The sequence below is a fragment of the Prevotella vespertina genome (genome assembly GCF_009728485.1).
Classification (GTDB): domain Bacteria; phylum Bacteroidota; class Bacteroidia; order Bacteroidales; family Bacteroidaceae; genus Prevotella; species Prevotella vespertina.
Window position 1 is genome coordinate 115343 of the sequence record NZ_VVIQ01000002.1, and the last position, 115343, is coordinate 230685.

Sequence of the window (115343 nt, forward strand, 5' to 3'; positions counted from 1 at the left end):
AAGCGTATTGACGTTATTCCGAACAGCCTTTTAAACAGTAGTATATCGGCAAGTGAGATGGCAGAACAAACCATCCTCTATTATAATAAGGTGTTAGACACTCGTTACCAAGTGGCTATGTCTTCAATGGAAAACGATGCTGTATATAGTTTGTTACATGTTGGTCTGGCACGAGAAACCACTCACAACCTCCTTCCGAGCGATCAACTCCTAAATTTAAGGAGCTTAAATCCAGCGCAGTGGAGGCGTATCTTACTCTATTCCGATGATGAGAATATAAGGGAGATAATCGATAATGCCATTAGGAGATTACAGCTGAATGCCCCGAACATAGAGACCTGTACGATTCAACGTTTTGCCCTCGTCCTTCCCAAAGAGCGCAATCCTCTTAACCAAAAGAAGATAGTTGGAACCAAACCTCTTACTCGTCAACGCCTCAATGATAATATTAATAGTGACGAAACCATCGTTAAAACCATTGCAATCATGCTAGCCAATGCACATCAATTAGATAGGAAACAAACCCTTTCCATGCGTCATCTAGCAGATTTATATATGATGATTAAATATAATGACTACGACGAAGACCGCCTTGCCGAGGTGTTACGTCATATGCGCATCTATCGTTTCTCACGTCGTATCATCCAATTATTAGTAGACAAGCTACACCTAGAAGAAGGCTTCCGACCCTTCTCTCCACTTGCAGATAATGGGTTGAAAGCCATCATGAAAAGGAACTTTAAACATAGATACTAATAGGAGTTATCACCAAAGAAAGGCTGATTAACTCCATAACTAATAGAAAGGAGACATTCAAATGACACTTAAACAGTATGATCTAAAGAAGGATGAGCGTTACTTACAACTGCTTTCTAAGTCCTTCCCTACTATTGCTGATGCATCGACAGAGATAATAAACTTGGAGGCAATAGCACATCTTCCAAAAGGTACGGAGCACTTCCTTGCGGATATACATGGCGAGTATCAAGCCTTCCAACACGTGCTAAAGAACGCATCAGGTAATATAAAGAGAAAGGTCAACGAATTGTTCGGTGACACTCTAAGAAACGCCGAGAAGAGAGAGTTATGCACGCTTATCTATTATCCAGAACAGAAGTTAGAACTGGTCAAACATACCGAGAAGGACATCAACGATTGGTACCATATTACGATCTATAGACTCGTGGAAGTATGCCGCGATGTATCGAGTAAGTACACTCGTTCTAAGGTTCGTAAAGCCTTACCAACGGACTTCTCCTATATCATTCAAGAGCTTCTTCACGAACATTCGGACGATAAAGACAAGACCGATTACGTAAGTGCTATCATTCATACGATAGTCACTACGGGACGAGCTGACGATTTCATCATTGCCATCTGTGAGGTTATTCAACGCTTGGTTATCGATCAGTTGCACATCTTGGGGGATGTTTATGACCGTGGACCAGGTGCTCATATCGTCATGGATACGCTCAAACGCTACCATACATGGGACATTACTTGGGGTAACCACGACATCTTATGGATGGGAGCATGCGCTGGTAACGATGCTTGTATATGTAATGTCATTCGCATTGCCTTACGATATGCAAACATGGCAACTATCGAAGATGGCTATGGAATTAACCTCATTCAGTTGGCAACCTTTGCGATAGATATCTATGGAAATGACCCTTGTGAAGAGTTTAAACCGAAGGTTTCTAAGGACAATCCACTCGATGAACGAAGTATGACTTTGACGTCGCAAATGCATAAAGCTATCAGTGTTATCCAATTCAAACTGGAGTCTCAACTCATCAAGCGACACCCTCTTTGGAAGATGAACGACCGCTGTTTACTAGATGTAATAGACTATAAGAAGGGTACAATCATCGTCGATGGAAAGGAGTATAAGATGCGTTCTTGCAATTTCCCAACCATTGATCCGAAACATCCTGACCAGTTAACTGATGAGGAGCAAGCCCTCATCGACCGCCTTCACCAGTCATTTACTAGCAGTGAGAAACTACGTTCGCATATTCGTTCTCTACTACGTCATGGCTGCATGTATAACATCGTTAACCACAATCTTCTCTATCATGCTTCTATCCCATTGACGGCTGATGGAAAACTAAAAGAGGTTGAGATAGGTCCTGGAGAGAAGTTAAAAGGAAAGGAGTTACTCTATCAGACGGGTATGAAGATACGTGCTGCTTTCCAAATGAATAACGATATTCAAACAGCAGAGGAGCACCAGGATGCAATCGACTTCTTCCTTTACTTGTGGTGTGGACCCGATAGTCCGCTCTTCGATAAGTCAAAGATGGCAACCTTCGAACGCTATTTCTTGACCGAAAAAGAGACCCATCACGAGGAGAAGGGATACTATTTCAGTATGCGAGACAATGAACAAATTGCAGACATGATAATGGATGAGTTCGATGTTCCTAAGCCCAACCGCCACATCATCAATGGGCATGTTCCTGTGCACGTAGTGAAGGGTGAGAACCCAATTAAGGCCAACGGAAAGTTGATGGTGATTGATGGTGGCTTCTCACAAGCCTATCACAAGGAGACTGGTATTGCTGGTTACACCCTCGTCTATCACTCTCGTGGCTTCCAACTTGTACAACACGAGCCATTCACATCAGCAGAGGATGCTATTAAACGGGGTACTGACATCGTTTCTACTATACAAATCGTAGAGATGAATCAGCACCGCATTCGTGTGCAAGATACCGACAAGGGCTTAGAGTTAAAGATGCAGATTGAAGCCCTGAAGGAACTTCTCTATGCTTATCGCTCAGGCTTCTTGACAGAACAGGAACGCAAGAATCCACCCAAGCTATAGCCTTCTAGACCCCCTCCCCATCTCTTCCAACGAAAAAAGAAAGGCTCCCCTCCCCACTCCTCTATAAATACAGAAGGGAGAAAACAGCAATGTTTACAAACAAAGAGGGCGTTTCTTTATAGCGAAGAGAGGCTTTCTTCACATCAAAGGAACGCCCTTCTCCAATCGAGAAGGGCGTTTCCTTTAATCCCAAGATTTGTAACCTCTTTTATACTTTACCATGATTTCATATCTTAATGACACTGTCCACTCCCCTATTCATTTGGCAAGGAGGACGGGAAAGTATGCTCTCCATTCTCTAAAATAATGTTTGTTTATACAAACAAATAGCATAAACTAATAGATTTAAAGATATAAATAAGTATCTTTGCGGTCAAACTTTTGAATAATGACGACAAACGATAAGCTTACTAAACGGGGTCGACTATTCATTACTTGGCTCTGTTCTCTCTTTCTAATTGCCGTTACGGGATGTGAAGAAACAACCACAACACGCTCTTTATCAGAGCAAGAATACCATTACGATGGCTCTCTCTCAACACTATCAGTAGACAAGGAGGGATACTGGATAGGGACTGAGAGTGGGTTATTATGGCATGTTGACGGACAAAATAAAACCCGCTATTATACGGGCTTAGACCGCATATACAACGTTGAACGTAACCTTGAACACCCTAATCAACTATGGATTGCAGCCCGAAATGCTGGTTTGCAATTATGGAATATAGCCCAAGATTCGTTGATTCATCAGGTTACTTTCCAGCTACCGAACAAACTGGATAAATATTCGCCTTATGATATTGAACAGGTAAAAGGGACTATTTATCTTGCAACTTCGCAGGGGCTTTATTCCACTCCGGCCTCAAACACGCCAAAGGAGTTGGTTCCTATTTATCCAAAGAGTAATAAGAAAACCGAACAGGGGGTAATGCCTTTCTTGGTCAACAACCTCTGTCATGCTGGAGAAAAGTGGCTCTTCGCTGCAACGCAAGCAGGAATTGTCTCTCTGGACTTAGTATCTAATAAGGTGAACGTGCGCCACAAAGGGGAATACATACGTCATATTGAAGTCTATGATAACAAGCTCTATGCGCTTGCAGATGGTAAACTATTGATAGAGGAACTTGATGGACGAGGTGAGAAACAATATCCTCTCCCGCAAGCAGTACTTACTTTCTATAAAGTTGGGCATACCTTTTACTTCATCACATTGTCAAGTGTGTTGCTTTCTGACAATCTTTCACACTTTATCAGTGCTCCCTTACACCATGAGATACCCAATAATCCACACGAGATAGCCATTCCTGATGATGGAAAAGGCTTCTCTTTGCTCTTAGGAAAGCATGCGGTATGGCGTATCCCACACCATCTTGGCATCTTCAGTACCAATGCGCCTATTGTTACAGCATGTAAGGCAGGTGATAGTTACTTATATCTTAATGACAAACGGGAGCTCTTCCGCCAACAAAGGAACGAAAAGGAGGCTACAAAGATATACGACTTTGAGGAAGGCGAACAGCCTAGAGAGATGAGAGCCTTGGGTAATGACATTTACTACTACAACTCAAATAATCAGTTGTGTAGGCTTACTGCAGATAAAAGTTACCTATTCAACCAACTCTTCGCAAGCCCGAAAGTACTCATGCAACCCACAACTCGCATTACAGCAATGGAACTGCAAGCAACCAAGAGATAGGTGTTGTTAGGAGTGCAAGACTATCTACTCTCCATTGACATGGCTTCTGGTAAGGCAGATACTATCAAGTCGATGCGTGGAAAATACATCACTTCGTTTTATCATTCGGCGTCAAAAGCGAACGAGATATACATCACCACATTGAATAATGGAGTATTCTATGGAGATGGGCAGACATTCCGTCCACTCCAGAGCACCATTAATAAGAGCTTTATGAATGGGGTTATCACAAACAAGAAGTACCCAAATCACATCCTTACCCTTACTAATCACCAAATAGAGATACAAGGAATTGACTCGCTCCAGATAGATGGTTGCAATCGAATGTACAGCATTAACGATAGTATTCTCTATGCTATCCCCGAGGCAGGTATTCGTAAGTTCATCATCAAACAAGGGCGAAAAATAGTGGACTGTGGTACATTCTATGACGATATACACTTCAATTCGCAAGCCGGATTCGTACAGAATCAAACCTTATATATTGGTTCTGACCTTGGTGTGATGGCACTTCAAGCAGGGAAAGAAACAGCAGGACGATGGATAAACTTCAATGATAAGGTGCCTAATCCACGCCTAGTATTGCTCATTGCATTGGTTGTATTCCTCCTTATTAGTATGGTTATCATTACCTATCTCAAGCAGAAACACACGGAGAAGATACAACTACAACTAGGGAAAGAGGACCTCCTTCGCAGGCTCTCAACCCTTAATTCTATCCGTAACCGACTATCAGCAGGAGAGCAAAAGGACATTGATAACATTTATCAAGAGATTAATTTGATTGGGAGTAAATCGCAAGACATGAAGGCTGCAGGTAAACAGTTTTCATCTGTATCAGCACGTATCTCACGCATTAATCGTGATACGGCATTGCAGATGGTGAAGTATTTGAACGAGCAAATAGAGCGTATCCATGAGGTAAATATATATGAAAGTAAGATCATATTACAGGCTTCGCAAGAGGCGAAACAATCGGATAATATTGAGCTAATCATACAACAATGTGAGAAGAACGAAGCATGGCTTAACGAGATAGAAGATCTACATGATCTATTGCACAAACTGCGTCGCTCGACTGTAGGAACACTAGTGCTAAAGGGCTTAAATGATGGTATGAAAGAGGCAATCAGTCGTGTATCAGAGTTATATCAACAACGTCCTCTTACAGAATTACACGATAAGCTCCAGACTTTAAAGGAGCAATATGAGCGACTCTTTAGCACTGAAGGGCTCGCTATCATTCGTCAGTATATCGACACAAACATTGCTTACTTGAAGCAAGAGGAGGATTATCAGCATGTAAGTCAAGCTCTGTCTAAAGAATTAGAAGGTATTAAACAAGCGATAGAAGATTATGACAGAATAGACTTACTACGCACTTTGCAGATAATAGACTACCGCATTGCACAGGTGAAACAACTGAAGGCACTGCAACGACTCATGCACCACTTCGTCACAGTACACGATAACATCATACAAGAGAATGAGTCAAGACGAATGAAGAAGTTTGATTCTAAGCTCTTTGCTGATATAGACTCTGCAACGCGAGACATCACTGATAGGATTAAAGCACTATCCGCTTTCTTCTTCGATAGTATGATGAAGACAGATGGAAGAGTGTGTGAAGATCTCTTCCACTTCACCTCTGCTAGCAGTCAGCAAGTGCTTGTACTCATCCTCTTACTCGCCATTCCTAAGGTGAAGCGAACGCTCCTGCCAGGTATGCTCGGTATATATGGTAACCTCAACCCAGTTGTTAGTAGACTTTATCACAGCAAGATTGGGGACAACAGAAAGGCGCTCACTGACTATTGTAAGCAGAATCCTTCAAGTATAGTACACTATATTTTAAAGTTGTCTGAATAGACAAGTAGCGTGAGAACCAGAGCCTTATAATAGTTGCATTAGCTTATTTATAAGAAATAAACTGATGCAACTTTTTTTATACCAGCATTCCTCCTACCTTTGTAAGAACAATATGATTCAATCTTATTAATAAACCTTTTAAATTAAAAACCAAATGACAAAGAAAGCTCTTATAGTTGGTTTCGTTGCAATGTTATCGTTGTCAACATTCGCACAGACGGCATCTACTAAGATTAAAGATGCACGTACTAAACCCGACCTCTACTTCCTTCAGGACGGTCAACAGGCTAGTTCACTCGACTTGCTGCCTGCTCCTCCACAACCAGGAAGCATTCAGTTCTTATATGATGAAGCTCAATACCAATGGGGAAAGATGCAACGTGACACGCCAAGAGGCGACCAGGCGGCTGCAGATGCACGTGTTGGCGGTGACGGAGTGCCTAATGCTTTCTCTGAAGCATTCGGTGTTAAGATAAGCAAGGAGACTACTCCTGAGATTTACAAGCTCATTCTGAATATGCGTGAGGACGCTGGTGACTTAGCTACTCGTGGTGCTAAAGACCACTACATGCGTGTTCGTCCGTTTGCATTCTACAAGGAGATGACTTGCAATCCAGAGCAGCAACAGGAGCTATCCACCAATGGTTCTTATCCTTCTGGTCACACTGCTATTGGTTGGGCAACGGCACTTGTATTGGCAGAAATCAATGTCGACCGACAGAATGAGATATTAGAACGTGGCTACCAGATGGGACAGAGCCGTGTTATCTGTGGTTACCACTGGCAGAGCGACGTGGATGCAGCACGCATAATCAGCGCAGCCATCGTGGCACGTTTGCATGCCGACCCTGCTTTCCAAGCTCAGCTAGCAAAGGCAAAGAAGGAGTTTGCGAAGCTACAAAAGGATGGGAAGGTAGCTAAGAGTACCTTCAAAGCAGCCAACTAAACCGAGGATAACAACAACACAAACAAGCTAATAATATCAAAGACAATGAAGAGAATAATTCTTATTGCAGCCTGTGGACTAATGGTCTGCACACACTCTTTCGCTCAAGAAGACGAGCCAAAGTTAGTCGTAAAGCCATCAGGTCGTATCTTGATGGACGCTGGTGTCATGCACTCATCAGACCCCGCTCTTGATGACCAGTTGAATGATGGAGTCGCAATCCCTGATGTTCGCGCTGGCTTAAGTGCTACTTATGGCAAGTGGAAAGCTAAGGTTGACGTTGGTTATGCACGACAGTCTGTATCCTTAAAGGACATCAACATTGATTATAACTTCGATAAGGAGAACCTGGTGCGCATGGGTTACTTCGTACATCAATACGGTCTCCAGAGTGGTACCTCATCTAGTTTCAAGATATCAATGGAGGAGCCTTTGGCTAGTCAGGCATTCTTCAATAGTCGTTTGCTAGGTGCTATGTTCCTCCATGCAGGTGAGAAGTTCCACGCCACAGCATCTCTCTTTGCAGAGAACGATGCGATGAAGATGTCGACAGATAAGCTCGGTAACGAGGCATGGGGAGCCATGACTCGTTTGGTGTGGCGCCCTTTCACAGAGCGTGGCAAGATTTTCCACATTGGTATCAGTGGTGCTTATGAGTCGCCAAGATATAGTAAGAACCCAGCAAACAGCCATAGTTCTTACACCTTGAGAGCTCCATTCCCAACACGTATAGCCAATGTCAGCGCACAAGAAGCTACTATCACGAACGCAACAGCACTATGGAAATTCTCTCCAGAGATGAATGTTGCGTGTGGTAACTTAGGGCTTGAAGTACAATACTTCTACGTTGGTATCAAGCGTAAAAACGCCCTACCCAACTACAGCGCATGGGGTGCTTACGGCAATGTTCGCTACTTGCTCAATGGTCAAGGTTATACTTACACCAGAACAGATGCAGGTATCGCAACACCTGATCCAGGCTCTATGGAACTCGTTGCAGCCTATAACTATTCAACATTAAGTGATAAGGATGCAGGCATACATGGCGGTAAGGTGAGTGATTGGTCATTGACCTTCAACTACTATCTAAACAAATATATGATCTGGCGTGTACGTGGTTCTATCACCCGTGCGACCGATAATGCAGCCTTCAACAACAATACATTCTCCATCCTTGAGACACGTTTGCAGATTAAGTTCTAAGGCTTGATATATTCTTTGAAGCAATCGTTTACAACTTATAGGGACGCTATCGGACTTTAAAGGAAAGAGTAAAAAGGGGGCTAGACGACCGAACACGTCTGCCCCTTTTACGCTAAATGTAGCCCACACGCAACCCTTAACCTAAAAACAAATAACAATGAAAAAGATTAGTTTTATCCTTATGCTCGTGGCGTTGACAATCCTTTGTCCGTCACTGACCTTCGCACAGCTCCAACGCTCCGAGGCGTTTAAAGCGAAGTACAAACTAAAGGAGTTGGTCATTCTATCACGTCACAACATCCGCTCTCCAATATCTGCCAATGGCTCAACATTGGGCAAGATGACCCCTCACCTGTGGACTAATTGGTCGGCTGCGGGTAGCGAACTGACCCTGCGTGGAGGTGTGTTAGAGAGCGAGATGGGGCAGTTCTTCCGTAAATGGACTATCGATGAGGGCTTGTTCAAGGATAACTATGTGCCAAACATAGACGAGGTGAACCTCTATGCAAACTCTATGCAGCGCTGTATTGCGACGGCTCAATACTTCTCAAGTGGCTTTATGCCTGTTGCAAACTTGCGCATAAACCATCGCTATGTACCCTCTAAAATGGATCCAATCTTCTTCCCTCGCATTACAAAGAACAGTGAGGCGTTCCGCACGGAGGCTATGAAGCAAATCAATGAGATGGGCGGTAAGGATGGACTCGTTGGTATCAACAAGGGCTTGAAGGATTCTTATGCGATTATCTCAAAGGTACTCGATATGAAAGAAAGCGATGCTTATAAGAAAGGCGAGATAAAGGACTTCGTTGATAACGACACCAAGATTATCTTCGAACTCAACCAAGAACCAAGCATGAAAGGCTCATTGAAGACTGCCAACTCAGCCTCTGACGCTTTCATCCTGCAGTATTATGAGGAGCCAGATGCCGTGAAAGCTGCCTTTGGTCATAAGCTATCTCTTGACGAGTGGATGAAGATTGCGAAGATAAAAGACGTATATGGCGACGTGCTTTTCACCGCTCCTATCGTGGCAGTGAACGTAGCACATCCATTGCTGCAATACATGTATGACGAGTTGAATACAGACTCTCGTAAGTTCACCTTCCTATGTGGGCACGACTCAAACATTGCAAGCGTTGATGCTGCATTAGGCGTAGAAGAGTATTCACTCCCTAACTCCATAGAGAAGAAGACACCTATCGGCTCTAAGTTAGTATTCGAGAAGTGGGTGGATAACGCAGGTAAGACTTACGTTGCCGTAAACCTTGTTTACCAGAGTACGGATCAGTTGAAACAGATGTCCCTACTCGACCTTCAGCATGCTCCACAGGTATATTCCCTGAAGTTGAAAGGGCTCACGCAGAATGCAGATGGCTTATACTCATTTGAGGATGTAAACAATCGATTCATGCAAGCCCTCCGTGCCTATGATGAGATAAAATAAGGTGTAAGTCTATTGCACACTCGTAGTATCTAATTCACAAAACAGGTACACACGAAAGGAAAATGACGTCATATCGTTCTGATATGGCGTCATATTCTTAATAACCTCCCGCCACACACGCTCGCTCCCTTCGTACACCTACGCCTTATAAAGCCGTAATAATAAACTTTATCGGCAATTGTTTGGGAGATTAACAAATAAGTTTTACTTTTGTCGGTGCGTGTAGATAAGGATGCAAGGCGGCAGAGATTCACGAACACATCATCTATCAAATACACCTAAAGACCAAGTAAACAGACACTATAAAACAAATTATGAATAAGAAAGAATACGTGCGTTCATGGGCTGAAAGCTACAAGAACGACTTGACAAACAACATCATGCCATTCTGGTTGGAACATGGTTGGGATAAAGAGAATGGCGGTATTTATACATGTCTTAACCGTGATGGTTCGTTGATGGATACCACTAAGTCGGTGTGGTTCCAAGGGCGATGGGCATTCATCTGCGCCTTTGCCTATAACAATGTAGAGAAGAATCAAGAGTGGTTAGAGGCGTCGAAATCGGCTATCGACTTCATTGAGAAGTATTGTTTCGACCAAGATGGTCACATGTACTTCGAGGTTTCTGCCACTGGTCAACCTATACGCAAACGCCGTTACGTATTCTCTGAGACCTTCGCAGCTATAGCCTTTGCAGAATACTCAAAGGCAACGGGCGACCGCCATTATGCCGAACGTGCATTGCAAGTATTCCATGACGCACAACGCTTTCTGGCTACTCCAGGATTCCTCCCAGCCAAGTATGAAAAGGGTGTGGAGGCGCAGAGTCATTCGATTATCATGATTCTCATTAACGTTGGCTCACGCCTTCGAGAAGTAATTGACGACCCTACTCTCACCGAGCAGATAGATAAGTCAATCGCACTATTGCGCCAGTACTTCATGCACCCAGAGTTTAAGGCACTCCTTGAAACCGTTGGCATGAATGGAGAGTTTATAGATACTAATGCTGGGCGAATCATCAATCCAGGTCATTGCATTGAGACGGCATGGTTCATCATGGAGGAGGCTAAGCTGCGCAAGTGGGACAAGTCACTCCTAGACACAGCCCTGACCATATTCGACTGGTCGTGGGATTGGGGCTGGGATAAGCTCTATGGTGGTATTATCAACTTCCGCGATTGCCGCAACTTACCTGCACAGGACTATTCACAAGACATGAAGTTCTGGTGGCCGCAATGCGAGACAATCATTGCCTCGCTCTATGCTTACCTCGGTACGGATGATGAAGAGTACCTCTATCGGCACCAGAGAATCAGTGAGTGGACATACGCTCACTTCCCAGATAAGGATTATCCAGAATGGTACGGATACCTGCATCGTGATGGAACGGTAGCCCAACCAGCCAAAGGAAATATATTTAAAGGGCCGTTCCATATCCCTCGTATGATGATTAAGGGCTATATGCTCTGTCAGGAGATCTTACAGAAGATGGAGGAATAAAGCCCCTATCACTCCGCTTAAAGCATAAGCAGGGAAAGCGAGATGCGCACATATTGCATTTCGTTTTCCCTGCTTTTCTTTTGCTTACAAGCGTGTTCTGTATTACTTATCTACGTGTTCTGCATTGTTTTGATGCGTGTTTTGCATTGCTTTGATACGTATATTATTTAATTATCTAAGTGTGATAATACTTTATCACGCTTAGATAATATAAAAACATACGTGCTCCGTAAATACGAAAAGCGCACTAAATGAAAACAGATTACGTACAAAAGGAATACAAAAACGGCAAGTAAGCGCAGGCAGATGGGCAATGAAAAGAGGATTAGAGATAGCTGTCACAATTTCATACAATAGAATGTGTCAAACGAAAAAGAGGGTATGTGCCTATTGACACATACCCTCTTCACCTTATTATATATGTATTTACTCGAAACTACTAAGATATTTTATCGCCTCTTGCATATCGGATGCAAAGGTGCTATGGGTCAGCAAGAACCCTTCCCTACCGGCTGCTAGTTTGTCATAGAGTTCCTTATTCATCGAGTCAACATACGAACTAATGGCATACTCTATATCGTCCTTTTGCCGTTCGCTATGCGAGAATGCGTACACTTGATACTTCTGATGAAAGAAGCAATAAGCCGCATCTATACTATCTTTTGTTATCATATTACATTACTTTTACCCTATCTATTCATACGCTGTAGCGTGTTCATTAACATGCTCACGCATACATTGAAAAGAATTTCCAAAGCGGTGCGACCATCAGTGCTTGTATGAATTTTCCTTGCACAAGCATATCCTTAACTTCCGCTTTCGTGCGTAAGAAAACCTCTATATCTTCGGTCTCATCCAAATGTTGCTGGCTTGTCTTCTTCACCCCACGGGCATAGAAACAATGGCAGAGATTATCCATCACGCCAGGGTTAGGGGCGATAGTCATGATTTCTTGCCACTCGCCACCAGTGTAACCAGTCTCTTCCTCCAGTTCACGTTGTGCAGCGTGCAACGGTTCCTCACCCGCTTCAATCACACCAGCACAAATCTCGGTTGAGACAACCCCCAGCCCATGACGATACTGACGTTCTAATATAATGTCGCCTTCCTCGGTCTCTGCAATGACATTGATCCACGATGGATAAGAGAGCACATAATATTCATCATAAATCTTGCCATTCGGGAGTTCCACCGTGTCGCAACGCGCCTTCAGCCAAGGGCGATTGATGAGTTGCTTTGAAGAAAGCGTATGCCATACCATTTCTTTATCGTTCCGTGCCATACTATCATTCATTTAATTGTTTGTCATTCGTTATACATCAACAAAGGTAAAGGATTACACTTGAATGAGCAAATATATATTCGCAAAGTAATAAGCACATAACGCCTATTCCGTGCAACATATACGCCTTGAACGAAAACATTTCGTGTTTATTGACAACTTACTCATCTTTTATACCTATCTTTGTACACGGGCAAACAAAAAGGATACAATCCTATCAATCACAGAATACTAACCCCATCACCTGTCGTGAAGCTAATTAATTATGGAGGAATACAACTATGAAAAGAAAACGTAAGATGCACAATGAACGTGAGTTTGAGCTTGATAATATCTATCAAGATGATGAACGTCAGCTTGACATTCTAGATGATCTGCCTTTTGAAAGGCTCAATAGATAAAAAGGATAGGCTGTATTAAAAGACTGAACATGGATACCTAATACTGGGGCAATAGCTCTTGTCGATAAGATACAGCCTCCTTCCTAACTCACTGACCACAATTATATATTGCAGGAACAGAGCTTAACTCTCTCCCACCCGACAATGATAAGTCGCAGAACTTGTCATTAATATTACTATTGGCACGCCCGAACGCACAAAGCAATATTAATCAACTAATTATTGTTAACAAACTAACATTTATCATAAGGAGCTGTCACGTATAATACAGAAAATTACTAACTTTGTAGCCGATTATGCCGTATTGGGCTCAGAACAAGTGCTGGATAGATGCTCAGCCGCCCATCGGTACAAACCCGTTTTACAATATAAACATGTACGCAATTGTAGAAATTAACGGTCAACAGTTTAAGGCAGAGGAGGGCAAGAAGCTCTTCGTAAACCACATCAAAGATGCGGAAGAAGGTAAAGCTGTTGAGTTTGACAAGGTCCTGTTAGTAGATAACAACGGATCTATCACAGTAGGTGCACCAACTGTAGAAGGTGCAAAGGTAGTAGCTGAGGTTGTAGCTCCTCTAGTAAAGGGCGACAAGGTTATCGTCTTCAAGATGAAGCGTCGCAAGGACTACAGAAAGAAGAATGGTCATCGTACCCACTTCACTCAGGTAGAAATTAAATCAATTAACGCTTAAAAAGGAGGACTTAAGAATGGCACATAAAAAAGGTGTAGGTAGTTCTAAGAACGGTCGCGAATCAGCTTCAAAGCGTTTAGGTGTTAAGATCTGGGGTGGTCAGAAAATCATAGCTGGTAACATCATTGTACGCCAGCGTGGTAACAAACACTACCCAGGTGAGAATGTCGCACAGGGTAAGGACGACACATTGTATGCTCTTGCAGACGGTGTTGTTTACTTCCACAAGGGCAAGTACAATAAGAGTACTGTATCTGTTCTTTCAGAGGAAGTTTACGCTGCAAAGACTGTAAAGCCTGAAGCTTAAGCGAGAAACAAAACAACTATTCCAAACAAACAACATAATCCCAGCTCTATTAGGAGACTGGGATTTATGCGTTTAAAGGGGGGAGACAATTAGGGAGTTGATGGGTAAACGAGTGATTGGGGAATGATTTGAAACATTATCAGTTAATAAGTTGACAGGGGATTAGTGGACAAGTAGACAAGTTATGGATGGACTAATGCAGCTATCAAAAGTAAATGTATGAAGAGATTAAAGATAGAAGAACAATAACTACTAGGTTCACCCTTAACAACATCCATTAAGCTAATCAATAGTCCCAAACCTTTGCTGCGAGCTTTACATACTCCACCTTTCCCTCAATATAATCAGCAAAGTACTCAACTGCTGGTACACCATCTGGTAAAGCGCACGAACCACAACGCCCACAAGAAGGAGCCTTACAATGATAACGATCTTGTATAAACTCGAGACGTTCCTCTCTATCCGAATATTCTATTTGTGGTGCCATCATCTTATTTCAAATGTTTTGATTCAATATAAATTATTTCATAACTAGGTATACAAAGTTACCATTTTCCAGCCATAAAAACAAGCTTTTAACGTATCAAATATGCTATAATACCATCACAAAGCAATAATCATATCATCATCTAAACTATAAGATCGCACATATCCATACTTCTTTTATATCATAAAGTATGGCTCACTATAATTCAAATATCCAATACCAGAAAAGGACTACCCCAATGGGATAGTCCTTAATTATAATGTAGTTCCCCCCTTAATAGGAGCAAGAACTTACTTCAACTTTGTATAACCATACTTAGCGCAAGCACCGAGTTCCTCCTCAATACGGATGAGCTGGTTGTACTTAGCCATACGGTCTGTACGAGACATAGAACCTGTCTTAATCTGACCAGAGTTTGTTGCAACAGCGATGTCAGCGATAGTTGTATCCTCAGTCTCACCTGAACGGTGTGAAGTTACAGTTGTGTAACCATGACGATGAGCCATCTCAATAGCCTCAAGTGTCTCTGTCAATGAACCAATCTGGTTAACCTTAATGAGGATAGAGTTAGCTGCGCCCATCTTAATACCCTTCTCGAGGAACTTAACGTTAGTAACGAACAAGTCATCACCAACAAGCTGGCAACGATCGCCAATAGCTGATGTTAGCTTAACCCAGTTCTCCCAGTCGTTCTCATCAAGACCATCCTCAATAGAGTCGATAGGATACTTTGTAATCAAATGCTCTAGATAAGCAATCTGCTCATCTGCGGTCAACTTCTTGCCATTAGGATCCTTTGGCATACCATTCTTGAGCTGACGATAGTCATAGAACCACTTACCACCCTCGCATACAGCGAACTCAGAAGCAGCACAGTCCATAGCAATCTTAACATCCTTACCTGGCTCGTAACCTGCATCCTTGATAGCCTGAATGATTGAATCGAGTGCATCCTCGATACCATCGAACTTAGGAGCGAAACCACCTTCATCACCTACTGCAGTAGAGAGACCACGCTTCTTCAACAACTTAGCAAGTGCGTGGAATACCTCAGCACCCATACGGATACCTTCTTTCTCTGTAGGAGCACCAACAGGACGAATCATGAACTCCTGGAAAGCGATAGGTGCATCAGAGTGAGCACCACCATTGATGATATTCATCATAGGTACTGGCAATACATAAGTATTAGCACCACCAATGTAACGATACAATGGGATGTTCAATGCCTTAGCAGCTGTCTGAGCGACTGCCAAAGAAACACCAAGGATAGCGTTAGCACCGAGCTTGCTCTTAGTTGGAGTACCGTCGAGTTCGAGCATCTTGTAGTCAATAGCACGCTGATTGAGTACGCAATCACCTTTCAATGCTGGAGCAATAAGGTTGTTTACGTTTTCAACAGCCTTGAGGACGCCCTTACCCAAGAAACGATTCTTATCGCCATCACGGAGTTCAAGAGCCTCGTTCTCACCAGTAGAAGCACCAGATGGAACACTTGCACGACCCATTACACCATTTTCGAGGGTTACCTCAACCTCAACTGTAGGATTGCCACGTGAATCAAGAATCTCGCGAGCATGTACTTTTTCAATCTTCATAACTTATTTTGTTTATTAAAACTGTTATATTTTATATTCTTCTCTACGGAATGCAAAGTTAATAAAAAAAGTTGGAAACGTATTGCACCAACCTTTTATATTTATGTTTTTGACATAATTAACGTTTAATCTATAATTATGACAGTAACACCTCTTGCTGCCTGAGCACCCATAACGAGCGCTTGTTCTATATCTGCTGTCTTACTCGGCCCTGATATAAAGCATCCATAACCATAGTCGGTCATGTGTATCTTCTTATAGGCTTCGTGCATATTGTTAACGATTTTATCACGATGAACAAGTATAACGAGGTTCTCGGAGATGAAGCAAACAACTCTCTCCTTCATAGTTTGAGGAACCCATACACACCCATTCTCTGCCACGGCAATATCACCTTCAATAATACCGACATCTGTTCCATTGAGATCTTGTGCCTCAGAAACTATATCGGGATTAATATCAGCCTTTACTCCATCTACATTTGATGCTAACACCTCTGCTACTGGATAAGCCTTACGGATGTGTTCGTTAATATCATCATCAGCCTTTGCCTCGATGACTTCACTCCCCACATTACGACTCATATCAATAAATTGCTGTACAACATCTTGATACTTAATTCCTTCAACAGGGGTTTCTGGCAGATCAAACTGATGTATGGTATTACGACGCAGTTTGCTTAATAGTTCTTCCTTATTCATGCTTCAATTCCTTCATTGCTTGCTTAAAGATAACGTGGAAAGGCTTCTTGGCAAATTGTGGCATAGTATGTCCAATGCTCCAAGGATTCAGTTTTATATCCATCAACGACTTAGGTATGTGGTTGGCAACTGACGAATTACGCAATAAGGCATCATAGACATGATAATTCTCATAAACAGCCTTCATTCCCTCTGCCATCACCTTCTTTTCCTTATTCTCTGTACCATATTTCTCTAGACTCTGGCGCCAACGATAAATCTGACTACCTGGAGAAACCTTCGCCGGGCACACACAATCACAACTCAAACACAATGAACATGCAGACACGTTACCGCTGTGTTTCTTTGGACTCTTCAGCATACCGAGGTTGACACCAATAGGTCCAGGAATGAAATAACTATATGAATACCCCCCCGAACGACGATAGACAGGACAGGTGTTCATACATGCACCACAACGAATACACTTCAACGTCTCCCAGTGTTCATTATTGGAAACAATGTCACTACGTCCATTATCTACCAAGATAACATGCATCTCTCCGCCTGGACGAGGCTTACGAAATTGAGAAGTAAAAGCCGTAGATGGCTGACCAGTACCACTACGAGCTAATAATCGTTGAAATACTGCTAAAGCATCATAATCAGGGATGACTTTCTCAATACCCATGGCTACAATATGCAATTTAGGCACCGACGTTGACATATCAGCATTACCCTCATTGGTGCAGACAACACAATCTCCTGTTGAAGCAACACCAAAGTTACAACCTGTCAAACCTGCATCAGCATCCATAAAATCCTCTCGGAGATCTTCACGTGCGCATCGTGTAAGATAAGCGGGATCATGGTTTCCCTTTTCATGAGATATTCCTTTTTCCTCAAACATCTCCCCCACCTCATCACGTGTCAAGTGAATTGCAGGCATAACGATGTGTGCTGGCTTTAAATGCATTAGTTGAAGAATACGCTCACCAAGGTCTGATTCAACCACATTGATACCTCTTTCTATGAGATAAGGATTCATCTCACATTCCTCGGTAAGCATTGATTTCGATTTAACGAGCTTCTTAACTTTATGAGACTTAAGTATCTCATAGACCATCTCATTAAACTCTTGTGCATCTTTCGCAAAGTGAACGATAACGCCATTACGCTCTAAACTATTAGAGAATTGCTCTAGATAGTCAGCTAAATGGCTTGCTGTGTGTTCTTTAATACGACTAGCATGTTCGCGTAAGTCCTCCCATTCGGGTAATGCAGCAGCTGCGGCATCTCGCTTCTGACGCACCGACCAAAACGTACGATCGTGTTGCTCAACCTTCTTAGGGTCTTTTAGAAACTCTTTAGCTCTCTTTGAATGGTATATTGTCATAACTTTGTTACCCTTGTATAACCTTATTTATATATATCAAAAACCAGCAGCTAAAATCTCAGCTATGTGCATAAACTTAATAGGATAATGATTCTTTGCAGCCACCCCTTGCATGTGCATCAAACAGGAACTATCAGAGCCAGTGATAAATTCAGCCCCTGTTTCCATGTGACGTTTCACCTTGTCATTACCCATAGCAGCACTGACACGTGGCTCTTCTATTGCAAACATACCACCAAAGCCACAACATTCATCCTTGCGATCAGGCTCTTTTATAGTGATACCTTCCTTGAGTCTCAATAAATCAATTATCTTATTAAAAGGCTTCTCTTGTATTTCTGAAGGTGCACTCAATCCTAACTCCCGCACACCATGACAGGAGTTATGTACTGAAACAACATGAGGGAAACTCCCCGGGAGTTCTTTCACCTTCAAAACATCATGCAGGAACTCTATAAGTTCCATTGTCTTTTTAGGGGTCTGACACTCATGGTCAAGTATTTGTGGGTAATTTACACGCACGAAAGCAGCACAAGACACGCTCGGCGTTACCACATAATCAAAGTCTTTAAACTTATCCTCGAACCGCTCAGCAATGTGACCTGACATGCGCTGAAAACCACCATTTGCCATAGGTTGCCCACAACAAGTCTGCCGTTCGGGATAGACTACATCTAAGTGAAGCTTTCGCAAAAGCTTATAAGTTGCTACGCCAACATGTGGATAGAGCGCATTGACGTAACATGGAATAAAGAGTCCAACTCTCATAAATTTATCTTCTCTTGTTCGTTTCTATGCTACAAATTTAGATAAAATAACTTAGATAGGAAAAGAAAAACGCAAAAAAACATAGCTAAAGATACTTGTTTAATTCTCCTGTAGAATATTTTTCATAACTTTGCAGGGGTGAAAGAGAGGTTTAAGAAGCGTAGAGTAAAAAAGAATACATGAAAGTTTGCATAGCAGAGAAACCTAGTGTTGCAAAAGATATTGCCCGTATCCTTGGCGCAAATAGTGCGCACACAGGATATATGGAGGGGAATGGATATCAAGTAACATGGACTTTTGGCCACCTTTGTGAGCTAAAAGAACCGCGCGATTATACCCTCAACTGGAAACACTGGAGTCTTGGTTCGTTACCAATGATACCTTCTCGCTTTGGTATCAAACTAATAGAAGACGAAGGTATCAAACGCCAATTCGACATCATCAAGAAACTATTTCAAGCTGCAGACGAGATTATTAATTGTGGTGATGCTGGTCAGGAAGGTGAATTGATACAGCGTTGGGTCATGCAGAAGGCTGGTGCAAAATGCCCTGTTAGGCGTCTTTGGATATCGTCCATGACCGATGAAGCTATCCGAGAAGGCTTTGCTAATCTAAGAGATGAGGCTCAATACAAGCCGCTCTACCTTGCTGGACTTTCAAGAGCGATTGGTGATTGGCTCTTGGGAATGAATGCTACACGCCTTTATACACTCAAGTATGGCAGGAATTCATACGGAAAAGGACAAATACTATCTATTGGAAGAGTGCAAACTCCTACCCTTGCACTCATCGTGAAACGTCAGGAAGAGATCGACAACTTCAAGCCTGAGCCTTATTGGGTACTCGCAACCATCTATCGAGACACACAATTTACGGCTACAAAGGGGAAGTTTACATCTAAAGAAGAGGGCGAAAAGGCTTTCTCAACCATTGAAGGAAAACCTTTTACTATCACCAATGTCACTAAAAAGAAGGGTACAGAACAACCCAAACAACTCTATGATCTCACGTCATTGCAGGTGGATTGTAACCGAAAATATGGTTATTCGGCTGAAATGACGCTGAACACAATCCAGAGTTTATATGAAAGAAAGCTCACGACTTATCCTCGCGTTGATACCCAATATCTATCGGATGACATCTATCCAAAGTGCCCGCAAACCATGAACGGGCTTTTCCAAACAACGTTTGCAGGCAAGCGACCTTATGCCGAGTTGGTTAAGACATTAGGAGGGAAACCACTTCCGAAGTCGAAACGTGTGTTTGATTCTTCAAAGGTAACTGATCACCACGCCATCATCCCAACAGGTATTCCTCCACAGGGACTGACAGATGTTGAACGAAATGTGTATGATCTCATTGCGAGAAGATTCATCGCAGCCTTCTATCCTGATTGTAAATTTGCTACGACAACGGTGTTGGGTGAAGTGGATAAGATTGAATTTAAGGTTTCAGGAAAGGAGATATTGGATAAGGGATGGCGTGTCGTAATGGAAGCCCCCACCCCCGAACTTCTCCCTAAGGGAGGGGAAACAGAACAGCAAGAGGCACTAGGCAAGGATAATCAAGAGGCTAGCTCTTATCTTCCAACATTTGTTAAAGGGGAATCAGGCACACACACACCGACCCTTACAGAGAAACAAACAACACCACCAAAGCACTACACGGAAGCATCATTATTGCGTGCCATGGAAACAGCTGGTAAGTTAGTTGAGGATGAAACATTGCGTGCTGCCATGAAAGAAAATGGTATAGGTCGACCTTCGTCACGTGCAGGGATCATAGAGACGCTATTTCGAAGACATTATATTCAGCGTAAACGCAAGAACATTGAGGCTACTCAAACGGGGATTGCACTCATCAACACAATTCATGAAAAGCTCCTGACATCAGCTGAATTGACAGGTATTTGGGAGAAAAAGTTGCGTGATATTGAGGCTAAGAAGTATGATGCTGCACAGTTTATCAACGAATTAAAGGAGCAAATCAACAACATTGTTAATGATGTCTTAGCCGATAACTCTAACCGAAAGATTGGAGTGATAGAACCGCCCCAAACCCCTCCAAGAGAAGGAGATGCAACTTGACGCAGTATAAGAGGTGCTTTCTTTCATGCAAAGAAGGCACCTTTTCAACTTGAAAAGAGCATGTTTTCAGGTTGAAAAAGGCGTCTTTTGTTTTAATGTTTATAGCAAAGAGTAATTTAGGGAGCCATCTCCCATAGAATTATACACGTATACACTTCTCTTGCCATTATCAAAGATTGCCTATCATCTATAGCTATCTATGAACTCTCACATTTATCTTAATAAGGACAGAAAAGATGAGAAACAAAAGGACTTCACCAAGGAATAAAAGCGAGAAAGATATTTAGACTATCATTACTGCCGCCTATTTACGCTTTACAAGGCACAAGAAATCAACATATTAAGGCAAATGTTAAAAGAGACAGCAGAGCAAATTAAAACTAAGTTCATGTATTTGTGATTGATTTATATGCCCCAATACACACCTAAAACAGCAAGAAGTTAATACTACCTACACGAAACTCATCTTCAAACAGAGCATTTTAATATATTTTCAAACCATCTTTTACTGATACTTAATATATAATTACTACCTTTGCACAGATTATTTCGAAATAAACATTTTCTGCCCTTCTCCCATGCTGATAAGTGGCAGATTGTAAATACTAATCGCACAAATGAAACAATTCAGACTGGTGGACAACATCGTTGGATGGGTGGCTTTCTTAGTTGCCGCATTCGTCTATTGCTCCACAATTGAGCCGACAGCCAGCTTTTGGGACTGCCCAGAATTCATTACAACAGGCTATAAGTTAGAGATTGGTCACCCTCCTGGGGCACCATTCTTCATGCTTACTGCTAATCTATTCTCACACTTTGCGAGTGATCCAACACAAGTTGCAAAGATGGTCAACACGATGAGTGCATTGTTGTCGGCTACTTGTATCATGTTCTTGTTTTGGACTATTACCCATCTTTCACGCCGTCTTATCGTTCGTGATGGCGATGCTCCGTCACTTGCAAAGACTATTGCTATCGAGGGTGCAGGCCTTGTTGGTGCACTGATCTATACTTTCAGTGACACATTCTGGTTCTCTGCTGTCGAAGGCGAAGTGTATGCTTACTCATCAGCCTTTACTGCTGTTGTGTTCTGGTTGATACTCAAGTGGGAAGATGTTGCAGACCAACCACATTCCGACAGATGGTTGGTATTGATCTTCTATATGACTGGTCTTTCAATCGGTGTACACCTGTTGAACCTCCTCAGTATCCCTGCCATCGTTCTGATTTACTATTATAAAAAGGTGCCAGAGGCTAATCTTAAGGGTTCGTTATTCGCTCTGCTCATCTCGGTAATATTGGTTGCTGCCGTTCTCTATGGCGTTGTTCCTGGTATTATCACCGTAGGTGGATGGTTCGAATTGTTCTTTACTAACACCCTAGGCATGCCTTTCAACACGGGTACCATTATATATATAGTACTGCTTGTATCCGCCTTTGCATGGGGTATCTATGAAACTTATCAAGATAAGAGTCAAGCTCGTCAGAACATAGCCTTCCTATTGGCTTTCGCCTTAATTGGTATTCCTTTCTATGGTTATGGTTGGAGTGCTTTCATCATTGGTATTATAGTTTTAGCTGTTGTTTACTTCCTTTTGCGCTGGCGTCGACCTGTTAATAAGGATGGTAAGAGACAATCAGTAATGTTGGTGACTGCCCGTCTAAAGAACACAGCTTTACTATGTATGCTGATGTTGATAATCGGTTATTCATCTTATGCTGTAATAGTTATTCGCTCTACAGCTAACCCTCCAATGGATCAGAACTCACCAGAGGATATCTTCACACTGGGTAGTTATCTGAGCCGTGACCAGTATGGTGATCACCCTCTACTCTATGGTCAGGCTTATACGAGTCAACCAGCAGTGGCAGAGGATGGTATGCACTATAAATTTAAGGAGGGAGCACCTGTCTATGAGCGTAAAGAGAAGGCTTCAAAGAATGAGAAGGACTCTTACTTCCTCGTTAGAAATAAGGCTACACAAGTGTTCCAACAGAACATGTTCTTCCCAAGAATGTATGATGACGCTCATGCTGCACAGTATGAACAATGGATGGGAGGCGTTACGGGTCATACTGTTGATGGTGTAAAGATGCCTACACAATGGGAGAATCTAAAGTTCTTCTTCTCTTATCAATGTAACTTCATGTACTGGCGTTACTTCATGTGGAACTTTGCTGGACGTCAAAACGACCTACAAGGCAATGGTGAACCAGAGCATGGTAACTGGATAACAGGTATATCGTTCATTGATAATGCACTCTATGGGGACCAGAGTAAACTGCCCGATGAGTTGAAAGCAAACAAAGGTCACAATGTATTCTATTGTCTTCCATTATTGCTCGGACTACTTGGTTTGTTCTGGCAAGCATGGCGTGGCAAGCGTGGTATACAGCAGTTCTGGGTGGTATTCTTCCTGTTCTTTATGACAGGTTTAGCTATTATCATCTATTTGAATCAGACTCCTAGCCAGCCACGTGAGCGTGACTATTCGTATGCGGGATCATTCTATGCTTACGCAATATGGTGTGGTTTAGGTGTTTTGGCACTCTATGATTGGGCAAGAAAACTGAAGATTGCACCAGTGCTATCGGCATCTGTAATCTCACTTGTTTGTTTGCTCGTGCCAATTCAGATGGCATCACAGACTTGGGATGACCATGATCGTTCTGGTCGTTATACATGTCGTGACTTCGGACAGAACTATTTGATGTCACTTCAAGATAAGGGTGCTCCTATCATCTTCACTAATGGTGACAATGACACCTTCCCTCTCTGGTACAATCAAGAGGTTGAAGGTGTAAGAACAGACACACGTGTTTGCAACCTTTCTTACCTACAGACTGACTGGTACATAGACCAGATGCGTCGCCCTGCCTACAACTCTCCGAGCGTGCCAATATCATGGCCACGACTTGATTATGTGAGTGGTACGAATGAGATTATACCTATTCAACCAGAGTACAAACAGCAGGTTTTGGACTTCTATAAGCAGAATCCCGCTGCAGCAAAGGCTCAGTTTGGCGAGGAACCATTCGAGTTAAAGAATATATTGAAGTACTGGGTACGTTCTAAGAACGCTGAGACTCACCTCATTCCAACCGATACCATCTACATGACTATCGATAAGGAAGCTGTGAAACGAAGTGGTATGATGCGTCCAGGTGACTCTATTCCTGATCGTATGGTCATCTCTTTAGCAGGTAAGCAGGCATTATATAAGAATGATTTGATGATGCTTGAGATGATTGCTAATTGTAATTGGACTCGTCCACTCTATGTAGCTGTTACTGTAGGAAGTGAGAATTTCATGAATCTCGGTGATAACTTCATTCAAGAGGGATTAGTAAATCGTATCACACCATTCAATACGACACAAGGTGGAAACAATCCATTGGGAATCAATCTACGTAATTTTGATACAGAAAAGACCTATAACGTCGTAATGAATCGATTCAAGTGGGGAGGTCTCAATAAGCCAGGTCTCTACATTGATGAGACTGTTGCACGTATGTGTTATACGCATCGTCGTGAGATGGCAGACCTTGCGCTCCACCTTATTGCTAAGGGTGAGAAAGCCAAAGCACTGAAAGTTCTACAGAAGGCAGAGAAAGAGATACCTTATTATAATGTACCAATAAGTTACATGAGTGGCTCTGGTGATATGGCAGAGGCTTATACATTGTTGGGACAAAAGGCAAAGGCTCGTCAGTTATATGACGCTCTTTGGAAGATTTCAATGCAGTATGCTAATTACTATATGTCGCTTCCTTCACGTTACTTTGATATGTCGCAAAGTTCATGCAAGATGCACTTCCAGATTATGATGAACCTTGTTAATGCTAATGATCATACTGACAGAGCATGGGCTAACAAGCATGCTCAGCAGTTGAATGGGTTGATGAACCGGTTTGCAAGTTTAGGAGGTACATGGCAACAGGGTGAATAATCCAACTTTAAAAGAAACTATTTCTTGATAAAGATGGAATAAATAAAACTGGAGCGTGGTCTACCTTATATGGATGACTACACTCCAGTTTCTTCTTATATCATACTTCATCACTTCTTAAAATCAGCTATAAGTATCAATGTTAATAGAACAACCAGCACGATGGCTACGCCTCTTTTATCCTCACGCATTATGGCGCATGGATAAGAATGACCATTCTGTATACCTTACCTTTGATGATGGTCCTATCCCCGAAGCCACTCCTTTCATCCTTGATGTGTTGGATGAATTCGGTGCGAAGGCTATGTTTTTTATGGTGGGAGATAATGTAAGGAAACATCCAGACCTATATAAAGAGGTGATAAGGAGGGGGCATAAAGTGGGAAATCACACCTATCATCACCTCGGATCATTTAGACATTGGACGTTAACTTACGCTGTTGATGTCACAAAAGCTGATAACTTACTTAATACCCCCTACTTCCGTCCACCTCACGGATGGCTTCGACACACTGTTTACTGGTGGGTGAAACAGAATTACAGGGTTGTAATGTGGGATCTTGTGACACGTGATTATTCTAAGTTATTGACTGCAAAAGACGTGGTGGAGAACGTAAAACGATATGCAAGAAATGGTTCTATCATCACCTTTCACGACTCTTTAAAGAGTATAGACAAGCTCCGTACAGCACTTCCAGAGTCACTTCAATGGCTCAAAGAACAGGGATATGAGTTTAAGACATTCCCCGATAATCCTGAAGAAACAAGATGATTAGTATCAACACAACATGGATAAAGGAAGAAGCAAAGCGTCTCGGATTCTTCACTTGTGGAGTTGCAAAGGCAGAACCTGTTAATGAAGAGGTTGCAAAAGGGTATCAGAAATGGCTGGAGAATGGTGAGGAAGCAACCATGGCATATATGTCGAATTATTTAGAGAAGCGTCTCGATCCTCGCAAGCTGGTTCCAGGTGTGCGAAGTATAATATCTCTTGCCCTTAATTATGCCCCTTCTCAACACCTACCTAAAGGTGAATATCAGTTTGCAGCATACGCTCTTGGACAGGATTATCACGACTTGATGAAGGCAAAGATGCGGGAGTTGGCTAATAAGATAAGGGAATCAGAACCTTATCTTAATGCTTCTCAAGAAAACAAGGAAGGACAAAAGGAGGAATTAGAAATACGTTGCTTCTGTGATACAGCACCTGTTCTTGAACGTTATTGGGCACAGAAAGCAGGCTTAGGATGGGTTGGTCGAAATCATCAACTTATCATTCCTCATGCTGGTTCGATGTTCTTTCTCGGGGAGATATTTCTTCCTTTCGATGTTGATAAATATGACGAACCTATGGAAAGTAGGTGCGGTAACTGCCATAGATGTATAGATGCTTGCCCTACGAAAGCCATCATTCCGAATGAAGGCTTTCATGCTGATCAATGCTTATCGTACCAACTGATTGAGAATAGAGGGGACTTGTCAGAGGATGCAAAGGCAGCTATGGGCGATACGATCTATGGTTGCGACAGATGTCAAACAGCTTGTCCTTGGAATCGTTTTGCCACTCCTAACACAGAACCAAGCCTACAACCGAAAGCCGAACTACTCTCAATGAGTAAGGAAGCATGGCACAATCTCTCTATTGAAGATTATCGACGATTATTTAAAGGGTCAGCTGTTAAGCGTGTAAAGTTCGAAGGTTTGAAACGAAATATAGCTGCAACACAGCATAAAGAGAACGAGTAACATTTGTTACCAAGGCTTTCTATGGCATTGTAATTGCTTGTTAGGAGATAGTAAATAGTTATAAACAATTTAATTATAAAGACATGGCAAAACTAGAGAAAGGTACTATCTTTTCAGCAAACAAGGTAATTGATTACGCTGATGGTGGTGTAATTAGCAAGGAATTAGTACATAGCAACGCAGGAAGTGTGACACTCTTCAGCTTCGATGCAGGTCAGGGTTTATCAGAACACTCCGCACCTTTTGATGCTCTCATACAGGTGATTGAAGGTAAGATGGAGCTAACCGTCGAAGGCACAAAGCACGTTATTAGTGCAGGTGAAAGCTTCATCATCCCTAGCAATGCCCATCATTCAGTAAATGCAGCAGAGCGTTTCAAGATGATTATTACAATGATTAGAGGTTAAAAAATACTTCTTCAAAACAAAGGTAAAAGTCTAATAAACAAATTTCCGAGGTATCCTAGAATCCCAATAACATCCTATGATACCTCGAGAAATTATATCTTACCAAACTTCAGACTACCTATAACCTACTTTATAATTGCTTGATAGTCTTTATCAAAAGGACGAGGATGACGACCAATGAGAACTGTATTAAGCAGACAATTAGCCACTAACTCCTCATTCGTGAGATCTACTTTCGGTTCCTTCTTCACTTCCTTGCCTAATAACACATCCCATGGACCATTGAAATCATGGTCGTCAGCACCAAAGAACATCTCATTTGTATCGGGATCTTCCATCAGTTGATATCGGATCTGCTTCTTTGATAACACGGGATTAATGCTCAATAACAAGTCATAAGCATTACGGAACTCATTCCGCAAATGACGACCTTTAGGAAACATAAGACCTATCTGTGGATAAATCTCATCAAACTCGTAGGCTTGAAACAACTCTTTAAGTTTCATAATATATTGTTGTTTAATTATCAGAACAAATCTTTTATTCATCAGGAGATTACCCTTACTAATCAAGAGAATAAGAGATTATGTCTGCAAAGGTACATTATTTTTTTGATACGCTTGCATGTTAGAACATTAATTCGTATATTTGCAGCATATCACTAACCCAGAGTTCGTCTAGAAAAACACGGGCTCTATTAAAGCTTTTGATACACATGAGAAGAGATCAAGAAATTTTCGACCTTATTGAAATGGAGCATAAGCGACAGCTAAAAGGCATGGAGCTGATTGCATCTGAGAATTTTGTTAGCGATGAAGTAATGCAAGCTATGGGTTCTTACCTCACTAACAAGTATGCAGAGGGTTATCCCGGCAAACGCTATTATGGTGGTTGTCAAGTGGTTGACCAGGTTGAAACACTTGCAATTGAGCGTGTTAAACAACTCTTCGGAGCAGAGTATGCCAATGTTCAGCCACACTCTGGCGCACAAGCAAACCAAGCTGTTTTGCTCGCAGTACTAAAACCTGGTGACACATTTATGGGTCTTGACCTTGACCAAGGAGGGCATCTCTCTCATGGAAGTGAGGTGAATACATCTGGAATCCTTTATCACCACGTTGGTTACACACTGAATCGTGAGACGGGAAGAGTGGATTATGATGAGATGGAAAGGCTCGCTCTCGAACATAAACCAAAGCTAATTATTGGTGGAGGATCAGCTTATAGCCGTGAATGGGACTATAAGCGTATGCGCGAAATAGCTGACAAAGTAGGTGCATTCTTGATGATTGACATGGCACATCCTGCTGGTCTCATTGCTGCAGGATTGTTGGATAACCCAGTAAAGTATGCCCATATCGTTACAACAACAACCCATAAGACACTTCGTGGACCGCGTGGTGGTGTTATTCTAATGGGTAAAGACTTTGAGAATCCATGGGGACTTGCTACAAAGAAAGGCGTTATAAAACCAATGTCAATGCTCTTCAATTCTGCAGTATTCCCTGGTAACCAGGGTGGACCATTAGAACATGTCATTGCAGCAAAAGCTGTTGGCTTCGGTGAGAACCTCCTCCCAAGTTGGAAGGAATATGCAATGCAGGTAAAGAAAAATGCTTCTGTTCTTGCACAAGCACTCGTTGATAAGGGTTTCAGCATTGTTAGTGGTGGTACGGATAACCATTCTATGTTGCTCGATCTACGTCAGAAATATCCAGACCTTACTGGTAAGGTGGCAGAGACGGCACTTGTTGCTGCTGATATCACAGCCAATAAGAATAAGGTACCATACGATGAGCGTTCAGCATTCCAGACAAGTGGTTTGCGTCTCGGAACAGCAGCTATGACAACTCGTGGGTGTAAGGAAGACATGATGTTGCTCACCGCAGAACTCATTGATGAGGTTCTTGCTGATCCAGAGAACGAACAGGTAATCAAGAGAGTACGCGAGAAAGTAAACGAGACGATGGCTACTTATCCTCTCTTCGCTTACTAAGAATAGAATACACAATAATTAAATAGTATACAAGAAGGGAGCTATTAAAAGTAAGGATGTAATTGATTACATTCGAATGAAGACAAGACTTTAGTACCATTCTAATGTGGCTTGCAAAATAAGATTGCCTTTTCAAGACTTTTAATATTGCCCCCTTTTTGTATATGATAATCTTATTACATTCTTTAAAGTTACACACTAAAAGAAGACTATCACCTTAATTGATACCTTATATACTTCGCCTTCTGAGTCTCATCACTATAGAGAATATTATATCTGTCAGGGATATACAATGCACCATCAAGTATTATGTATGGTTCAGGAACATCCCGCTCTATCCTATAGACCAATCCCTTTTTATTATCCATCAACTTTATAAAGCTTATCCAAGGTCCCGTTATCGTAGCTACCTCTTCTAACGAATACATCAAACTATCTATAGAATCAACTACAAGAAGGGCTCCCGTTGAAGGGTCACAAGGCTTTATTGATGACAAGCGAAGCCTTACTTCCTTTGGTAATTCTTGATAGGAAAGTTCTATACTTGGTAGCGATGAAACTTTATAGTCATAAGAGCTACAACCACAAAAAACTAACAAAAGACTAAAAAGAAAATATCTCATTGCTATGGACTTATCTTTACCTAATCATTATACAAGCATACATCATTATAGAATATATGTTTAATAAGTACGTACAAACTTACTTAAAATAATTGAGTGCGGTATAAATTACCCAAAAAAAATACACCCTATCGAACCCACAAAAAACTTAATTTGGCTTTAATCATCATTGCTTTCACTTTTAACATTTAACATAATAGGCTGTGAAACAACACTTTGAAGTATCTGATAGGGTGACAGGAATGACAGTAAAAATGTTTTGCTTTTTATAAACGAAATCCTTCATCTATCCTTTTTCATCACCATTAATATTGTATGATAGCCCCGTCCCCTCATGAGTCAACTATCAACACTTATCTAGAAGATGCCTAAAAGCATTAAAGAATATCTATGAATTAACCCTAAAGAAATAAATATCTCAAAATATTTGGTATAGTCAAAAAAACTTAGTACCTTTGCAACCGCAATTAACAAAAGCATAGGGAGATCCGCTAGCTCAGCTGGTAGAGCACAACACTTTTAATGTTGGGGTCATGGGTTCGAGCCCCATGCGGATCACTTGAAAGAAATGCCTAAACTACCTTAGTTTTGGGCATTTTCTTTTTCTAACTTACGTCTATATTAGTTAAAAAAAAGAGATTATTTTCTCAAATCTGACGTAAACTGCGTTACTTTTGAGTATCCTTTAATTTTAACAAAACATTATGGCAACACTTTCTCCAACAATTTTTAAAGCAAAGCAGCTTTCTAATGGAAAGCACAAAATACGCATTGCTGTAAGACATCGTCATGAAACGTCTTATATTATCACACCTTATATTATAGATGATTTATCTCAGTTCAAAAATGGTCAAGTAGTAAAGAGATTCGATGCTGACATTATAAACATGCAGCTTCGCAATCTTTTAAACAAGTATCAAGAGATTCTAAATGACACTAACGGACTTGCTATGTTATCTTCAAGGGAGTTAAAGAATAGACTCGTTAACTACTCTGAGAAAGACGAAAACATAGCAATAGGTGTAATTTGTAAAGAGTACGTTAAAGAACTAAGAGAAGACAAAAGAATTGGCTATGCTGAGCTTATAGAAAGGTGTTGTAAATACTTTACTGAATTTACGAAAGGTGACATAGCAGCTAAGGATATAACACCTACAACGATTAGTAACTTTGAAAGATTCTTGAGGAATAAGAAAAAGCTCAATCAGACTACCACAGGAATGTACCTCGTTAGATTACGTGTCTTAACAAATCTTGCAAGAAAAAGATATTTCGTTAAGCAAGACATACCTCCTTTCCAAGATTGCAAAATACCTCAGTCTTTAGAACGAAATCTTGATTTGTCTGTTGAGCAATTTTGTAAGCTAAAGGCATACTTTCCTAAAAGCAAGATAGAATCTATAGCAAAAGACTTGTGGTTTCTGTCTTTTTATCTTGGCGGCATAAACCTAATAGATATATTATCGATAAAGTTCTCAAACGACAAAGAGATAGAATACATACGTACAAAAACAAAAAACACGAAACGTGGAGATAAACGTATAGAGATATCAATACCTGTCGAAGCTCTTAACATAATAAACAAGTATAAATCAGACGATAATAGTCTTAAATTTGGATATTCATTTACTTACAGGAACTTTAATAGATACATTGCACGTACGTTACAAAAAATAGGTAAAAACATAGAAATACATCGATTATGCTTCTACTCGGCAAGAAAATCGTTTGTTCAATATGGGTTTGAATTAGGGATTCCTCTTGAGGTGCTTGAATATACAATAGGACAATCTATGAAGCAAAACAGACCTATATATAACTACATTCGAATAATGAGAAAGCATTCCGATGAAGCTATGAGAAAAATTCTTGAGTACACAAAAAAAGCTACTACACTTTTGTAGCAGCTTTTTTTATACAATTACTTATCCACTCTGATACGTTCTTGGGATTTGCTTTTTTAAGACATTTTGCAGCTTCTGCGTCTAAGTTAACACAAAGTTTCTTGGCAGGGTTATCCTAAAAATAATCTTACCTTAATAATAACTAAAAACCTAAATCTATGTCAAATACGAATTCAATCCTTTTCTCCTACAAATTTAGCAAATTATCGTGAAAGATGCAAGAGAAAAGGAATATTTATTCGATGAATTTATGCAAATTCTTTCAAATATTGCAAGTATTGGAAAGAATTTGTAAGGGAGCGAGCTTACCTAATTATACAACACATATTAGGTCATCAGAGCATAAAGACAACGCAGGTGTATTCTGCTGTGAAAGACACAACGATTAATAAGGAGATACGAAGAGCGTTTAGGTGAGGGTTCCATCGGGACTATCTTTGCTGAAAACAGAAGAATAAGAAATCTACAGGTCTTATCTTTTACCAATATCAAAAGACTTGAATATGAGAATTTAAAGGACTGTGACTCTTTAGAATCAATTACTATTTCTAAGAGTGTAGATATTATAGACTGGTATACCTTCGGAGGTGTCACAGGAAAAAAACTTATGTCATTAAAGAATGTTATTGTCGAACAGGGGAAACTCTCATATATACCAGAAGGTTTTGATAACAATATTAAGGATGTCGTTGACTACCCTTCTACTATTTCTTCTTTTGGGTGGAGTCAACCATCCTTGCGATCTAAGACTACCATTTTAAGATCTAAAACCCCACCTAATATTGGAGATAGTTCGCTCGGTGGTAACGGACTTATATATGTTCCCGACGACGTAATAGACGTTTATAGACATTCTGACGGCTGGTCTCGTGTTGCAGAACGAATTTATCCCCTTAGTGAGTATCACTCTTGATACTCACTAAGGGGTAAGATATTTCCTAAATAACCTTGCATAGCTTGACGATTCCATTTTGTACTTTGCTTGTATGTTTCGACTAAATGAGACGCTACGTATAGAGTATCAATTCGTACGGCAAGGATTCCCCAATATCTAATTGTGTCAATATAGTTGTTGCCTTTGAGAACTAATTTCTTTATTCTCGCACTATTAAATGAGAGCTCATCAATAGCTATTACAGAAGAGGGTATTATAACGCACTCCCCTTGACTATAACGGAACATCGAATTAGGAACCATGGTTAATCCTTCTGGGAGAGATATTGTTCCAAATATAGATCTCTCGAAGGCTCCTTTTTCGCCAAAAGGTTTCTTTTCTTTCTTCAAATCAGAGAAATATTGAAGCTCCGTAAACCCTTTTATGGTACGATTTGCAAAGATAGTCCCGATGGAACTAACAGCTGCGGCTTCTTCCATACTTAGCTCACCGTCACCGTCCTTATCCCAGTTTTCCACGCAAATGCGCTTCACCTCTGGGTCCTCGAAGCGAATCCACCACTTAGCGATGTTCAATTTAAGTTTTGGGTAATGAGTCATCAACGCATCGTAGGTGTCACGATACGCACCAGTGGTGAGGTTGATAGTACCGTCCAAGACAGGGTAAGGGTCATTGCCGTACTGACCCTCTGCGTCGATTCCTTGGTAAGTGCCGTCTACGAGCTGGGAGAGTTTATCAAAGGCTCGCCCGTCTGTAAATGTTTCATTGAAGCCAACACAGCGCACGTAGCGGAGAGCGTGAGGGGTTTGTCCTACCTGTACATCCATAATATCGATGAGCTTCTTCACGGGTTGAAGATTATCGCAACCGCTGACAAAGTAGCTCATCACGTTCGGTGCGCAGGCTTCAGTGTTGCAGTGCTCGTTCGTGAGGCGGTCGAGGTTCTTGAGTTCGATATAGGACGTGGTTGCTGGATAATCGGCTTCCTCGAGCACACCACCATCTGCGAAGTGTGCTTCGGTTAACGAGGACCCACCAGCGAGGAACTTACGCAGACGGAAGTTACTACGCATATCGAGCGAGCCTCCAAGCGTAGATATATTCTGAACATCAATCTCCTCTAAGGAGGTTGTATTGCCAAGCGTAAGCGAAGATATAAGTATCTTCACCTTCTGCTCGTTCTCATCACCGAGCTTTAATCGTTTGAGTCGCTTACCAATAATAGATAACGCACCATTGATGACATACGAACTCCAATCGCCTATATCGAGCAGGTAGTCTGCTGATTTAACTGATAGCTGCTGGTCGGACGTGCCGTTAATATCGACTATAATCTCACAAGCCTTACCAGCATCAGTGCGAGCACCACGCATGATTGTGGTACCGTATGCGATTGTAGGGTACAGCTTCATTGCAGGAGTCAAGCGTAATGTAATAGAGTTAGTTGTAGCGTCCGCCTGTGCAGAGGTACGAACAGTTATCGCACCTTCAGCGGTCTTAGCGTCGTAATCTCCGAAGCTGTACTTAGACATAAGGTATTGGATGCGTTTCTTGACCCAAGCAACTTCAGGTGACTTACCATCACCGAGCGACTGGCCCAGAGGGTCGGTATCGTTCGTATATGTACCTTGCAGCATGGCAAGCTTCATTTTTTCGTACAGCTTTCCATCCTCATTGTAGAGCATAGATGAGAATTTATCTATCACAGAGAAATAGTACTTATCAAAGAATGCAAAGAGTTTCTGCTGGTGCGTACCCTTTTGTAGACCTCCGAGTTCCTCCATCTTCGCAAGCATACGACGCATCATCTGCGCACGCTCCTCTGGGTACGCTTGTTCCATCAAGTTCCATAGTACGGATTTCTCACCGTTCCATACTGGCGTACCGTCCTCGTAGGTGTCGTGATACTCTACGTGGTAAGGTTTCTTCATTAAACCTTGGTTGATGACTGTCAGGATAGTATCAAGGTCATCCTGACGAAACTTCCATTTACTCTTTGCCATATCTATTCTGCATTGAAATTATACGGATATATGTTCTTTGCGCAGTTATCGGTCGCTGCCACCGCTTCAACATATAGTTGATGATAAAGTAGGTCGCTGATGTCCCAGTGCTGTGACTGCTCAGCACGGAACTTCTGAATGCGTGCTGCCTTGAATAACTCATTGAGCTGGGCTGCATCACTAACCGAGTTGAATATCGTCTCGGTTAAGCCGTACTTATCTCCGACTAACTGCTGACGGAGATTAACCACTGTTGCACCGCTATCGAGTGTTGACGGACAGAATTTCTTATACAAGCTATCGTAATAGTACAGGTTGTACTGGTTAGAGTCGTCCTGCTTTGCTATCCAATACTCGATATGGGTTGAATGTGGGTCAGCATTCAGTTCGTCAAGCGTTCCATTGAAAGGCTCAATGAATGTATTGCACGAATAGATGATATTGTAAGCCGTGATATACGATTCAACGAGCTGCTCTGCACGCTGTCGTGTCTCATTATCTGCTGTAGTCTTATCATCCGCAGGGAGGTCGGCATAATCCAAGTCCCAACAATTCTCCCAAGAGAGTTCAGAGACTTGGTACTGGTATGCTTCCTCCTCCGTATTGTAACGGATGCGCCTTTTGTCCCAAGGCACTTGATAGAGTGTCAAGCGTGGAGAGTTGTCTGAACCCTCGATAGATAAGAGGTCAGGGAAAAGGTCCTTATCATATCCGAAGGTTGCAGCATCACCCTTGTCTGGTCCAATAGTGAACAAACCGACGAACTTATACGTCACAGTACCGTCCTCCGCTGTCTGTTTCTCGAAGCCTACAAATGTCTCTTGGTAAATAGATACACGTGCTTCGCTGTTCTGTTCGATACCCTCATTAGTCAAGCCAACCGCTTTCCATAGGTCGGTAAATGAATTTACAGACCCCATCTTGTGATATTGCATAGAAGAAGCGATATTCTTCTTTCCTGTCAGCTTTGAGATTTTAGGCAGATTCTTGAACAACTCAAACTTCTTCTGTGCCGTTTGTCCGTCCTCATACACGATGGTCGTATCCTTGGCTACCTTTGCTTTCCAGTTCCATAGATAATAGAGCATAGAGGATGTACCTTGACCTTGCAGTTGGAGGTTGGTAATCGTCAATCGGTTAAGATTCGTGTTGCCATCCTTAGGGTATATCTCAAGTGTTCCCTTTGGACGATAAGACTTGCCGTATTCGTATGCTGGGAGTGGCTTATCAAAAGTAAAGACATTCACCTTGCCACGCACTTTGTCAAAGTCGACCGTGGTACCGAGCGTATCGTAGATGTCGTTATCTAACTTTTCAGCACTCTTCTCACCGACAGTCGACAAGGCATTAATATAGTCTTGATGTACGTTTGCAGCGTCCATTGCGCTGTCATACACACGAATAGAGTACAAATCAACGTCCGCCTTGTCAGAACCTATAACGATACCACCTCCTGAACCTATCTGCATAGAATCAGTAAGCAAGTAAGCGAACTTGCGAGATTCTACACCGTCAATGTAGAGATACACGAGGTTAAGATAATACGTATTACCATTCAAGACGTAGGTGTACTTCTTTGGCGAGATAACGAGTGCCAGGCGAATACGCACGCCATCGTCAGTACTCATCGCCTGCACATCAGCGTTACGCTCGCTACGAGTTGCGAACATAATAGAGGACGGCTTTACTTTCAATCCGATATACCCCTTCTGATAAGGCATAGCAATAGAGATACACTCTGTATCGTAATCAGATGTATTGTTAATCTGATAGTCTATCTCAATAGTCTTACCCGTTTGTGCTGCCTCCTTTGCGAAAGGCTTGTAATCAATCGTGAGACGTGCGCCTGCCGTGAGGCGAAGTGTACGTGCGCCTTCCTCGTCCATTACCCATCCATCACGTGAAAAGGCTACGTTCTGCCACTCCGCACCGATATGCTCGGTATTGATAAGGTTACGAAGGACGTTACGGTCGGTGTCGGTGTTGTTTCTATTCTTTGCATTCAAATAGAACACCGCTCCTGCTGTAGCTGAATAGCCTTGTGAGTTATCCACAGGGAATGGGATAGCGTCACGTAGTCGCACCTCGTCAGTTGGGTGAGTACGGAATCCGATTAACGCCGTAAAGTCAGAGTTATCTATTGTCTCGACCTCAAGCGAAAGCGTGTATTGCATCTTGGTTTGTGTCAGCGTATTCTCAGACACATTTTCTTGCAGCACCTCGTTATCCTTCTTCATCAAGATTGAGAGTGGTGTTGTAACAGCCTTGCCGTCATATACAGCGTATTCCAATACCTTATTTTCGTACCAGTTCAGCAGCTTCTCCGCCTTGTTGTTCACGACTACCATCTTCACAGTTTCGTTATTAGCCACCGCCATAAAGTCGTAGCCTACTGGAGTAGTCTGCACAGTATTGTCTTCATTCGATAGCCAAGCAGAGAGATGGAAGATACCTGTCTTATTCGTGAATGGAACGGTATAGGCTACAGGAGATGATGTATAAGTGGCAGTACCGAATTGACGCTCATACGTCTGCTCGTAGCCTTCACCCGTAATCTTCACATGAAGCGTCTTAGAGATATTACCGCTGATGTAGCAAGGCAGCACAATGTCGCCTTGATAGGCTTTCCACCAGTTGAACTCTGAGATAGAAAGGAAGAGAGCCGACAGCGTGATAGAGTAGACCAAGGCAGGAGAGGTTTGTCCTGTCACCTCACCAGTAATCTTCACCATGATATTGTTCTGTCCACTCTCAAGGAACTTGAAGACATCAACCGTGGTAATGGTATTCGACTGACAGCGACCACGAGCCTTACTAACGAACGTACCATCGCCAGCCTTAGCGAAGATTTCGTACGTTCCCCATTCGCCACTATCTACATAATCCGCCTGTCCTACATCCTTAGTGCGAGAGACAAACATAAATCGAATAGCGCACTCACCAGCCGACTTAGAGGCAGACAAGGTTGCGGAAGGTAATTGATTGATAGCACGCAGATAGTACAAAATAGTCTGCTGTTGTCCGCCACCGCCTTGCCCTATTAAAAGCTCTGATAGCTTCACTGGCGTCCACTGATCATCGAGCCAAACCAGCACCCAGGTATCCGATGTAAGGTTATCCGCCTCGCTATTGACGTTGGAAAGTTGCCCTATTGAGGGTCTGTTCTTAGCTACAACAGCTTTCGTACGCTCCTCTTCTGCGTTGCGTTCCTGTATGAGTTCGTTAATCTTCTCGGGAATCTTGTTAAATTCCTCAGCCGTGAGTTGGTTTCCCGTTTGCTTATTAGGGATGTAAATTGGTTCTATCGTCTTAGCCATGTCTATGCTAGTTTGAATGGGAATGTATAAGTAAATCCGTTGTTGCCCTCCACCTCTAATCCGTGTGCCAATGATAGCGCATGGCAGATGATGTCTTGTAGGAGTTTGGGGTGAGAGGAAGAAAAACTCTCACCCGTATTATCTTCGATGCCACGGATAGATGCTTGTACAAAACGGTTATCTTTCGTGCGGCTCTCTGTGAGATGTAGCTTGATGTACTTCATTATAGAATTTCTTGCAAGTTATTCAAGAATTTGCAAGGATTAATACGCTAAAGCTTTCGATATTTTTTCAGCAGCCATACCAGGATGTAACCCACTGATGCAAGTATAAAAGTAGACATTGCGCCAATTGCCCATCCGCCGACATCCATCTTTAGCTTCTCCCATCGGGATAGCTTCTTCTCTACTGGAACAGGGACTTCAATGCGTTCTTTCCTTGTTGCTCGCAGGCTGTCATTACTTGCCTTATAGCGATCAAGCTGACGTTGCAGTGTTAGATTATCCTGCGTAGCGTGCCATCGGTCACGATAGCGAACGATCAACCGTTCCTTAACGTTGCCTTGCTCGTCCTTGACGATCACCACACTGTCATGGATAGCAATGCTGTCACGGATGTTTATCACCTGCCGAATGATAAGGCTGTCCTTAATGTGTACGCTGTCTTTTCTCGCCATATAGACCGTATCGGTGCGCACGCTCTGCACAGGAACATACACTCTATGCGAACAGCTAACGCAAAGTACCGCAAAAAATATTGCAACGAATAGTAAATGTTTCTTTTCCATATATCCCTTACTTAAAGATTAGCGTACTCTGTCTTTGCATCGAAGCACGGACAAGCTTTCATCCACTCGTTAGGCGTTATCTTGCCGTCCTTATTCAAGTCTGGTGAGAAGTCCCTATGTCCTTGAATCACGGCTGTGGGGTACTTCTTATGTAGCATCTTCAGTAGGGAACGCAGACTTGCTTTCTGTGCGTCTGTGCGGTTATCAGCGGGTTTGCCATTGGTATCAATGCCACCAATATAAGCAACATTGATTGAAACAGAATTAAAACCCTTAACGCCATTGCTTACTTTCTCCTCATCAAGCAACTGTGTAATCTTTCCGTCTGGCGATACCACGTAATGATAACCAGGATTAACCCAGCCTTTACGCTTGAACTCCTGCTTTAAGCCCTCAATCGTCATGGATTGATGGCTCGCGGTGCAGTGAACCGCAATGTATTTTATATTTCTCATCTTACATTAATCGAATTTGGGTTTATTGTCGTTAATATCGACGTGAGATGTTTTAAGATACTCACTAAGGAACGGTACTTTGTCTATCGCTTTCAGTGTCAGAACGTAATAAACAAAACCTGCCACTTTCCACATTGTAGTATCCTCAATGAGCATCATTCTCCAATTTCGGACGATATTCGTAGAGTAAAACCAAATCGCCACACCGCACAATGCCTTTACAACTCCGAGCGTCTCTTCTCCTGCATGAAGGAAATAGCCTGTAATGAAAATAGAAGCTGACATTACGAAGAATAAACAACAATGATAGAAGAACACCATTGATTTTTTAAAGTTCCACTCCTCACCATGTTTCAGTCCTGCAACTAATCCAAAGATATAGTTGATTCCGAAGACTACAAGCATAGCATACATAAAGTCCCTTATGGGAAAGAATAAACTCAGCATTCCGCTGATGACACTACACATTACGTATTTAAATTGTTCTAAATAGTTCATACGAATACCCCTCCTTTCTTACAACAGATAGAGCCCTATACCCAATAGTGCTCCCGTCATCCCTGCCACGACATCGTGCCAATCGAACAGCTCCTTGCGGAAGTAATAGTCCATGCTCTCCTTGCCAAACATGAGAATGAAAGCGGGTACGAGCGATAATAACAAACTTGCATCAATGGCGTGCAGCCCACGGCATACTACCATCGATACGATTAATCCTGCAAGCATGTGCAGATACTTGTCGCTGCCAATGCTGGCGAGCTTACTGAAAAACTTGTATATTGCGTCCATAATTAAAATTATTTATGCCCCTTTCAACACCGCCCTTGGGGCTTTTGTTTTGTGAGTGGTGCGATATGTTGTTTTGAGCACTACTGGTCAACGTTGTGAGCACCGCTGGTCAACGTTGCGAGCACTACTGCTCATTTTCTTAGCTAGTGGAATCAACTGCCCTCGTGCATTCTCGTTATTTCTCCCGTTCCTTTATCTATCACTTTGTTGCGCCACAAGACCCTGTACTCGAACTCGGGAGTTAAGGGAATGGGTGTGCCAACCTTGTACTGCTTATCCCACGTGGCAACATATAATATCTCGCCCGTTTCGTCCACATTCAGCGTCTTGCCCTGCCCTGCGGATTCGACCACGCCAACGGGTACAACCAAATCCTTAATACCTAAGATAGGCACATCCACCTCAATACGGATATTATTTCCAAAGGTGCTGCGCTCAAATCCCGTGTTGCGCACAAAGAGCGTGAGGCTGATTAGCACCGAAACATACACACCGTCTGATGCGTCCTTGACCGTCATGGTGAAAGCCTTGCGCCGTGCGTAGGCAGTAATATCCGTTGGCAAAACAATGCCGTTGCGGTTCAAGAGTAACATCGTGTTGCCCTGCTTATCCTTGATGATAAGATTAGCACGCCCATCGATGATACCATATTCTATTCTGTCCTCCGTGCCTTGCGCAATGATGTGCCGTGCGTCAATCGTGCCATCAGCATTGAATACGGCTGATTCCGTTCCATCAGCGGCTTGTACACGGGTCTTGTTCGCAACCAAAGTAAGCGTACTATTCTCGCCGTCTAAGTGCATTCCCACCGATTCAAGCCCCGTGCGGAGGTCACGAATGGCAGCGTCAATCGTCTTATCGCCCACTTTCAACTGTGCCTCAAATTTCTTCGTGGTGTACGCCTGTGCCGACTGCCAATCGGCTATGTCGAACGCATCGCCTTTCTTCTTAGGCTTAACGCACACAAGGAGGTCGTTCTGATACTCCGTGCCGTAAGTGGCATTCGCCCACTGGTCGCCCTCATCGTATGGTGGCGTGGGCTGCGCCTTGACGAACACCCTGCGCTTGCCGTCCGCCGTGTCCTGTGCTCGTTTAGCTGCTTCGAGCGACTTCAACACGTCAGCGTCGGTAATCTCATGCCAAGAGTAGGTGTTGTCTGGATTCTTCTCAAACGAATACGCCCTGCCGCCACCCGTCTCTGCATAGCTTCGATTATAGTAGATGTCATGCAGGTGCATCTCCTTTGTAGCTTCGTCCGCCCACTCGTTAGCAGGTTCAGTGGTGAGTGTTGGTACCACGTCACCAAACCAAATAACAAGTTGCTTGTCTGACTGCTGTTGCACAGCATTGATACGTCCCTGCATAGATTCCAAGAAGTCTTGCAGACGTATATACTTACCACGATTAGCAGGGTTCTCGACCCTTATCTCGAAGTTCTGCTTATCAAAAAGGAAGATAGGGTCAGGAAGGGTAAAAGAATTGATGCCCTTTATAATCTTAAAGTAAGGCGCACCTTCGCCAGCTGCCGACTGAATAATAGCACTCTGTCTATCCTCAACCGTGAGGTTACCTAACTGCACAACATCGTCGCCCACCTGCGGCTCATCGCTCCCACTGGCGTAATCATCCGCCTGTGTGTTATCCGCCACATCCACGTAATCCGTGCCCACGCTCGTAACCCTGCGGTGCCAGTAATGATTCGCTGCCTGCCCGTTATTGTCAACGAGGTTGAACGTCTCGCACAACGCTAAATCGTCCACACGCATAGAGTTATACACCCTGCGTCCTTCGGCATCCTGCTGGCGGAAGTAACAACGCCACGCACCATTTATCTTCTCTATTCGTGAGATGACAAAGCCACCAGCAGAGTTTACCACCTTGCCCTTGATGTGAGAGGTCTTCATTATCTCCACCTCCTCTGCGGTCAGCTTCTTTCTCACGTGAAAGACATCGCCCTCCACGTGCCACTGCCCCTGCTCATCCTGATAGATACTCGCCCCACTATTATCCTTGACAAAGTTCCCCATCACGAGCTGCTCCAGTCGTGCCACACCCTCCTTGTCAATGCCATAGCTGCCACCAATAGCAATGCCCTTGAGGAACGTTATCAGATCTTGTGCGGTGTCAGGGGAATCCTTGCGGAGGAAACGTGGGTCAACATAGTTCTTGATTATCTCGGCGGTCTGACTAGCGTTGATACCACCACCGCTGAAATTACCCGAAAGGATATTATTCACATCCTCCTTGAGTTGAGAGATAGTACCCTTGACGGCTTGATTGCCAACGACAATATCCTGTATGATTGGATAGTCCAGCTTCGTAACCAGCTTGATAACACGTGTATTTAACTTATAGCCCTGCCCATCGTCAAAGACTACCTTCTGACCTATGTAAAGGTTAGGGTTACGCTCCGCAAAGACAACCGCATTAGACGCAAAGGAATAATTGTTATTGTCTTGCGTCCGTCTGTTTATCTCCTTGATGGTGCGTGCTGCTAATTCCGCTTGAGCGAGCTTTGTTTCGTGTTCGCCCATAACGATGTTAAACAGCACGACCATATTACAAGTGAAGTCTGGGAGGTTCTTGCCACGTGGGTAAAGACCTTCGCTTTCGTTGGTAGGAATGATGGTGTCGCCACTCTGATACTTGATTATCTCATAGTCGCCCTTGATGATAGATACACCACTATCACCATTTGAGATGCTCTCTGAGATATTCTGATTCGTCTCGTGGTAATGGAGTTCAAAGCCCTCTTGCCCGTTTGGCTGCCCTACAAGCCCTTGTGTCAGTGCGTCGTATTGCCCATCTGTGGCATGGGTGTTAACCTTGAATATTCCTTTGAGCGTGTAACCCTGTAATACCTGCTTTGTTCGGTCTATTTCATAATCATACCAATAGTGCGTGATGATTTCTCCACTTTCGTTCTTATCGTGAGTTATATTGATAGCATTCTTGCCTGCTATCTGTGTTGTAGATGGGAAAGCAAGGCGCATATACCAAATAGTATAGGTCTTTTTGTTTCCCCTGCTGTCAAGCTCTATTTCCTTTGTCTGGCTATTCTTGAGATAACACACGTGCTTACGGACATTGTAAACATACAAGTCGATATGAGGATAAACATCATCAAAGGAGAGAGCCAATGTCTGCTTGATAGCATTTGAAGCGTCAAAAGCTGCCTTTGTTGTAATATTCCCATCCGTGTCTACATAGATACATCCGTCTGGATAGGTCTCCTTGTCAAGTCCTAACCTTAGGAGGGTAGCTACGTTGCCAGTGCCAACAAGTGCCTTTGTAGACATATTCTTTGTTGAGCCTTGTGGATAGAAGCAGTTATAGTAATTCTCCTTGCTATCGCTTATGTTAGGCACTTGTACGTTATCATGCGCCTTTAACGTTGGTACTTCTTCGCCGAGATTAATACTTATCTGACCGAAGTACAATGATTTGTGCTCCCATGATAAATGCCACTCGCATGAGTTGTTTTTACACCCCTGAGCAATAGCAGACAATACAGAAAGTATATCATTCGATGATACCGAGAATGAAACAGACGCATCCACGTTACCGCAAAGGGTGTAAGTGAATTGCTGCGCTTTCTCTGTTATTCCTAATGCTTCGTTGATAGCCTTACAAGCGTATTCAAGTGCATTTGTCGTTAACCCCTCAAATGACCATTCTTGCTGCTTGATAGGGTTTTTATCCGCATCTGTAGTATCGTAGAGAAACGGCACACGTGAAAGCCACATTAAAGGGTGCTGAAATTCGGGGGTGTACTTGAAAGCCGTACTATCTTCATTCGGTGTGTATGAGTTGAGTAGCCTATACTTCAACCCATCATCAAAAGGTATGATATACGCACCAGCAGGCAAAGTAACCTTTAATTCGCTTTGCCATGACAAACGTACTAAGTTAGACTTCCCCAACTCTTCCTCATGTTCTGCCCCACTTGTAAGCGTTGCATCTATTATCTTATTGCCGTTGATGTCGTATATTACCATACGCACAAAGTTAGCGAGCATATAATAAAATGGTAGAGTAGGGGACAATAGAAAAGCCACAATGTCTTAGTTGTGGCTTATTGTAGGTTTTGTGTGGGGGTGATAGCCCCACATTGCCTATTTTAATTTATTTTCTAAGTCTGATATTCTTTTATAGAACCCAGTTGTATGAGGTGACGCACCGAGTTTTAACACCTCAAAATCATAATGATGTAAATACTCGTGCAGCAATGTGGCTGCCATCTGCTTAATTGAAACTACTTGTTTCTTTATAGCAGTGATATTATACAATGTTATTACTTGCAATGCAGGCGTATAAGTGCCTAAAGTCTTACGCCTCAACGTACCACGATAACCAGTGCTATGTGGTTGAGCACGATTTACTACTCTTACAACTGGTGCAGGCACTTTGAATCGTGCAGAAAGATAATCACAAAGCATTTGTGCTTTCTTCTGACGGTCTGATATGCTTTCAGTAGCTGACAATACCGCCTTATATTCTTTCTTTGAGAGGCGGCTTAATTTTACCGCCTCAATCTTATTTGATTTCTCGTATGCGTTCATAACTTATGCTATTTTTACAAGATTTGCTTTCTTAAAACAACGCCATTCGTCTTTTTCTGTATCGAAGTACACTTGACAAGTGTCTGCTGTTTTCTTTGTACCCTTTGTTGCTGGTATTCTTTCACTCATAAGAGTGCCATATGCTTCACGTATGCTGCCATCTACCTTCTGAAAGTAGAACTTAACTACTCGCTTGCTAAGGGCTGCTTTTAGCTTGATATTAACCCAAGCGCACTTTAACGCTTCAGATAGTGTATAACCATTTTTGCGAACGAATTGCCATGCAAGCATCATTACTTCTCTCATCGTGTTTTTGAATGTTGTTGCCATAATCGTAATATTTAAGTTGTTTATCAATCTAATTCAACGTCTTGTATGTAAGGTATCTCACCAACTTCTTTCTCTGCACTGCCTGTAAGAGCTACATACATTTGAAAGTCATCTACCTCTACAATGTACCAACCATCGTTATATCTCACCTCGCCATCTTCATAGATGGTCTGTATAAGCGTGCGACCGTCAGGCATTACTGAACTCGCCAACTCGTGAGGGTTGCGTATCGTACCATTGTCGTAGTCGCATATCTGGCTCATTGCTTTCAATGCTCTGTTTGCCAACTTTTTGTTGGTATCGAACTTATCTGTGTAAATGTAGGTTGCATTCATAATCGTAATATTTAATAGTTTATATTTGTTTCTTAATCACAACGCAAAGGTAATGACTATAATCATACAAAACAAATGTTTTGCGCAAAAAGTGTATGATTTTAATAAACGTTAGCAAATAAGGGGTACTTATGTTTATAATATTACATAAATTAACAAAAGGTTGATTTTAGTCAAACAAAACACCTAAATATTTGCATTATTCATTTCTTCTTTATACTTTTGCAGTGTAGTTTATAATCAACATGTAATATGGATATAAAAAAGGTAATAAAAGAGCGCGGCTACACAATAGAAGATGTAGCAAAGAAAATGGGAATTTCAAGGGTTACACTTAGCCAAAATATGAGCCGTAACCCAACAGTTGGCACATTGGAGCGCATTGCAAATGCTATTAATTGTAATGTAAGTGAGTTCTTTGCAGACGAAAAGGACGCATCAAATACTATTATTTGCCCCCATTGTGGAGAAAAAATCGTATTAGAAGCAAAAAAAGTTTCTAATAATGCTGAAAAATAGTTTTTGTTTGTTACTTTTGCGGAGTAATAACTAAACACTATATTAAGATGAGAAGGTACATTATTGCACTTATTATTATACTTGTATCTACACCAGCTTTATGTCAAGAATATACTTACTTTATGGGTATAAGCATGAATAATAATCGTGTTCCTTTTGTGAAAACTTTAACGAAATTAGGATATTTTCTTGATGGTCTTGATATTTCTGAACCTAACATAACAACAGTTATGTATAGGGGTAAATATTTAGGGCTAAATAGTAGTGTTTTCATAAGGGATAATACTGCTAAAAATAAGGTTGAGTATATATCAGTATCAATAGATGTCAAAGTAAACGATACAATTTCATCAAGACGGCACTATATTAAAGCATATGAATTTCTATCAAACAAGTATGATTGGATAGATATGCGCTTTACTAAAGATATCGGAGAACCTTTCTTTGCGTACCCTTTAAAGTGCTTATTTGATGATAGGATAATGTTGGCGTACATCAAAGATATAAATGAGTTTAATGGGAATGTGAAATACTACCCGACCATTACATTTTATCCTTTACCTCTTGGGTTAGCAAGGAGCAAAGAAGAATGTAAATAAAGGGTAGCCGCTAAGCTACCCTCTTTTTATATCCTATTGGTCGGATTCGGCTCTATGAAAGCAAGTCCGAACTTTGCAAAGGTTCGTTCTGTATTCCGTGCAAAGGTGCAACTCTTACCAGTGTATTTAAGATGATACACATCGGGACTATCATCGGGAATTTGTATCGTAATATCTCCCATCCTCATAATTTCGGCAAAGGATTTGTTCTTTGCGTTGAAATCTGCCGCATCACTGCCCTCCATCGTGAAGTTTAGGACAATACTGCGTTCGTTTACTTTAGGAGTAATATTAGCGTATTGCATGCCATCACGCAATCTATCATTGTTGGTTATATAATCCTTTAGAGGATAATAACTATTGAGAGTATCAAGAAACCCATCTCCCATGCGTATACCCCATTCAGTGAGTGCGTTTCTCCCATTTATTAACAAGTCTACCATAATTACATATCTTTAATATTCCGTTTAATATCTAATACATTACTACTCATCTCTTTTAAGGTTTTATTCATAGATGTTGTATCTTCGTGAATGCCCTGCAATTCCAAGTATGAATTAGCCTGTATCGTTCTTAATTCATCAGCGATATTTCTTTGTTCCCCGATTAGTGATTGTAAACCTCGCACAGATACATCTATTGTACTTAATTTGGCGGTAATCAAGTCCTTAATCTGGTCACGTGAGATATTCCCTGCCGTTGTGAGTGCAATGATGTTGCTTGCTTGCTCAAAGGTGATTGATGTCACTCCATTAGCAGTTGCTTTTTGAGATTCGTTGCTATCAACAAGTAACCCCATAGCTTTTAGCGATTCACGACGTTGCAAAAGAATATCTGATAAGCTACTATTCTCCTTTCTGATAGCGTCTACTTCATTCTCTGTAAAGTTATCATCTTCGGCAGCGTCAGCTATCATTTTATGAATTTTCTTAATCCTTTCTTGAATATCAGAACTATTGACGAGAGAGTTAAGAATAGCCTTACCAATGACATTGTTAATGTTATTAGCAAAGGTTTCTGTGTCACTCTCCATATCTTCAAGTGCAGACAAGTAACTATCTTTAAAGCCATCCCAAGAATATCCTGTTAGTTTCTCGTTGAGTTTATCTGCTAATTCTTCAGCTTTGCCAGCACGCTCAATATACTCATCTACCAACTCCTTTGGATTCTTATGTCCCTTGTTATTAAATAATTCTCTCCATGCAGTATTATTGTTCGCTTGAAGTTGCTTTAATAACTCGGGAGAAAGATTCCATAAATCCTCGGCTCTGCTTACTCGCTTATCTGACCCTAAAGATTGAAGAGTAGCATTAAAGCTAGTCCATATCTTTTTATTCTCATTTGCAAACGCATTAAAGGAACTTCTACCACCTAGCTTTAAGAATCCGTAACCTGTATTAGCGTATTCCTTTGCTCTATTATTGATAGCTTTCCTTTGATTGGATTCCCATTCTTCTTCTGCCTTTTTGGCTTTCTTATACGCATCGACAGATTGAGAGTTTGTATTATCTTTCTTCTCAATGTTATTTGAAAGCGTATCAATAGCCTTAGAAAGTCCCTCATTAGCTTTTGCAAGGCGTTCTATCTCTTTCTCCATGGCGGTTTCATTACCACTAAATAGAGTAATAGCAGCTCTCCCGATAGCTCCAGCCGATTCCATGCCATGAGCAGCAGCCCCCACAAAGTTTCCACTTTGGAAGTCTTTAATAGCCTGCATACCCTCTTTGCCTGCTGTCACTATCTCTTTTGCGCCTTTCATAAGGTCACTATCATCAGAAACGCCAAACTTCGATAATAGGTCGGGGATGTCATTAAGATTATTCAATACCAAACTGAAAGCAGACATAAACGCTTTCATGTTCTCATTAAAGTCGTTTATGAACTTGTTTAACTTCCCTTGTGACTTTGAAACATCGTTGTCGGATTTCTTTTTTTGCTCGTTTGCATTAATAAGGTCACGCTCGCTCGCAGCAAGAGCATCCATTGCTTTTTGGACTTCCTTATATTGAGCACTATCTTTGCCGTATTTATCCTCTATCTGCTTGAGGATATTGTCGATGTTTGCAGTGGAAATATCTCCGTCTACTTTTACCCCTGCATTTTCAACAGACTGGCGAGCGTTCCGTTGCTTTTCCATATTTCTCAATGTAGCAACAGATAATCTACCTGCTGCCGACGCCTGCCTCTCTAAGGCGTCAGCTACGTCCATCTCTAACTTTCTTCGTTCCTTGCCATGTTCTGTGGAGAAATTAAAGAACTTCTTCTGCTTATCTTGTGAATCGACTATTGCATTGTTTACTTTCTCTATCTGCTCGACAATAGCTTTGTAGTCTGTCACATTGAGGTTATCGGATGAAAGCATTTCCCGAAGCCTGCCTTTTACTACCTCTAGCTGTTTTATCGTTTGATTCCCAATATCTCCAAAGATTTCATCCCAGTTGAGATTGTCTTTTTCGTTTTTTAAATCAAAGTCTGCTATTGCTTTTGCTTTTTGTGCATTAAGAGAGAGTCTATCTCCTTCTGTTTCGGCTTTCTCAATCTTAGCGTCATACTCCTTTGCTATTGCGAGACGCTTTTCTTGCATTGTGCCGTACTCTTTGAGATAGGAGATGATAGCTAAAGCACGTTTCTCATTAGTTGCTTTCTCCTCTTCCTGTATCTTTTTAACCTCTTCATCATACTTATGCCATGCTGCCTTTGTTTTAAAATCATAGTTCGTATGCTCTTCTGTTGTATATCTTTCGTCAGATGAAGCATAACTATACGATGTACTCTCATAGAAGTTCTTTCCCTTGTTCTTTGGGTTTGCCTCCCATGCTTGTTTTGCTTGCTCTATACGACGTTGCTTAATGTCCTCAAAAGCTCTGTCAATAGCCTGCTGTTCTTTCTTATGATTGAGTTCTATTTGACGGAGCTTCTTCTGGTTGCCATCTTTGAGGATGTCAATCTCTGCCTGCTCGGTTTCGTTTGCTAAGTCCTCTGCTTTACGGGCATTCTCTATCTGTGTCTTTGTTTTTAACTCAAAGGCTCTCTCATTTGCTTCGTTCTGCTGCTCGACTGCTTTTTTTGCATCTTCTGCTGCTTTCTCCGCTTCTTTAGCAGCATCTTTTCTCTTGCGTTCTGCTTCTTTAGCAGCATCCGTCTCATAAGAGGCTGAATATGCTTTTTCCTTGACCTGTAAGTCTCTTATCTTCTTTCTTAGTTCTTTTCCTTTTCTACCTATTGCGTCTTTGTATGAAAGAGAATTAAGTTGAGCCTGTAAATTCTTTTTCTGATCTGCAATAGGATTTGTCTTACCCTCATTATTACTACCCTTCGCAGCATCAGCTTTTTTCTGTTTAGCCTCCGCTGCCGAGGCGTAGTCTGCACCCTTTTGCAATAACTGTTCCTTTGTGAATGTTTTGCCATTCACATTCATAGTTTGCCCTTTCTTTAAAGACTCTCCAAGAGCTGTAAAACGTTTAGCTAATGCAGAAAGTTGCGGGATACCCATTTTATCCATCCACGAAGGGACTTTGCCTGAGAATATTATTTCAAAACCGATAGTGTTTTTCTTGTATTTCTCCATTAATCTTTGGATATTCTTATACAATTGATGTACACCATCGTTCGGGCCTTGCAGGGCTCTACTAATACCAGCTACTCTGTCAGAGAATGTGAGAGTTTTATCGGCTGCTTTTTTTTCAGCAGCTGCAACCGCATCTGTAGATTTCTTAAAATTATAATTCTGTGTGGCAGCATCCCTAACTCTATCTATATATTTTTGTATGAATTGAACATTCGCAAACCATCCTCCATCTCCTAGCTTAGAAAAAATTTCCTTTATTTCTTTATCAGAGAAACCAACGCTTTTCATTTTCATTTTAAGCTCTGCGAACATCTTCGCCATCTCGGCTTTATAAGCATTTCCTGTTTTCTGAGCAAGCGTAGGAGCAAACTGCTCAACAGTGTCACTAAAAATATTAGTTAGCAATCTGGCATTTTCTCTAACTTTATCAGCGTCACCAAAAATCATCTGCATTATTTTATCAGACATACCACTATCATTAGAATCCCTAAATGTAGCTTTAGAGAAATTTTTAAATAGTTCGTCTTTAGCTGCTTTTATTTCTTCCTCATACGCCTGATTCCCTGCATCAATATTATTTAATCTCTGTCGCTCAATAGCTTCTTCTTTGATTAAAGATATTGCTAATTCACGCTTCTTATTTACAATATCTATTTTGTCTCCTTCTTTAATACGAGCCACTCCGTTCTGTTCCAAGACTTTATTTAATTCTTCTAGAACATCTTTTGAAAGCTTTGTACTTGTTGTTACTACTTTATTTGAATCAGATAAGCCTTTTACTTCATCAGACAAACTTCTTACTTTCTGAATAGACTTTGCAGCTGAATCACCATACTTCGTAGACTCTATAGCAGCAGCATTTGTTTCATCGTCTAAAAGTTGCATAGCAGTGAAGACAGCTGTAAGAGCAACAGCTAACACTCCTACTGGATTTGAAGCAATCGCAACTTTTAAGGAATTAAGAGCACTACTGAACCCCATAGTAGCAACAGACGCAACAGCCTCAGCTTCGGACAAAGCTATCCCCTCAGCTTTAGCTAAAGCCATCTGAACAGCAGCTTTCTCCATAAGAAGATTATGTATCTTCTGATAGACGCTCCATGCAACTACAGCTGCCTTTGCGACACCATAAGCTGATGCTACATTAAGAACTATTTGAGCTATTTCTTTCCAATGTTCTACAAGGTAAGATACACCACCAAGAGCATCATTAATTACACCTTCGTTGGCTTTCCCTATATCATTAAACATTGAATCAATAGCATCTTCAATATTACTAATCTGACCAGTGATAGTGTGTGATTGAGCTTCCATAAGTCCGCCAAAGCGACCACCTGCATTAGTCATATTCTCAATAGCCTGTTGAACCTCGGCTGCACCTACCTTTCCAGCAGTTACAAGCTCTCCTACTTTGTCTTTTGTCGTTCCAAATATCTTTGCTAATTCATCTGCAATAGGAATACCACGACCTTGAAATTGCCGTAAATCCTGAGTAAACATTCTACCTTGCGTCATGGTGGTTCCATACAGGTAAACCAAGTCATTTAAAGGAATTGACAAACCCGCAGCTATATCTCCTAGGCGTATCAAAGTTTCATTCACCTCGTTAGCTTGTGTACCATAAGCAAGTAATTGCTTAGCTCCTTCAGACACACTCTTAAGGTCAAAAGGAGTTGTAGCAGCTGTTTTAACAAGCTGATCCATTAGACTATTTGCTTCTTCTGCACTACCTAACATGGTAGAAAAAGCAACTTCTAACTGTTGGAACTCTCCACGAACTTCTAGAACTTTAGAAACTAGTTCTTTTGCTGAAAAAGCAGTTGCAATTCCAGCTGCAGCCGATTGTATCTTGCCAAACAACTGTTCTATACTATGTCCACTCTGTTCAACGACTCTCTGAGTCTGTCTCACGCCATTCTGAACACCTTGAAGAGCAGAAAGCATATTACCATTATCCCCCGTTATATCAAATTTTAATCCAGCCATTCCTTTTTTGTAATGTGTATTTCGTAAACAAAAGTATTATTTCCAACTCATACTACTGATAGCCTCCATGACAGCCTCTTTGCTATTCCCATCCGTTACAGAACTGTCATTGATATGTACCCTTTTCCTTTCTTCATCTGTGAGATATACAGACTTAATGCTGTCTTTTAAGAGTAATTGTAAATTGGTATAGCTTATCCCCCATACTACATAATCAAAAGACCACTTATATCTCTCACAGGCAGCATCTATGAGTGTTCCGTATATTGACTTACCTCCAAAACTCAAAGTTGACCTGTCATCTTTAGCCTTGCTTACCTCTGACATCTTCTCTATTTCTTCATCTATCTTTAAATGTCTGAGGAACAATTCTACCTTGTTATCAGAAATGCATGTTATGAGCAATGTTGCTATATCCTCATTAGTTATTTCTTTTAAAAATATATTCTTCCGTATAGTAACCTTTCTGTTACTCAATATATCTTCTTTTTTTTGCAATGTATGATAAGCAAGCAATAGACAGCATTCTTCCTTATTTGTCGATACTATACGTAAAGCTTCTGCATATGGATTCCTTTGAAGCAAGTCGTTGTCAATATTCAAAGTATCTATAATACGCTGTTGTAAATACATCTTACCCAACGTTACGGGGTATAAGTAAAAATGCCGACGACCAACACTGAACCCTTTCGGTCTATCTATGATGGTGTCGGCAATATCTAATTCTAATTGCTTTTCTTTATCCATATATCTTTATATTTTGTTGCAGGTGATGGACTCGAACCACCGTCCTTTACTTTATGAGAGTAACAAGATACCACTTCTCCAACCTGCGATATAGCCGTCTGTCCGGCTGTCATGCGTCTTTCCGCATTGTCAGTTACCCTGATAGCGCTTTTTACCAAGAAGACTATTTTACAAGTCAACATCTGTGAAGACAAAATCAGCATCTTCAATTGTTTCACCAGCCGCCACTGTAGACAGGTCTTTTGCGATAGTCCCCCACTTGACAATGTTTCCACTGTCCGGCTTCAATGCATCATGGGTGTATGTCAATAGACCACCTTCCTCTGTACTATACTCGTCAGAGAGGGAAACTACTGTATTGTCAATCTTCGGTCCTGGAACTGCTATATTCTCTGGCTGGATGAAGATAGAGAAGTGATGTGCAACAACGCCGTTGACATCCGTGAAAGGCTTTTTGCGCCCTTGCAAGCGACGTAATACATACTCAACAGCATATTTGTTGGCAGAATACTTCACAGCTTCGTTCTCTCCTCCCTCGATAGGAGCTTCTTTTTTGTCTCCCTTGGTAGGAGTTAACTTAGTGGTGTTTTCTTTCGGAGTAGGCAGCTTAGTCCACTTTGAAGAAGCCACATCAAGATCCTTTATAAGGATATTACATTTACCCCATCCAATTGCTTTACTTTCCATATTTTACTCATTTATGATTTGATACAAAACTTTGTTGTTAATCACGTGCTCAGAAGTAGCTTCGCTTTCCATCACCCTCTGACCACATTCAAAATTCGGATCTGTAAGCGATAATCTAAAGTCCTTTCCTCGCACATTATCGAAAAGGTCGAATGACATCTTGCATAACTTTCTTAATCGAGCCGAATTTTCCTCACTCTGACCATCAATATAATCGTCAACAACATAGATATTCACGTTTACATAAGCTATTTGCTTTTGCTTTGTGCTATTAGCAAGTACAGATAGAATAATATCCTCAGAACGTGAGTTCTTAGGGCGTACAGATGTTTTCTTCAAAGTTCCACTCACTTCTCTTTGAAGCGAAGACTCTTTGATAATCTTCCATACATCATCCTTGATATCTATATCTGACTTCATAATGATAATTTTTCTATGTTAGCGAGAGCGGACTTCTTTGCCCTTTCAAGGCGAGCATCAATAACATCTTTTGCCCACAGCTCTGTTGATGCCAATACGTCCTTACTTTCTAAAGATTCTACGTATTCCGCATAATTCATTCCTGCAACAACAACTAAAGCATAAACCTTAGAATATTCGCTTGCAAGATTATTTATCATCTTCCGACCTTCAGATGAACCATCAGATCCTCCCATTACAGTTTGAAATGACGACTGAATCTTTTTCAATCCATAAGCGTAGACAGCAAAGCCTATTGACGAACGGAGGTTACCTGTATGGTCTATCCAACTTTCCTTGCTTGACCTATCTCTGATTTTAGCAACACACTCTACACCCAATTTAGCAAGAGCATTTGACACTTCATTTCTTATAATGGAAAAAGCAGACATCAAGAACCTCTCTAATGCCTCTGGGGGCGTAGTCATTTTTATTGCCATATCAAATCCAAATCTTACACTGGTGCTGGTAACGATGAAAACCTAAAACCTTAAAGACTTTCCCTTCTCCTTTGCCATAGAATTGCAATTTGATTATATCTCCATATTGAAACTCTTGACAATCTCTTGGGAGGTTATAAATGGTATACAAGTAAGCCTGTACACTTCCGTCTGGTATAGGGATAGTATTAGCCCTTCCGGCAGGAACAATATCGCACTTATAGCTTTCTGTGGACCAATTTGTTTCACCTTGAACATAATCACCCGTCTCTGGGTCTTCATGTCCACGTACCACAATTTGATACGTTAATCTATGTGCGGAAAAATCAATTACAGACATACTACTCACCAAATGTAACCATAGGCTGACCAAGTGAAACTACAGGCTCGCCTATATCCTTGTAAAGTGAATTAATGCGGACTAATAGCCGTTTCTTATCTTCCTCTGTAAGGGTTCCAACACTCTTGTCCGATTCAGAATAAGTTACGGCTTGCAGGAGAGAGTAAAGACAATCAGCAAGCGCACCTTTCCATGCAGCTGTTTTTGAGACTTCAAAAGTGTAGTCATCATCACATTGAAGCTGGCGCTCAATCAGCTTATTTTCAATGAAGCCTAAAGGGACTGGATAATGAACTTCATCTTGGAGCGCTTGTAAAATTGTCTTCATAATTAAACTTGAGCAGTTACGTTAGCAAATAAAGTTGCCTCTTGTTCGTTACTCAGAGAATTGATAGCCGCGATAACAGTGTCATCAGAAGCGTTCTTTGCCACCTTGACATCGAGAGCCTTCAACTGAGCAATAAGGTCAGCCTTCTTATACTTCTTGCCATTTACGGTAGTAAAGGTGTCTGCTGTGTCAAGCTTCTCTTTCTCGGTATCTACGCTTGCAGATTTTTCCTCAGCGCAATCAATGACATAAATCTGCTCTACGTCTTCAATTACTGGGAGGACAAGCGACTGACCATTTGTGAACTCCTGCAGAGGGTCTGTCTTAGAGTACTTAGAAATTAACTTGTACTGGTCTACGGTAGCATACTTGACGCCTTCAACTGGGTTTGTTGACTCTGCAAGTGTACCCCATACAAGTGAACCTACTACGTCTGAGCAAAGGAATACCAAACGATCTACATTCCATGGTTTCTTGCTCTTCTGCAGACCATTCTTCTCGAACAAGATTGAGCGGTCTACAACCTTTAGTGTAACATCAAACTCGTCCTCAAACGCTTCCTTGAACTTCTTAACAGAAGGAACATTTAAGGTGGTTTCGTCAGTGTAAACCTTGCCATCAGCATCAGCAACAAGTTCACGTGCCCAACGCTCCTTGCGAATTTCATTCAGCTTAGACTTGGCAAGCATGAGAGTGGTAATCGTATTGCCATCAGTGTCAGCCTTACTCTTGACATTCTCAATATCCTCATAACTTACCTTGCCCTTAGTGATAGTACCGAATGTGTTTTCGTCAAGATAACCGAAGTTTACACGTAAGCCAGTGCCTACGTTATCCTCATCCTCGACAAGCAACACACCCTCTGAAAGAGCTGTAAGGAAGTTTGCCTCATTCTTCTCATCGATACCGATAGAACAAGCCTCACCATCATTGAGCAACTTCGTCAAAATACGCTGCTTCTCAGCATTCTTTGCTTCATCTGTAGAAGCTGTGGTAAAGCGTGCCTTCATGATGTTGATTGCGTTAATATCAGACTCAATAAGAATCTTTTTCATACCAACCTTTGGTAATTTACCATTAGAAGACGCAATAGCTCCACGTTTCTTGACAGGGAGAGGGGAATCCATTGCAACCATATCAGCAGCAACGTAAGATGTTTTTGCAGATGTACCCTCCCACTTCTGATCAGAGCTGTACACTGGAGCCAACATCTCCTTGTGGAGATACGAACGCTTTGCAGGAGCCTCCTTTTCCTTAATGTAAAGGTTCAATTTTGGCCAGATAGAAGCTATAAATTGTAAAAAAAGTGATTCTTTCATACTTTAACCTCCTTGTTAATCGTGTTCAAAAATAAGGTTTGGAAGAGCTGTTTTTACAGCTGTTCTCATCTCTGTAGTTAACGGATAAGGCATAGCCTTGTCATTAACACGGCCGTTATCCATAATAGCGACCATCGGTTCACTCGCCATCTTAGAGCAAACAACAACACCTACATACTCATGACTTGCTGGAAGAGCCTTATAGGCTTTGTCAGCAACAGGCATAGGCTTGTAAGTGTAATTACCGTCCTCGTCGAGTGTACGAATAACAAGATGACCTGCCTTAATAACGTCATCCTTGAAGTCAGTCATGTCAAGAGTTGCACCACCTGCGATACCTCCGATGTACTGACGGATAACAACAGAATCTACACCAGACATTACTTTTGTAGTTCCATTTACCAAATTAGCTTTTGCACCCATTTGTACTAAAAATTTTGATTTTACTTGTGATGACTAAAGTTTAGCCAGCGCCTTAACTTCATCATCGGACATAACTTCTTCGTCGTTCTTCTTTCTACGACTTTCAGAAGCACCGCCTGTAACGCCAGGAGCACCTAACTTTTCAAGTCCACGATTTAAGCGTTCTTGATTCTCTGCTTCAAGGTCTGATTCAACCTCTTCGAAGAAATCCTCAAACTCATCATCGTCTTTGAACGACATACGACCAAAGGCTTTGAGCGTTCTTTCACCAAACTTGCCTGTGTCTTTCAGTAGTTTCTCGAGCTTAGCCTTACGGCTGTCGGCGGTCTTACCGCTCTTCAATGCTGAAATTTCCGACTGCATACCATCGAGTTTATCCATCAATGGTTTTAGAGCCTTGGCAAGTGGAGTGTCGTCACCGTCTTCGTCCTCAACCTTACCATTCTTCTTAGAAGTCTGACTCTTACGATTCTTACGTGTTGCTGGTTCCACATCGTCCTCGTCGTCATCATCATCTCCGTCATTGGTAGAGTGAGCATTTTTGTACGCTTGGACACGGCTGTCAGATATCGTCTGTGAGAACTGGAGGAAAGGCAGGGCGGCATCAATGGCATCGTCTACTGCTTCCTGAATCTCATCATCCGTAGCATCTTCCTTAATTTCGGAGTCAAGTTTGTCGGCAATCTTAGCAGCAACACCCTTCAACTCTCTGCGACTGAACCCAAGTGCCTTAATGTCCTTACTTGTTCTCAGTGCATCCAACACTTTCTTAAAATGTTTCTTCATTGCTTGTTTATTTATAAATAAAAAAATGGCCTGCAATGCGAGTGAACGCAAGCAGACCATAGTCATTAGAACTAAACCATTGAGAGCACTGAAGTTACGACCAGTTCTGTTGCGTGCATCTTCACACGCTTTCGTCTACAAAGATAAACTTTTTTATTTGAAATTCAAATAATTTTTCAATAAAATTTATCCTATAGACGTAAAAAATGCGGTGGATATATAAATATCATCACCGCATCAAAATCGTTATTCTGAAAATCTATACCTTAAACGTATATTTTGAAAGTATTACTTACCTTTTCTACTTTTCTTTGGTAACACCCATCCTCTCTGTGAGGCAACGACTTGATTAAAGCGCATCCATACATTTTCGTCAAGGAATTCAAAATGCATTGTACCCTTTTTAAAGGCTTTAATACGAAAGAAAGACCATTCGTACCATTCTCCGTAGCGTATACCTTTATCATATATAAAGTTTCGCAAGCTATGTTTCTCGTCATAAGTAACACCATTTACGTAACATAAGGCTTTGACAACGTCATTTATTTTAACCTCATTCCCAGAATATCTTAATCTAACATATGTATTATAATAGCGACTATCGTAACTGGTCATATATGGAACAATGAACTTTCTATTAACCATATAGTTGGCATTGGTCTTCCATTTCTCACCAGCAGTAGAATTATCTGCCGAGAAAGAGCATATCATATCAAAAGCTTCCTCAAGAGCCTTATTCATTCTCTGCCCTGTTGTTTGAATGACCATATTAAGCACCTGATATATGTTGTGCATAGTAAAAGGAACGTTCGACTGCTTTTCAATAAACTTGTTTATTTGGTTACGCAATTCTTGTGTTGCATACTTCTCCATATTTAGTTTATTGAAAATTATCCTCCAATAGTATTTTTGAAGTTGCTTTTTATATTGATGACGAGTTATGTCAACACACTTACTATTCGCATCAACCGTTGCAAATCTGATAGGCATGTAATCAAATCTATCGTCAGAGAATTTAGCTATTTCATTTATTTTGTTTGCAGCAGCTAAAGTTTCGTCAAACAGTTTTACAGCAGATGTGTATCTGTTTACCATATCACGTACCACGTTATACTGAACAAGCCCTTCCGTCTTGTTACCTTCAAGTATATCTTCTTCATTAGAGAACATATACCCCGCAAACTCATCATCCCCTTCTGCTTCTTTATAAAGCTTAATAAGTGAAACTTGCACATCTGTTCTTCGTTCAGATGCCACAAATACAGCACCAAGATTTTCTGAACACCCATATAAAGCAATTAGCTCACGCAATTCTTGTCTTTCGCTTGAATATGAGTTTTCCAAGTTTGATGTATTACATAAAGCTATAATTGTACAGCCAGCAGGAGCAATATCAAACGCATGCTTAATATGCTTCACTCCATTGCTAAAGGGAGGGTTCATGACAATATAATCAATATGGCTTACCTGTTCTGCTGTAACAGAGAGGAAGTCTTCGGCTAAAAGATTACATTCTCCAACCAATAGCTTTTGCAAGTATTTTTCTTTCTCGCAAGCAATAACTTCACCTGCACCATTTGATTTTAACCACCTGACAATATTACCGCTACCGGCTGACGGTTCTAATATCGTCTTTCCTAAAATATCCTCACCGAGCATCATTGTGTTTATGACATCTTCTGGCGTAGGATAAAAATATACATTTTCTGTGAATAAATTCATTGCTCTTTATATTTTCTGGCAGGTGAAATTCCTGCCAGTTATGTTATATTACTAAATCATGTAGTCTGAAACAAACATTGTAAGGAAAGAATTACCACCTTTAAGTGTCAACTTTGAACTGTCCCAGTTAGGAAAATTATCGATAAATTCATACAAATACTCCTCCTGCATTTTGATTTCTGAATCATCAAGTTTTTCCATTTCGCAATCATTAGGAGCGTTGTTGAAAGCTTCCTCATAATCTTCCTCTTCATCATCGAAAGGAACGCAGTAGTTTGGAGTAAGTTTCACCGCTAATCTCATAAGGTCTTGGAATTCCGACCCAGTGATATCTTCTTTCATATAATCTTCAAACCCTTTTGAAAGAAAATCCTTAATGAACTTAACTCGCTCTAAAAATTCTGACTTTTTCATTGCTCTTTTGTTTTAATTGTTATTATTATTTTGATGATGTAAAGGTAGTCATTTTATTTGAATTTACCAAATATAACTATCTAAAAATCAAGTAGTTACATAATATTCAACTTTTAAAATATTGTATTTTCATATCTTAGTATTGTGCTTTTTTGTGTGATAATTCTGAAAAAAGAAAAGTGGAGTGACTAAGTTTTTCAACATCTTTATACTTAAGTTTTGGCTTTATTTTTATATTATCTTGCTAAATTTAAATAAGTTTATTATATTTGCATTGTTAATCAAATGCAAACAATAAAACGATGAAAAAGAAACTATTATTCTTACTTTTTTTGTGTGTTTCTACATTAACTTTTGGACAATCTGTCTTGGGTATTCCATTCGGTAGTTCATACGAGGAAACTAAACAGCTTTTACTTAACAGAAATGTAGGAGAAGATATGTGGGAGCAAGACGGAACAATCATTGTAGTTAAGGGTTATATCGGGCTTATCCCGTTTAATGTCGGCTACTTTTATTTTCAGTATGACCATGATAAATCTTATTTATATTCTGCATGCTTCTCTGACCTTGAATTAACAGCTAACCAAGCAAAAGCAAAGAGAGAGATTTTTGCGGACATTATAAAAGAAAAATATTATGACAGCATAAATGAGGACGTAGACGAAACAGGTTTTAAACGATACGATTTTGGGGTGAACCCTCTTGACAAAAATAAGTCACTGGGTAAAATATTTATATATCACAACAAAAAATCCAATAAATATGATACTGTGCTATATTATGGTCCTATTTATTATGTAGGAAAGAATGCAGATTTTTAAACTACTTTTTGCGTCCATAAGAATAAGGGCGGGATTAACCGCCTTTTACTTCTTAAATAGTTTCCTCCAAAAATCCTTATACTTCATGGCTTGTTGAGATGTAATTCCGTAAGCATCGCACCACTTTTTCATTGTAACATCATCGCAATCAAATCCTGCAACACTCCACATAGAGCCTGCTTTAAGCTTCACCTCAGCTTCTTTACTTATAGTAAATTCAGAGTGCATTTTTGAAGTCAATTCTTCTTTTAACTTTTTCATACTACAAATATAGCATTATTTTCTCAATCCAATATAATAATGAAGATGTTCCATTTGATATTTATCATGCAAATCTATAAATCCTCTCCATTTTACCTTATTACTAAGGAGGAGAGCCTTTCCACACTTTAAATTTGCGATCTCATTCATACGAATATTTGGTCCAGACATTTTTAATATTTCAGAAACGTCTTCAAAATCATTTTGACTTATTACCCCTTCAGAGAATCTTCTTTGAACAAGGTCTTTGATTTCTGATGTCTTTGCAGAAAAACCGTAACGTCCCCAGCAATATCCTCCTACATCCATATTCGCAAGAACCTCAACCCTATCAATGCCCATGCTTTCATAGGACTTGAATAATTCTCTAAACACGGACTTAGACAAACCTTTACCTTGGAGTTCTGATGGCAAATTAAACACATCATGATAGACTACTTTTTTGTCATCTTCCATTCTAAACATCCTACTTAAATAAGGGTTCTGTTTATTACCTTTGCTATCAATATATTCGCCATCATAGGTTAAATTCGCATTACCATTGGGGAAAATGGTTATTCTCTTTGATTTCCAAAAAATCTTATTTTCATCACCAACGTTCTCCATAAAACTATCAAATCTATCAATATCAAAGCCTGATATGGTTGATTCATTATATATTTCTACACGACTAATATTTATATTCCTTGCAGCAAGTTTGTTTACGGTTTCATCCGTCATGATAAATGGACTTGGCTTCAAACTTTCCTTATAGGTCAAAGCCGACAATTTCACAAATTCGCGATTATCCATAACCCAATAAGGCAAAGTTCCTCGACTGCGTGCTTCATCTATCCTCTCTGAATTTTCTGAAACCCATTTGCCAAAATTCTCTGGCGGTGCAGTAATCTTGTTAGGGCTGTTTTCTCTATTATCTGACCAATACTCATCCTCACTCATTACTATCGGTACAGTGTAACAAAGGCAATTTGACCCCCAAAAACATTTACCATTACGGCGAACATACATGATGTGATTCTTTTTAAGGGTTAAATCATAGACTTTACCTTTATATGACATCTCCTTTTTCTCAAAGACGGTAGATGTCAAAGACTTGCATTCGCTAATAATCCAACACTCAAAGTTACCATGTATTATTGTACCATCCTTTTTCCGTGCATCTGTTGGCTTCTGAACTCGAAACGATGGACGTTTACCTACCTTCAATATTAGTTCCGAAAGGTCGGATGCCATTTGTGGAGAGGTTGTAAAATACATTTTCTCTTCCACCTTTGGAACGAATATATTACCATGCGACCCTACGAACGACTTTCTTGTTTTTCGTGTATATCCATCACACTTTATGAACGCATCCAAAAATATCTGAATTTGCTTTTTTGACGCATTCTTAATGATGGTAGGTATAAACTTTTTTCGTGCAATCCCGAATTGTGTCAGATAACGGTTTAATGGAGCATTATAAAACTCGATCGTTTCTTCTTTCATTCGAGGAGCAAATCCCATGTTCTTAATACAATCAACTATCATATATTTGTATGGCTGACCGTCTTTTTGAGAAATAATGATTCCTGTTTTATGTTGCAGACTTCCATCCGACAGATAATAACCCATGAATTCACAGAACAGGTCAAACGGATATTTATTTTCACCTATCTCAATAGCATCTATATCATCAGCAATGTATTCACAACCACGATAGAACGCTCCTTTCCCTTTTGTATAGTCTTTCGCTAAACAATACTTTATACGACCATCGGACTTATTAAGATATACCATCCTGTGTTCAGGTGTTACCAAGCAATCAAGTGATTTATTGAAGAAATGGTACATTTTACCGTTACTCTCATACTCCTGCATATCATCAATCCCAACCCACTCAACATTATGTGTGGACGGATTGAGTGAAAAAATCATATCTTCCCAACGAACATCTTTGAACAATCTCCAACCATGATTTGTAAGAACTTGAGTATCGTCCGAATAGCAATTAGGATGCCAACCTCTAAACTTGAAATCCTTTGGATAATCACCAGCTAAATCATCACAAATATCGTACCTTGGGTGCGAATCAGATAGCTTTATTTTATAACCGAGAATAAAGTCAAATTGCTGCCATCTGGCTTGCTCTGCTGACCTGTAAGCCATACTTATCTCGTTACGTGCCAAACGGAGGGAACGATACTCACAATCGTGGATATTTGTAGCCTTACCATACTTTTCTTGGTAATCAGCCTGCAATGACGGCCAGTCGTTAAGGTATCTACTCAATTTCTTAGAGAGGGCAGTAGCACTCATTCCTTTCTCTATAGCTGTAGAAATTGTCACTTCAAGAGATTCTTTGTAGTTGCCAGACTGATTCCATAGTTTAGACGAAAGATTTAATCCATTTTCTTTTCTGTGCAAGAAAGCTTTAAGCTGGTCACCATTGTCACGATAATAATGCTTAAATCTATCTCCGTGTATCTGAGCCCTATAATATTTCAGTGCCTTATCTGCAACCGCATCTTGGAATGTATTGCTACTCTTCCATTCTGACGACGTGCCAGAGTAGATGAGTGTTTGCATTTCTCCAACAAACTGAGAAAGCAAAAGCTTTACCTCACGCTCTATTTCTGGGTAATTGCCAAAGGAAAACTCAGTCAATCCCTCATAGCCAACAGACTCAACGAGCATTGCAGCCTTTTCGTTGAGTCTATCGTATATGTTACGAACTCGCATCATATAGCCTGCAAGTCGTTTACTTAAATCCTTATATGCCTTTTTCTGATTTGGCAATCTTGGTTTACCCATTCTTTGCTTTGAAATGTTTACAAGCCATACGGCTTAACAATACACAATATATACCTTTAGCATAATGAGGACATCGTCCAAGAGTAGGCTCCCCTTTCAAGCTAAGAGTTGAAAACTTCATTTCAACTTCACAAAAAGCACACTCACCACATTTATTCGTAGAACCTTTTGATTCTTTATTTCTCTTTCTTACGGACATACACTTTTAATCGAGATTCAACAACCCTTTCACCACCTTTCAGATATACAACATCTTCAATAAGACCATTCTTTTCTATAGCCTCAAAGATGTGGCTGTGGTTATTCCCTTTCTGAATACGTGTCATATCAGAAACGCCCTTACGATATGAAGTATTTTTACTACAAGAACCCCTGTATTGACGGATATTCTTCTTGGTGATAGCAACTGCAATCGCTATCTCTTTAGCCTCGTAAGATGGTTTAACCTCGCAAGTTGGGCACAATTTCTCAGCTAATCTTAAAAGTAATTTTGATAACTTCTGTTTCATAGTTCTAATTCTGACTTTACATTATAATTGAAATCTTTTTCTACACCGAATTCATTGCTCAAAGTGCAGCGGCAAAGGTTAATTGTCTTTATTTCTACCGTTGTACATTCTTCAAACTCCTTCATGGCTACAGAAATCTTCTGTTCCATTTCATATTTCTTTGCTTTTAATTCGTCAACCGTCATAACACTTGATTTTCTAAATTAAATGCCGAAGCAGAGTTCACCGCTTCTATCGCACTTTCTTTTTGTATCATTGCAAATGTTTTTTCAGCATCTGAGCTCTCCCCATACTTCTGGATAGATTCTAATTGACTTTCAATAGGCTTATTACCATTTGCTTTCATACGCTTAGTAATCTCAGCAAGCTCGTCATTCTGTATATAAGGGGTTATTATATGCTCAACACTTATGTTATCCATCTCATCTGCCCACGCAGCATTCATTACAGCAAGAAAAGCCTTTATAACATTACACTCTCTCTCAAAGAATTCAATCCAAGTTCCAGACTCATCTCCGACTCTTAGATGAGCATCTGACAGCAACGTTTGCCTTGCATCATACCCTATATTACCAAGTCCCTTCATATTGTCAAACGAAATGTCTGGAATCTGAGCCTGCATCCAGTACATCTTCTGCATAGAATCAACATGATATTTAAGAGCCTCCACAGACTGCGACCAAGATACATAGGAAACGTCTCCACCTTGTTCACAATGGACGACTCTGTAACTTTCCCCTTTATCCTCTTTCCCTTTGGTAGCACCTACAACTTTCAGCAACGGAGCGGAATTGTACGCTATCACATTAGAGTTGCGTGATAAAGAGTATTCAATCTCTGCTCTGATAGGTGATAGTCCATCATAGACTGGCTTTGACCGCCACCCATAGACTCCAGGTATTTTCATTAAGACTATTTCCTCACCATTAGCCGTATCGCCATCTTCCGTTTGCTGAGTTAGAACTACATCCCATTTTCCAACTCCATCACTTTGTTTCCAAATATAATGCTTATCTTTTGTGTACGTCTCGAAGAACACAACCTCCTTGTCTTTTACAGTCTTTTTGTACTCAAAAGACATAGCAAGCATATCATCCATTTCATTAAGGAGAGGATACAATCGCACACCATTCATCGGAGAGAATGTCTTGCATTTTAGTTTATAGTCGCTATCGAATCCGTATAGTCTGTTTTGTTTCTTAACTGCATACCAAACAGTGTAAATTTCGCATGACGCATATAATGCTGTAGCTCTCTTCAAATTCTCACTATCAATACGGACATTCTTATAAACAGACTCTATAGCATTGACTATATCTTTCCTTAACTTGTTATCATCAACGTTGTGATACACACGCTTTACAGGAATCGAAAAAGTGAATTCCGACAAACGCCTTACGTGCAACTTCTCCATTCCTATAATAATTCGTGAGGACTTGTCTAATTGTCCATCTGCTCGTATTTTATCTTTCAACGTTGTCGTGTCAGATAAAATTTCATGCATAGTAGGCTCATAATCCTTGACAAGATTGTCCCATAAAGGAACAGACACTGATTTGTTTTTCAACATACCTATTGTTTCAGATATGTTTCCACTATCAAAGTCTATAGAACTTAAATCTATCATCGTGACTATCTTTATATTTATGTTACAAAGATAACTAAATCTATTTGAATTTCAAATAAATTATACGCTTTTCTTGGCACAAAAAAGCTGCACCTACCTTCTCAGGCAAGCACAGCCGAAGCTAATAACAATTAAATCTATAAAAACTTATCTATGAGTATTTTATGAGCGTTTCTTATTTCCTTTTCAGTATCTATGCCTAATAATTGATAAAACCTTTCATTTCCTGTCAAAACTTCATGTGCTATCTCTATACTTCTTTTTTCAGATTTTGTAAATCCAAATCGAAACGTCTTTGTAATAGCGAGAGCCTCTTTGAAACAGGAAGACCTTAGCAATACCTTTACTTTATCAGTCTTTTTGTCTAAATTCATGTCTAAATGACTCTAAGATATTTTCTTTGGTTTTGTTTTTTAACCAATAGTTAGCATTATCGAGTGATCCCTCAATAGGTCTAAGCCTTAATCCAAATAGTCCTACATATATACAAAGTTCTCTCTTGCTCATCTTATTCGCCTCTGCGAATGTAGGACGTGTATATTCAACAGCCTTACCACCTTTCAAAAATTTGCAATGTGCTAACAATTCTTTTATTGTTATATTTTTCATTTCCATGCTGTTATTATTTTATTTTCAATCCACTTCAAAAGTTCCTCTGACGAACAAGTTATTTTCTTTGGAACTTTTATCTTTCTATTTTTCTTACCAATTACTCGACAGTAATCTTTGAAAAACACAATCTCTACCGTTTCTTTCCTTGCAAGTTGGTCTAACTCCGAAAATTTATGACTTGGAATAGTAGTAGCAATGATTGCTACATACGAATCGAGATAAATTGTTAATGACTTCATTGCTCTTGTTATTTATTGGCAGGTGAATGACCTGCCATTGTATTTAATTATTTCGATGTAATTCTGACCAAATTGGTCAGCAATGATGAATGTGTTTCTCATACCTTTAAGCCAAAGTGATACATTGTATCGGCTACAACCTAACAATTTCGCTACACTTCGGCAAACATCACTAAAATCATTTGTCAGATTACTCTTGATTGTTTTGGCAGCAAAGTACTTGAGCATCTTTGTGATGCCATCTTTTTTAATCTGCCAATCTGTGCCATTTTGAAGAACGAAATTAAGGCTTTCAGAGTGCCCAGCTTTATTAATCGCACAAATCTCTTCTTCGATGGAGAAATATTCATCATCCGTTAGAAGCATTGCCTTTATGTCTTTTGCATAAATTGATTTCATTGCTCTTTCTTTTAATTGTTATTATTATTATTTTGATAGTGTAAAGGTAGTCATTTTATTTGAATTGACCAAATATAACTATCTAAAAATCAGGTAGTTACATAATATTTAACTTTTGAAATACAAAAAAATAGTGTGCCTATCCGTCACGGACAAACACACTAAGAGCAATGAAATCATCAGAAAATACTGAGATTTCGATACAAAGTTACAAAAGATTTTGCAATATCCAAGCGTCATCAGCATAATCTTTTGCGTTCGGATAGAATGTTGATGCAAGGGCGTCTGACCTATCTGGACTACGTTTTAACCTTGCTTTTATATCTTCTTTTGCTTCGATAATAATTTTCCCACTGCTTTGGAACGACCAGTGTATTTCTGTCAATTCGTCATCCAATTCATCACAAGGAGGCAAGGCAGGATTAAAGCCATTCTTTGGATTTAACCAATCTCTTACAGCCCAATAACAATAAGCACGCATATTAGCAAACTCATACTGTCCTGTGATATCATGAAGTCCTCTTGTACCCTCAGAGAACTTACAAGAATAGGCATTACTATAACCCAACTCTTCAAGTCTGGAATAGACACCAGCACCTTCACCAATAGTATCAATGAAAGCTTTTGCTTTACTATCACGTAACCACTGCACAGCTTCTCCAGCTACTTTCATATGGTCTGCTTTTCCTCCTGACTGATGTATTTTAATCTCTGGGACATAGTTTCCATATCGTGGAACAAAACAGCTACTATCACGTCCCATACCAGCGACATCAATACCAACAAGTGGAGACTTTCTTGAAACAAACTTTTCTTTTTGCAATTTTGCCCATCTTTCGTGAGCCAATTCAAGCCAATGTAAAGGTATAAGCGTATCTTCTGTTGCCTTGGGGAAAAGACCGAGAATCTTTATTCGGAATAAGTCATTTGGTCTATAACAACTACCTTCCCACTCAAAATCTCCTTGCCCCTCATCAAAATCAGCTTCTTGAATCCTCTCACACCAATTCTCAACCTTATCTTTTACCCATTCATAATCAACTTGGCCCGGAATTACAGTCTTCTTTTTTACTACATTTTCAGCATTTAGAGAGCTTAACCTAAACTTTTTGAAACGTGAGGATTTCATAGCCTTTGCCGCATATCCAGTAGTTACGTTAGGGTTAAACACTAAAAGTAGTCGAGAGTTTCCCTGCAAGTTTCCTTCAATAGCATTAAACGTTGTTTCGCTCACACCAGACGCCTCAGTTACGATAAACATCGTGTTTACCGCATGGAATCCTGACCATGCTTCCGTGTTATCATCAGAAGCTTTAAATGCAGTTAAGAACCACTCCGCATTATTAGTTCTTATTCCATCGGATAACATACGACCAGGCAATACCTTTGCATTCCTAAACAAACGGTTTACCTCTGGTATCATAATATTAGTACACTGACGACCTGTTGGTGCTGTTAAGGCTATCTTTGTGTTCTTTACAAGCCTATGTTCTTTATCCCAGCGAGGAGTTAGATACATGAAACATAGTCCTGCAACAGCAGCAATATAGTCTTTTCCTCTCGCTGTTCCTGAGGCTACTGCGACCATCTTCTCGGTCTGTATAGCACGCAAAATAGCCTTTTGTTCCTCGTCAAGATTGGCACGAAGAACCTCCTTGGCAAAAAGACACCAGTCATTTTGCCAATCATTAAACTTATTTTTCCACGACTTGCTAATCTTCATCTGAACCAATCGATTCCATCAATTCTTGGAATGGATTTGCATTTACATCATGTTCTGTACGCTCAACATAACCACGCTTCTTACCCTTAGTTTTCAAGAAGAAAATTAAAGAGGTAATATCGTTATTGTTAATGTGCTCAATCAGCTTTGACTCAGCGAAGTCAAGCATTGATTCATCCGCTTCCGCAAGAAGATCCTGCAAAGACTTGGACTTCTCTTTTTTTTGATAAAAAGTACGCCTCGAAATATTCAATGCTGCACAAGTTGCGGTGATATTGCAGCCTTTCTTCTTATATACCTCTGCAATTTTCTCTGCAGAAAATTTTTTCGTCATAACATTATATTTTTGATGCGGATGCTATAACCATCTTTAAAGCATCCGTATATGAATAATTCTCTGATAACAATAAACATCTTGCTAAATCGCCAGTAGGACCAAGGCCAGGTATCAAATTTACATCTATAACATACAATTTACCGTCCTTGTCACGTCTGAAATCAATTCGTGCATGATGCTTAACGCCAAGTTCCTCGAACACTCGTTCTGAAAGAGCTTTTAATTCTTTTCGTTCATCATATTCAAGTGTCACTCCACATTCAGAAAACAAGGACTTCCCTAATTGTGTCTGTATTCCACATGTACCACTACAATCGACTTCGATAGGAAAGCAATATATATTACCACCTATATTGAAAACCGAAACAGTGTATTCTTTCCCATCAATAAAATTTTCTATAACAGCTTTACCATTACAAGTATGGTTGATTACAGCAACTTGTCTTACAACATCCTCTCTTGAAGTGCATATACTACTTTCTGTAACACCTTTACTATCGCTCCCAAAACGTGGTTTCACAAAATATACTATGCCATCTTTTATATTATCAAGAGAACGGTGCTGTGAAGCAAGAATACCTTTACTTAGCAGAAATCTATTCATTTGCAATTTATCATCTGCAAGGGAATATACATCAAAGTCTTCTGCTGTAGTTTTAACACCTTTCTTTCGAATTGTATCAACAAGTAGTTTGCTTGCTGTTCTAAGCAAAACAATGTCATCTTCTGAAACGAAATCAAGACTATCCGTTTCGTCGACTACAACGAGTTTGATACTCTCTCTTCCCAAAGCTTCACGATAGAACTTAAACACATTACTTGTGCCGTAGTTATCCATCTCGTCTTTACTTACTATTGACCAAACCATTGCCTTCCTTGATTTCTGTTAAACGTTCACTTGCAAGCTCTAATAACTTTGCAAAACTTATACTTGGGGATTTTATGTCGTATTGCTTGCCTATCTCTGTTTGCAGTTTCAAAAGTAATCTCTCGTTTTCTTTTTCATTTGCGATGATAAGAGCATCACTTTTACTTGCCTGCTCACGAATATCCCCAAATAACTCATCTAAACTGTCAAACGAATCAGGGTACAAAACAACAGTAAAAACAAAATTTTCTTTCAAGGCAAAAACACTGATACCGTCTGTGCTTACAGGAGCAATCTCGTCGATATTTACATGGGCAAACTGTTTGAAATCAACAGACTTAATCTTACTATATAGTATTTTCAAAATACTCTGATTATCTTCTCCATGCAAAGAGTTATGAGAAAGCTGTGTAGCAATAGCTTCATCCTGCATCAGTTCTTCCTCTGTAACATAGAGTATTCCAATACGCTTAAAGCCGACTTTTTTACATGCTCGTAGCCTGTGATGACCACTAACCATCACGAACCTACCATTACTCCTTTTATAGCAACATGGCACGCTACTCAAGCCCGCCTTTTCTATGTTGTCACACAACTGAGCAAAGTCTTCGCCAGTCATTTCGTTTGCGTTCATATCAGCCTCGTCTATAAGGCTAATGTCAACCTTTTCGTATTTCCACCTATTTTCCGTTTCCATTATTCAATAGTTTTTGGTATCTATCAATTACTTCCTTGTTATTTGCATACTTGCCAAGGATTCCCTCATAAGCAAGGTATGACGAAGTGCAATGGTCTTTTACTTTAGTATATACACCTCTATATTTCATGCTAACTGGCTTGTGAGTATAAGCACAAGAAATAACCTTTTCTACGAGTTTATGCATCCTTCTGCTTAGTTCTCGTTGTACAGAATACTCTTGTATGCAGAACAATATCAACTTACTTAATCTTGGGATTGCATTGTTAGTGCAAAAATCTGTCAATTGGAATAAGTCATATCCCTTGTGTTGCGGTAACGTGAACCCGAAACCTCCAAGAGTATATTTGTCATACATGACAACAAAGGCATAAGTACACTTGCTTACCATATCAACTTTATTGATATATTTTTTCTGCAAGCATAATAAATAATCTGGACTTACCCTTACGACTTTCAGATTATTATGATTATTTATTTCTAAGTCATCTGGGGGAACTATCTCGTTAACCTCGATATGATTACCTTTATATGAGGTGTTAGTTTCACTTGTTCTACTCGACTTATTACAGTAGAGAAATCTACCAGCAGACCACCTATCTCCGCCCGAACTGTTAAACATTGCCAACTTATGCATATTGCTTAAAAATGGGCTATTACTAATGAAATAAAAGTATGTTTCCTCTGGCAGACTTTCCACTAAGTTGTAATACTCGTTACGAGAAACAGAAAAATCAACATCTAAATCACTATTCTCTTGTATAAGCTTAAATGTACGTTTTTGTTTCTTATCCTTGCCATAGTTAAAGAAAATGACCTTTTTGTAGTTAATTGCATCTTGCAATGTTCCTACGTGATATTCGCAGGTCGTTAGCATTTTAAGTAACCTTTCGTTAGCTTTCTCCGTTTTTTCGATAGATTCCTTTGCCTTAATTCTCAGAGCTTTGAAGATTGCATCATTTCTCGCGCTTTTGCTCATAAAGAACTTTTGCAAACTTGCCGCATATAGGGCAAGGGCAAGCTGTCTTTTTGTTGTTTTATCATTGTAATCTTCAAGCCAGCCAAGTCTGTCTCTATAAGTCAGAGCCACCTTGCCATTGGCTATCAAATATAGTAAATGGCAATACGGATCTTGACAATATATTGAAATATTCAGCTTCTCAAAGAAAAATAACTCATAGTAATACATAAAGCCGTTAACAATACATATATCTTTATGCCCATTCTTTTTCACAGCCTCATACAATGCCGAAGCCTGCTTGGAATTATAGGATAATGATTTTGACTGGAACGTCTCAATATTACTATAAGGGTTGCCTTGGTAAATAAGAGGTACAAGTTCTTCTGGTACGTCATATTTAAGCTTTGTTGTCACCTTAAACTCATCGTATGATGATATTTTGTTAAAATCCTGTAAATCATGATTTACAGCATAATAAAACATTCTATACACCGAGAAGATGCAATTCAATGCTGAATAGAAATCATCTGTACCATGGAATGCTCTAAACTCTATCGTCTTAGTCTTGAAAAGAGCAGATATGTTAACTGCATGACGAATAAATCCTTTCTTTGATTGATTAGTGAATAGCTCTCGTATATCATTAAAAGTCTGAGCATTGAGTACTCCTTGATAATACTTGTCAGTAGGAGGAGGCATCAAAATGGAAACCATTTCATCCCATTTCGATATCTTTGCATATCTTTTAAAGTATGGATAACAAATATAAAAAAACAAGAACACTTTTCTCAATTGCTCTACTGACAAATCCCCTGCATATATATGTACGTGAGTGTAAACAGTCCATTTAATTTTACCACCAGCTTTCGCCATTGATTCATAAACGCTGCGTAATCCATGCAAATCCTTTAGACTACAAATGTTTAAAGGAGGGGTGTTTACCTCTCCTCCAAACTTCTTGTTTGACGAACCATCTGTGTTAACAATTTCTTCGTCCTTGCTCCACGAATACCCCTCTGGTAAAACTACCTTAGACCTATCAATATTGCACATTTCAATCTCAACACCAAAGGTTCGTGTCTTTATGTCGTTTAATGCTTCTCCCATCTTTGATATTTCAGGTGTTTGATGTATTGATAAGCACCGAGTTTTTCTAACGTGCGCCCTTTCACCCTAAAGTCTTCTCCCAAAGCTGCGCTTGCAATACTTATAAGAGCAGAGGTTATAGGGGACATAATATCTAATCTCAGTGCAATATCCTCCAATAGTACAAGTCCCTGCGATACGTCTTCTGTAATATATCGTGAGTGGATAGACGTTGGGCTTATTGCTCTATCAGATGATTCTGAATACTTGAAGAAGCTCTCTAAAGGGTCTTTACCAAGAAAACCTCCAGCTTCGTATATATTTATCTTTCTTCCACCAAGAGCATCAAGGATAATCATTTTTTCCTTGTCTAATTCCTCCATGATGTTCAAAGTTGCTTTATTCTTATGTGTGTATGCCTCCCGATACATACAGAAATTACCATCGCTAAACTCTATGCGAGGGATACTCATGATAGCACCTACAGTGTGAAGTACCATATTAGGGTTAAGTAAAGCCGACTCGATAACAGTATAGTCGTCAGAGAAACCTCTATAAAGAGATTGCAGTTTCTCCATACACTCCTTTTTTCTTGTTTCGCTGAATACTGATAAAGGACTTCGTGTAAGTCGGCAACCGACCCTGAATACAACTTCATTTGCCTTATCCTCCAATTCAACACGCCCCTCCAAATATGGTCCTGTTGTTTCTGCAATCATTGGCAGTTCCAGACAATACTTCGAGAAATAGAATGAGGACATATAGCTGCATACCACGACAACCACTTGATTATTATTCAAATACTGGGCTATTTTTTTTATTAATTCTTCGTGATATGTGCTTTGTATAGTTACTATAACGACATCTGCCTTAGCGTTCTCACTTAAATCATTGGAAACATTGTTTATTGTTGTTTCCGTATATGTGTCGTTTTCTTTAAGATAAACCCGATTTTTGTTTCTTAAAAGTCTATCATATGCTTCAGACTTTATTCCTGATGTTTTAATGAGCGAAACTTTATGCCCATTAATTGATAAATCAGTAGCTATTGCTACTCCTATGTTTCCCGTCCCTATTACTGATACATTCATAAGTTATGTATTGCTTAATACACATTTGAGCGGAGAGTAGGATTTGCACCTACGACTTCAACCTTGGAAAGGATGCACTCTAACTAACTGAGCTATCTCCGCATATAGAGCGCAAAGGTGGAATCGAACCACCAACCTTTGTCATGGAAAGACAACACTCTACCATTGAGCTATTTGCGCATTATCGTCTGTCCGAACGTCAAGCGTCTTTCCGCTTTGTCATTATGTGGTTAAAAGAGTGAACCTTGTATATAATCTGGCTCTTTCTTTGGAGTATATCCATATTCTAATATTTCTATACCAAGCTTTTCTTTTATCCAGTCTGCCAATATGTGTCTATGACAGAAATCCTCTGGCTTTTCGTAACAGCAAAGAGCAACGTCTTGCCCTCCACTTGCTTGCTCTACTGTTTTTAAGAACTGCTTCATATCTTGCTGAGAAAGAACTTCCGACCTATATCGTCGTGTATATTCTTCTTGCGTTTGCCCATTTGCAAAAAGAATACTTTTCGTTGGGGCTACTTGCTTCAGAGATGTTCCATTGAACCAACGTGGCGGATAAAGTGATATTCCTATAACCTTAATTCCTGCCTGTTGCAATTTCCTGCTATTACCGAAGTATGATGTGTATATTCTCATATTCTTGTAATTATTTGTAAAGATAATAATATTATTTGAAATTCAAATAAATTTAGTTGAAAAAATCTGTTATTTAACTATATTTTAACAATTATCAGTGCACTGTTTTAGAATATCAAAGGCTTCATTTACCGATTCTGCAACATTTCTGGCTCTATCATAAGTATTCTCACAAATTGTTGAGCGGATTGCTTCACAGAACATCTTTACTTTTAGTTCAAGTTCTTTTTCTTTATCCATATCATACTGCTTTATTAAATTTTCTAATTATGTTCATGTTTTTATTTACAAGACTCACTATTTCATTATGATACTTGCTATTCTGATTACATACGCCACGAGATTGCACTAATTGATAGCGTTTCAAATCTACCTCAATAGTTTCTACTCTCTCGTCATTAACCTTTGCACTTAATAGTAATCTATCTAATCGTTTGTAATACTTATTGGTAAATACGCAATGATGCATAGCCTTGCCTTCTTGTTCTACATCTTTGACCGTCGGCAAAACTTGTATAACAACTTTGCCGTCAGAAATTACCATACACATAAAGCATTTACGTGCAATTTCGTACGTTTTTACTGCTTTCTGATCTTCGAGCAGTTCCTTTTGCTCTTTTATCTTCCTTTGCTTTTCTTCGTACTTATTGCATAAGTCCATTGCTTTATCATGACCTGCTTTCAAACTAATAGGGCAAACAAATTTAGGATTTCTAAAATCTTTGTGAGCTCTTTCAAGCATATTTACCATGTCAATCCACATACAACCATCTTTGATGTGATAATTATGCCGTAAAACTATCTTTACAGCATCCATCTTAGAAACATCGTTATAATCTCTGTTCCATTCGTGAGCAAAAGCTTGTAAAAGAGAAAACTGTTTGCATTTCCAAAGAGTTTCAAAGATGTTATTCTTTAACAGCCCTTCTATAACGTCACGAGGTTGCATATTATGGAAACTTCCTTTTAAGCCATTACGCTTCAAGATAGGAAGCATAGAAGTAACTTTAGATGCAGATATAGGCAACATCAGCGTATAGTCATTATATGATGCAGGAGCTTGCTTTAATGATAATTCGCTATCAATTATCCAACTATCTATTCTGCCACTCATGCAAAATCTGTTCATTGCTTCTACCTCCATATGGCCGTTAGTATTAAACCATAAACGCACTGGTTCTATTACATCATAGAGTTGCCTTTGTTTCCGTATCTGAAAGAAACGGCAAACCTGCCAATCCTTTACTCGAGAGGATACGACAAAGTATCGATACATAGTCTTCTTGTAGGTACGTTCCTTTTCCGTGTAGGAATGAGTAATACCCCACTCCTTTTGTTTGTCCGTAATAGGGGAGAGTATGCCGCTAAGGGCTACAACTTCCCTTTGTATCTTATTTCTTGGCTTCATAGGTCAAAAAAGTGATTGTGCAACAACTTTTTGTTCAGCTTTCTTCTTTGGTTTCAAGCTCTCACGTTGCTTGGTAAGTTGTTCGGTATAGAAGTCGTTACGAGCCTTGTCTTTCAGCTCTTGTTTCTCCTTTTCCGTGAGTTCTACGACGTGGTTAACGACAACTTTGCAGTTAATCTTCTTACCAGCATCAAGGTTGTCCTCATCAAAATAGTGAACAGCCATTCCGTAGATTTCATCATCATCAAAGCCGTTACAACCACTGCGCTGAACTTCGTTAAGAATGTATGTGATACATTCATCAATACTTTTGTTTGGCTTTGCGTATGACTTTGCAAATAACTCATCAGTCTTTGCGCGTGCTTCCAAATAATCTTGAATAGCACGCTTGAAATTATCAGTTGATTTCATAATTATTCTCTGTATGTATCGTAAATTTCTATTTTGAAGTCGTATTCAGAATAAGCACTTTCCATAATGATAATGTCGCCATACTTTTTGAATATGCTGAGAATATCGTTAAGACTTTCAATTTCTACTTCCCAAACGCTTTCCTCTCTTTCACAATCTCTAACTATATATCCATTTTCCTCCCTATGATTAGTTCCTGAAGATATAAACTCATTATACCAAAAATTTGTCTTAGCCTCTTCCATAGAAGACACATTTCTTCTGTCCTGATAATGCAATGTTCTATTTACAAACACAGCTTCATCAATAGGCTTTTCTTCATTTCCCAACAAACTTGTTCTTTCTACTATTACTTTCATACCACTTCGATTGAATAGTCCCAAAAATCATTATCTCCTAATACGATTTCTTCGTTATCGTACATATCAAAGACTTTTATCTTCGCATCTGCTTCATTAAATGCTTTTACCTTAACCTTTCTCTGTAATGTCTCAGTAATAACTACTTCAAACTCATTCGTTGCTCTATATTTTTTTAATTTACAAGAACTTAGACACATTTTTAATTTCCTGCTGATATTCTTTACTCATTGGCGCAAATTGGAACGACTCACTTTTTAGTATTGCACTAAAAACAATCTTAGGTAATATAAAATCGTTTTCATATTTTGACAAATCAAGACACCCACTTTCGAGAATCTTATCCAACTCCTTTTCCAAATCTTCTGAAAAAGACTTGTTTAATTCTCTGACTTTTGATAGTAATTCCAACTTTTCCATTGCCCTTGTACTAAATGTTATTGATGTTGCTTCTTATTTCTTCTGCCTGTGATGCAATATTGTGTAATTTTGACATTCTTGCATCAGTATCATTCACATCGAAGTCTGACCTTCTTGGCAAGAGCTTAACGAACTCAACTAAAGCTATATGCCAAGGAGCATCAGCCTTAACGTACTCGTCTTTTCTTACCAAGTATCTGCCTTTGCCGATAGAACAGATAGTGGCACAACTATCCTTTCCAATATTTACTTTTACAGAAAATTCGACTTTTTCTTCGCTTCGCTTATAGTGGTAATCTGAAATCTGACGGAGCAGGCGTAGACGCATCCAAATACTTTCAATCAGCGGTTCTATTTCATTGAAACTGAAAGACCACATACTTCCACAGGCGGAGCATTCTACCAACACTTTTAACTCATTTGTCTCGTTCTTTAAACCTTTCAGATATAGCGTATCTTGGTGCCCATTGTAACCCATTGAGATAACAGTGCTATTATTGTTGATTTTGAATTGCTCCATAGGAAGACCATGTGGGCAATGAATATTTATAAGCAGCCTCATTCTCGGTTCTTTCAGTTGGATTGTGCCAGTCTGATGCATGCCTGCAATATCATCATCGCTAAACTTGCTTGTATCTATCATTAATTTCCAAGGAATGTGACCATCCTCTTGCAAAAGTGAATAGTTGTAATCGCCAGGCATAGTTCCATCTTCGTCTGGAGTAGGTATTCTCCAATAAAGGTTATCCGACATATATGGATAAGTAATTTCGCCTAACTGATCATAACGGCATTTGAACATATCCTCGCAAGTTCCAATCTTGAACTCGGTATTATCTATCTTTCTTGTTGCATATTCACTCATAGTTGCATGATTTATTTGTATTTGCTAATTTTGTTTCTTTAATTCGCTTGTTGACATATTTCAAAATGTCCCAATATGCTCGCCTCTGACCTCTTAAAGCATCAAGTCTATCTTCTACTTTGTTCACTTCATCAAGGTCTCTTGCGAAATAGGCTCCAGTACAAAGAATATCCATACGGTGGTTTAATTCTCGTATTTCTTCCTTGATTGCAGGAATGTTTGGAAAGAATTTACCGCTATTCAGTTTATCAAACAATGGCTGATAAACTGATTGATATGCATCTTCGTTTTTCTGATTGTACTTCATTGCTCTTATTTTTATCCAAATACTACTTCACCAAATAACACTACTTGTATAAGATTACTTGATGTATAATAATCTCCATTACCATTTGCCAAATCTGCATAATCCTGAGGACACTCTTCAATGAACTTCTGAAAACCTTTCTCAATATCCTCCATTGTTATCTCGTATCTCACATGTGGTCCATCATCCTCATATACGAAAGCAGTAATGAAACCACCACCGAGCAGAATATCAGCCCACTTTTCTTCCCTGCACTCGCTATCTTCCTTGACAAGATTGTTGAACTTCTTGGGACGCTTTATTTCAAGCCAGTCACTCCCATAGGTTGCGGTAGAAAAAATATCTACCAAATTGTCTTTGTTTAACTTGTATTTCATCGCTCCAATTTTTAGACTTCTTCTACACATACATCTTCTTGCTTCCAACTGTCACAAACTAATAACAATTTCCGTAATTCTTTCTGCCGTCTGGGACTATGATTTGTATTCCTTAAGTCGTCAGAAACATACTCTTTTAACTTGGATAACAATTCTATTATAGAATATTCTTGTTCTTCATATTCTGCAACCCAATCAGTTTCTGTGGTGTCAACCGAGCTACATGCTCCGAGCTCATCATCATAATCTGAATCTGCACTATAGTCGGTTGTTGCAAGTGTCACTTTTCTTGTGACCGTCTCAGTTATCTCGCAATCCCTTGTTATTACAGATTGCTCTTTTTCATTCCAAGGAGCACTATTTAATTGGCTCTGTGACATCATAGGGTAATTACAACTCATAGTATCTCCTTATCCTAAAATTTTTGATAATCTTACACTTGCTATAAAGAAACGCATTTTCCATTTCTTTGGAGTAAACCTGAAAAGTAAAACAAGGTAAACACACCCAGCTACTATCAGAGGTAAACTATCACTCACTAAACAAATGAAAAATGGAGATATAAAAAAGCTCCCAATAACGTAATTTCTAATTGATTTCATTGCTCTTTACTTTTAAATAAATTCATACATTGGCTTAAGACCATTTATAACACGCTTTGCATCAGCAATACTGGTAAACTCTTTCTCAAAATCATTATCAATGATTACAGACTCTTGTCCAAAACCATCAACTAATTTTGTGAGAATATGATTCTTGTAAGAAATCTCTTGAACTTTTTCTAACTTTTTCATTGCTCTTTTGTTTTAATTGTTATTGTTTTATTATTACATTGTAAAGGTAGTCATTTTATTTGATATTACCAAATATAACTACCTAAAAATCAAGTAGTTACATAATATTTAACTTTTGGATTCTCTTTTTTCTTAGCTTCCTCTCATTATCTACTTTGTATGACCAATTAAGTGCTGCGTTAAGAGCAGATTTACACAAATCCTTTTCTTCTTTGGTTTCGCAATACTGATTAGTTCTCACGAGGTCCATTACAAATAACAAATCCAACATGCCTATTATATATATTTAATCTAATTATATTTATATGAACTATTTAATTACTTCTATGATAGTCTTAATCTTTCTCATCAGAACGGCATATTAGCCTCTACCTGCGATTTTTCATCTAATTCATAGAATTGAGTAAATCTGCCGTCGAACCCAACAAGTGAAGTTCCTACACCAACACCACGCCCTTTTGCGAGTATTAATTTTGCTGTACCATGAGTATCTTGGTCGCTGAAATCTCCTTCATATCTGATATTGCTATTTGGGTACGCCTCTGGTCTGTCAATCAAAACAATATTATCGGCACTTTCCTCAATCTGTCCTGAACCACGAAGTTGCTTAATATCTGGGTGTTCCTTTCCTCTTGATAACTGAGATAAGAGTATTACAGCAATTTTACATTCCTTTGCAATATTCTTTGCCGCACGTGCCATATATGCTAAACTTGATTCTACGTTGTCTCCGACTTGTGAGTAAATCTGTAGATAGTCTATCACGGCTAATTTTATACCCTTTGTTCTTACAAGCGTCCTAATAGACCTTACAGTATTATCAAACGAAACAGTTGCTCTTTCATCAATATAAATCGGCAACCCTTTTGTCTCTCCAATAGCCCTATCAAACTGTTGCAACTGAAAACTCTCAAGTTTGCAGTTAACAATCACGCTTGATGAAATACCAGCTTTCCCGCTAATAGCTCGTGCAGCCAACTCAGATTTTCCCATTTCAAGAGAATAATAAGCCGTCGGTTCTCCCTCACCTGCTACTTTTGTAGCTATATTCATTGCTAAAGAGGATTTTCCAACTCCTGTAAATGCAGCAATAATTGTCAACGTAGTAGGGCGCAAAAGATAGTAAGCATCAAACAGCTTAAATCCTGTTGTTAGACTTTTCTTCTTTCCTTGAGCGTTGTCATTAACAATCTCAACCAACTCGTCGATAGAATCATCAAAGGAATAAATGCCATTATCAGCAGTATCACTCTGCACGTCACTAAGAGAATTCATTGTGTTATTAACAACCTCATCGAAATCCTCCATAGGATCAAGAACTTTCTGCGAAGCTAATTGAAGCTGTACCCAAAGTATACGTTGTTTCCACATTCTGCGTATTCGCTGAATATCCTGTTCTAAGGTTTCAACACTTGTAAACTTAACGATATTAAGGAAATCTAGTTCACTTAGCTTAAAGTTCAACTCATGAGTATTGGCATAATCAACAAGTGCCTTAACATCAGTTATTGTGTTTTGACTTATAACGCCAGCTATACACTGATAAATAGATTGATTAATTTCTGTGTAAAACATTTCTGCATTTAACATATCGCTATACTCATTAAATTTCTCGTTATACCGCATCAACGTAGCGAGTACAGCAATCTCTGTTTCAACACTATGTGGTTGAACCTGCTGTTCTCCGATAATCTTAATTTTTTCTTTTGATTTCATTGCTCATTTATGTCTTTTATCTTAAAATTCGATTTTTACCATTTTTTAGCCCCGTAGTAGCTTTATTTCTTATTTTTGATATAACTATACTATTATAAATATATCAGTCTTTTAAACAACTTTGTTTTGTATTTTACGTTCACTAATAATAATATCTAAGAATTTTCCTACATAATCAGAAAATTTAACCTCAGTATATCTGCATCGTTTCCCATCAAATTCTCGTGCCATCCAAATATTCTCATTATAATTCACTTTCTTGACAAGAAAATAATAATCTCCAGCTAATCCTGCCATATAACCTGCAAGGGAAAGTAAATTCTTATCGAAGTTACAAAGATGATAGGGGGTAATTGTCTTATCACTTGTCTTCCTATACTCACAAATGACTGAATAAATCTTTGCGTTACTTTCATCTGCGAACATGTCGGTTGTGATGCAATACCTACAATCAGCGAACCAATCAATCCCAAAAGTATTCAGAAGAGTTCCTATGATGATATTTTCAATTTCCTGTCTCCGTGTCATTTTCTAAAGCTTTCTCCTGTGAATAAAACTGGTCTAGTGAGATAACGAAGTCTATCAAGTGTACGTTCTCCATACTTCTCACATATCTCGTCAAGAGTGAGGTTAGTTGTTAGAAGCAATAACTGCTGTCTTTTTTCTGCCAGGCTGATGACTTCTTCAAAAACGTTATGAGTTTCTCCGTAAATCTTACCAACGTCTTCTACTCCAAAGTCGTCTATGAGTATTGCGCAATCGCATTCTCTCAAAAGCTGTCGTTTGTCGTTTATCTCATAGCCATCAAACTTAATCAAGTTCTTACGAAGATAGTATCTGAAAATATTAGGCATAATCTTTTCGCAGATAAGCGATTTACCACGTCCGCACTTTCCGTAACATAAAAGACCTTTATGCTTGTTATCTGTGAGCCAGTCTGCAATATCGTCATACTCTTGCACCCATTGTGCATCTTCGCCAACAAAGAAATTCAAACCACGCTTTAATACGTCTTTTGCATTTTCAAGGTCGATGTTGGTTATTTTCTTTTTCTCGATACCTGAAAATATTGATTGCTCTTTTATTACTTCCATTGCTTTATTTTCTGATTTAAATATTTATCATCCGTGTTGTTACGTAGGATAATTCCGATTTGCCCTTTACCTTTTCTAGCTTGCGCAACCAATTCGTTATATTTAGAACTTATATTTGGAACAGATAAATTTGCAAGCATCCAATTATCTGTTATCTTATCAAGAAATACTTGTAGAGCATCTATCAAGTCTTTACCTGAAGTTGTCAACCCTCTATGCTCTCGTGAAAACTTCAACTGATTAAGCAAACGTTTCATTTGAGCACCATCTGCTGCTTTCCAGTAATATTTTTCACCTGTCTTTTTCTCAAAGTATGCTTCAAAGATATTTCGCCCTTGAGTTACGATTGTTGGCTCTTTCTTAGACTTAGTTTTCGTTTTTTCTTTTTTCACTTCTCCCAAGTCCAAAGCGCTTGCGCTTAACCCTCCGTTAGGAGAAATATTCTGATATTGGTAATCTAATATACTGGTATTATTATTCCCTTCCAAATTTGGAGGGGTTACCCTTTCATTTTTGGAGGGGTTGCCTTCCAAATTTGGAGGGGTGTCGTCATTTTTGGAGGGGTTGACACTGTGCCAATATTTAGAAAACGATTTCCCAAGACGATATAGCGAAATCCTATTCTTGATAGATATTTCATCATCGCACTTTTCAATTAATCCTACACGTACAAGGTTTGAAATATGTCTCCTTATGCTGCTATCAGAGTTGCCAGATAACATAGGTAATTCTTCTCTAATCTTAGAAAATGATATCCAAAAATAATCTTTTCCATGAATAACGTGCTTAGATAAAGCCCCTTCTAAAATAAAGTTTTTCATAAAACTGAAAACCGCCATATCGTCAAATGACAAATTCCAGCCATTTTCAATAACACTTCTCTGGTTTATGTTAATCGTATATTGCATAATATACTCCTAAAACATCAACGCCCTTAACTTTCAGTCCTAATGTCGCAAACGGACTTACTCATTAAGGGGTTGATTGTATATGTTCTTTTCATTTGGTTGCGACTCCAATAATAAAAATTTCTGTTATTCGCTTGTAAAGGTAGTAATTAATTTTATATTAACCTAAGATTAAACTAACTAATTTCTTTTAGCTAACATTTTTTCAGATATTGACTCTTATTCCCTTTAGCGAACTAAGCCGTTTTACTTCTGCCGTATAGTGTTTTATCATTGCTTCAAGCTCAAAATCTGACCAGTGCTTTGCCTGATGCGCCTTAGCTGAAAGCAACTCAAATCGCTGCATACCAATCTTGCGTATTAAATTAGCTTGATAGGCTATTAGGTGGTCACTCGAAAATCTGTTACAACCTCTACACTCGGCATGACAATCATCTTCGTCAAAACGAACAGACATATTTTTCCGGCTAAAGAAATGACCGCAATCTGCCTGCTCAAACGGCTTTATCTGACCACACGAAATACATTTGAAGTACCCACTCGGCATAGCATCACGTAAACGGATATATGCAGAAAAAACTTTGTCAAGTTTCTTAGTAAGATTGGGTTTACTACGTGTAGATTTCTTTCTATGCGGTTTTTCTTCGCTGTGAGCGTCCTTTGTCTTCCTTTTGAAGTAGTATTTGTTCATCATCGAAATATCGTCTTAAATCGCTTATTTTCGCCTAATTCTATTTCACTCATTTTGCTCTCGAAAATAACCTCGCATCCGATTGCAGTTGCAACCATAAACTCAGTGTAGCACCCTTGTGAATGGTTCCATTTATCCATCATGAAGATACAATCGCAATCAGTGAGTAACAGAATATCTCTCTTCATGTGTTGAGCTGTTGTTGCATTCAGAGGCAACCCATTCTCCATAGGGTTGACAACTTCGTAGCCTGCTGCTTCAAGCATTACTTGTGCAGCTTTGAAAGCCTTTTTTCTCTCCTCCATATCCTTACCACTGATAGGACCAGACAGATAACATCTATTCTTTTTCTTCATTTCTTTTTCTTTTTAGCATTTCAATTTCATCTTTCAAATAGAACATAGCTTTCTCCATATCTTCTATTTGTTTATCTCTATCGTTCATACCTTTTTCGTGCTTTAATCCAGCACGCCAAATGTATTTGATTACATTACCGATATTAAAATCATAATGACGAACAATGTCTATGCACTCAATACCGCTTGGGTGTTGAGTATAGTGTGTCGGATGATTTACGCTACTTTCCTGTTGAGCCATATCCGCCTGTTCCCCTTTCTGTTTTAGATAATTCTTCGACTTCTTCAAACTCTATCTGTGGGTATGGTAAAATAATCATTTGAGCAAAACGATCACCGACCTTGTAAAAATTGCCATCAAAAAGCGTCTTTAAGAACACTGCTGTTACTTCGCCACGATATCCACTATCTATTATTCCACACGAATTTGTTAACAATAAATCCTTACTTGCATTGCTGCTTCTTGGAACGATTAAACCGAAATATCCTTGTGGTATTTCAAAGGCAAACCCGCAATGATAAATAACTTTATCGCCTATCTCATCTATACTTGTAACTGTTAGGTCAAGCCCAGCATCACCATTTTTCGCATAGTGAGGAATAGATACGTTTTCTACTAATTTCTTAATCTTTACTTTCATATTTTCTCATTTATATTATCATAAACTTCTTTCTGTAAAACTTTCCAACAACACTTGGCAACCCACCCAACCATATATGCAGCATGCTCATCGTGTGTCAGACTGTATTCAATTCCCAACTCATTGAAAATAGCATTTGTTGCATGCAGGCTTTCGTGTGCTATATTTTCGACAATATTGCTTCCACAGAGTTTGGAGCAGTCATAAAAGACTACCAATACTCCATATTTCCCTGTCTTCTTACTCGCTATACATGGATAAGTAGTAGCGTATGCGTCTTCTGATTTCTTAAAATCATAGCCTCCGTAAGTTGTAAATTTGTCTTTAACATCTTCCCAACTTGTTGCTATCCACAACTGTCTGCCGTATATTTCAATATCAAATTCTCTAATCATTTACGTTTACTTATATGCTTTAAGTTCGTTATAATGTTTCTCACTCACAAGGAACACGCCTCTGCCATTAAAACGTAGCGCATAGTATTTTGCTTTACCGATATGGTAGCGTATGTTAATCGCATCATCATAAAATCGGACATAATCCTCGATACTACAAAGCGTCATTGAATAGTCATACATCCTGCACTCTGCACGTCCGCCCCACTGCTCAAAGAAGTTGTATATATCAATCTCGTCTGGAAGTTGAATCCTTTTAGCTGTTTCATACATATCACGTTCAATCTTTTGTGTAAAATGCGTAAAGTCACGCAGCATATCCAAAATATCACTCATTCTAAAATATTCTATTAGTTAAAATTTTTCCATTACTTTTCACACACCAAAGTTGAGAGTTTGGCTTCTCAACATCTATCTTCAAATCAGAAACCTTGCCGAAACGCTTATAGTTACCTGCTAAGTCAATAACCCACCCATCTTTGTCTTTGAAAGGTCTGATACACCTACCAACAGCTTGATAATACCATGCAAGCGATTTGGTCGGACGTGCTAAAATAACAGTGTCTAATGCAGGGAAGTCAAAACCGACAACCAAAACTCCAACATTCGCAACAACCTTTATTTTCCCACTTTTGAAATCATTTAGAAGTTTCTCTCTTTCTACTTTCGGAGTTGTACCTGTAACAATAGCAGCGGAAACTCCTTTTATCTTTAACTTCTCAACAAGGTTCTCAGCTTCTTCGACAAAGCGAGTAAAAACTAATACTCCTTTGCGTGGAATACCATTCTTTGGTTTCAGAACTCGCAATGTTGTAGTTGTGAGCTTATCAAAAAAGCCGCTTCTTTCATATTCAAGTTTCAAAGACTTCTCATCATAATCGGCACCTGTTGAATTACTTATAACGTTCTCAATATTGATTGCAGTTAAATCGTAATACTTTAAGTTTGCCAAATACCCTTTTGCAAGTAAATCTGATGTTTGACAGACGTATAAAACCTCGCTAAAAATGCGTGGTCGTGTACGAGTGAGAAATTTCAGCATTGAGCCATTCATATACGAACTAAGACGATATGGTGTTGCTGTTAATCCTACGACCTGCCTATCTTGTGAATTGATGAATTTCTCATACATTCCACCTCTGCTATTAACAACATGAACCTCATCTATAAGCACATACTTGAAATGCTTGAAATCATTCATGTGATTCATTACGCTTCTGATAGTGGCAAAGGTGATTCTATTGATATCCTTACAACCGACAGAAGCAGAATAACAAGCGCAATCAAGTATTCCATAACTCTGTAGCTTTTCAAAGTTCTGTTGCAATATTTCCTTTGACGGGCAAAGCACAATCAGTGGAGAATTTAACCTTGAAGCTATATCAGCTATAATTAAAGACTTTCCACCACCAGTCGATACTATTATTATCCCATTCGATTTCTTAGAACTTAAGAAAGATTTAACAGCTGCGTCTGATGCTTGTTTCTGATAATCTCGAAGTGTATATTTCATTGCTCTTAGTGTGAAAAGAGAGGGGGTGTCTATTTCGTTCACCCCCTCAACTTGGTTTACTTAATCCTCATCGCCAAATGGCAAATCATCATCTTCTTCCTGCGCTCCATTTTCGTTCATAGCAGGCTTTTCTACCTCTGGGAATTCAATCCCGAAAAGTTCTTTCATAGCTTCACGGTTTACATCCTCCTGTGACCATAACGTGTTGCGATCCCAATCTGGTATCTTCTGTGTTTTAACGAGCTTCATTTCTCCATCTACCCATGAATAGAATAAGAAATAGCCGTTGAGCGCAATGCGAACTGTTTCAGTGGAAGACAACTTGATATCGGTCGTTCCCTCTTTTACTCTTGCTGCCAAATCAGCGATTTCTAGTAAAATAGAGTTGTACGCTTCCTCAGCATTCTTCTTCATTGCCTTGATAGCTTCAAGTGTTTCCTGCAACTCCTGTTTACGCTTAGGAACATCGTTCTCTTCTTTCAGACAATACTCTTCACGAATCATTGCAATTTCGTGAGCATCATACTGACGAGTAGCCAACTCTCCTTCTGGGAACAAACAATTGAATTTCTCACGAAATACTTTCAAAACTTCTTTTGAAGACTTGGCGCCTTTGCAAAGCACCATAACATCCTTAAATTCTTCTTTTGCTTTGTCGTCCAACACAAAGTCAATCTTTGCTGGGCGATACTCTTTTAAATCTGCGAGCATAATTTTAATTCTAATTAAATTTTATTTAAACTTCCAATAATATCCTTCATGAGACTTCCTTTCACCTCGACAACATGAATTGACATTGCCTTGGTTAAACCCTTGCCTTTTTGCTTCTTGGGCAGATGGGAAAGATATTTCAGAGCCATCAATCATTGAGATTCCAATTACAGGTTTACTATATTTTTTATAATTTCGCATTTTTTCTGAAAACCTTTTTTGCTTAGTACCCCAATTTGCATTCTCTACCCTTGTAACCCATTCAAGATTGCAAACTCTATTATCTGTCTTTATTTCGTTAATATGATTTACCTCTTGCTTTTTATTAGGATTAGGAATAAAAGCTAAGGCGACTAAACGATGAACTCTTAGACCTTTAGTAACTCCGTTCTTTGAAAGATACACTTGAAGGTAGCCGTCTCTTGTCTTTTGCTGACATAAAAGTTTTTCTTCTACTTTAATATTTCTCCCTCTGTCATTTTTGTATCTTTCAACACTCTTAACCTTTCCATTGGAAGAAACTTCGTAGCGTCCTTCATATCCACTTACGCTTTTCCATATCTCTTTCATTATAAAAACTCTTTATTTTGTTCAATAATTTGTTGAGCATAAAATAGCATTTCAGTCTCTCTCGGTTCTGGCAGATATATTCCAGCGACAGAACTTGAATAATTGCGAAATCTCTCGATAGACAATGACATTTCAGCCTTATCTAAACTTGAGGAACTTCTAAGGTATTTCACCTCTTTCCCGAACTTATTTTTTCTTGTCCTGACAAATATATCCTCATTGCACTTACGCTTATAAAAGTCTATTTTTGCCTCATCTAACGAGCATCCATATTCGCTTCCAAAAAATCCAAGGATAACATGCAGATATGAATTCTGTGCCAACGAGCGAGTAGTTAACTTATTCTTCAATTCGACATAAGCTTTCTTACGCTCCATATCCTTGCACTTCTCTTTGAACTTTTGCAAGTCATATTCATTCGAGAGATTATACAGAGCCATTTTTAACCAACTTATAATTTGCGAAGTGAACTGGCCTGCCAGTGATACGACTGACAGACCTTATAGTTTCTGTAATGATATTATATCCATCATTACGCAAATCAGAGATACGAGCACCAAGACGATAACATCCATATTCTCGTAAAGCAGTAAGAGGCTCTATACTACCAAACTTTTTCAAGTGGTCGAGTATAACTTTCTTTTGGGATAACTTTTCTTCCATATCTTAGAAAGGTAAATCATCTTCGTTTTGAGAAGCTACATTACCTTGCTGACTTTGACTCTGTTCATTCGTACTATTTTGCACTCCTTGCGAAGTAGCAGGCTGACTATTACTTGGTTGCTGATAGTTTCCGTTCTGTCGCTGATATGGAACAATGTCATATCCTACAACTGACGTGAAATAATCTTTCTTGCCATCTTTCTCGAAAGACCTACCATTAAGAGCGAAAGAAATTGTAACCATGTCACCAGCTTTGAAACTGTCTAACTTTGGAATGTTTCGCATTACAAAGTCAAAGGCTGGATAGTTCTCAAACTTTTGCCCTGTCATAGGGTCATAGTGAGATGCGTCAAGCACAATACGCCTCTTTGTAAAAACACCATTATTCTTTGTAGGAACATCAACAGCGTTCTCTATCAAAAGAATTTTTCCGCTTATTTGATTTGCCATATTATTCTTCGTTGAAAATTTTCTTGTTTGTTATTGAACTCCTATTATCCTCAAGGAACTCACAAAATCGCTCGCAAATTTCTTTCAGTAATACTTTGCTTTGCTCGTGATCATACTGGTATACTTCTGGGTACTGAACCCCTGTAATGAGAGGTGTTCGACTGGTACCGCCTTTCAAAGTGTATGCAGTGAATTCAAAAGAGTTAATCTCAGTGCACATTCCACTTTCAATGAGTGTGTATGGATATGCGTGTCTTTGCCAGTACTTAGCATACTTACCGAATTCATACCGAGAAGTGGTCTTTAAGTCATAGACCTTATTTTCTCGCAACTCGTCTATGTATCCGTATAGTTCAACTTCGCCAAACTTAGTATCAATAGTAGCTGATGTAAACACTTGACTTAAAGAGCCCTTGAAATACTCTGCAACAGACTTACAGAAAGGTATGTCAAATAGGAACTCGAAACAATCACATGCAGCATATATAAATGTCGATATGGCTTTCTTACATAGAGCTTCGCAGTGAGGTAAATCATGTTCTGGGATTATTGGAATTATCCCATCCAACTTATTAGCAATGCGGACATGGTTCCTATTCCGTGCATTAAACAAATCTGTCCCACTTGTTATAGTTTTGATAATAACGTTATCATTCTCACTTCCCCTATTGTGGATAATACAATCAATGACTTCATTAAAAGCGGTACCCTTGCTTGCAGCTTCTGACGGCTCATGTGGCACTCGGTTAATAGCATCTAATAACTCTTGCTTTAGAAGAGCGTCCACTTCTTCTTGTGAGAAGTGGAGCGTATCTTCTGTTTCAGAGTAATTCTTATGCCATTTACCTTCTTCATCTTGATAGAAGTAATCCTCTGCTTGAGTGTCCAAATATGTTTGAAAGCGGTCAAGCAGAGTAGCATAAAATCTGTATTTAAGCATACATCTTACTCTTTTTGTTAAACTTCAAACCTAACTTGTCACACTTTGTTTTAACAAGCAAACCAATCTTAAGTTTGCTGTCCCAAATCTGCTTTGTTTTTGCAAATGACTTACAGAAATCATTGGCAGTGCTCGCATCAACAATAGCTTCAACTTCCTCCTTAGCAGACTCAATTAATTCGTCATATTCCTTGCGAGTTTCTCTCTCACTCTTTAAGTAGCCATGATAACTATCAAAGATGTTCGTAAGGAAGCGGTTCTCTCCTGTAACAGATCCCTGTTCGTTAATGATTGTAGGAATTTCCATTGCATTCGGGAGATTGCAAGTATTCTTGGTGTATGCTTTTTCGTTCACACCCCAATATACATATCTCTTCTCTCCGTAGGCTTGCATATATCCTACCAAGTCCAACTCCTTGATAAGGTCACCAACAGAACTACCACCCATTTCTGGACGAACAATCTTTTGTTCTCCATCTTTGTCCTCTCGTTCGTGGGCGATAAAAACAAGGTTCTTACCCATCATGCTCACCTGCTTCAAGAAGTTGATAAACATATTCTTTCTTGCTCCAAATCCTTGAAGTGAAAGACTGCCATCACGCTTTGCCATCTTTGGCTCATTCTTAATGATGTAAGCTGACATAAAATCGAGGGCCTTGCCTGCTGTATCAATAACGATTGTCTTATACTCAGACAAGTCTTCGTTGAGAGCAGCGATAACATCATCCCATTTTTCAACTTGCAGTGTTGGGACTTGGAAAGCTCCATTTACACGTTGTACACCGCCATCAAAATCCAACAAAACAGGACTTGGTGCTGATAAGCCTAACGTAGATTTTCCCATACCAGGTGCTCCATAGATAAGCACCTTAATTGTGGAGTTAATAGCCAACTCCGAAGGCTTCTTAAATAAACTCATTGCTCTTAGTGTGTTTAATTAAACAAATTATTATCATTCGCATACTGAATAAATTCAGACTTTTCATGTATTCCCAATTTCAAGTAAACCGACTTGATATGGTTCTTAACCGTGTAAGGAGAAATGTATAACTGTTCAGCAATCTCTTCCTTACTAACACCTTTGTAAACAAGTTTCATTACTCGCAATTCTTGTTCAGATAACTTGGAGTTGAACTTAGGTGAACATATAACTCCCTCGTGCTTACACTCACCTCTTAAAGGGCAATCTACTTTTTCAAAGTGATATCTACCACTTATATCAATATCAGAAGATGTACAATCCAATTTGCCAAAATTACATTTACAAAATCTTCTAACCATCAAATACTGATAATAAGGGACATTTGCACTACTTCTTGAATATTCCTTTGAAAGAGCTTTGTAAGCAGCAGGATAACATTCTCTAACTTGTCCTAATACAGAACCTATTAGTTCTGTGTTAGACTCGTTTACAACTTGATTTTTACCATCTTCGGATTTACACCAAAGTTCTCCGTCAAATATGTAAAATTCTACTTCTCCCATAACTCTTCTGCTGGTATGCCTGTAAGCTCCACAAGTACATTGATATGTTTGTCGTTAGCTGGCTTCATCCCATAGAATATCCAATTTCTAACAGTAGCCGTAGATACACCAGTCTTTGATACAACTGTGTTAATAAAATTCGTTTTAGGATACTCCGCTTCTGGAAGTTTCTCATAATATCCCTGTAGGGTTATTTTTTCCTTGTTTTTCTTCATACTTTTGTTTATTTCAAATACTTTATTTATATTTGCACTGTTGTAATTAATATTATAGTGCAAAGGTAATAAATATATTTAGATTAAACTTAGAGTAATCTAAATAATTTCTTACTGTTAAGATATTTTAATATATGAATAAGGTACAGAAAAGGTTAAACGATTTTATATCATATCTCGGAATGAGTGTGTCTCAGTTTGAGCAAAGCATTGGTGTCGGAAACGCCTTCGTTAAAAATACTAACGAAAGAATGAGAAATAGCTCTAAGAATCTTATAGCAACTCGATATCCTGAGCTCAATATGGATTGGTTAATGAAAGGTAAAGGTGAGATGCTTAAACCAAATAGTAATACACTCAACTCTTATGGTAACAATTCTGCAAACTCCATAAATGGTAACGCATCCGTTACCAACAACAATACTGTAGAGCGTACAAAAATACCTTTCTACGAGGATATATCTACTATTGGAGGCACCAATTCTATGATGGCAAACGAAGTCGATAGTTATCACGTAGAATACATAGACGCTGGTGATTGGTTTGGCGATGCTACATCTGCAATAAGACACTATGGAGACAGTATGGTAGAATACCCAAGCGGATCTATACTTGCATTGAAACGTGTAAAAGACCACAATTTACTTATATGGGGGCGCAACTATTGTATTGAAACATCTGAGTTTCGAATAACTAAACGACTACAAGACGGAGGAGATGAGTTTGTTTTCGCATATAGTTCAAACACAGAAACTTATCCAGACGGAACGCTTGTGCATTCTCCTATAAAGATTCCTAAATCGTCTATAAGGCATATCGATATGGTTCTCGGATGCGTAACAAAAGAATATAGCAACAGTATAATGTAATGGCAAAAATAAATTCAAATGGATAGCAGTCCGCTAATTCCAATAATGGTAGTAGCACACAGGTGACTGGTCATAGCACAACTGTAAATAACTTTGCTGTTTCAGAGAATATGGAAGACTTCTATAAGTCAAGCCATATTAAAGCGATTGATATCATAAAAAGTCAAAGACTTGTAATAAGCAAACTACAACATCAAATTGATAGAATGCAGGATCAGATAGACAATACGCAAGAGATAAAAAACAAACTTGTGATTATGCTAATGAAACTTCTAAACGAAAAATAATATGCGTTTAAACTCTCCTGAAGCAACAGCTATAACCAAACGTTTCTTTATTGCTATTGATTATCTAATAGCAAAGAGAGAAATACGAGGCTTAAACACTTTTGCTAATATGCACAACTTAAATTATTGGAACCTATACACACTCAGGAAAGAGCCTGAACGTAGAGTATTAAAGGTTGATTATATTGCTTTTTTAGCAAAGGACTTCAACATTTCTCTTGAATACCTTATATTTGGCATTGGGTCAATAATTAAATAACAAAAAAGGGAGCACCTACTTGGCACTCCCTTTTGAAATTCTGTACTTTTGAATAACGATGTTTAGAGGAATATTCATCAGATTGTTTGACCTTGCAAAGTGCATAAGGTCGTAAAAGTCTTGCTTGCTCATTGCTGTTTAAGTCTTATTTGTTCGCCAATGATGGCATGGTTAAATGTTTCTTTGTTTACTTTCACTCGGTGCGTCTTCACGCTGTCTTTGACATATAGGATGAAACTTCTCGGAACGGAGCGGAACTCGAAAGGAAGTACACCTTTGTCGATGTGTTCTATTGCGTATTCTGTTTCGCCCTTTGCGATAACAACTCCCTTAATTACTTGTCGCTTGCATGATGTAACGAACACGAAGGCAGATAGGGCAATTAATAATGTAATCATTCTCATGCTATTTGCTTTTTTGTTAAACCTAATTCCTTTGCGAACTCCCGAAGTTTTGTCAGTCCACAACCGATTGTATCAGCGAGTTCACGATTTGTTTTTGTAAGATAATTCTCTTTGAGATAAGCCACCTGCGCCTCCGAAAGAACCATCTTGTTATGTTCCTGTCGATCATATTGCAGAATAGCTTTGTCGGCAACAAGTTTTTCCTTCGGGTTAAGGCTAAGAGCCTCTTCGCTGCTTGCTTGAAGATTCTGCTCGGATATAAGTTTTGTTTCGATAATATCAAATGCTAAGCGACAATCTTTATCCTTGTTAAGGTCGATTCCTCTGCAATCGTCACAGATAGTATCTTCAACTATTTGCCACGCTTGCCGAACAGGATGCAAACGTGCTTTCTCAAATGTCTTCACAAGATTGATAGGAGGACATGGCGGCCACGCTTTGAAGAATTTATCGAATAACTCAACGGAGTAGTTAATCATTTCGTAAGCTGTCAGAATATGCGATTTCAGTTCGCTATCCGCTATCTTATTCCTATCAAGCACCCGTTTGATAGATTGTCGCAGGATAATGATATGCGGCTTTAATCGTTCGTTCACACTATCGAGGAAGTCCATATAAAGCTGCCGTCTATCATGCTCTTCCGAACGCATGTCAGCCATATTTGCCTTGTCAAACACTTCATAACGGCTCAATGCGTCCTTGCACGCCTTCTTCACTCTCTGCCGATAAAGATTTGTTTTCTTAATCTCATTAATAGCGTCAAGCATGGTGCTGTGTGCAACATCATTCGTTCCGCCCACGATGACATGAAACCATGATGAGATAGTATTATACATTTCTTGCTGACTATTCTCATCAAGACAAAACGACTTGACAAATTCCTTTGGATTTAACAACCCTTGTTTAAAACTATTCATAGCGATACTTCCCTATATGATTAACACTTTCAGCAGCCGTACTCCCATACACTTGCCATTTACCTGAAGCATATTGACAAATATGGTCGCCAAGAGATAGCGTTGTGCGTCCCTCTGTGGATTCTCGATACAGGGAGGCAACAGGCTTATTGTCCTTATCCTTCGCAATACCACTTATGCACGGGAGGTTAAATATATCATCAATATTCTTCCCATCAAAATGAATATCTAAAACTACTCTCATATTATCCTTTATCATTATAATTTAAAATAAGATTAATACACACGCACAAAGGGGTTATTTCTTCTTCACGCCCCATTGCTCGAAAATCTCCTTCTCCACCTCCTTGTAAGGTCTGTTATCATGGTAAGCGTCAAGCCGTGCAATTTCTCTTAGCCGTGCGTGTAGGCAACGTGGGAAAAATTTACCATTGATATTTGATGCTTGATTTACAAGTTCTGCTCGTCTTTTTGTATAATAAATGCCCATTTTCTTTTATCTGATGATTAATTGGAGTGATATACACCACTCACGTTTACGAGTGGTGCGTGTCACAATTGTATATCGTAGGATATATTCCCCTCTCTACTCTCCTATCTCCTCGTGGTACTTTCGCAACGTTTCTTTCACACGCTTTGCAGCTTCCGTGGCTTGCTCTTGGGTGTGAAAGTAGTTAAGCGCATTGTAGAGTAAATCATCGTCCCAACCGTTATCATCTCTATACGCTTTGACTTTGACATTCGCTTCTATCATAAAGTATTCTTCGCCTTTTTTTGCTCTCCACCTAATATTCTCTACTCGCTTCTCTTCTGCATTCCATTGTAGACCATTTTCTTTCATCAGGTCAAAGAGTTCTTTCTTTTCTTCTTCTGTGGCGTGGCGAAATGCGTCCTTATTCCATTTTTCATTACTACTATGATTAGTATTGTAATGAGTGTAAAAACGGTTACTATTGTCTTCGTGCATTTCTTTAAATATGACTATTGTACTATTATATACAGAGCAAAGCACGTCCCCATTCTTGAACTCTTGCACTTCTTTCTCAAAGACTACACTTCCGTCCTTAATAGTTGCCTTGCAACCATCAGGAATGGTGATTGTATCACCGCATTGTAATTCTACTTTCATAATACTTTTATTTAATTAGAATAATAATCTTTCTGTGTATTTCTGTTCTTTTCCAAATGAGTTATAAAACTACTAATCTCTTTGTTTAACAATTTCAGCTTATCAACAAAATCGGTAATGCTATCATCTTCTGTCTTGTGCAGGCGGATAGACCAGTTGCAATCTGAGATTTGTAAGAATGTATTATGCATCTTTTCTCCATGCCATGTAGTACAACCATCAAAACAAATAACATTACCCGTTGACGGTGGACTTTCCTTGTTTTACCAAGTCCTTTTATTGTATGTTTCTATACATTTCATAACCCCAATGCTTGTTTAATTCGTTTCTTATAGTCATCGTTTGCTGCGTCCATCGCTTCCTCTAATGTGCCGTACCATTGGATTGGCGTTTCGTAGGAGGTCGCAAATGCGTATCGTGGTTCATCTACTGATGCAGATTTATAGATATGATAGATAAACTCAAATATTCCATTGTCAGCTATCAGCCCCTCTCGTGTTTCCTTAAATAGAAGTCTTGGCATATTCTCCACCACGCTCTCACGCCCTGCGTTGAAAGCTGCCTTGATGTCGTTTTCTTGATACAAAGGCATATCAGGGAATTTGCCATCCTTGAATCGTATAGCGTTCTCTTTTGCCTTAATGAGATACTCTTCTGCTAAATCTTTCTGTGTCATTCTATTCCTCAACTTCCTTAAATTCACCATTAACAAGTTTGTAGAAGGTATCAGCCTTGATACGTTCGCCATCTACTTTTTCTGTTTTTACACAGATAGGAGTCCAAACGTCATCAACGTAATTCCATTCTGCAAGGGTGATCCAGCTGCCAATCTTAGCCTTAGCAATAGAATTGTTACCAGCTGCCATAACAACAGAGTGATTTCCTGTACTCTCAATCTGAGCAGAGTAACCACTTGAACCAATCTTAGCAGAGTAACCACTTGAACCAATCTGAGCATAGTCACCACTTGAACCAATCTTAGCAGAGTAACCACTTGAACCAATCTTAGCAGAGTAACCACTTGAACCAATCTGAGCATAGTCACCACTTGAACCAATCTTAGCAGAGTAACCACTTGAACCAATCTGAGCATAGTCACCACTTGAACCAATCTGAGCATAGTCACCACTTGAACCAATCTGAGCAGAGTAACCACTTGAACCAATCTGAGCAGAGTAACCACTTGAACCAATCTGAGCAGAGTAACCACTTGAACCAATCTGAGCATAGTTGTTACCGTTATCATTTAAGTCCGTCTCTTTTTTTAGCTTAGCTGGCGAAGTGATATCTTTTATCCATTCAACTCCAAGGTTAATAATGTCTGCTAATTTCAGCTCAGCCTTTACCTTAATCCTTGAAGAACAAACTTTCGTTGAGTTTTCTTCTTTGTTAATTTCTCCAGATTGCTCTACCTCTGCAAAACGAGAGTTAAGCATATCGTAATGGTCAAACACCTCTAACGGAGACTCGCAAGCGTGAAATCCTCTCTCACAGCACGCAATTCTTCCGCTCATTTCATACTCTTTGCCGACTTCGTACTGAAATCCTCTGCACTTCAATTCCTTGTCAAAGCCTTTATAGGCAATAATTTTCTTTTCCATATTGATTTTGGTTTAGTTAAAGACTTGCGTTTTTCAAAACATCATAAGCATTACACTTCCATCTTCCGTTCTGAGAAGAAGATGCCTTATTATACCTTATTAAACCTTTTGCACAAAGCTCTGTAAATCTACGTAAACCTCCAACAATAGAAACAGACTCATCCTTGCTAAAAGATTTATCGTTTAAAACTATTTTCAAAATCTCTTCATTCATTGCTCTTTTATTACTATCTTTGTATTGTTGTATTTAATATAGTAATGCAAAGATAGTGATTTTATTTAGAATAACCTAAGATTAAACTAAATAATCAATCTGTGTTATGATATTTTAAGATTTCAAACATACATATAAACAAAGAAAAATGTGCTTATGCGTATCCAATAAATAAATTAAAACAACGAAAGTAACTAATATATAATAGGTTAGGCAAGTTATGGCACAACACTTTTAATGTTGGGGTCATGGGTTCGAGCCCCATGCGGATCACAAGAAGGTATGTCATTAGACATACCTTTTTTGTTTATAGATACGAAAGAGACGATAACAAGATTCTTTAAAAGTAAGAGAAACAACTCTCCAAATACTCCTTAAAAAGCAAAATAAGCAAGAACTAGTGTGTAAACATATGTATAAAGAGCAATAAGAAATCCCTATATCTTGACGATATAGGGATTATCATTTACACAATTAAGCGGAAAGAGGGGTTTATGAACCAAACTCTTCTAACTCGTTGTAATTAAATGTTCTATCAATTTTGACAAATCAGTAGTGTAGCATTTTTGTAGCAGTATTTTGACCGCTTGATGACTACCATTCTGACTACCTTTTGAAAGCACAACTGCTCTCTTTGCTTCGGTACAAAGGTATATAAAATTGTACTAACCTCCAAATCTTTGTACCATAAATATTTAGAGATTTTACTGCTACACATTCCAGTGCAAGGTGCAAGCCCTTATATATAAGGGGTCTTGCACCTTGCACTGGAGAACTTGTGTGTGACAGCCTGATATTGGTGATCTTTTATAGCTTTATCACTATAAAAGGTAAATTATGTTATTATTTATTTCTATATAAGTTTACTATATTTATCTTATGAGTGATATAGATACCCTTTGCATCCGCCACCAAACAAAAAATTGCATCTGGTGCATGACGACTTGCAGAGGGTACATAAACTTGCGTGTGACGGGTTGCTCATGCCAAGATGTTTCTATAACTTTATGTTTATGAAAGAGTTACTGGAATTTCTTCGAAATGAGAGATTGAACAAACATCTAAAACAGGCGTATATAGCTGAGAAATTGGGAGTTGATGAAAGTACAATATCCCGATGGGAGTCTGGTCAGATTACAATGGATTTTCTCCAAATAGTAAACTATGCGACTGTTTTGGAGATAAATGTTTATGAGATGTTTGCATATCTCGCAAGTAATGGACAAGATCTTCCCAGATCTATTGCAGAAGTACACGTTGAGGTGTATACAAAAGAAGCCTACAACTCTCTTATGCAATACCTTGCAAATTCTGGGATGGATATAACAATTAAAAGCACCAAGTTGAAAAGATGGAAATAATCGCAGTAGAAAGCCAAGCCTATCAGGAACTGATAGACAAGCTCAATCGTATTGAGCAGTATGTTGAGCGCACCTCCCGTCTTATTCAAGACATTGATGACGAGCTGGAGATGACAACCAAAGACCTTATCGGGGCTCTGAATGTTTCAGAGTCCACCCTTTATAGCTGGCGCAAGAAACAGTTGGTACGGTATCGCTACACGGAAGGTGGCGATGTACGCTACTTCTTCAAGTCTATCGTGATAGCCACGAAATGTAACCGGCTCCGCGTATCAGGTATGAGAAACGACGAGGTTCTTGGTCGGCTCAACCGTTTCAAGGACAATCTCATCATGAGTTCATGTCTTAACCCTAAAAACCGACAATTATGATAGAAAAGGAACAGATTCTTTTGCTAACACAAGGAGGTCTGAATGTGTTTTCCCATTTTCTCGGCTTTGAGGTAAACCTTCATCGCAACTTCCGAAGCCCTTTCTATGACGATAGGCGGGCTTCCTGCCATATCTACTACGACAGGAAAACTTCTTCTTACAAATTCTATGATCATGGCGATACCACCTATTCAGGGGATTGCTTCTGGTTTGTGGCAACCCTCCGTAATTTGAACCTGAAAACAAGTTTTCCCGAAGTATTGGAAACGATTGTACAAGAACTTGGATTGTATTCTTTATGTGATGGTGAAAAGCATAGCAGCCATATCACGTCAGCATATAAAAATCCAATCGTTCCCATTCCCAAGGCTGATACAACCAAGTGTACGGAAGAACGCCCATACAGTTTCGAGATACAGCCATTTGACGATGGGTTGCTGAACTATTGGGCGCATTACGGAATCCATGAAGATACACTCCGTCGCTTTCGTGTACGGAGTCTTAAGCGGTATGAGAGCGTATCAGCCGAAGGTAAGAAGTTTGAGCTTCATAGTTCGCCGACAGAACCGATATTCGCCTATATTGGAAATGGCTATGTCAAGATATATCGCCCTCACAGTCCGAAAATCCGCTTTCTCTATGGCGGGCGGATGCCTATGACCTATTGTTTCGGCATGGAGCAGATTCCCACCAAAGGAGATATGCTCTTTATTACAGGTGGGGAAAAAGATGTACTCTCGTTGTATGCGCACGGGTTCAATGCAATCTGCTTCAACAGTGAAACGGCACAAATACCGGAAAGCATCATAGAGAGCCTTCAACTTCGCTTTCGGCATATCATACTCTTGTATGATGCAGATGAGACGGGTGTGCGGGAAATGTATAGACAAGCTGAACATTTGGCAGAATACAAGGTTTTGAATCTTACACTCCCACTTAGTGGAACCAAGACGGAAAAGGACATTTCTGATTTCTTTGCCTTAGGCAACGGGGCGAAGGAACTGAAAGAACTGCTTGCCAAGATGTTTACAGACCTATATAGCCAAACCATGATGATGCTTCGCTCCTGTGAGATTGACTACGACAATCCACCGGATATTTCCAAGACTGTGGTGGCAGTGAATGGTGTCCCTTTGGGAACGCAGGACAATCTGTTCTGCATTACTGGAGGTGAGGGTACAGGCAAGAGCAACTATGTAGGAGCCATCCTTGCCGGAGCTTTGGGGAATGAACGGCTGCCTATAGAGAAAACCTTGGGATTGGAGATTACTGCCAATCCCAAAGGCTTGGCAGTCCTGCATTATGATACGGAACAGTCCGAGGCTCAACTGCACAAAAACTTGGGCAAGACTTTGCGCAGGGCTTCATTGACGGCAGTACCGGAGTTTTTCCATTCCCTGTATCTTGCTTCGCTGTCCCGCAAAGACCGCTTGAAACTTATCCGTGAGAGTATGGATTTGTTTCATCATAAACATGGTGGCATTCACCTTGTGGTAATCGATGGCATTGCCGACTTGATACGTTCTGCCAATGATGAAACAGAAAGTATTGCCATTGTGGATGAGCTTTACCGCTTGGCAGGGATTTATAATACCTGTATCATCTGCGTGCTTCACTTTGTGCCTAACGGCATTAAGCTGCGCGGGCATATCGGCTCGGAACTTCAACGCAAGGCGGCAGGTATTCTCTCCATTGAGAAAGATGACAATCCCGAATACTCTGTGGTGAAGGTATTGAAAGTCCGTGACGGAAGCCCGTTGGACGTACCGATGATGCTTTTCGGCTGGGATAAGGCTGAGGACATGCACGTCTACCGTGGGGAAAAATCCAAGGAAGACAAGGAAAGACGCAAGACCGATGAACTTATCGGTGTTGTCAGAGAGGCTTTCAGAAAAAACCTCAAGCTCACTTACCAAGAACTTTGCGAGGTCTTGATGTGCGAAATGGAAATCAAGGACAGAACCGCAAAGAAATACATCGCCTACATGAAAGAACAACGTATCTTAGCACAAGATACCAATGGCAACTATCAAAAAGGAGAACTATGTCGTACTTAGAACATCATACAGAAAATACATGGCAGAAACGATTGTTTGAAAAGCTGATGAGTGTCGAGGACAAACTCGACCGTCTGCTTGTCCTGCAAGAGCAATCCGTTGACACGACTGTCCATCCGCCCTTGAAACCAGAATACTTGGACATCATTGATGTATCCAAGATTCTGAAAGTGGAGCAAAAGACCATCTACAACTGGGTTTGGGCAGGGAAAATCCCCTATCTCAAGGCTAATGGTCGGTTGCTGTTTCTTCGGAAAGAGATAGATGAAATGGTACAAAAGCGTGAAGAATGGTAGTATATTCCCATCAACTGGAAGATTAAATATAGATTTTCTTCCCGGATTTTTTGGTTTATGCAGAAAATGCATTATCTTTGCCGTTGGAATTTTTTGAAGAATTTCCAACATGCGTATGAATGAGCAGACCCTTAGACAACAAATTCTATCTTCTGAGAACGACACCATCTTCTTCAGAAATGATTTTCCGCAGTATCATCCCGAGTCAGTTGGTCGTATTTTGACGGACTTAACTGAAAAAGGAGAACTCGTACGAATTTCCTCGGGCATTTATGTGAAGCCTAGAATGAGTAGGTTCGGCCCCATTATGCCATCAATAGAACATATTGTCAAGGCTATTTCCATACGAGATAAAGCCCAGATACTCCCATCTGGCGAGACAGCATTGAATGCTTTGGGACTTTCTACTCAGGTGCCAATGTCTTATTCGTTCCTGACTACAGGAAGTGCACGGAAACTGGCTATCGGGAAGCGACAAGTTACATTAAAGCGTGGAGTTCCTCGCAATTTTGCGTATAAGACACAGCTTATAGCCTTAATTGTTCAAGCCCTTAGATGTCTGGGAGAGCCTAATGTCAGTCCAAAAGAACTGGAGCAAATACAAAGATTGGTAATCAAAGAATCCGATAGACAGGCTCTAATCTGTGATGTGCAGATAATGCCGGGATGGATGAAAAGGATTATCAAGCCTATGATTAAATAAAATATGAAACTTTGGATAAACAATACTTTGGAGGATCGGCTGGCAATGCTCCAACAGACAGAGGAAACTCACTCTGGGGTCAATCAATCAGCAATAGAAAAAGATTGGTGGGTAACAGTAGCCCTGCATGCACTGTTCCAATGCTCTTGTGCTCCCGCACTTATTTTTAAGGGAGGCACTTCACTGTCAAAAGGGTTCAACCTCATTGAACGGTTCTCAGAAGACATAGACTTGGCTATTCACCGTTCATTCTTTGGAATTGACAAGACAAACAAGAGCCAGCGTGAGAAACTCCGTAAATTATCAAGGTCTTTTATACATGAAGATTTGTCGAAGCAATTAGACAAGCAGCTTCAGAATATGGGAGTTACCGGTTATCGAATTGAGAATGTAACTTACCGGCAAAGTCAAGAAGGAAAGTTGATTCCTATCGATAGTGATAAAGATCCTACGGTGATATTTTTGCATTATGACAGCATTATCAAGGATATGATAGATTACATCCCTGCCCGTGTGAAGATTGAAATAAGTTGTCTCTCCATGGATGAGCCTACAGAGAAATGTAACATACAATCATTGATAAGCGAAAGCTTCCCCGATGAAGATAAGATGTCATCTGTCATAAGAACCGTACTGCCTACTCGCACATTTCTTGAAAAAATCTTTCTACTAGCAGAAGAATTCCAAAAAGAGCATCCAAGACATGTACGTATGAGTCGACATTTATACGACCTTGAGCGAATTATGGATACCATATATGGACAAGATGCTATTGCCGATCGTCAGCTATATGATGCCATCGTTAAACATCGCCGTACATTTTATGCGTTAAAGTATGTGGACTACGACAAACATTCTCCCAGTACCATTTCGTTTGTCCCTCCAACTGAAGCTATTGTAGAGTGGGAGAAAGACTATGACAATATGTGCAAGCACTTCTTTTATGGCTCCACACTTCCTTTTGACAAGTTGTTAAAGCGTATAGCAGAACTGCAGGATAGGATTAAAAAAACTGCGTATGTCTAATTATTTGGTAGTTAGAAAAAGCGTCGAGCAGGTCTTCTTGCTCGACGCTTTTTTATCGCCATTTCGGTTTAGAGATAATCACCCGACTCATCACATCATCATGACTTTCAATCCTTTCCTTTGGAGCATGTGTGAGAGATTGAGTCTTTACCTTTTGTGTGGGAGACTCTTCTATTGAATCTTGCTTAATTTCTTGTGATAAAACGCTTTGTTCATTTTCCTTTTCCGCTTCTTCTTGTTCTTCTGGCGGTGCAAGCGTAAGCGCAATCTTTCTATCCAACTCAGCAGCTTCACTTTTAAGTGAGCGAAGCTCGTCCTCTTTCTTCCAAGAACTGTTGGCAATGTTGGTGTAAACGTCTTTGTTAGCCACAACCTTTGCCATTTCCTTCTCATGCGACTCTATTACCTTTGGAATACGTTCCAAAGCATTAACGAAGTTCTGGCAGGCAAGTTTCGGGTCTGTTGCCAACTTACCGTTATTGTAAGTGTAGTAGATAGACTCCTGCCCTTTCACAAAGAAGCGGTTCACCGAGCAGTCGAACAAGTCCTTGGAAGTGCTCTCTGTCTTGACCATTATGGAAAAACCATAAACTTCACCGATTTTGTTGTACTCTCCTTTGGTGCGTGCTTTTTCGTCTATCTCCTGCAGACGTGCGGCAATGGCCTTGATGTCTGTACTGTCTTCCACACCTTTGATTATTAGTTTATTGATGGGCTGTCCATCGGCATCACGCTCCACACGCTTCTCAAAGAGAGCTAAGTCAGACTGTGCCTCTTTAATTTTGTCTGTATGGAAGGACACGGAACTCTCAATCTCTGCCAACTTGCCGTTTGCGGCATCACGCTCACGGAGGAAGTTCTTGCGCTCTGATTCCAAGGTGGTAATCTTCTTATCCAATCTTGCTTTCTCTAAAAGGTCGGTATTACCTGAAAGCACTGCTACATACTCGGAGAAGTTCATGCCGCTGTCCTCATCCATTGAACCCTCATCAATGGTACGACTGCCAAGCGTGTTTGTCTTTAGCTGATTGATGAAGAGCTGCTTGTTATGCAGCAAATTGAACTTATAACTGTCCAAAGAACGCTCTACAGCGTAGATAATCACATCGACCTTGTTGTCCGCAAACTCTTTGGCGATAAGGTTTCCCTTGCGCACGGCTCGTCCGTTGCGTTGCTCTAAGTCCGAAGGTCGCCAAGGCGTGTCCAAATGATGGACCGTCACGGCACGTTGCTGGGCATTCACACCAGTACCCAACATAGAGGTAGAACCGAAGATAATGCGAATGTCACCACGGTTCATGGCATCTACCATCGCTTTCTTTGCCTTCTCGTTCTTGCACTCCTGAATGAAGTGTATCTCGTAGGACGGGATATGATAGTCTTCTACCAGCTTACGCTTGATTTCCGAATAGACATTGAAGTCTCCACCGGGCTTATAAGTACCTAAATCAGAGAAAACGAACTGCGTTCCTTTCTGTGCGTCGAACTTTTGGTAATAGTCATTGAGCATCTTAGCACAGTGACTTGCCTTGTTGTCGATATGATCTGAGTAAGCATTTTCATCTATCATGCGTAAATCAAGGCTCATCTTGCGGGCATAATCAGTCATTAAAAATTAAGGGAAACAAAGGGAAACGCAGGGAATGTAACTATTTGAAATAATATCATTTAGCATTTTCTTACTATTTTGAGGGTAAGCAAGAACGAGCATCAAACGGCAGGAGTTCCGTTACCAAATCGTAACCCATCAGGGAAAAAGCAAAAAGGGGTTACGAATTGAATGTAAACAACTGTGTCATAGGTTTTTATTCTTCATCTTTCATTTTTCTGCATCGCTCAGGAATACTTGTTCGTATGTACCTTTGCAAGCAAAGGAAATTTTGAAAAAACGACAGAAAAAAATGAAGGAAAACAAACTCAAAGTATCGTTCTTCGTTCAGGCGAAACGAACCGACAAGAAAGGACTTGTGCCTGTCATCGGGCGCATCTCCGTTGGCAGAACCCATTCGGGCTTCTCCACCAAATGCAAAACTCCGCTCGCTCTTTGGGACAGTCGTAAGCAAAGGCTTATCGGCAAGAGTAGCATGGCTGTGTCCGTCAATCAGAAACTCGGTGAATGCACCGCACTCATCCACGCACGCTTTCATGAACTCTGTGAAAGAGAAGAATCTTTTACCGCCACAGACGTGAGGGATGCCTATCAGGGGCAAATCCACCGTCAGGCCTTGCTCTTGGAGAGTTTTGGGGAGTATCTCACACAGACAAAGGAACGTGTCGGTATCGACCGAGCCTTAAAGACGTTCAAACTCCGTACCTACCAACTCTCCCTGCTTCGTGAGTATGTGCAGAAGAAGCACAAGGTAAGCGACGTTCCCCTTTCACAGTTGGACAAAGCCTTTATCGAGGGCTTCGAGTATTATCTCACTATTGACCGCAAACTGAAACGCAGCAGCATATCGAGTACCGTGTCTACTTTGCAGACCATCGTCCGCATGGCGGTGAAGAAAGGTGTGCTGGACTTCTATCCGTTCTTGGGCTACAGTTACGAGCGACCAAAGGGCGAACCGAGAAGCATTACGCAGGAAGAACTTGAGCGCATCATCGACTTGGAGATTGAGTGGGAGAACTACCGCATTGTCCGTGATCTCTTTGTCTTTTCCTGCTTCACAGGTCTGGCAATCTCAGATGTCCGCAATCTCAGAGAGGAAAACATCGTCCTTGAAGAGGGTGAACTCTGCATCAAGGGCAGACGCATGAAGACCAAGACCCCGTATCGTGTACAGGTACTTCCTCCTGCTCTGGAAATTATGAATCGCTATAGAGGCATAAGGGCAGGTTTTGTTTTTGACGTGCCGACTACCGACATTATCCTCAATGGCATGCACCACATACAGAGAAACATCGGGATGAAAACTCCGCTGACCTTTCACATGGCTCGCCACACCTTTGCATCGCTCATCACACTCTCGGCGGGTGTACCTATAGAAACGGTGAGCCGTATGCTCGGACACACAAATTTGAGAACAACACAAATCTATGCAGTTGTTTCCTCCGAGAGAATCCATCGGGATATGCAGAAAGTACAACAACGCATACAAGATACATTCACCTTAAAACTTTGAAATCATGGCACGAAGCACATTCAAGACACTCTTTTATATCAACCGTTCCAAAGAAAAGAAGAACGGCAAATGCCCGATTATGGGGCGCTTCACCATAGATGGTGAGCAGGTGCAATACAGCACGGGTAAGGAAATCGCTCCCGAACTTTGGGACAGCCATAAGGGACGATGCAAGGGAACAGGCGAAGAAACAAAGGTAATCAACCACTACTTACAAAGCAAAGAGGAACAAGCCAAAGCAAAGTATCAAGAATTAGTTTGGCAACGTGGCTATATCACCGCCGAGCTCCTCAAACGTGAACTCATGGAAGAAGACAAGCCCAAAGGTTTTCTTTTGGAGGAAGCACGACTTTTCATAGAGGAAAAGCGCCCATGCGTAGGACTGACGATTGCCAAGCCGACTTTTGCTAATTACATCTATGCAGCGCAGCTCATTAAGTCCTATCTGCGTGAACGCTTAGGCCAGGAAGATATTCGATACGCACAATTGGACTATGCCTTTATCGAGGGATTGGACTTCTACCTTAAATCAGAGCGCAACCTCTCCCTTGCCACCATTCAGATTGTAGTCATTTTCCTACGGAAACTCATCGGCATTGGGCAGCAGAAGAAGTACATCCGCATTGATCCCTTTGTGGACTACAAGGCGGAACTACCACACCGAACACGCAGGTATCTCACAACCGAGGAACTGCAACGAGTATTACAAACGCCCATTATTGACAAGCAGTTCGAGCGAGCAAGGCAGCTATTTCTTTTCTGTGCCTTTACTGGTCTGGCTCGTGTGGATATGCAACGGCTCAAACCGAAGCATATCATCCGTAATGCAGATGGTACAGAGGAAATCCGCATCAAGCGGCAGAAAACGGATGTGGAAGCCATAATCCCACTCTTGCCCATTGCAGGGCAAATCCTTTCGCTCTATATCAAGAACAAGAAAGCAGACGAATTGATATTCCCCAATCTCACAATTAGGAAAGCATCTTTAGCTTGTGTGAACATCGGTCAGATATGCCGAATAGAGAAAGGCTTGACCTTTCACATGGCTCGCCACACATTCTCAACCACGATTTGCCTTTCCAATGGTATTTCGATGGAAACGCTCAGCAAGATACTCGGACACAGCAATATAGGTACGACACAAATCTACGGAAAGATAACCGACCACAAGATACAGGAGGATATGACTGCACTCACAGACAGGGAGCATATTGTATTTGAGGGTTATTGTGAGTCGATAGCACGGCAGAACGTTCCATTGCAACAAGCATAAAAAGGAAGTAATTACCAAACATTTATTATTCACGATTGAAAACCAAACGATTATGAAAGAGAACAACAAACAGGAACTTTCCTACTTTCGGTTGAAATTAAGAAGTTATATGAGTGAGCATCACCCCGAAAAATTGCACGACACGGAGTTTATCACCACACGAGCAGACATGGCTCTCACTGCCTACTGCGATGCTGTAGTGCAGGGATTTACGCACCCCGAAGCGGAAAGTATGGCAAGCGAGGTTTTGTATCAAGGCTTGCACTTTTCCAAGTACGACACGCTTGTATCTGTATTGGAGAACGAGTTTGAGAGGGAACTGCCTGCACCACTCCCAGAGAAACTCGTACCTATACTGTTGTCGAACAAGGCTGTTCAAGCCACATTCGACAAGTTCGGTTTAACGGACACATTTGCTTCTGACGAGCAATACGACCGTCTTTACACCGAACTCACAGGCACAATAGTGCTGCTTACCAAGAGCAATCATTTGCCAATAATCGGTCAGACGGAGGGTGTAAGCCCAAAGGCGTTGTAAGCAAAGGCACACGCAAAGTCCCTGATGCCGTTTCTTATCGTGCAAAGGTACAACGGCAGCCTGTCTGCCCTGACAAGGTCAAGTCCTGCGGATGGAGAGAAGAATCTCCACCGCAGGATTTTTCTTTTCAAGTTGGTATTGCCATTTTCTGTATTCGTGCGGTCGTATTCATATCTCCCAACCTTGCAGGGCAGGGCTGCCGTAAGAGAGTATAGGCACGACAAGAATACGGCATACTCAGGCTCTTTGGACGCAAGGCGTAACAACCAACAACAGATAGGACAGACGATAATACGGACAATCTGTTGTTTGTACAATTTGTTGTCCTGACTATCTGTTGTCAAAACTATCTGTTGTCCTGACTATCTGTTGTCCTGACTATCTGTTGTCCTGACTATCTGTTGTCAAAACTATATATAGTCAAAATAATCTATCGATAGTTCTACATATCGATTTGTCGAACTATCGAACTGTCGAAAGAATAATTGCTATGTGATAAAAGGAACGAGCCGGCACCTCATCTCATTACCGCAATAACACAGATGGATCTCCTTTGGTCTTTTCTCTTGTTTTCTCTCTATTTCCCTGCTTATCCTCATTTCTTGCAGCGGTGCTTCCGAGGGTTTACTTTTGCACTCGATAAGTACGGCAATGGACTGCATAACAGTTTGTTTGCCGAGTAACAATAAAGTAATCAAAACAAAATCAAGGCAATGAAACTCATTATCATCGACCGTAAAGCGTGGGAGCGACACCGCTCCGAATTTGCAGACTTTATCCACAGTATCGAACAACTCATCGGCAATCCGCCCGAAAAGGACGAATGGCTCGACAACGAAGCTGTATGTCGCAGACTCGGTATCAGCAAGCGTACCCTGCAATCATACCGAGATACGGGAAAAATCCCTTTCTCAATGATTGGACACAAGTGCTATTACAAGGAGAGCGACATCACGGAGTTACTGAACGCAAACAATGAATGAATGAACTATGGCAGAGAATGAAATCATTACGCAGGAAGACCCTCAGATGCAGTTGTTTGCACAACTGATGGAGGGCATCTTAAAGAAACTGGAGCGGTATTGCGCTACCGCCCGTCCGATGTTAAGCGGAGAGGTTTACCTCACTGGCGAGGAGGTTTGCAGCCAATTACGGCTCAGCACACGCACACTCCAAGAGTACAGAAACTTAGGAACACTTCCTTTCTACAAAATCGGAGGGAAGATACTATACAAACAGAGCGACATACAAACCATGCTCGAAAGACATTATTACCCAATACACAAGAAGCCATGCCGACCATAGATGAAAAGAGAAAAGCCGTTTTAGAGCAAGCCCTTCGAGATATGAGCAATTATGGCGTTAAGCTCCGTAAGCCCGAAGATTTGCCCGATTTTGACCAGCCCGTAGATTATGAAGAGGAGAAGAAAAGATTTGAGCCTGTTAAAGTTGAGGAACAAAATGACGAGGAGAGTCACAAGGACTATTCTCAACCGTCCTATCAAAAAACAGAGTTGGCACCAACGGAAAGGGCTACTTCTACCGAAGAGAATCATCAACGAATGGGAAAAACAAGGGACAGGAAGCAATTATCCGAGTTTCAGGGGAAATATCTCCAGCCCTTTCGCAACAGCCACCGCAAAGCCGTGTATGTATCAGAGGAAACTCAACGAAAGTTGGACTTCGTGGTAAGGAAAATCGGTGAGCAGGGAGCAAGCGTTTCAGGATATGTGGAGCAGGTGCTTCGAGAACATCTCGACCAATACAAAGATGATGTGGAAAGATGGCGGAAACTCTGAAGTACTGCGTTCACGGAACACAAGCCTGTGCCGAGTTACCTCATTCGGTGAGTGCAGTAACACGGCATGGGTTTATAATCCCATTTTCTACATCAGCAAGGTGTGTCTTTGTGACACAAACTGCCGTTTGTACCACAAAGACCCTTGCCCCAAATGGGGAATAGAATCACTCCGAAGTCGTGATTAGAGAAATAAAAACAAGAGAATATGGCAAGCGATAAATCAAGGAAAAGAGTAGCGAAAAAGTATGGTGATATGCCCGACAAGTGGGACGATTGGCACGTCCGTTTACCAGACCCGAAAGACCAAATACGAGTGATAGACCTCTATCACAGGTCAGGCTCAAAATCCAAGTCCGATTTCGTGCGCGCAAGGTTATTAGGAGAGCATTTCAAGGTGATAACGGTGGATAAGTCTGCCGTGGAGTATTACCGCAAGCTCTCCGAACTCACAGCTCAAGTACATAAAATTGGCATAAACTACAATCAGGTGGTGCGCTTTCTCCACATCACCGGGAGGGGAACAACAACACAAACCCTGTTGCAGGAGCTTATCCATCTGACAAAAGAACTCACCGCCTTACAAGAACAGACGGTGAGTTTAACCATTAACTATCGAGAGAGATAAGGAATGTGTGATGGGATTATATTCCCCCAAGCATTTTTTGCAGCAGATTGCCCGATGAACTTACTATCTGAAAGTCTACCGTCTGGTTTCCCACAGATTTTATCTCAGTTACCTTGAAACGGCAAATAGCTTTCTGACGTTCAAAAGTGTCTCGGACAGGAGACAGGTCTCGTATCTGTCCTGCAAACGTTATATATGGAGATTGCAGACAAATTATTTGTCCCTTCACTTTGTTTGGGCGTTTGTTCTCAAACTTAAGCAAGATGGTTATATTCGTGCTGTCCACTGGTGTGGTTGCCGTTTTGTGTATGGTAGCCGTACCTGAATATACTTGTTTATAGGGTAGGAAATAGGCTACTGCAAAAAGACAAAGCAACACCATTCCGATGGCGGTAATGCCATAACGGATAAGCGAGGAGGGTATCTGTCCCACGATACTACGAACTTTCTCGCTGCGAAGTTCAAAACTCCGTTCCTGTTTCTTTTCCTGGTCTTCCATATCAGTTACCCAATTCTAATTGATTCTTTACTAAGGCAAAATATTTACCACGTTTAGCAGTCAGTTCCTCGTGTGTACCTACCTCTACAATTTTACCTTCATCCAAAACTACAATTTGGTCGGCATCGCGAACAGTGGAAAGGCGGTGTGCCACTACTACAACTGTTTTTCCCTTGTAGAACTCCGAGAGGTTTTCAGTAATGGCTCGTTCATTGTTGGCATCGAGGGCATTGGTGGCTTCGTCCAAGAATACGAACATCGGATTCTTATAGACTACTCTCGCAATAAGTATGCGTTGCCGTTGCCCCTGACTGATGCCCTGTCCGTCTTGTCCTATCATCGTGTTGTAAGCCAAAGGCAGGGCTTCTATATAGTCGGCTATGTTTGCTACACGGGCAGCATGACGGATACGTTCGATGTCGGGCTCATCATCAGATATGGCGATATTTCTCGCTATGGTATCGGAGAACAGATACCCCTCCTGCATCACCGCACCGCATTGACTGCGCCACCAACCGAGATTGTATTCATTTAGATTGGCATTGCCTATCTCGATGTTTCCATTCCGTGGCTCATAGAAACCCAAAAGGAGTTTTACGAGCGTGGTCTTTCCACTTCCGCTCGCTCCCACGATTGCCGTTACCTTACCGTTGGGAATAGAAAGATTGATATTCGACAGAATATTTTTCGGACTGTAGATGTCGTATTTAAAGGATAGGTCTTTTATCGTGAGGGAATGTCCCTCGGCTGTTTCGTCCGTATAGGCATTTTGTGTCTTTTCCGCATTTTCTTCGTTGGTTTCGGTATGGATTTCGTTCATGCGGTCAAGGCTGATGCTCACGTCTTGCCATGAGTAGATGAACTGGATGAGTTGTTCTACGGGGCTGTTGAGTTGCCCGATGATGTACTGTACTGCCAGCATCATACCAAGTGTCATACTGCCATGTATCACGGCAGTGGCAGCAAGTACCGTGATAAGTATGTTTTTTACCTCGTTGATGGTAATGCTTCCGGCTTGTTGTACTTGCTGAAGATTGAGTGATTGCAGATTAACTTTGAATAAATCGGCTTGCACATCCTCCCACTCCCAGCGTTTTCGCTGCTCACACCCTTGCAACTTGATTTCCTGCATACCGCCTATGAGTTGGTAGGTAACGTTGCGGTTACGACCAGCCTGCTCGAAATACTTATAGTCCAGCTGTCTGCGTTTTTTTAGAAAGAGGATAATCCAGCCTGCGTAAAGCGATGTCCCAAACAAGAAGACAAGGAAGATGCCGAGATTATAGATAGCAAGGACGACACCGAAGACCAGAAATGTGAAGAAAGAGAAGAGCAGACTTAGACTGCTTGAGGTAAGGAACTGCTCCACACGGCGATGATCTTCAATGCGTTGCAAAAGGTCGCCCATCAATTTGGTGTCGAAGAACTTCATCGGCAGTTTCATCAATTTGATGAAGAAATCCGATATGAGCGAGATGTTGATACGTGTGGAGATGTGCAGGAGTATTTTGGAGCGGATAAAGTCGATGGCAGTACGGCTGAAGAGGAGCATCGTCTCCGCCAACAGCACTAACCACACAAAGCCGATGTCCTTTCCTCCGATACCCGTATCTACTATAGCTTGTGTCAAGAAAGGAAAGATAAGCTGCAGGAGCGAGCCGAGCAACAAGCCGAGTATCAACTGCGTAAAGAAACGCTTGTACTTCTTTAGGTAGTTCCAAAGAAACTTTACTCGGTTTTGCGTGGGGATTGTCTCCTCACTCTTTTGAGCGTAGAATTGCTCCGTTGGCTCAAGGAGCAGGGCTATGCCTTTTTCTTCACCACCAGTCTTGGTGCTTACCCAATGCTCGCAGAATTCCTCTTTCGTATAGGTTACAAGTCCTTTGCCTGGGTCTGCTACATAGACCGAATATCTACCCTTGCGATGCTTTTTTATCTTATAGACAACAACAAAATGATTCTGATTCCAATGGACGATACAAGGCATCGGAGCCTCTTGGGATAGCATTTCAAAACTCAAACGTCCTCCAATAGTCTTGAAGCCGATGGTTTCTGCTGCCTTGCTAATACCTAACAAAGACACTCCGTCTTTGCCTAAGGAACAGATTTCCCGTAATTGTTCCCTTTCAACTTTCCGACCATAATGTTTGGCTATTATCGCCAAACAAGAGGGACCGCAATCCATTGCATCTTGTTGTTTAATATATATCATAATGATGAATACAATAATAACTTGTTACTTTTATAATCGTATGATTTCGCTACTTGTTGCTCTTCCTTTATATTTGCTGCGCTGTGGGTTAAATGAATAGCGCAACTGTAGCATTACACCCCGTGTATCAAGTTTTCTGTTTTTTGAGTAATAGACATCATTGATGTGGCTGCTCCATCGCTCCTTGTCGGTATTGAATAAATCTGAAATCTTAATCCACACCGCCAACTTGTTTTTTAGCAAAGAGGCATTCAGACCGATGTCGGTACGGAAAGAGGGTTTGAAATCAGACAAATAGAGATTGCCTGCTGCCGTTCCCCATATGTCGAACGAAAGATTGACGTGTTTCGAGAGGCGGAAGAGATTATCAAGTTCATAACTGAAATAGGGTTTATTGTAGTTTCTGCCATGATACGTAAAAGTTTGCTTGAATACACTCATTTCAATTTTAGGACGCCAGAATTTTATCGTTGATGAATAACTCACCGTCGCGCTCCATTCCCGATAATGTGGAATGTTTTCTGTCGTAAACAACATCGCAGAAGTACTCTCTAACTTCTTGGTTGTTCGCATGAGACTGTTCTTATACCAAGTATGTGTTATATCAATCATCAGACCTTTCCACGAAAACACGTAATCCAGAATATAGTCATTGGCCGACAGCAGCAGTGGGTTGCCTCGTTGATAGGTATATTTGTCCACATATACAGTGCTGCTGTTTAATTGCCCATAAGAGGGGCGATGAATGGAGGTCGTGTAACTCAATGACATGGAGACAGCATTCTTGTCATAATCTATCTGCAAGTAGGGTAAAATTTTCTTATAGTCTTTACTAACCTCCTCATTGAGCTTTTCATTATGAAAGTATTGATAATTGACAATTTCTATGCGCCCTCCCGCTTCTATGGAAAAATGCCCGAAAGTCTTCGACAGTGAAGAAAAGAGCCCCCACAATCTTTGGCAGTTTTCATCTTCGCTTTCATTTAAAGCTGTATTGCTCGTTTTGTTTGCATGATATGAATATTTGTTTTTCGTGAAAGAAAATTCCAAACCATAATGTAGCTCTCCACCCCACAATGGATTAAGGATTTCAGCCTTGCCTGTATATAGGTGATAATCGGATTTATTTTTGGAATCCACATCTTTTTTCTGTGTCCAGGAGGTTTCGTATTGAGAAAGTGCTTTCCCTTGCATATAATCAACATTCATAGTCAATCTATTACCTTTCCCCCAGGAGGTGATGTAATAGGCATTCAGTGCATGATTTGTTTTTTCATTTTTTCCCAGCAGCATGACATCTTCCGAATATTTTGTGGCATTATTCACTGAATATATGCTGGTTCCGCTCATTTCATCTCTGTTGGATGGTGTCCGGGAAAAGTTGTATTTCATGCCAAAGTCATTTTTCCCATTGTTGGAAAAGTTGAACCCCGAGCTTACATTGAATGACTTGTTTCTAATATTATTGTTGAACGATTGGTCTACATTGATGGCGTTACTGTTATGGTCAAAATCAATCAAATTTCCTGTCGAACTTTCTTTGCTATCATATCGGAAGTCCATACCACCGAAAAAATCCCAATTTCTCAAGCGATAGTTCAACTTTCCAAACTCTAAATGATTGAAATGTTTTACCAGAGTTTCGCATGCTGTAAGATTGACGCTCAAGCCTTCACCTTTCCGGATAGTCCTTATGTTGATGACTGCTTTTACGTTGTTTCCATAGTCCGTACCTGGATGAAGATTGATTTCAACATTTTTTACCTCATCACTGGAAAGTTTTTGCAACTCACCTACATCGTTGATCTTGATGTTATCTATATAAATCAGGGGTGTTCCTCTGCCAAAGACAGAGATACCTTCCGTCGTACGGCTGACAAAAGGCATCATGGACAGAACCTGAATGGCATCTCCTGTTCGTGCCAACAAGGTGTGCTGCACATTGACTTGCATTTTCCCTCGATTCATTTGAATGACAGGACGTTTCCCGGACACTACCACTTCATTCAGTTGTTGTGTCTCTTCAATGAGTATAATGGTTCCCATATCCACACGAGGAGTCAAATATATGTTTTTGTAGCCAATACTGCTTATCTTGATAAGACAGTCATCCAAAGACAATTTCTTCGGATTCGACAGCAGAAAATGCCCATCATCAGCTGTTACTGCTCCTGAAATAAAAGTACTGTCTGATTTTG

126 protein-coding genes, 5 tRNA genes and 1 pseudogene (2 of these 132 running past the window's edge) are annotated in these 115343 nt (G+C 40.2%); 37 read left to right on the forward strand and 95 right to left on the reverse strand.

Translation table 11 applies throughout. The annotated features are described in order from the left end of the window. The 8 genes from F0475_RS01915 to F0475_RS01945 all read left to right on the forward strand — a co-directional run. A protein-coding gene (locus F0475_RS01915; RefSeq protein ID WP_155715152.1) for a glycosyltransferase crosses the window boundary here: on the forward strand, window positions 1-756 show its 3' portion. It extends 402 nt beyond the left edge of the window; 756 of the gene's 1158 nt are visible here — the last part of the coding sequence; its start codon lies beyond the left edge, outside the window; the stop codon is at window positions 754-756. A gap of 61 nt (window positions 757-817) precedes the next feature. Further along, on the forward strand, window positions 818-2830 hold the full coding sequence (locus tag F0475_RS01920; protein ID WP_155715153.1) for a fructose-1,6-bisphosphatase: 2013 nt from the start codon (window positions 818-820) through the stop codon (window positions 2828-2830). Window positions 2831-3218: 388 nt separating this feature from the next. After that, entirely contained in the window at window positions 3219-4526 is a 1308-nt protein-coding gene (locus F0475_RS11790) for a ligand-binding sensor domain-containing protein (RefSeq protein ID WP_234422932.1), read from the forward strand. 12 nt (window positions 4527-4538) lie between these two features. After that, window positions 4539-6395, forward strand: a complete 1857-nt coding sequence (locus F0475_RS11795) for a GumC domain-containing protein (RefSeq protein WP_234422933.1) — start codon at window positions 4539-4541, stop codon at window positions 6393-6395. A gap of 154 nt (window positions 6396-6549) precedes the next feature. Beyond that, the gene (locus F0475_RS01930; protein ID WP_155715154.1) at window positions 6550-7341 is read left to right on the forward strand and encodes an acid phosphatase; all 792 of its coding nucleotides are present in this window, start codon (window positions 6550-6552) and stop codon (window positions 7339-7341) included. A 45-nt stretch (window positions 7342-7386) separates the two neighbouring features. Next, a complete protein-coding gene (locus tag F0475_RS01935; protein ID WP_155715155.1) occupies window positions 7387-8544 on the forward strand; it encodes an OprO/OprP family phosphate-selective porin in 1158 nt (385 codons plus the stop codon). A 157-nt stretch (window positions 8545-8701) separates the two neighbouring features. Continuing rightward, window positions 8702-9991, forward strand: coding sequence for a histidine-type phosphatase (locus F0475_RS01940; protein WP_155715156.1), 1290 nt, complete (start codon window positions 8702-8704; stop codon window positions 9989-9991). A gap of 314 nt (window positions 9992-10305) precedes the next feature. Beyond that, window positions 10306-11496, forward strand: coding sequence for an AGE family epimerase/isomerase (locus F0475_RS01945; RefSeq protein ID WP_004381893.1), 1191 nt, complete (start codon window positions 10306-10308; stop codon window positions 11494-11496). A 426-nt stretch (window positions 11497-11922) separates the two neighbouring features. On the opposite strand, the gene F0475_RS01950 is transcribed toward F0475_RS01945, so the two are convergent. Both F0475_RS01950 and F0475_RS01955 read right to left on the reverse strand, forming a co-directional pair. Next, window positions 11923-12168 (reverse strand): hypothetical protein, encoded by a 246-nt coding sequence (locus F0475_RS01950; protein WP_004381894.1) that lies wholly within the window; start codon window positions 12166-12168, stop codon window positions 11923-11925. Window positions 12169-12223: 55 nt separating this feature from the next. Next, window positions 12224-12790: an NUDIX hydrolase gene (locus tag F0475_RS01955; protein ID WP_004381895.1), complete on the reverse strand. Its 567-nt coding sequence runs from the start codon at window positions 12788-12790 to the stop codon at window positions 12224-12226. A gap of 763 nt (window positions 12791-13553) precedes the next feature. Here F0475_RS01955 and rplU point away from each other — a divergent pair. Both rplU and rpmA read left to right on the forward strand, forming a co-directional pair. Then, window positions 13554-13871, forward strand: a complete 318-nt coding sequence (rplU, locus tag F0475_RS01960) for a 50S ribosomal protein L21 (RefSeq protein WP_009434990.1) — start codon at window positions 13554-13556, stop codon at window positions 13869-13871. Between the two features lie 16 nt (window positions 13872-13887). Then, window positions 13888-14178: a 50S ribosomal protein L27 gene (gene rpmA / locus F0475_RS01965; protein WP_004381900.1), complete on the forward strand. Its 291-nt coding sequence runs from the start codon at window positions 13888-13890 to the stop codon at window positions 14176-14178. 286 nt (window positions 14179-14464) lie between these two features. Here rpmA and F0475_RS01970 read toward each other — a convergent pair whose 3' ends face one another. From F0475_RS01970 to F0475_RS01990, 5 genes are all read right to left on the reverse strand, one after another. After that, a complete protein-coding gene (locus F0475_RS01970) occupies window positions 14465-14668 on the reverse strand; it encodes a hypothetical protein (RefSeq protein ID WP_036895293.1) in 204 nt (67 codons plus the stop codon). A gap of 287 nt (window positions 14669-14955) precedes the next feature. Then, the gene (eno, locus tag F0475_RS01975; protein WP_009435074.1) at window positions 14956-16263 is read right to left on the reverse strand and encodes a phosphopyruvate hydratase; all 1308 of its coding nucleotides are present in this window, start codon (window positions 16261-16263) and stop codon (window positions 14956-14958) included. 125 nt (window positions 16264-16388) lie between these two features. Beyond that, window positions 16389-16964, reverse strand: a complete 576-nt coding sequence (locus F0475_RS01980; protein WP_155715157.1) for a LutC/YkgG family protein — start codon at window positions 16962-16964, stop codon at window positions 16389-16391. After that, window positions 16957-18339, reverse strand: coding sequence for a lactate utilization protein B (locus F0475_RS01985; protein ID WP_155715158.1), 1383 nt, complete (start codon window positions 18337-18339; stop codon window positions 16957-16959). Before F0475_RS01985 ends, F0475_RS01980 begins: the two co-directional genes overlap by 8 nt. A 36-nt stretch (window positions 18340-18375) precedes the next feature. Next, window positions 18376-19107 (reverse strand): (Fe-S)-binding protein, encoded by a 732-nt coding sequence (locus F0475_RS01990; RefSeq protein WP_155715159.1) that lies wholly within the window; start codon window positions 19105-19107, stop codon window positions 18376-18378. A 179-nt stretch (window positions 19108-19286) separates the two neighbouring features. Here F0475_RS01990 and F0475_RS01995 point away from each other — a divergent pair, with 179 nt between their 5' ends. The 5 genes from F0475_RS01995 (at window position 19287) to F0475_RS02015 (ending at window position 27297) form a co-directional block, all read left to right on the forward strand. Then, window positions 19287-21194 carry a DNA topoisomerase 3 gene (locus F0475_RS01995; protein WP_155715160.1) on the forward strand — a complete coding sequence of 636 codons (1908 nt, stop codon included), beginning with the start codon at window positions 19287-19289 and terminating at the stop codon, window positions 21192-21194. A gap of 617 nt (window positions 21195-21811) precedes the next feature. Beyond that, window positions 21812-25144 carry a DUF2723 domain-containing protein gene (locus tag F0475_RS02000; protein WP_155715161.1) on the forward strand — a complete coding sequence of 1111 codons (3333 nt, stop codon included), beginning with the start codon at window positions 21812-21814 and terminating at the stop codon, window positions 25142-25144. 139 nt (window positions 25145-25283) lie between these two features. Continuing rightward, window positions 25284-25916, forward strand: coding sequence for a polysaccharide deacetylase family protein (locus F0475_RS02005; RefSeq protein ID WP_009435008.1), 633 nt, complete (start codon window positions 25284-25286; stop codon window positions 25914-25916). Further along, a complete protein-coding gene (gene queG, locus F0475_RS02010) occupies window positions 25913-26890 on the forward strand; it encodes a tRNA epoxyqueuosine(34) reductase QueG (RefSeq protein ID WP_155715162.1) in 978 nt (325 codons plus the stop codon). Before F0475_RS02005 ends, queG begins: the two co-directional genes overlap by 4 nt. Before the next feature lie 83 nt (window positions 26891-26973). Further along, complete coding sequence (locus tag F0475_RS02015; protein WP_155715163.1) at window positions 26974-27297, forward strand: cupin domain-containing protein; 324 nt, start codon at window positions 26974-26976, stop codon at window positions 27295-27297. 125 nt (window positions 27298-27422) lie between these two features. Here the strand turns inward: F0475_RS02015 and F0475_RS02020 are convergent, their stop codons facing one another. Continuing rightward, window positions 27423-27803 carry a hypothetical protein gene (locus F0475_RS02020; protein WP_009435012.1) on the reverse strand — a complete coding sequence of 127 codons (381 nt, stop codon included), beginning with the start codon at window positions 27801-27803 and terminating at the stop codon, window positions 27423-27425. 209 nt (window positions 27804-28012) lie between these two features. Between F0475_RS02020 and glyA the strand changes: the two genes are divergently transcribed. Next, a complete protein-coding gene (gene glyA / locus F0475_RS02025; RefSeq protein ID WP_155715164.1) occupies window positions 28013-29293 on the forward strand; it encodes a serine hydroxymethyltransferase in 1281 nt (426 codons plus the stop codon). Between the two features lie 212 nt (window positions 29294-29505). Here glyA and F0475_RS02030 read toward each other — a convergent pair whose 3' ends face one another. Continuing rightward, on the reverse strand, window positions 29506-29916 hold the full coding sequence (locus tag F0475_RS02030; RefSeq protein WP_155715165.1) for a response regulator: 411 nt from the start codon (window positions 29914-29916) through the stop codon (window positions 29506-29508). Window positions 29917-30401: 485 nt separating this feature from the next. Between F0475_RS02030 and F0475_RS02035 the strand changes: the two genes are divergently transcribed. The 3 genes from F0475_RS02035 to F0475_RS02045 all read left to right on the forward strand — a co-directional run bounded on the left by F0475_RS02035 (window position 30402) and on the right by F0475_RS02045 (window position 32733). Then, a tRNA-Lys gene (locus tag F0475_RS02035) sits at window positions 30402-30474 on the forward strand. Window positions 30475-30620: 146 nt separating this feature from the next. After that, entirely contained in the window at window positions 30621-31820 is a 1200-nt protein-coding gene (locus F0475_RS02040; protein ID WP_155715166.1) for a site-specific integrase, read from the forward strand. Between the two features lie 607 nt (window positions 31821-32427). Further along, window positions 32428-32733: a hypothetical protein gene (locus tag F0475_RS02045; protein WP_155715167.1), complete on the forward strand. Its 306-nt coding sequence runs from the start codon at window positions 32428-32430 to the stop codon at window positions 32731-32733. Here the strand turns inward: F0475_RS02045 and F0475_RS02050 are convergent. From F0475_RS02050 to F0475_RS02100, 11 genes are all read right to left on the reverse strand, one after another. Beyond that, window positions 32724-34718, reverse strand: coding sequence for a leucine-rich repeat domain-containing protein (locus F0475_RS02050; RefSeq protein WP_234422934.1), 1995 nt, complete (start codon window positions 34716-34718; stop codon window positions 32724-32726). The genes F0475_RS02045 and F0475_RS02050 overlap by 10 nt on opposite strands. Window positions 34719-34720: 2 nt before the next feature. Next, a complete protein-coding gene (locus F0475_RS02055; protein WP_155715168.1) occupies window positions 34721-38035 on the reverse strand; it encodes a hypothetical protein in 3315 nt (1104 codons plus the stop codon). A 2-nt stretch (window positions 38036-38037) separates the two neighbouring features. Continuing rightward, window positions 38038-38259, reverse strand: coding sequence for a hypothetical protein (locus F0475_RS02060; protein ID WP_155715169.1), 222 nt, complete (start codon window positions 38257-38259; stop codon window positions 38038-38040). Window positions 38260-38306: 47 nt separating this feature from the next. Continuing rightward, the gene (locus F0475_RS02065; protein WP_155715170.1) at window positions 38307-38822 is read right to left on the reverse strand and encodes a hypothetical protein; all 516 of its coding nucleotides are present in this window, start codon (window positions 38820-38822) and stop codon (window positions 38307-38309) included. An 11-nt stretch (window positions 38823-38833) separates the two neighbouring features. Next, complete coding sequence (locus tag F0475_RS02070) at window positions 38834-39277, reverse strand: N-acetylmuramoyl-L-alanine amidase (protein WP_155715171.1); 444 nt, start codon at window positions 39275-39277, stop codon at window positions 38834-38836. A gap of 6 nt (window positions 39278-39283) precedes the next feature. Further along, window positions 39284-39775 (reverse strand): hypothetical protein, encoded by a 492-nt coding sequence (locus tag F0475_RS02075; RefSeq protein ID WP_155715172.1) that lies wholly within the window; start codon window positions 39773-39775, stop codon window positions 39284-39286. 18 nt (window positions 39776-39793) lie between these two features. After that, window positions 39794-40066, reverse strand: coding sequence for a hypothetical protein (locus F0475_RS02080; RefSeq protein WP_155715173.1), 273 nt, complete (start codon window positions 40064-40066; stop codon window positions 39794-39796). 152 nt (window positions 40067-40218) lie between these two features. Beyond that, window positions 40219-44085: a hypothetical protein gene (locus tag F0475_RS02085; RefSeq protein ID WP_199879769.1), complete on the reverse strand. Its 3867-nt coding sequence runs from the start codon at window positions 44083-44085 to the stop codon at window positions 40219-40221. A gap of 96 nt (window positions 44086-44181) precedes the next feature. After that, window positions 44182-44628, reverse strand: coding sequence for a hypothetical protein (locus tag F0475_RS02090; RefSeq protein WP_155715175.1), 447 nt, complete (start codon window positions 44626-44628; stop codon window positions 44182-44184). A gap of 3 nt (window positions 44629-44631) precedes the next feature. Further along, window positions 44632-44958, reverse strand: a complete 327-nt coding sequence (locus F0475_RS02095; protein ID WP_155715176.1) for an SH3 beta-barrel fold-containing protein — start codon at window positions 44956-44958, stop codon at window positions 44632-44634. Window positions 44959-44981: 23 nt separating this feature from the next. Further along, window positions 44982-45293, reverse strand: a complete 312-nt coding sequence (locus F0475_RS02100) for a hypothetical protein (RefSeq protein ID WP_155715177.1) — start codon at window positions 45291-45293, stop codon at window positions 44982-44984. Between the two features lie 252 nt (window positions 45294-45545). On the opposite strand from F0475_RS02100, the gene F0475_RS02105 reads away from it, so the two are divergent. Both F0475_RS02105 and F0475_RS02110 read left to right on the forward strand, forming a co-directional pair. Beyond that, window positions 45546-45812, forward strand: coding sequence for a helix-turn-helix domain-containing protein (locus F0475_RS02105; RefSeq protein ID WP_155715178.1), 267 nt, complete (start codon window positions 45546-45548; stop codon window positions 45810-45812). 47 nt (window positions 45813-45859) lie between these two features. Next, complete coding sequence (locus F0475_RS02110; RefSeq protein ID WP_155715179.1) at window positions 45860-46411, forward strand: hypothetical protein; 552 nt, start codon at window positions 45860-45862, stop codon at window positions 46409-46411. 26 nt (window positions 46412-46437) lie between these two features. On the opposite strand, the gene F0475_RS02115 is transcribed toward F0475_RS02110, so the two are convergent. From F0475_RS02115 to F0475_RS02180, 14 genes are all read right to left on the reverse strand, one after another. Beyond that, on the reverse strand, window positions 46438-46854 hold the full coding sequence (locus F0475_RS02115) for a hypothetical protein (RefSeq protein ID WP_155715180.1): 417 nt from the start codon (window positions 46852-46854) through the stop codon (window positions 46438-46440). Window positions 46855-46856: 2 nt separating this feature from the next. Continuing rightward, on the reverse strand, window positions 46857-51965 hold the full coding sequence (locus F0475_RS02120; RefSeq protein WP_155715181.1) for a tape measure protein: 5109 nt from the start codon (window positions 51963-51965) through the stop codon (window positions 46857-46859). 36 nt (window positions 51966-52001) lie between these two features. Continuing rightward, the gene (locus F0475_RS02125; protein WP_155715182.1) at window positions 52002-52712 is read right to left on the reverse strand and encodes a hypothetical protein; all 711 of its coding nucleotides are present in this window, start codon (window positions 52710-52712) and stop codon (window positions 52002-52004) included. 16 nt (window positions 52713-52728) lie between these two features. Next, window positions 52729-52800 (reverse strand) — tRNA-Met (locus F0475_RS02130). A gap of 80 nt (window positions 52801-52880) precedes the next feature. Beyond that, window positions 52881-53399: a hypothetical protein gene (locus F0475_RS02135; RefSeq protein ID WP_155715183.1), complete on the reverse strand. Its 519-nt coding sequence runs from the start codon at window positions 53397-53399 to the stop codon at window positions 52881-52883. 3 nt (window positions 53400-53402) lie between these two features. Further along, window positions 53403-53819: a hypothetical protein gene (locus F0475_RS02140; RefSeq protein ID WP_155715184.1), complete on the reverse strand. Its 417-nt coding sequence runs from the start codon at window positions 53817-53819 to the stop codon at window positions 53403-53405. Beyond that, the gene (locus F0475_RS02145) at window positions 53816-54298 is read right to left on the reverse strand and encodes an HK97 gp10 family phage protein (RefSeq protein WP_155715185.1); all 483 of its coding nucleotides are present in this window, start codon (window positions 54296-54298) and stop codon (window positions 53816-53818) included. The genes F0475_RS02140 and F0475_RS02145 overlap by 4 nt, the downstream gene beginning before the upstream one ends. A 1-nt stretch (window position 54299) precedes the next feature. Beyond that, window positions 54300-54638 carry a hypothetical protein gene (locus F0475_RS02150; RefSeq protein ID WP_155715186.1) on the reverse strand — a complete coding sequence of 113 codons (339 nt, stop codon included), beginning with the start codon at window positions 54636-54638 and terminating at the stop codon, window positions 54300-54302. 1 nt (window position 54639) lies between these two features. Then, window positions 54640-54966, reverse strand: a complete 327-nt coding sequence (locus F0475_RS02155; protein ID WP_155715187.1) for a hypothetical protein — start codon at window positions 54964-54966, stop codon at window positions 54640-54642. Between the two features lie 2 nt (window positions 54967-54968). After that, window positions 54969-56285, reverse strand: coding sequence for a hypothetical protein (locus tag F0475_RS02160; RefSeq protein ID WP_155715188.1), 1317 nt, complete (start codon window positions 56283-56285; stop codon window positions 54969-54971). Window positions 56286-56300: 15 nt separating this feature from the next. Beyond that, window positions 56301-56666, reverse strand: a complete 366-nt coding sequence (locus tag F0475_RS02165; protein ID WP_234422935.1) for a hypothetical protein — start codon at window positions 56664-56666, stop codon at window positions 56301-56303. A gap of 75 nt (window positions 56667-56741) precedes the next feature. Continuing rightward, a complete protein-coding gene (locus F0475_RS02170) occupies window positions 56742-57494 on the reverse strand; it encodes a hypothetical protein (protein ID WP_155715190.1) in 753 nt (250 codons plus the stop codon). A gap of 288 nt (window positions 57495-57782) precedes the next feature. Beyond that, complete coding sequence (locus F0475_RS02175; RefSeq protein WP_155715191.1) at window positions 57783-59216, reverse strand: class I SAM-dependent methyltransferase; 1434 nt, start codon at window positions 59214-59216, stop codon at window positions 57783-57785. Window positions 59217-59267: 51 nt separating this feature from the next. Next, the gene (locus F0475_RS02180; RefSeq protein WP_155715192.1) at window positions 59268-59630 is read right to left on the reverse strand and encodes a hypothetical protein; all 363 of its coding nucleotides are present in this window, start codon (window positions 59628-59630) and stop codon (window positions 59268-59270) included. A gap of 302 nt (window positions 59631-59932) precedes the next feature. Between F0475_RS02180 and F0475_RS02185 the strand changes: the two genes are divergently transcribed. Beyond that, window positions 59933-60454, forward strand: a complete 522-nt coding sequence (locus tag F0475_RS02185) for a hypothetical protein (RefSeq protein ID WP_155715193.1) — start codon at window positions 59933-59935, stop codon at window positions 60452-60454. Window positions 60455-60499: 45 nt separating this feature from the next. Here F0475_RS02185 and F0475_RS02190 read toward each other — a convergent pair whose 3' ends face one another. The 48 genes from F0475_RS02190 to F0475_RS02430 all read right to left on the reverse strand — a co-directional run bounded on the left by F0475_RS02190 (window position 60500) and on the right by F0475_RS02430 (window position 91581). Beyond that, window positions 60500-60715, reverse strand: coding sequence for a hypothetical protein (locus F0475_RS02190; protein WP_155715194.1), 216 nt, complete (start codon window positions 60713-60715; stop codon window positions 60500-60502). Window positions 60716-60730: 15 nt separating this feature from the next. Further along, window positions 60731-63505, reverse strand: coding sequence for a hypothetical protein (locus F0475_RS11700; protein ID WP_199879770.1), 2775 nt, complete (start codon window positions 63503-63505; stop codon window positions 60731-60733). Between the two features lie 176 nt (window positions 63506-63681). Further along, a complete protein-coding gene (locus F0475_RS02205) occupies window positions 63682-64014 on the reverse strand; it encodes a hypothetical protein (protein WP_155715195.1) in 333 nt (110 codons plus the stop codon). Further along, on the reverse strand, window positions 64011-64163 hold the full coding sequence (locus F0475_RS02210; RefSeq protein WP_155715196.1) for a hypothetical protein: 153 nt from the start codon (window positions 64161-64163) through the stop codon (window positions 64011-64013). The genes F0475_RS02205 and F0475_RS02210 overlap by 4 nt, the downstream gene beginning before the upstream one ends. Before the next feature lie 32 nt (window positions 64164-64195). After that, window positions 64196-65641, reverse strand: a complete 1446-nt coding sequence (locus F0475_RS02215; protein WP_155715197.1) for a phage portal protein — start codon at window positions 65639-65641, stop codon at window positions 64196-64198. Window positions 65642-65992: 351 nt separating this feature from the next. After that, window positions 65993-66256: a hypothetical protein gene (locus tag F0475_RS02220; RefSeq protein ID WP_155715198.1), complete on the reverse strand. Its 264-nt coding sequence runs from the start codon at window positions 66254-66256 to the stop codon at window positions 65993-65995. After that, complete coding sequence (locus F0475_RS02225) at window positions 66247-66492, reverse strand: hypothetical protein (RefSeq protein ID WP_155715199.1); 246 nt, start codon at window positions 66490-66492, stop codon at window positions 66247-66249. The genes F0475_RS02220 and F0475_RS02225 overlap by 10 nt, the downstream gene beginning before the upstream one ends. 12 nt (window positions 66493-66504) lie before the next feature. Beyond that, on the reverse strand, window positions 66505-66891 hold the full coding sequence (locus tag F0475_RS02230) for a hypothetical protein (protein WP_155715200.1): 387 nt from the start codon (window positions 66889-66891) through the stop codon (window positions 66505-66507). A 208-nt stretch (window positions 66892-67099) separates the two neighbouring features. Further along, a complete protein-coding gene (locus F0475_RS02235) occupies window positions 67100-68614 on the reverse strand; it encodes a hypothetical protein (protein ID WP_199879771.1) in 1515 nt (504 codons plus the stop codon). Further along, window positions 68604-68948, reverse strand: coding sequence for a hypothetical protein (locus tag F0475_RS02240; protein WP_155715201.1), 345 nt, complete (start codon window positions 68946-68948; stop codon window positions 68604-68606). Before F0475_RS02240 ends, F0475_RS02235 begins: the two co-directional genes overlap by 11 nt. Window positions 68949-68952: 4 nt before the next feature. After that, on the reverse strand, window positions 68953-69819 hold the full coding sequence (locus F0475_RS02245; protein ID WP_155715202.1) for an ATP-grasp domain-containing protein: 867 nt from the start codon (window positions 69817-69819) through the stop codon (window positions 68953-68955). Then, window positions 69797-70516: a ParB/RepB/Spo0J family partition protein gene (locus tag F0475_RS02250; RefSeq protein ID WP_155715203.1), complete on the reverse strand. Its 720-nt coding sequence runs from the start codon at window positions 70514-70516 to the stop codon at window positions 69797-69799. Before F0475_RS02250 ends, F0475_RS02245 begins: the two co-directional genes overlap by 23 nt. Beyond that, a complete protein-coding gene (locus F0475_RS02255) occupies window positions 70500-72584 on the reverse strand; it encodes a GNAT-like putative antirestriction protein (protein WP_155715204.1) in 2085 nt (694 codons plus the stop codon). The genes F0475_RS02250 and F0475_RS02255 overlap by 17 nt, the downstream gene beginning before the upstream one ends. Beyond that, a complete protein-coding gene (locus F0475_RS02260; RefSeq protein ID WP_155715205.1) occupies window positions 72569-73654 on the reverse strand; it encodes an NAD/NADP octopine/nopaline dehydrogenase family protein in 1086 nt (361 codons plus the stop codon). Before F0475_RS02260 ends, F0475_RS02255 begins: the two co-directional genes overlap by 16 nt. Window positions 73655-73682: 28 nt before the next feature. Then, window positions 73683-73756: transfer RNA gene (locus tag F0475_RS02265), tRNA-Gly, on the reverse strand. Between the two features lie 6 nt (window positions 73757-73762). Further along, window positions 73763-73834 (reverse strand) — tRNA-Gly (locus F0475_RS02270). A gap of 50 nt (window positions 73835-73884) precedes the next feature. Beyond that, window positions 73885-74292, reverse strand: coding sequence for a DUF488 domain-containing protein (locus F0475_RS02275; RefSeq protein WP_155715206.1), 408 nt, complete (start codon window positions 74290-74292; stop codon window positions 73885-73887). An 84-nt stretch (window positions 74293-74376) separates the two neighbouring features. After that, on the reverse strand, window positions 74377-74532 hold the full coding sequence (locus F0475_RS02280) for a hypothetical protein (RefSeq protein WP_155715207.1): 156 nt from the start codon (window positions 74530-74532) through the stop codon (window positions 74377-74379). Window position 74533: 1 nt separating this feature from the next. Continuing rightward, a complete protein-coding gene (locus F0475_RS02285; protein ID WP_199879772.1) occupies window positions 74534-75436 on the reverse strand; it encodes a PcfJ domain-containing protein in 903 nt (300 codons plus the stop codon). 267 nt (window positions 75437-75703) lie between these two features. Then, on the reverse strand, window positions 75704-76111 hold the full coding sequence (locus F0475_RS02290; RefSeq protein ID WP_155715209.1) for a PcfK-like family protein: 408 nt from the start codon (window positions 76109-76111) through the stop codon (window positions 75704-75706). Between the two features lie 2 nt (window positions 76112-76113). Continuing rightward, entirely contained in the window at window positions 76114-76470 is a 357-nt protein-coding gene (locus F0475_RS02295; RefSeq protein ID WP_155715210.1) for a hypothetical protein, read from the reverse strand. After that, window positions 76467-76670, reverse strand: a complete 204-nt coding sequence (locus F0475_RS11995) for a DpnD/PcfM family protein (RefSeq protein ID WP_155715211.1) — start codon at window positions 76668-76670, stop codon at window positions 76467-76469. Before F0475_RS11995 ends, F0475_RS02295 begins: the two co-directional genes overlap by 4 nt. Further along, window positions 76651-76890: a hypothetical protein gene (locus tag F0475_RS02305; RefSeq protein WP_155715212.1), complete on the reverse strand. Its 240-nt coding sequence runs from the start codon at window positions 76888-76890 to the stop codon at window positions 76651-76653. Before F0475_RS02305 ends, F0475_RS11995 begins: the two co-directional genes overlap by 20 nt. 10 nt (window positions 76891-76900) lie before the next feature. Further along, entirely contained in the window at window positions 76901-77755 is an 855-nt protein-coding gene (locus F0475_RS02310) for a hypothetical protein (RefSeq protein ID WP_155715213.1), read from the reverse strand. Then, window positions 77748-78062: a hypothetical protein gene (locus tag F0475_RS02315; protein ID WP_155715214.1), complete on the reverse strand. Its 315-nt coding sequence runs from the start codon at window positions 78060-78062 to the stop codon at window positions 77748-77750. The genes F0475_RS02310 and F0475_RS02315 overlap by 8 nt, the downstream gene beginning before the upstream one ends. An 11-nt stretch (window positions 78063-78073) precedes the next feature. Then, entirely contained in the window at window positions 78074-78439 is a 366-nt protein-coding gene (locus tag F0475_RS02320; RefSeq protein WP_155715215.1) for a hypothetical protein, read from the reverse strand. A gap of 11 nt (window positions 78440-78450) precedes the next feature. Continuing rightward, window positions 78451-78840, reverse strand: a complete 390-nt coding sequence (locus F0475_RS02325) for a hypothetical protein (protein ID WP_155715216.1) — start codon at window positions 78838-78840, stop codon at window positions 78451-78453. A gap of 213 nt (window positions 78841-79053) precedes the next feature. Further along, window positions 79054-79233 (reverse strand): hypothetical protein, encoded by a 180-nt coding sequence (locus F0475_RS02330; RefSeq protein WP_155715217.1) that lies wholly within the window; start codon window positions 79231-79233, stop codon window positions 79054-79056. A gap of 348 nt (window positions 79234-79581) precedes the next feature. Beyond that, complete coding sequence (locus tag F0475_RS02335; protein ID WP_155715218.1) at window positions 79582-80949, reverse strand: replicative DNA helicase; 1368 nt, start codon at window positions 80947-80949, stop codon at window positions 79582-79584. Window positions 80950-81060: 111 nt separating this feature from the next. Beyond that, complete coding sequence (locus F0475_RS02340; protein WP_155715219.1) at window positions 81061-81477, reverse strand: hypothetical protein; 417 nt, start codon at window positions 81475-81477, stop codon at window positions 81061-81063. Next, the gene (locus tag F0475_RS02345; RefSeq protein ID WP_155715220.1) at window positions 81474-82043 is read right to left on the reverse strand and encodes a P-loop NTPase family protein; all 570 of its coding nucleotides are present in this window, start codon (window positions 82041-82043) and stop codon (window positions 81474-81476) included. Before F0475_RS02345 ends, F0475_RS02340 begins: the two co-directional genes overlap by 4 nt. Continuing rightward, window positions 82034-82951: a hypothetical protein gene (locus F0475_RS02350; RefSeq protein WP_155715221.1), complete on the reverse strand. Its 918-nt coding sequence runs from the start codon at window positions 82949-82951 to the stop codon at window positions 82034-82036. Before F0475_RS02350 ends, F0475_RS02345 begins: the two co-directional genes overlap by 10 nt. A gap of 205 nt (window positions 82952-83156) precedes the next feature. Further along, a complete protein-coding gene (locus tag F0475_RS02355; protein WP_155715222.1) occupies window positions 83157-83645 on the reverse strand; it encodes a recombination protein NinG in 489 nt (162 codons plus the stop codon). Further along, window positions 83642-83998 carry a DUF4406 domain-containing protein gene (locus F0475_RS02360; RefSeq protein ID WP_155715223.1) on the reverse strand — a complete coding sequence of 119 codons (357 nt, stop codon included), beginning with the start codon at window positions 83996-83998 and terminating at the stop codon, window positions 83642-83644. The genes F0475_RS02355 and F0475_RS02360 overlap by 4 nt, the downstream gene beginning before the upstream one ends. Further along, entirely contained in the window at window positions 83982-84239 is a 258-nt protein-coding gene (locus tag F0475_RS02365; protein WP_155715224.1) for a DUF3310 domain-containing protein, read from the reverse strand. Before F0475_RS02365 ends, F0475_RS02360 begins: the two co-directional genes overlap by 17 nt. Continuing rightward, window positions 84220-84639: a dUTP diphosphatase gene (gene dut, locus F0475_RS02370; protein ID WP_155715225.1), complete on the reverse strand. Its 420-nt coding sequence runs from the start codon at window positions 84637-84639 to the stop codon at window positions 84220-84222. Before dut ends, F0475_RS02365 begins: the two co-directional genes overlap by 20 nt. Further along, complete coding sequence (locus F0475_RS02375) at window positions 84636-85034, reverse strand: hypothetical protein (protein WP_155715226.1); 399 nt, start codon at window positions 85032-85034, stop codon at window positions 84636-84638. The genes dut and F0475_RS02375 overlap by 4 nt, the downstream gene beginning before the upstream one ends. 6 nt (window positions 85035-85040) lie before the next feature. Next, the gene (locus tag F0475_RS02380; RefSeq protein ID WP_155715227.1) at window positions 85041-85370 is read right to left on the reverse strand and encodes a hypothetical protein; all 330 of its coding nucleotides are present in this window, start codon (window positions 85368-85370) and stop codon (window positions 85041-85043) included. Between the two features lies 1 nt (window position 85371). Beyond that, window positions 85372-86547, reverse strand: coding sequence for a DEAD/DEAH box helicase (locus tag F0475_RS02385; RefSeq protein ID WP_155715228.1), 1176 nt, complete (start codon window positions 86545-86547; stop codon window positions 85372-85374). Between the two features lie 60 nt (window positions 86548-86607). After that, a complete protein-coding gene (locus tag F0475_RS02390; protein ID WP_155715229.1) occupies window positions 86608-87258 on the reverse strand; it encodes a hypothetical protein in 651 nt (216 codons plus the stop codon). A gap of 21 nt (window positions 87259-87279) precedes the next feature. Then, a complete protein-coding gene (locus tag F0475_RS02395) occupies window positions 87280-87828 on the reverse strand; it encodes an NUMOD4 domain-containing protein (protein ID WP_155715230.1) in 549 nt (182 codons plus the stop codon). Further along, entirely contained in the window at window positions 87828-88268 is a 441-nt protein-coding gene (locus F0475_RS02400) for a hypothetical protein (protein WP_155715231.1), read from the reverse strand. Before F0475_RS02400 ends, F0475_RS02395 begins: the two co-directional genes overlap by 1 nt. Beyond that, window positions 88255-88491 (reverse strand): helix-turn-helix domain-containing protein, encoded by a 237-nt coding sequence (locus F0475_RS02405; protein ID WP_155715232.1) that lies wholly within the window; start codon window positions 88489-88491, stop codon window positions 88255-88257. The genes F0475_RS02400 and F0475_RS02405 overlap by 14 nt, the downstream gene beginning before the upstream one ends. Window positions 88492-88494: 3 nt before the next feature. Next, window positions 88495-88941, reverse strand: a complete 447-nt coding sequence (locus tag F0475_RS02410; protein WP_155715233.1) for a DUF3127 domain-containing protein — start codon at window positions 88939-88941, stop codon at window positions 88495-88497. Window position 88942: 1 nt separating this feature from the next. After that, a complete protein-coding gene (locus F0475_RS02415) occupies window positions 88943-89881 on the reverse strand; it encodes a hypothetical protein (protein WP_155715234.1) in 939 nt (312 codons plus the stop codon). Then, entirely contained in the window at window positions 89874-90800 is a 927-nt protein-coding gene (locus F0475_RS02420) for an ATP-binding protein (RefSeq protein ID WP_155715235.1), read from the reverse strand. Before F0475_RS02420 ends, F0475_RS02415 begins: the two co-directional genes overlap by 8 nt. A 14-nt stretch (window positions 90801-90814) precedes the next feature. Further along, a complete protein-coding gene (locus F0475_RS02425) occupies window positions 90815-91366 on the reverse strand; it encodes a response regulator transcription factor (protein ID WP_155715236.1) in 552 nt (183 codons plus the stop codon). Beyond that, window positions 91354-91581, reverse strand: coding sequence for a hypothetical protein (locus tag F0475_RS02430; RefSeq protein WP_155715237.1), 228 nt, complete (start codon window positions 91579-91581; stop codon window positions 91354-91356). Before F0475_RS02430 ends, F0475_RS02425 begins: the two co-directional genes overlap by 13 nt. A 134-nt stretch (window positions 91582-91715) precedes the next feature. Between F0475_RS02430 and F0475_RS02435 the strand changes: the two genes are divergently transcribed. Further along, a complete protein-coding gene (locus F0475_RS02435; protein WP_155715238.1) occupies window positions 91716-92450 on the forward strand; it encodes a hypothetical protein in 735 nt (244 codons plus the stop codon). A 674-nt stretch (window positions 92451-93124) separates the two neighbouring features. Here the strand turns inward: F0475_RS02435 and F0475_RS02440 are convergent. From F0475_RS02440 to F0475_RS02475, 8 genes are all read right to left on the reverse strand, one after another. Next, window positions 93125-93394 carry a hypothetical protein gene (locus F0475_RS02440; RefSeq protein WP_155715239.1) on the reverse strand — a complete coding sequence of 90 codons (270 nt, stop codon included), beginning with the start codon at window positions 93392-93394 and terminating at the stop codon, window positions 93125-93127. 2 nt (window positions 93395-93396) lie between these two features. After that, a complete protein-coding gene (locus F0475_RS02445; RefSeq protein ID WP_155715240.1) occupies window positions 93397-94317 on the reverse strand; it encodes a hypothetical protein in 921 nt (306 codons plus the stop codon). Next, entirely contained in the window at window positions 94310-94561 is a 252-nt protein-coding gene (locus F0475_RS02450) for a hypothetical protein (RefSeq protein WP_155715241.1), read from the reverse strand. The genes F0475_RS02445 and F0475_RS02450 overlap by 8 nt, the downstream gene beginning before the upstream one ends. Before the next feature lie 54 nt (window positions 94562-94615). Further along, window positions 94616-94807: a hypothetical protein gene (locus tag F0475_RS02455; protein ID WP_155715242.1), complete on the reverse strand. Its 192-nt coding sequence runs from the start codon at window positions 94805-94807 to the stop codon at window positions 94616-94618. 96 nt (window positions 94808-94903) lie between these two features. Then, window positions 94904-95446, reverse strand: a complete 543-nt coding sequence (locus F0475_RS02460; protein WP_155715243.1) for a hypothetical protein — start codon at window positions 95444-95446, stop codon at window positions 94904-94906. Between the two features lie 298 nt (window positions 95447-95744). After that, a complete protein-coding gene (locus F0475_RS02465) occupies window positions 95745-96122 on the reverse strand; it encodes a BTB/POZ domain-containing protein (RefSeq protein ID WP_155715244.1) in 378 nt (125 codons plus the stop codon). 1 nt (window position 96123) lies between these two features. Next, the gene (locus tag F0475_RS02470) at window positions 96124-97047 is read right to left on the reverse strand and encodes a DUF7666 domain-containing protein (protein WP_155715245.1); all 924 of its coding nucleotides are present in this window, start codon (window positions 97045-97047) and stop codon (window positions 96124-96126) included. A gap of 16 nt (window positions 97048-97063) precedes the next feature. Continuing rightward, on the reverse strand, window positions 97064-97261 hold the full coding sequence (locus tag F0475_RS02475) for a hypothetical protein (RefSeq protein ID WP_155715246.1): 198 nt from the start codon (window positions 97259-97261) through the stop codon (window positions 97064-97066). 207 nt (window positions 97262-97468) lie between these two features. On the opposite strand from F0475_RS02475, the gene F0475_RS02480 reads away from it, so the two are divergent. The 7 genes from F0475_RS02480 (at window position 97469) to F0475_RS02510 (ending at window position 103075) form a co-directional block, all read left to right on the forward strand. Further along, a tRNA-Lys gene (locus F0475_RS02480) sits at window positions 97469-97534 on the forward strand. A 740-nt stretch (window positions 97535-98274) separates the two neighbouring features. Continuing rightward, window positions 98275-98622 carry a helix-turn-helix domain-containing protein gene (locus F0475_RS02485; protein WP_036918067.1) on the forward strand — a complete coding sequence of 116 codons (348 nt, stop codon included), beginning with the start codon at window positions 98275-98277 and terminating at the stop codon, window positions 98620-98622. Continuing rightward, on the forward strand, window positions 98613-98993 hold the full coding sequence (locus tag F0475_RS02490; protein WP_155715247.1) for a DNA-binding protein: 381 nt from the start codon (window positions 98613-98615) through the stop codon (window positions 98991-98993). The genes F0475_RS02485 and F0475_RS02490 overlap by 10 nt, the downstream gene beginning before the upstream one ends. Further along, a complete protein-coding gene (locus F0475_RS02495) occupies window positions 98990-101050 on the forward strand; it encodes a bifunctional DNA primase/helicase (RefSeq protein WP_155715248.1) in 2061 nt (686 codons plus the stop codon). Before F0475_RS02490 ends, F0475_RS02495 begins: the two co-directional genes overlap by 4 nt. Then, complete coding sequence (locus F0475_RS02500; protein WP_155715249.1) at window positions 101038-101346, forward strand: helix-turn-helix domain-containing protein; 309 nt, start codon at window positions 101038-101040, stop codon at window positions 101344-101346. The genes F0475_RS02495 and F0475_RS02500 overlap by 13 nt, the downstream gene beginning before the upstream one ends. Window positions 101347-101461: 115 nt before the next feature. Further along, the gene (locus F0475_RS02505; protein WP_234422936.1) at window positions 101462-102049 is read left to right on the forward strand and encodes a DUF6088 family protein; all 588 of its coding nucleotides are present in this window, start codon (window positions 101462-101464) and stop codon (window positions 102047-102049) included. A 3-nt stretch (window positions 102050-102052) separates the two neighbouring features. Further along, window positions 102053-103075, forward strand: coding sequence for a nucleotidyl transferase AbiEii/AbiGii toxin family protein (locus F0475_RS02510; RefSeq protein WP_155715251.1), 1023 nt, complete (start codon window positions 102053-102055; stop codon window positions 103073-103075). Between the two features lie 52 nt (window positions 103076-103127). Here F0475_RS02510 and F0475_RS02515 read toward each other — a convergent pair. After that, a pseudogene (locus F0475_RS02515) lies at window positions 103128-104687 on the reverse strand (helicase-related protein); the annotation flags it as partial. Between the two features lie 289 nt (window positions 104688-104976). Between F0475_RS02515 and F0475_RS02520 the strand changes: the two are divergent. Genes F0475_RS02520 through F0475_RS02530 form a run of 3 tightly spaced genes read left to right on the forward strand, consistent with a single transcriptional unit; the run spans window position 104977 to window position 108008 of the window. Beyond that, window positions 104977-106197: a site-specific integrase gene (locus tag F0475_RS02520; RefSeq protein ID WP_155715253.1), complete on the forward strand. Its 1221-nt coding sequence runs from the start codon at window positions 104977-104979 to the stop codon at window positions 106195-106197. 4 nt (window positions 106198-106201) lie between these two features. After that, window positions 106202-107470 carry a site-specific integrase gene (locus F0475_RS02525; protein WP_155715254.1) on the forward strand — a complete coding sequence of 423 codons (1269 nt, stop codon included), beginning with the start codon at window positions 106202-106204 and terminating at the stop codon, window positions 107468-107470. Between the two features lie 52 nt (window positions 107471-107522). Beyond that, complete coding sequence (locus F0475_RS02530) at window positions 107523-108008, forward strand: DUF1896 domain-containing protein (protein WP_155715255.1); 486 nt, start codon at window positions 107523-107525, stop codon at window positions 108006-108008. Here F0475_RS02530 and F0475_RS11705 read toward each other — a convergent pair. Continuing rightward, window positions 107975-108352 (reverse strand): hypothetical protein, encoded by a 378-nt coding sequence (locus tag F0475_RS11705; RefSeq protein ID WP_199879776.1) that lies wholly within the window; start codon window positions 108350-108352, stop codon window positions 107975-107977. The genes F0475_RS02530 and F0475_RS11705 overlap by 34 nt on opposite strands. 369 nt (window positions 108353-108721) lie before the next feature. Between F0475_RS11705 and F0475_RS02540 the strand changes: the two genes are divergently transcribed. The 4 genes from F0475_RS02540 (at window position 108722) to F0475_RS02555 (ending at window position 110434) form a co-directional block, all read left to right on the forward strand. Then, window positions 108722-108991 (forward strand): helix-turn-helix domain-containing protein, encoded by a 270-nt coding sequence (locus tag F0475_RS02540; protein ID WP_155715257.1) that lies wholly within the window; start codon window positions 108722-108724, stop codon window positions 108989-108991. A gap of 7 nt (window positions 108992-108998) precedes the next feature. Then, entirely contained in the window at window positions 108999-109313 is a 315-nt protein-coding gene (locus F0475_RS02545; protein WP_155715258.1) for a helix-turn-helix domain-containing protein, read from the forward strand. Continuing rightward, window positions 109301-109807 carry a DUF3408 domain-containing protein gene (locus F0475_RS02550; protein ID WP_155715259.1) on the forward strand — a complete coding sequence of 169 codons (507 nt, stop codon included), beginning with the start codon at window positions 109301-109303 and terminating at the stop codon, window positions 109805-109807. Before F0475_RS02545 ends, F0475_RS02550 begins: the two co-directional genes overlap by 13 nt. Window positions 109808-110014: 207 nt before the next feature. Continuing rightward, a complete protein-coding gene (locus tag F0475_RS02555) occupies window positions 110015-110434 on the forward strand; it encodes a plasmid mobilization protein (protein ID WP_088439430.1) in 420 nt (139 codons plus the stop codon). Window positions 110435-110450: 16 nt separating this feature from the next. Here F0475_RS02555 and F0475_RS02560 read toward each other — a convergent pair whose 3' ends face one another. The 3 genes in view from F0475_RS02560 to F0475_RS02570 are tightly spaced (at most 30 nt apart) and all read right to left on the reverse strand, a layout consistent with a single transcriptional unit that may run on beyond the window. Then, entirely contained in the window at window positions 110451-110933 is a 483-nt protein-coding gene (locus tag F0475_RS02560) for a hypothetical protein (RefSeq protein ID WP_088439428.1), read from the reverse strand. 1 nt (window position 110934) lies between these two features. Beyond that, window positions 110935-113145, reverse strand: coding sequence for a peptidase domain-containing ABC transporter (locus tag F0475_RS02565; protein WP_155715260.1), 2211 nt, complete (start codon window positions 113143-113145; stop codon window positions 110935-110937). A gap of 30 nt (window positions 113146-113175) precedes the next feature. Continuing rightward, window positions 113176-115343, reverse strand: the 3' portion of a protein-coding gene (locus F0475_RS02570) for an outer membrane beta-barrel family protein (protein WP_155715261.1). 130 nt of this gene lie beyond the right edge of the window; the window shows 2168 of its 2298 coding nt (coding positions 131-2298); the start codon falls outside the window, past its right edge; the stop codon is at window positions 113176-113178.

Coding starts and splice junctions, on each gene's coding strand:
- F0475_RS01920 (WP_155715153.1), top strand. CDS start 818: ATGACACTTAAACAGTATGATCTAAAGAAGGATGAGCGTTACTTACAA.
- F0475_RS11790 (WP_234422932.1), top strand. CDS start 3,219: ATGACGACAAACGATAAGCTTACTAAACGGGGTCGACTATTCATTACT.
- F0475_RS01930 (WP_155715154.1), top strand. CDS start 6,550: ATGACAAAGAAAGCTCTTATAGTTGGTTTCGTTGCAATGTTATCGTTG.
- F0475_RS01935 (WP_155715155.1), top strand. CDS start 7,387: ATGAAGAGAATAATTCTTATTGCAGCCTGTGGACTAATGGTCTGCACA.
- F0475_RS01940 (WP_155715156.1), top strand. CDS start 8,702: ATGAAAAAGATTAGTTTTATCCTTATGCTCGTGGCGTTGACAATCCTT.
- F0475_RS01945 (WP_004381893.1), top strand. CDS start 10,306: ATGAATAAGAAAGAATACGTGCGTTCATGGGCTGAAAGCTACAAGAAC.
- F0475_RS01950 (WP_004381894.1), bottom strand. CDS start 12,168: ATGATAACAAAAGATAGTATAGATGCGGCTTATTGCTTCTTTCATCAG.
- F0475_RS01955 (WP_004381895.1), bottom strand. CDS start 12,790: ATGAATGATAGTATGGCACGGAACGATAAAGAAATGGTATGGCATACG.
- rplU (WP_009434990.1), top strand. CDS start 13,554: ATGTACGCAATTGTAGAAATTAACGGTCAACAGTTTAAGGCAGAGGAG.
- rpmA (WP_004381900.1), top strand. CDS start 13,888: ATGGCACATAAAAAAGGTGTAGGTAGTTCTAAGAACGGTCGCGAATCA.
- F0475_RS01970 (WP_036895293.1), bottom strand. CDS start 14,668: ATGATGGCACCACAAATAGAATATTCGGATAGAGAGGAACGTCTCGAG.
- eno (WP_009435074.1), bottom strand. CDS start 16,263: ATGAAGATTGAAAAAGTACATGCTCGCGAGATTCTTGATTCACGTGGC.
- F0475_RS01980 (WP_155715157.1), bottom strand. CDS start 16,964: ATGAATAAGGAAGAACTATTAAGCAAACTGCGTCGTAATACCATACAT.
- F0475_RS01985 (WP_155715158.1), bottom strand. CDS start 18,339: ATGACAATATACCATTCAAAGAGAGCTAAAGAGTTTCTAAAAGACCCT.
- F0475_RS01990 (WP_155715159.1), bottom strand. CDS start 19,107: ATGAGAGTTGGACTCTTTATTCCATGTTACGTCAATGCGCTCTATCCA.
- F0475_RS01995 (WP_155715160.1), top strand. CDS start 19,287: ATGAAAGTTTGCATAGCAGAGAAACCTAGTGTTGCAAAAGATATTGCC.
- F0475_RS02000 (WP_155715161.1), top strand. CDS start 21,812: ATGAAACAATTCAGACTGGTGGACAACATCGTTGGATGGGTGGCTTTC.
- F0475_RS02005 (WP_009435008.1), top strand. CDS start 25,284: ATGTTAATAGAACAACCAGCACGATGGCTACGCCTCTTTTATCCTCAC.
- queG (WP_155715162.1), top strand. CDS start 25,913: ATGATTAGTATCAACACAACATGGATAAAGGAAGAAGCAAAGCGTCTC.
- F0475_RS02015 (WP_155715163.1), top strand. CDS start 26,974: ATGGCAAAACTAGAGAAAGGTACTATCTTTTCAGCAAACAAGGTAATT.
- F0475_RS02020 (WP_009435012.1), bottom strand. CDS start 27,803: ATGAAACTTAAAGAGTTGTTTCAAGCCTACGAGTTTGATGAGATTTAT.
- glyA (WP_155715164.1), top strand. CDS start 28,013: ATGAGAAGAGATCAAGAAATTTTCGACCTTATTGAAATGGAGCATAAG.
- F0475_RS02030 (WP_155715165.1), bottom strand. CDS start 29,916: ATGAGATATTTTCTTTTTAGTCTTTTGTTAGTTTTTTGTGGTTGTAGC.
- F0475_RS02040 (WP_155715166.1), top strand. CDS start 30,621: ATGGCAACACTTTCTCCAACAATTTTTAAAGCAAAGCAGCTTTCTAAT.
- F0475_RS02045 (WP_155715167.1), top strand. CDS start 32,428: ATGTCATTAAAGAATGTTATTGTCGAACAGGGGAAACTCTCATATATA.
- F0475_RS02050 (WP_234422934.1), bottom strand. CDS start 34,718: ATGGCAAAGAGTAAATGGAAGTTTCGTCAGGATGACCTTGATACTATC.
- F0475_RS02055 (WP_155715168.1), bottom strand. CDS start 38,035: ATGGCTAAGACGATAGAACCAATTTACATCCCTAATAAGCAAACGGGA.
- F0475_RS02060 (WP_155715169.1), bottom strand. CDS start 38,259: ATGAAGTACATCAAGCTACATCTCACAGAGAGCCGCACGAAAGATAAC.
- F0475_RS02065 (WP_155715170.1), bottom strand. CDS start 38,822: ATGGAAAAGAAACATTTACTATTCGTTGCAATATTTTTTGCGGTACTT.
- F0475_RS02070 (WP_155715171.1), bottom strand. CDS start 39,277: ATGAGAAATATAAAATACATTGCGGTTCACTGCACCGCGAGCCATCAA.
- F0475_RS02075 (WP_155715172.1), bottom strand. CDS start 39,775: ATGAACTATTTAGAACAATTTAAATACGTAATGTGTAGTGTCATCAGC.
- F0475_RS02080 (WP_155715173.1), bottom strand. CDS start 40,066: ATGGACGCAATATACAAGTTTTTCAGTAAGCTCGCCAGCATTGGCAGC.
- F0475_RS02085 (WP_199879769.1), bottom strand. CDS start 44,085: ATGCTCGCTAACTTTGTGCGTATGGTAATATACGACATCAACGGCAAT.
- F0475_RS02090 (WP_155715175.1), bottom strand. CDS start 44,628: ATGAACGCATACGAGAAATCAAATAAGATTGAGGCGGTAAAATTAAGC.
- F0475_RS02095 (WP_155715176.1), bottom strand. CDS start 44,958: ATGGCAACAACATTCAAAAACACGATGAGAGAAGTAATGATGCTTGCA.
- F0475_RS02100 (WP_155715177.1), bottom strand. CDS start 45,293: ATGAATGCAACCTACATTTACACAGATAAGTTCGATACCAACAAAAAG.
- F0475_RS02105 (WP_155715178.1), top strand. CDS start 45,546: ATGGATATAAAAAAGGTAATAAAAGAGCGCGGCTACACAATAGAAGAT.
- F0475_RS02110 (WP_155715179.1), top strand. CDS start 45,860: ATGAGAAGGTACATTATTGCACTTATTATTATACTTGTATCTACACCA.
- F0475_RS02115 (WP_155715180.1), bottom strand. CDS start 46,854: ATGGTAGACTTGTTAATAAATGGGAGAAACGCACTCACTGAATGGGGT.
- F0475_RS02120 (WP_155715181.1), bottom strand. CDS start 51,965: ATGGCTGGATTAAAATTTGATATAACGGGGGATAATGGTAATATGCTT.
- F0475_RS02125 (WP_155715182.1), bottom strand. CDS start 52,712: ATGGATAAAGAAAAGCAATTAGAATTAGATATTGCCGACACCATCATA.
- F0475_RS02135 (WP_155715183.1), bottom strand. CDS start 53,399: ATGGAAAGTAAAGCAATTGGATGGGGTAAATGTAATATCCTTATAAAG.
- F0475_RS02140 (WP_155715184.1), bottom strand. CDS start 53,819: ATGAAGTCAGATATAGATATCAAGGATGATGTATGGAAGATTATCAAA.
- F0475_RS02145 (WP_155715185.1), bottom strand. CDS start 54,298: ATGGCAATAAAAATGACTACGCCCCCAGAGGCATTAGAGAGGTTCTTG.
- F0475_RS02150 (WP_155715186.1), bottom strand. CDS start 54,638: ATGTCTGTAATTGATTTTTCCGCACATAGATTAACGTATCAAATTGTG.
- F0475_RS02155 (WP_155715187.1), bottom strand. CDS start 54,966: ATGAAGACAATTTTACAAGCGCTCCAAGATGAAGTTCATTATCCAGTC.
- F0475_RS02160 (WP_155715188.1), bottom strand. CDS start 56,285: ATGAAAGAATCACTTTTTTTACAATTTATAGCTTCTATCTGGCCAAAA.
- F0475_RS02165 (WP_234422935.1), bottom strand. CDS start 56,666: ATGTCTGGTGTAGATTCTGTTGTTATCCGTCAGTACATCGGAGGTATC.
- F0475_RS02170 (WP_155715190.1), bottom strand. CDS start 57,494: ATGAAGAAACATTTTAAGAAAGTGTTGGATGCACTGAGAACAAGTAAG.
- F0475_RS02175 (WP_155715191.1), bottom strand. CDS start 59,216: ATGAATTTATTCACAGAAAATGTATATTTTTATCCTACGCCAGAAGAT.
- F0475_RS02180 (WP_155715192.1), bottom strand. CDS start 59,630: ATGAAAAAGTCAGAATTTTTAGAGCGAGTTAAGTTCATTAAGGATTTT.
- F0475_RS02185 (WP_155715193.1), top strand. CDS start 59,933: ATGAAAAAGAAACTATTATTCTTACTTTTTTTGTGTGTTTCTACATTA.
- F0475_RS02190 (WP_155715194.1), bottom strand. CDS start 60,715: ATGAAAAAGTTAAAAGAAGAATTGACTTCAAAAATGCACTCTGAATTT.
- F0475_RS11700 (WP_199879770.1), bottom strand. CDS start 63,505: ATGGGTAAACCAAGATTGCCAAATCAGAAAAAGGCATATAAGGATTTA.
- F0475_RS02205 (WP_155715195.1), bottom strand. CDS start 64,014: ATGAAACAGAAGTTATCAAAATTACTTTTAAGATTAGCTGAGAAATTG.
- F0475_RS02210 (WP_155715196.1), bottom strand. CDS start 64,163: ATGGAACAGAAGATTTCTGTAGCCATGAAGGAGTTTGAAGAATGTACA.
- F0475_RS02215 (WP_155715197.1), bottom strand. CDS start 65,641: ATGATAGATTTAAGTTCTATAGACTTTGATAGTGGAAACATATCTGAA.
- F0475_RS02220 (WP_155715198.1), bottom strand. CDS start 66,256: ATGGAAATGAAAAATATAACAATAAAAGAATTGTTAGCACATTGCAAA.
- F0475_RS02225 (WP_155715199.1), bottom strand. CDS start 66,492: ATGAAGTCATTAACAATTTATCTCGATTCGTATGTAGCAATCATTGCT.
- F0475_RS02230 (WP_155715200.1), bottom strand. CDS start 66,891: ATGAAATCAATTTATGCAAAAGACATAAAGGCAATGCTTCTAACGGAT.
- F0475_RS02235 (WP_199879771.1), bottom strand. CDS start 68,614: ATGAAGATTAGCAAGTCGTGGAAAAATAAGTTTAATGATTGGCAAAAT.
- F0475_RS02240 (WP_155715201.1), bottom strand. CDS start 68,948: ATGACGAAAAAATTTTCTGCAGAGAAAATTGCAGAGGTATATAAGAAG.
- F0475_RS02245 (WP_155715202.1), bottom strand. CDS start 69,819: ATGGTTTGGTCAATAGTAAGTAAAGACGAGATGGATAACTACGGCACA.
- F0475_RS02250 (WP_155715203.1), bottom strand. CDS start 70,516: ATGGAAACGGAAAATAGGTGGAAATACGAAAAGGTTGACATTAGCCTT.
- F0475_RS02255 (WP_155715204.1), bottom strand. CDS start 72,584: ATGGGAGAAGCATTAAACGACATAAAGACACGAACCTTTGGTGTTGAG.
- F0475_RS02260 (WP_155715205.1), bottom strand. CDS start 73,654: ATGAATGTATCAGTAATAGGGACGGGAAACATAGGAGTAGCAATAGCT.
- F0475_RS02275 (WP_155715206.1), bottom strand. CDS start 74,292: ATGAGAATATACACATCATACTTCGGTAATAGCAGGAAATTGCAACAG.
- F0475_RS02280 (WP_155715207.1), bottom strand. CDS start 74,532: ATGGATAAAGAAAAAGAACTTGAACTAAAAGTAAAGATGTTCTGTGAA.
- F0475_RS02285 (WP_199879772.1), bottom strand. CDS start 75,436: ATGGAGGTAGAAGCAATGAACAGATTTTGCATGAGTGGCAGAATAGAT.
- F0475_RS02290 (WP_155715209.1), bottom strand. CDS start 76,111: ATGAAATCAACTGATAATTTCAAGCGTGCTATTCAAGATTATTTGGAA.
- F0475_RS02295 (WP_155715210.1), bottom strand. CDS start 76,470: ATGAAAGTAATAGTAGAAAGAACAAGTTTGTTGGGAAATGAAGAAAAG.
- F0475_RS11995 (WP_155715211.1), bottom strand. CDS start 76,670: ATGTGTCTAAGTTCTTGTAAATTAAAAAAATATAGAGCAACGAATGAG.
- F0475_RS02305 (WP_155715212.1), bottom strand. CDS start 76,890: ATGGAAAAGTTGGAATTACTATCAAAAGTCAGAGAATTAAACAAGTCT.
- F0475_RS02310 (WP_155715213.1), bottom strand. CDS start 77,755: ATGAGTGAATATGCAACAAGAAAGATAGATAATACCGAGTTCAAGATT.
- F0475_RS02315 (WP_155715214.1), bottom strand. CDS start 78,062: ATGAAGTACAATCAGAAAAACGAAGATGCATATCAATCAGTTTATCAG.
- F0475_RS02320 (WP_155715215.1), bottom strand. CDS start 78,439: ATGAAATACAAGTTAAACAAAGACAATTTGGTAGATATTTTTTCTACC.
- F0475_RS02325 (WP_155715216.1), bottom strand. CDS start 78,840: ATGAGTTGTAATTACCCTATGATGTCACAGAGCCAATTAAATAGTGCT.
- F0475_RS02330 (WP_155715217.1), bottom strand. CDS start 79,233: ATGAAAAAGTTAGAAAAAGTTCAAGAGATTTCTTACAAGAATCATATT.
- F0475_RS02335 (WP_155715218.1), bottom strand. CDS start 80,949: ATGAAATCAAAAGAAAAAATTAAGATTATCGGAGAACAGCAGGTTCAA.
- F0475_RS02340 (WP_155715219.1), bottom strand. CDS start 81,477: ATGACACGGAGACAGGAAATTGAAAATATCATCATAGGAACTCTTCTG.
- F0475_RS02345 (WP_155715220.1), bottom strand. CDS start 82,043: ATGGAAGTAATAAAAGAGCAATCAATATTTTCAGGTATCGAGAAAAAG.
- F0475_RS02350 (WP_155715221.1), bottom strand. CDS start 82,951: ATGCAATATACGATTAACATAAACCAGAGAAGTGTTATTGAAAATGGC.
- F0475_RS02355 (WP_155715222.1), bottom strand. CDS start 83,645: ATGATGAACAAATACTACTTCAAAAGGAAGACAAAGGACGCTCACAGC.
- F0475_RS02360 (WP_155715223.1), bottom strand. CDS start 83,998: ATGAAGAAAAAGAATAGATGTTATCTGTCTGGTCCTATCAGTGGTAAG.
- F0475_RS02365 (WP_155715224.1), bottom strand. CDS start 84,239: ATGGCTCAACAGGAAAGTAGCGTAAATCATCCGACACACTATACTCAA.
- dut (WP_155715225.1), bottom strand. CDS start 84,639: ATGAAAGTAAAGATTAAGAAATTAGTAGAAAACGTATCTATTCCTCAC.
- F0475_RS02375 (WP_155715226.1), bottom strand. CDS start 85,034: ATGATTAGAGAATTTGATATTGAAATATACGGCAGACAGTTGTGGATA.
- F0475_RS02380 (WP_155715227.1), bottom strand. CDS start 85,370: ATGAGTGATATTTTGGATATGCTGCGTGACTTTACGCATTTTACACAA.
- F0475_RS02385 (WP_155715228.1), bottom strand. CDS start 86,547: ATGAAATATACACTTCGAGATTATCAGAAACAAGCATCAGACGCAGCT.
- F0475_RS02390 (WP_155715229.1), bottom strand. CDS start 87,258: ATGCTCGCAGATTTAAAAGAGTATCGCCCAGCAAAGATTGACTTTGTG.
- F0475_RS02395 (WP_155715230.1), bottom strand. CDS start 87,828: ATGAAAGAGATATGGAAAAGCGTAAGTGGATATGAAGGACGCTACGAA.
- F0475_RS02400 (WP_155715231.1), bottom strand. CDS start 88,268: ATGGCTCTGTATAATCTCTCGAATGAATATGACTTGCAAAAGTTCAAA.
- F0475_RS02405 (WP_155715232.1), bottom strand. CDS start 88,491: ATGGAAGAAAAGTTATCCCAAAAGAAAGTTATACTCGACCACTTGAAA.
- F0475_RS02410 (WP_155715233.1), bottom strand. CDS start 88,941: ATGGCAAATCAAATAAGCGGAAAAATTCTTTTGATAGAGAACGCTGTT.
- F0475_RS02415 (WP_155715234.1), bottom strand. CDS start 89,881: ATGCTTAAATACAGATTTTATGCTACTCTGCTTGACCGCTTTCAAACA.
- F0475_RS02420 (WP_155715235.1), bottom strand. CDS start 90,800: ATGAGTTTATTTAAGAAGCCTTCGGAGTTGGCTATTAACTCCACAATT.
- F0475_RS02425 (WP_155715236.1), bottom strand. CDS start 91,366: ATGGGAGAAGTAGAATTTTACATATTTGACGGAGAACTTTGGTGTAAA.
- F0475_RS02430 (WP_155715237.1), bottom strand. CDS start 91,581: ATGAAGAAAAACAAGGAAAAAATAACCCTACAGGGATATTATGAGAAA.
- F0475_RS02435 (WP_155715238.1), top strand. CDS start 91,716: ATGAATAAGGTACAGAAAAGGTTAAACGATTTTATATCATATCTCGGA.
- F0475_RS02440 (WP_155715239.1), bottom strand. CDS start 93,394: ATGATTACATTATTAATTGCCCTATCTGCCTTCGTGTTCGTTACATCA.
- F0475_RS02445 (WP_155715240.1), bottom strand. CDS start 94,317: ATGAATAGTTTTAAACAAGGGTTGTTAAATCCAAAGGAATTTGTCAAG.
- F0475_RS02450 (WP_155715241.1), bottom strand. CDS start 94,561: ATGAGAGTAGTTTTAGATATTCATTTTGATGGGAAGAATATTGATGAT.
- F0475_RS02455 (WP_155715242.1), bottom strand. CDS start 94,807: ATGGGCATTTATTATACAAAAAGACGAGCAGAACTTGTAAATCAAGCA.
- F0475_RS02460 (WP_155715243.1), bottom strand. CDS start 95,446: ATGAAAGTAGAATTACAATGCGGTGATACAATCACCATTCCTGATGGT.
- F0475_RS02465 (WP_155715244.1), bottom strand. CDS start 96,122: ATGACACAGAAAGATTTAGCAGAAGAGTATCTCATTAAGGCAAAAGAG.
- F0475_RS02470 (WP_155715245.1), bottom strand. CDS start 97,047: ATGGAAAAGAAAATTATTGCCTATAAAGGCTTTGACAAGGAATTGAAG.
- F0475_RS02475 (WP_155715246.1), bottom strand. CDS start 97,261: ATGAATGAAGAGATTTTGAAAATAGTTTTAAACGATAAATCTTTTAGC.
- F0475_RS02485 (WP_036918067.1), top strand. CDS start 98,275: ATGAAAGAGTTACTGGAATTTCTTCGAAATGAGAGATTGAACAAACAT.
- F0475_RS02490 (WP_155715247.1), top strand. CDS start 98,613: ATGGAAATAATCGCAGTAGAAAGCCAAGCCTATCAGGAACTGATAGAC.
- F0475_RS02495 (WP_155715248.1), top strand. CDS start 98,990: ATGATAGAAAAGGAACAGATTCTTTTGCTAACACAAGGAGGTCTGAAT.
- F0475_RS02500 (WP_155715249.1), top strand. CDS start 101,038: ATGTCGTACTTAGAACATCATACAGAAAATACATGGCAGAAACGATTG.
- F0475_RS02505 (WP_234422936.1), top strand. CDS start 101,462: ATGAATGAGCAGACCCTTAGACAACAAATTCTATCTTCTGAGAACGAC.
- F0475_RS02510 (WP_155715251.1), top strand. CDS start 102,053: ATGAAACTTTGGATAAACAATACTTTGGAGGATCGGCTGGCAATGCTC.
- F0475_RS02520 (WP_155715253.1), top strand. CDS start 104,977: ATGAAGGAAAACAAACTCAAAGTATCGTTCTTCGTTCAGGCGAAACGA.
- F0475_RS02525 (WP_155715254.1), top strand. CDS start 106,202: ATGGCACGAAGCACATTCAAGACACTCTTTTATATCAACCGTTCCAAA.
- F0475_RS02530 (WP_155715255.1), top strand. CDS start 107,523: ATGAAAGAGAACAACAAACAGGAACTTTCCTACTTTCGGTTGAAATTA.
- F0475_RS02540 (WP_155715257.1), top strand. CDS start 108,722: ATGAAACTCATTATCATCGACCGTAAAGCGTGGGAGCGACACCGCTCC.
- F0475_RS02545 (WP_155715258.1), top strand. CDS start 108,999: ATGGCAGAGAATGAAATCATTACGCAGGAAGACCCTCAGATGCAGTTG.
- F0475_RS02550 (WP_155715259.1), top strand. CDS start 109,301: ATGCCGACCATAGATGAAAAGAGAAAAGCCGTTTTAGAGCAAGCCCTT.
- F0475_RS02555 (WP_088439430.1), top strand. CDS start 110,015: ATGGCAAGCGATAAATCAAGGAAAAGAGTAGCGAAAAAGTATGGTGAT.
- F0475_RS02560 (WP_088439428.1), bottom strand. CDS start 110,933: ATGGAAGACCAGGAAAAGAAACAGGAACGGAGTTTTGAACTTCGCAGC.
- F0475_RS02565 (WP_155715260.1), bottom strand. CDS start 113,145: ATGATATATATTAAACAACAAGATGCAATGGATTGCGGTCCCTCTTGT.